Origin of the sequence: Streptomyces sp. NPDC058295, assembly GCF_042880655.1 — a bacterium.
Taxonomy (GTDB): domain Bacteria; phylum Actinomycetota; class Actinomycetes; order Streptomycetales; family Streptomycetaceae; genus Streptomyces; species Streptomyces coriariae.
In genome coordinates, this window is record NZ_JBHVYO010000036.1 from 1 (window position 1) to 88,131 (window position 88,131).

An 88,131-nucleotide genomic window follows, 5' to 3' on the forward strand; every position below is an offset into this window, starting at 1 on the left:
CCCCCACCCGATCCGGGTGGGGGCGTCCGGGCCTGCCGACGCGGCCGGCGGGGGAGGACGGTTCACCGCACGGGGGTGAAGTCCCGCGCGCCGATGTACTCCGGCCGGCGGACCGGCGCCGCGAACGGCTCCACGGCCGTGTTCTCCACGCTGTTGAACACGATGAACACGTTGCTGCGCGGGAACGGCGTGATGTTGTCGCCGGACCCGTGCATGCAGTTGCAGTCGAACCAGGTCGCCGAACCGGCCTTGCCCGTGAACAACTTGATGCCGTAGTCGCCGGCCATAGCGGTCAGCGCCTCGTCCGAGGGGGTGCCCGCGTCCTGCATCTGGAGCGACTTCTTGTAGTTGTCCTCGGGCGTCGCCCCGGCGCAGCCGAGGAACGTCCGGTGCGAGCCCGGCATGATCATGAGCCCGCCGTTGGTGTCGAGGTTCTCGGTCAGCGCGATCGACACGGACACCGTCCGCATGTTCGGCAGACCGTCCTCGGCGTGCCAGGTCTCGAAGTCGGAGTGCCAGTAGAAACCCCCGGCCCCGAAGCCCGGCTTGACGTTGATCCGCGACTGGTGCACGTACACGTCCGAGCCCAGGATCTGCCGGGCCCGCCCCACGACCCGCTCGTCGCGGACCAGCGCGGCGAACACGGGACTGAGCTTGTGCACCTCGAAGACCGAGCGGATCTCCTTGGACTTCGGCTCGACGATCGACCGTCCGTCGGCCCGGATCTCCGGGTCGGCGACCAGCCGCTCCAGCTCCCGTCGGCAGACGGTGACCTCGTCGTCGCTGATCAGCTGGTCGACGGCCAGGAAGCCGTCGCGCTCGTACTCCTGGAGGCCGGCCGCCGGGATCGGGCCCGGGGTGTCGGGGGAGCCCCAGACGACGGGATCCTGACGGGGGACGGACACCTCGGTGGTGCCACGGGTGGGGTAGAGATCGGTGAGGGTGGTCACGATGCTTACACCTCCTCGGGCTCGGTCAGCAGGGGGTACACGCCGTTCTCGTCGTGGTCCTCCCGACCCGTGACGGGCGGGTTGAACACGCAGATGCAGCGGAAGTCCTCCTTGACGCGCAGCGTGTGCCGCTCGTGCCCGTCGAGGAGGTACATGGTGCCGGGCGTGATGCTGTGCGTCCGCCCGGTCTCGTGGTCGGTCAGTTCGGCAGCGCCCTCGACGCAGACGACGGCCTCGACGTGGTTCGCGTACCACATCGACGTCTCGGTACCCGCGTACAGAATCGTTTCGTGCAGCGAGAACCCGACCCGTTCCTGGGCGAGCACGATGCGCTTGCTCTCCCAGGTGCCGGACGCCGCCCGCACATGCCGGTCGGTGCCTTCGATGTCCTTGAACGAACGGACGATCACGGTGGTGCGATGCCTCCTAGGTAGGGGATACAGGCAGGGATACAGCTGGGGATACGGGGACCGAGGGCGTCAGACGGTTTCCCGTACGGCGCGGGCGATGACACTGAGGCCCTCGTCCAGTTCCTCGGGGGTGATGGTCAGGGCCGGCAGCAGTTTGACGACCTCGCTCTCCGGACCGGACGTCTCGATCAGCAGCCCGAGCTCGAAGGCCCGCTTCGCGACCCGCCCGGCCCGCGCCTTCTCGTGGAACTCCAGGCCCCACACCAGACCGCGGCCCCGGTACTCCTTGACGTCGGCGAGGTTCTCCTCGGTGATCGAGATGAGCCCCTGCTCGATCTGTTCGCCCCGCGCCCGGGTCTGCTTCTCCATCGCGGACCCGTCGGCCCAGTACGTCTCCAGGGCGGCGGTGGCGGTGACGAAGGCCGGGTTGTTGCCGCGGAAGGTGCCGTTGTGCTCACCCGGCTCCCACACGTCCAGCTCGGGCTTGAACAGGCAGAGCGACATGGGCAGTCCATAGCCGCTGATCGACTTGGAGACGGTCACGATGTCCGGGACGATCCCGGCCTCCTCGAAGGAGAAGAAGGCCCCGGTGCGCCCGCATCCCATCTGGATGTCGTCGACGATCAGCAGCATGTCCTGGCGCTCGCACAGGTCCTTGAGCGCCCGCAGCCACTCCGGACGCGCGACGTTGATGCCGCCCTCGCCCTGCACGGTCTCGACGATCACGGCGGCGGGCTTGTTGAGCCCGGACCCCTGGTCCTCGAGCAGCCGCTCGAACCACAGGAAGTCGGGGACCTGACCCTCGAAGTAGTTGTCGAACGGCATGGGCGTGCCGTGCACCAGCGGTACCCCGGCACCGGCCCGCTTGAAGGCGTTGCCGGTCACGGCGAGCGATCCGAGGGACATCCCGTGGAAGGCGTTGGTGAACGACACGATGGCCTCGCGTCCCTTCACCTTCCGCGCCAGCTTCAGGGCCGACTCCACGGCGTTGGTGCCGGTCGGGCCCGGGAACATGACCTTGTAGGGCAGGTCACGCGGTCGCAGCACCAGATCCTGGAAGGTCTGGAGGAAGGTCCGCTTGGCCACGGTCGACATGTCGAGCCCGTGCGTGACGCCGTCCCGCATCAGATAGTCGATCAACGCCCGTTTCAGCACGGGGTTGTTGTGACCGTAGTTGAGGGATCCGGCGCCGGCGAAGAAGTCCAGGTAGCGGTGACCGTCCTCGTCGTACATACGGCTGCCCTGCGCGCGGTCGAAGACCGCGGGCCAGCTGCGGCAGTAGCTGCGCACCTCGGACTCGAGGGTCTCGAACACGCTGAGGTCGGGCTGGGTGATGGTCACGACGAAACGCTCCTCGGAGTGGGGGTCGGAAGGAGAGGCGGGCTGGGCGGGGCAGGCGGGTCAGAAGGCGAGGGGGCCGATCCGGTACAGGACCTCGGGATCGTGCGGGCCGTCGGGGAACAGACCGGAGTCGAACAGCACCTCACGGGTGACGGTCGCTCCGTGCCGGTCGGCGAACGAGGTGAACAGCCGCTCGGAGGCGGTGTTGCCCGGCGTGATCGTGGTCTCCACGGCGGTGAGCGGGCGTTCGGCGGCGACCCGTGCGGTCAGCCCGTCCAGCAGGGCGGCGGCGAGGCCGCGACCACGGTGCGCGGCGTCGACGGCCACCTGCCAGACCAGCAGGGTCCCCGGGTCCTCCGGCCGGACGTACCCGGTGACGAACCCGACCGGCTCGCCGCCCTCCGCGCGGGCCACCGCCGAGGTGGCGGCGAAGTCGCGACACCACAGCAGATAGCTGTAGGACGAGTTCAGGTCGAGCGTCCCGGATTCCTTCGCGAGACGCCAGAGCGCTGCGCCGTCTTCCACCGACGGGCTGTCGATACGTAGGTCTGATTGTGCGGCAGTCATGCGGATTGAACTTACCCAGGGAAATTCAATAACGCATGGAGAGGCCGTGGTGATTCGGTGATGCCACTGGGACAGATCGCCGTTTCATCCCTTTTTGTACCGCGCGAAAAGGACATAACGCTTCGCTTGTGCAATGCGTCACGCACTCGAAATCTGCCTGAAATTTCCCGCGTTTAGGTGTGGGGAATCGGGGCAGAAGAACTCAGGAAAGCTATCGCTGATGAAAAGGCGGGGAAAGGGATCGACGGGAATTCGCGAATTACCTTGTATTCAGGCTCCGGTAACCCCGTCGATACGCTCCCGGATAATGTCCGCGTGGCCGTTGTGCCGGGCGTACTCCTCGATCATGTGGATCAGCACCCAGCGCAGGCTGACCTCGAGCCCGGCCATCGGCCCGTCGGCGATCCGCCCGGTGGCATCGAGCGGCCGCCCGGCGATCAGCTCACGTCCGCGCGCGATCTCCCGCCGCCAGGCGGCCAGCGCCTCGTCGAGGCCCCGCCCGGCGTCGAGGGCGTACCCGGTCCTCTCCTCGAAGACGGGCGGCACCTCCAGTCCGGCGAACGCCCGCTGGAACCAGTTGCGTTCGACCTCGGCGAGATGCTGGACGAGACCGAGCAGGGTCAACTCGGACGGTTCGGCCGCCGGTTGCCGCAGCTGCTCGTCGTCCAGCCCCGCGCACTTCAGCTCGAGCGTGGCCCGGTGGAACGCCAACCAGCTCTCCAGCATGGGGAGTTCGTCACCGGTCAGCAGGGGCACCGGTCGGCCGTCGGGAAGGATGAGGGGAGTGTCGGAGGTCATGCGGGGCAGCATGACAGGCGGCACCGACAGCGAGGCTCCGCCGGTCCCGTCCGAAGGCGAACCGGCGGCGGGCCGACGGCGACGGCGAACCGACTCCGGGCCGTGGAGGACGTCTACCGCCAGGCGTCCTCCACGGCTCGCCGGGCCCCTTCCAGATCGACGTCCAGCCCCTTCTCCGCCAGCGCGGCACCCAGCGCCGCCAGGCATCCCTGCACCACGCCGACGGTCGCGTCGCCCCCGTAGTGGTTGACCCGGATCATCTCCTTGGCCAGCGCGCCCCCACCCGCGGCCAGCGGCAGCTCCGGGTCGCTCGCCAGCGCCCGCGCCACCAGCTCCGACGCCACCACCCCCGGCGGGGTGCGCAGCGTCGTGGCGACGGGCGCCGCCTCCGCCGCGTCGCGCACGTACGGCTCCAGCCCGCCGCCCAGTGCCTGCGCACCGGCGCGCGTCGCGGCGGCGGCGGACGCGTGCCGGGCCATCACCGTCTCCGGCCGCTCCGCCTCGATCCGCTCGACACACGCCTCCAGTGCCAGCATCTCCAGCTGCGCGGGCGCGTGCAGCAGCGCCTTGCGACCGCCGTCGACCCAGCGCTCCTTCCAGTCCAGCAGGGACAGGTACGACCGGCGCGGCGCCTTCGGGTTCGCGGCCATCCGCGCCCAGGCCCGCTCGCTCACCGACACCGCCGACACGCCCGCCGGGCCGCCCATCGCCTTCTGCGCGCCGATCACACACAGGTCCACGCCCCACGCGTCCGGCAGCACCGGCTCCGCGCCGATCGAGGCGACCGCGTCCAGGTAGAACAGCGCACCGTGCTCCCGCACCACCTCGCCGATCTCCGCGACCGGGTTGGTGTTGCCGGTCGCCGCCTCCGCGTGCACCAGCGACACGAAGTCGATATCGGGGTGCTCGGCGAACGCCTCCCGGATCTGCGCGGCCGTCACCGCCGTGTGGAAGGGCACCGCCAGGTCGATCACCGTGGCGCCGCAGTCCCGCAGCCAGTCCCCGAAGGTCTGCCCGTACGGGCCGGTGATCACGTTGAGCGCGGTCGTGCCCGGACCGGCCGTACCGCGGATCGCGCCCTCCAGCGGCAGCAGTGCCTCGCCCTGCATGATCACGACGTCCTGCCGGGTGTCCAGCAGCCGCGCCACCCGGTCCTCGATCGAGGCGAAGTGTGCGGCACTCAGCGGGGCGAGGTCCAGGAACGGGTGTGTCACGGCGGTGCTCTCTTCGCTCACGGGGTAGAGGTGACGAGACTAACCGGCGCGTACCCCACCCTCCCCGCCCTCCCCACCGGTGACTTCGCAGGCCGCACGGCTCCGTAACCATCGGTTTGATTTGAGAGCCTCAAACTTCTCCTTATAATCGGAACCCATAGTTCCCTTACAGGAAGGCCCGCCGTGAACACCCTCCCCGGCCGCCGCACCCGCGTCCTGGCCGCCACCACCGTGACGGCCGGGCTGATGCTCCTCGCCGCCTGCACCTCCACCGATGACGGCGGCAGCGGCTCCAGGACCGCCGCCGGCGGGGTCGAGCTCGTCAAGGCGGGCCAGCTCACCACCTGCACCCACCTGCCCTACCCGCCCTTCCAGTCGGAGATCGACGGCAAGGTGCAGGGCTTCGACGTCTCGCTGATCGACCTGGCCGCCAAGAACCTGGGCGTGAAGCAGGAGATCCTCGACACGCCGTTCGAGAACTTCAAGACCGGCGCCTTCCTCAACTCCGGCGAGTGCGACCTCGCCGCGGCCGGCATGACCATCACCGACGAGCGCAAGAAGAACGTCGACTTCTCCGACCCGTACTTCGAGGCCACCCAGGCCGTCCTGGTCGACAAGGGCGCGGGCGTCACCTCGCTCGCCGACGTGAAGTCCAAGGACGTCAAGCTCGGCGCCCAGGCGCAGACCACCGGCGAGGACTACGCCAAGAAGCAGGGCTTCGACCCGGTCTCCTTCGAGTCCTCCGACGCCGTCCTCAACGGTCTGCGCACCGGCCAGGTCAAGGCCGTCATCATCGACTTCCCGGTCGTCCAGGGCTGGCTGAAGGACAAGGCCAACGCCGACGCCTTCAAGGTCGTCGACAACCTCAACACCGGTGAGCAGTACGGCTTCACGGTGAAGAAGGGCAACGCCAAGCTGGTCGCCGCGATCAACAAGGCGCTGGCGGACGCGAAGGCCGACGGCACCTACAAGAAGCTGTACGAGAAGTGGATCGGCCCGTACGACGAGTCGGCCGCGTCCCCGTCGGCCGCCGCCTCGGGCTCCTGACCCCATGGCCGACAGCGACGTACGACTCCAACCGAAGAAGAAGGGCCTGACCCGGCGGCAGAAGCGCAGCCTCTCGCGCGGCGCGCAGTACGTCGTGTTCGTCGCCGCCGTGATCGTCTTCGCGGTCACGGCGGACTGGGGCCGGCTGAAGAACCAGTTCGCCCAGTGGGACATCGCGAAGGAGATGTTCCCGGACGTCATCACGCTGGCGCTGAAGAACACCGTGCTGTACACGGCGTCCGGCTTCGTCCTCGGCCTGGTGCTCGGTCTGGTCATCGCCCTGATGCGGCTGTCCTCCGTGGGCCCGTACCGCTGGCTGGCCGGTGTCTACATCGAGATCTTCCGCGGTCTGCCCGCCCTGCTGATCTTCGTCTTCATCGGCGTGGCCGTGCCGCTGGCCTTCCCCGGCACGGAGATCGTCGGCGGCACCTACGGCAAGGCGGCCCTCGGGCTCGGCCTGATCGGGGCCGCGTACATGGCGGAGACGTTCCGCGCGGGCATCCAGGCCGTGCCCAAGGGACAGCTGGAGGCGGCCCGGTCGCTGGGCTTCTCGCCGGCCCGCGCGATGGTCTCGGTCATCATCCCGCAGGCGTTCCGGATCATCCTCCCGCCGCTCACCAACGAGCTGATCATGCTCTTCAAGGACTCCTCCCTGGTGCTGCTCCTCGGGGTGACGCTGGAGGAGCGCGAACTGTCCAAGTACGGCCGTGACCTGGCCAGCACGACCGCCAACTCCACGCCGATCCTGGTCGCCGGCCTGTGCTACCTGCTGGTGACCATCCCGCTCGGCTTCGTCGTGCGGCGCATGGAGGCCAAGGCCCAGGAGGCCGTGAAATGAGCCGACCGGAGATCGAAGTCCGCGACCTGCACAAGTCGTTCGGCACCAACGAGGTGCTGCGCGGCATCGACCTGGAGATCGGCCAGGGCGAGGTCGTCTGTGTGATCGGCCCGTCCGGCTCTGGCAAGTCGACGCTGCTGCGCTGTGTGAACCTGCTGGAGGAGCCCACCAAGGGCCAGGTCTTCGTGGGCGGTACCGAGCTCACCGACCCCGACGTCGACATCGACGCCGTCCGCCGCCGTATCGGGATGGTCTTCCAGCAGTTCAACCTCTTCCCGCACCTGTCGGTGACCGAGAACCTCACGCTGCCGCAGCGCCGGGTGCTCCGGCGCGGCAAGTCGGCGGCGGCGAAGGTGGCCGCCGAGAACCTGGAGCGGGTGGGCCTGTCGGAGAAGGCGGACGCCTACCCCGCCTCCCTCTCCGGCGGCCAGCAGCAGCGCGTCGCGATCGCCCGCGCGCTGGCGATGGGGCCCGAGGTGATGCTGTTCGACGAGCCGACGTCGGCGCTCGACCCGGAGCTGGTCGGCGACGTCCTCGCGGTCATGCGGATGCTGGCCGACGAGGGCATGACGATGATGGTCGTCACCCACGAGATGACCTTCGCCCGCGAGGTCGCCGACCGGGTCGTCTTCATGGACGGCGGGGTGATCGTGGAGGACGGCACCCCGGCCGAGGTGATCGGGAACCCCAGCCACGAGCGCACCCGGCACTTCCTCTCCCGTCTCCTCGACCCGGCGATGGCCGAGCTGGCCGACGCGGGCGAGGGCGCCTCCGGCCAGGCGGGCGGCCGGGCGGGTGACCGGAAGGGCGACCCGGAGCAGTAGCTAGGGTGCACTGCATGAGCGATCGCGCGGTGCTGCACGTGAAGGGGCGGATCCTGACCGGATCCGACGAAGTCCGCGACGGGTTGTGGGTCGTCGACGGCCGGATCTCCTACGACCGTCCCGTCGGCGCCCGCGACGTGCGCACGGTCGAGGGCTGGGCGCTGCCCGGTCTGGTCGACGCCCACTGCCATGTGGGTCTGGGCGCGCACGGCCCCGTGGACACGGACGTCGCCGAGAAGCAGGCGCTGACCGACCGCGAGGCGGGCGCCCTGCTGATCCGCGACGCCGGCTCGCCCTCGGACACCCGCTGGGTCGACGACCGCGAGGACCTCCCGAAGATCATCCGGGCGGGCCGGCACATCGCCCGTACCCGCCGCTACATCCGCGGCTACGCGCACGAGATCGAGCCCGAGGACCTGGTCGCGTACGTCGCGCGGGAGGCCCGTCGCGGCGACGGCTGGGTCAAGCTGGTCGGCGACTGGATCGACCGCGAGGTGGGCGACCTGGCCCCCAGCTGGCCGCGGGAGGCGGCCGAGGCGGCCATCGCGGAGGCCCACCGCCTGGGCGCGCGGGTGACGGCGCACTGCTTCGCCGAGAGCTCGCTCCGCGACCTCGTCGAGTCGGGCATCGACTGTGTCGAGCACGCGACGGGCCTCACCGACGAGCTGATCCCGCTGTTCGCGTCACGCGGCGTGGCGATCGTGCCGACCCTCGTCAACATCGCCACCTTCCCGGACCTGGCCGCCGGCGGCGAGTCCAGGTTCCCGCGCTGGTCGGCCCATATGCGCCGGCTCCACGAACGCCGTTACGACACCGTCCGTTCCGCCTACGACGCCGGCATCCCGGTCTTCGTCGGCACGGACGCCGGCGGGACGCTGCCGCACGGTCTGGTGGCCGCGGAGGTCGCGGAACTGGTGACGGCGGGCATCCCGCCGCTGGCGGCGCTCTCGGCGACGACCTGGGGCGCGCGCGAGTGGCTCGGACGCCCCGGCCTGGTCGAGGGCGCTCCGGCGGATCTGGTGGTCTACGAGAGCGACCCGCGTGCCGACGTACGGGTGCTGGCGGCACCGCGCCGGGTGGTACTCAACGGCGCGGTGGTGAGCTGAGAGCGCCGTGCCGCGGGGAGTCGTGGAGAACGTGCGTGCCGATGGATTCGAAGACACGCACGGAAAACTCACGTTGGAGTGAACTCGCGTCACCCTGCTGACCGTTCACCCCTCGTACGTGATTCTTGCGGGGTCCCGAAGCATTTCTCTTCTGGGGGTCCCACCCTTGAACGGCAACAACTTCCCGCTGCCCGCATGCGCCCGGCGCGCCGCGACCGTCGTCGCGATGACGGCCCTGGCCGCGGGTCCCGCGGCCCTGGCCGGCGCGGGCACCGCCCACGCGACGTCCGGCCAGGGCCGGGCGAGCGCGTCCGTCCTGCGCACCGGCCTCGACGTCTCCCTGCTCGACAAGAGCGTCGACATCCCGCTCGCCGTCTCCCTCAACGAGGTGCAGGCTCCGCACAGCGCCGAGAAGACCGCGTTGTCGGCCGAGTTGAAGGGCGTCGACGGCGGAAAGCCCTTCAGCGTCCTGCGCGCGGACGTCGCCGAGGCGAAGGCGACCGTCGACGGCGCCGGGGCCGAGGCGTCCACCCGCCTCGCCCACGCCAAGCTGCACGTCCCCGGCCTCCCCCTGCTCTCCCTCGTCGAGGTCGGCACGGTCACCTCCAGGGCGACCTGCGAGGCCGGGAAGACCCCGGTCGCCGTCTCCAACCTGCTCGGCTCGGTGACGGTCCTGGGCAAGAAGGTGTCGGTCAGCACGGGCGGCACGACGGACGTGAAGGTGCCGGGCGTGGGCGAAGTCCGCCTGGACCTGTCGAAGCGCGAGACCACCTCCCGCACGGCCGCCGCCACCGCCCTCGAACTCACTGTCTCCGTCGACCCGTTGAGCCTCAACGTCGCCGAGGTGACGGGCACCCTGACCCTCGCGAAGGCCACCTGCGAAGCGCCCGCCGGGCAGGAGCGGGAGCAGGACCAGGGCGAGGAACAGGACTCGAGCGAGGCGCAGGGCCAGGGCGAGGAACTGGAGCAGGACCAGGGCGAGGGGCAGGCCGCCGCGCCGAGCGTCGCCCCGGCCGGTGACGTCAAGGCACAGGGCGCGCCCGCCCAGGCGGACCTGGCCCGGACCGGCGGCGGTTCGACGACCCCGTACATCGCGGGTGGCGCGGCGGCGCTGCTGGTGGCGGGCGGGGGAGCGGTGGTCCTGGCCCGCCGCCGCGGCTGACCGCACGGAGCAAGGAACAAAGGGGTACGGAGCAAGACGTACGGAGCAAGAGGTACGGAGCAGGGGGGTACGGAGCCGGGACGTCCCACCCGGGTCCGTACCCCGCGCTCATCCCCGGGTCAGGGCCAAGGCCTGGTCCAGTGCCTGGAGGAAACGGTTCACCGTCGCCCGGTTCCGTACCGCCAGCCGCAGCCACTCCTCGTCCAGCCCCGGGAAGGTGTCCCCGCGCCGGACCGCGAACCCCAGGGTGCGCAGCCGCCGGCGGACGGCGTCGGCCCCGGGCAGCCGCACCAGGACGAACGGCCCCTCCGCGGGCCCCACGACCCGCACCCCCTCGACGGCGAACTCCTCCAGTCCGGCCACGAGATGGGCCCGGTCCGCGGCGACGCGGTGGGCGGCGTGGGCGGCCTCCGCCAGTGCCTGTGCCCCCATGCACGCCTCGGCCGCCACCAGCGCCGGCGTGGACACCGGCCACAGCGGCTGGGCCCGCTCCAGGTCGGCGACGGTCTCCGGCGCGGCGAGCACATAGCCGATCCGCAGCCCGGCCAGCCCCCAGGTCTTGGTCAGGCTGCGCAGCACCACCAGGCCGGGCACGTCGGTGTGTCCGGCGAGGGACTCCCGCTCGCCCGGCACCGCGTCCATGAACGCCTCGTCGACCACCAGCGTCCGTCCGGGCCGGGCCAGCTGCCGGATCGTCTCCGCCGGGTGCAGCACCGACGTGGGGTTCGTCGGGTTGCCGACGACGACCAGGTCGGCCGTCTCCGGGACGGCCGCCGGGTCCAGCCGGAAGCCGTCCTCGGCGCGCAGCACCACCCGGTCCACGCTGTGTCCCGCGTCCCGCAGCGCCGCCTCCGGCTCCGTGAACTGCGGGTGCACGACGACGGGCCGCCGCACCTTCAGGGCCCGTGCCAGCAGCACGAACGCCTCCGCGGCGCCCGCCGTCAGCAGCACCCGCTCGACGGGCAGCCCGTGCCGCGCCGCGACCGCCGCCCGCGCGGCCCGTCCGTCCGGGTAGGCCGCAAGGCTCCCCAGGGACGCGGCGACCCGCTCCCGCAGCCAGCGCGGAGGGGTGTCCGCGCGGACGTTCACCGCGAGGTCGACGAGCGCCGAGCCGTCGTCGCGCACCTCGGCGTCCCCGTGGTGGCGCAGATCGTGGCCGCCGGAGTGACCCTCTGCGGGCCCCTCGGCGGGTCCCTCAGTGCGCATGGGAGTGCGCGTGGCCGTGATGGTGGTGGCCGTCGTGGTGATGGCCCTCGTCGTCCGGGTGGAAGTGCGGCTGCTGCGGCGTCCCCACCTTGTCCTCGAAGCCCGGCAGCGCGATCCGGTACACGCACGAGTCGCAGTTCATCCGCAGGTCGCCCTTGACGGCCTCCTCGTACCGCTCCATCACCAGGTCGAGCAGCTCCGGCTCGGGACCGATGACGTCCGCCGACCGCACCTCGACCTCCGGATGCGCGGCCGCCCAGCCCTCGGTCTGGTGGCGGACCCGCTCGGGGAGGATCCCGGTGAACAGGAAGTAGGGGAGCACGACGATCCGCTTCGCCCCCAGCCGCACGCACCGGTCGAGCCCGCTCGGCACGTCCGGCGCGGCCAGCGACACGAACGCGGTCTCCACACCCGCGTATCCGCGTCCCTCCCACAGCAGCCGCGCCGCCTTGTACACCTCGGCGTTGGCGTCCGGGTCCGTCGAACCGCGCCCGACCAGCAGCACGGTCACGTCGGCCAGGTCCTCGGGGGTGCGGCCCCCGGTGCCCAGCGCCTCGTCGAGGCGCCGCTCCAGCACCTGCAGCAGCGCCGGGTGCGGGCCCAGCGGACGCCCGTACGTGTAGGAGATCCCCGGGTGCCGCTCCTTCTCGCGGGACAGGGCCGCCGGGATGTCGCCCTTGGCGTGCCCGGCGGACACCAGCATCAGCGGAACGGCGGCGAACCGCCGTACGCCACGTTCCACCAGCTCCGTCACCGCCTCGCCCAGCGGCGGCGGGGACAGCTCGATGAAGCCGCCCGCGACGGGCAGTTCGGGGTGGCGGCGGCCCAGCTCCCGTACGAAGTCACGGAACGCCTCGGCTCCGGCTTCGTCCCGGGTGCCATGGCCGGCGATGAGCAGGGCGGGCGGCGGGGTGGTCACTGTTTCTCCTCGGAGGGCGAAGCGGGGGACGAAAGGGGGGTGTACAGCAGGGCGTTGAGCGCGGCGGCGGCGACCGCCGACCCGCCCTTCTGGGACACGTTGCTCACGGCGGGCAGTCCGCTCCCGCGGAGCGCGGCCTTCGACTCGGCCGCCCCGACGAAGCCGACGGGCAGGCCGATGACCAGCGCGGGGGAGGCGTCCAGCGTCAGCAGCTCCTCCAGGGCGGTCGGCGCGCAGCCGATCACCCAGAGGGCGCCGGGCCCGACCTCCTCGTACGCCAGCCGGATCGCGTGGGCGGACCGGGTCAGCCCGGGGCCGGACATGGCGTCCTTGAGACGGCAGACGGTCTCCCGCCGGGTGATCCCCGCGGCCACCATCTCCACGTCGACGACGACCGGCGCGCCGGCGTGCAGCGCGGTGTGCCCCTTCGCCAACTCGCCCTCGTCCAGCACGAGATCGGTCGCGTACTCCAGATCGGCGGCGGAGTGGATGACCCGCTCCACCACCGCCCGGCTCAGCGGTGCGAAGTGCGAGGTGTCCAGGCGGGCACGCAGCCGCCGGAAGGACTCCTGCTCGATCGGATGGACCACACGGTTCACAGGGCGCCCTCCTGAGAGCCTTCCCGGGAGCCTTCCGGGGAGTTCTCCTGCCAGCGGTAGCCGCGCGGCGTCACCATGCGCCCCGCGATGTTCCGGGTCGCCGTGTTGCCCACGGTCACGACCGTCATCATGTCGACCCAGGCCGGGTCGAGTTCCGTGAGCGTCGTCAGCCGGGCGGTGCCGTCCGGGCGCGAGGCGTTGCGCACGACACCCACCGGTGTCGTCGGCTCCCGGTGCTCGGCGAGGATCGAGAGCGCCTTGGGGAGCTGCCAGTCGCGGCCCCGGGAACGGGGGTTGTAGAAGGTGACGACGATGTCCGCCTCGGCCGCCGCCCGCACCCGTCGCTCGATGACCTCCCACGGCGTGTGCAGATCGGACAGGCTGATCGACACATGGTCGTGGCCCAGCGGCGCGCCGAGGATCGCACCGGCCGCGAGCGCGGCGGTCACCCCCGGCACCCCGACCACGTCGATGTCGTCGGACGCCTCGGCGAGCGCGGGGGAGGCCATCGCGTACACGCCCGCGTCCCCGCTGCCGATCAGCGCCACGCTCTGCCCGCGCCGGGCCTCCTCGACGGCCGTCCGGGCCCGCTCCTCCTCGGCGCCGAGCCCCGACTCCAGGATCCGGGTGCCGGGCCGCAGCAGGTCGCGGATCTGGTCGACGTACTGGTCGAGGCCGACGAGCACCGAGGCGCGCCGCAGCTCCGCCTTCGCCCGCGGCGTGAGCAGGTCCCGGGCGCCCGGCCCGAGCCCGACGACCGCGAGCCGCCCGCGCGCGGGGCGCCGTACGACGGCACAGGTGGCCATCGCGGGCCGCCCGTCCGCGCGCTCCGACTTCCGCTTGGGGACGAGGAGTTCGCCCCCGCCGACCAGGGCGGCGGCCTCCGCGACGGACGGTGTGCCGACGGCGGTGAGGGGGGCGTCCGAGGGGTTCGGCACCTCGACGGCGGCCAACTCCTCGGCGGAGTACGTCACCACGGGCACGCCGAGCCGCCGGGCCGCCTCGACGATCCCCGGCTCCTCGGCCTTGGCGTCGACACTGGCCAGCTCGGCGATGCTCGCGGGAGACAGCCCCGCGTCCCGCAGGGCACCCGCCACCAGGTCGAGCACCTCCTCGGCCGGGGCGCCCCGGGACGCGCCGACCCCGACGACGAGGGACGGCGGACGCAGCAGCACCTCCCCGGCCCCGGGCTCGACCGCACGGTCGGTCAGCCGCACGGTGTACGACCCCCGCTCCGCGAACGGCACCGGCGGCAGCGGCCACGGCACCTCGGCGGCCAGCGCGACCGGCTCGCCGTCCAGCAGGGCCCGCGTCACGCCGGCCACATCGCCCTGCACGGGAAGGCCGAGCGTGTCGAGACCGGGGATGCCGACGGCGTCCGTGGCCGTGGTCACCACCGGCTGCGCACCCAGCAACCCGCCGACGGCCAGCGCGAGTTCGTTGGCTCCCCCGGCGTGCCCGCCGACCACCGGGACGGCGAACCGCCCGGCCTCGTCGACGCACACCACACCCGGGTCGGACGTCTTGTCGGACAGCAGGGGCGCGACCAGCCGGACGACCGCCCCGGTCGCCAGGAAGCACACGAGCTGCTCGCACTCGGCGAACGCCCGCCGGACGGCGTCCCCGACCGGGCCGTCGTACACGCGCGTGCGGTCCGGCCAGGCCGCGGCCAGCCGGTCGCGCGCCGCCGCCCCCGCCGCGGTGGCGGAAATGAGGCCGATCACAGGGCTACTCCTTCTCGATGAACAGGGTGCGCGCCCACGGCGTCTCTGACACCCCACAGCAGGAAAACGGGATTGGTCGCGGCCAGCCGGGTCACGTCACCCGGCAGCGGCGCGAGCCGTGAGGAGTGCAGCAGCACACCGTCGCAGTCGAACCCGGCGTCGCCGAGCGCGGCCCGCACCGCCGGGACCCGGTCCAGCGCGGCCATCGCGACGACCACGGTCCGCCGGGCCCGCCGAGCACACGCGCGGACGATGTCGGGCAGCTCCCGCCCGCCACCGCCGACGAACACGGCGTCGGGATCGTCGAGTCCGGCCAGCGCGTCCGGCGCGCCGCCGTGCACCACGTGCACGTCGACGCCGTGCGCCTCGGCGTTGGCGCGGATCCGGGCGACCCCGTCCGCCGCCTTCTCGACGGCGCTGACGGCGGCGCCGAGCCGCGCGCACTCCACGGCCACGGACCCCGACCCGGAGCCCACGTCCCAGACCAGGTCGCCGGAGCGCGGCCCGAGCCGGGCCAGGGCCAGCGCCCGCACCTCGAACTTGGTGATCATCGAGTCGCGGTGGGCGAAGTCGCCCTCGTCCAGCGCCCACCCGGCGGGCCGGACCCCGGGCCCGGCCAGCGTCCGTACCGGACCGAGCGTCCGCGTCTCGTCGAGGCACAGGACGACACTCACCGCCGTACCCCAGTCCCGTCCGGCGGCCTCGACGGGGGAGACGCGCTCCACGCGCTCGCCCGCCGGGTCGCCCAGCGCGGAGGCCACGACGAGCACCCGGCCGGGCGCGCTGCGCGCGAGCGCGGCGCCCAGCTCGGCGGGCCCGGCGCCCGGCCCGGTCAGGACGGCGACCTTCGGGTGTGCCCGGCAGACGTTGACGGCCGTCCGCGGATCCCGCCCGTGCGCGCTCACGACGACGGCGTCGTCCCAGGTCAGTCCGAGCCGCGCGAAGGCGGTGGCCACGGAGGAGACACCGGGCCGTACGTCCAGGCGATGCGCGCCGAAGCGTTCGGCCAGCGCCCGCACGATCCCGAAGAAGCCGGGGTCGCCGGAGGCCAGCACGACCACCCGCCGGTCCTTCCCGACGTACTCCTCCATGGCGTCGAGGGCCGGCGCGAGCGGACCCAGCACGATCCGCTCGACCGACGCGGGCAGCCCCGCGGCCTCCAGGTGCCGCCGTCCGCCCACGACGAGCTCGGCGCCGGCGAGGACCTCCCCGCCGGGCGCCGTCCCCGTGCCCGTACCGACGACGGTGATCAGCCCTCTCACGTACTGGCACCCCGTGTCCGCAGCGCCCGGCGGGCCTCCGGGTCGGCCTTGCGATAGCCGTGGAAGTGACCGGGGTGGTACAGGTGCGAGCGGGTGCCGTGCGCGTCGAGGGCCGGGCCGACCAGGAAGAGGGTGTGCTTCCAGAGCTTGTGCTCCTTGACGGTCTCCTCCAGCGTCTCGATCGTGCACTTCACGACCAGTTCCTCCGGCCAGGTCGCCTGGTAGGCGATGACCACCGGGGTGGTGGTCGGGTAGCCGCCCTCCAGCAACTCCCGCACCAGCTGACCGCTGCGCGCGGCCGACAGGAAGATCGCCATGGTCGTGCCGTGCTTGGCGAACTCCCGCACCTCCTCGCCGGGCGGCATCGGCGTCTTGCCGCCGCCGAGCCGGGTGAGGACGACCGACTGCGCGACCTCGGGGATCGTCAGCTCGCGCCGGGCGAGCGCGGCGACGGCCGAGAAGGAGGACACCCCGGGCACGATCTCGGTCTCGACGCCGATCTCCTCGCACCGGTCGAGCTGTTCCTGGGTACCGCCCCAGAGGGCGGGGTCGCCGGAGTGGATGCGGGCGACCTTCAGCCCCTCCCGGCGGGCCCGTTCGTAGACGGCGACGACGTCCTCCAGGGACATGGTCGCCGAGTCGAGGATCTCCGCACCCTCACGCGCGTGCTCGAGAACCTCCGCCTGGACCAGGCTCGCGGCCCAGATCACGACGTCGGCGTCGGCGATGGCACGCGCGGCGCGGAACGTCAGCAGGTCGGCAGCGCCGGGGCCGGCACCGACGAAGGTCACCTTGCCGGTGGGGGCATCGGCCATGGGTTCGGGTCCTCTCATAGCGGGCTTTGTGTGTGCATTGCAGATGTTTTGCGGGGTCGGCGGGCGCCGCGGATGTGCGCGACCGGGGGTTGATCGGATAGCAAGGGGCCATGGCGGTCTTCGTCGCGCTCGGCGCGTTCCTCATGACGCTGGCCGGCGGCTGGACGGCACAGCGCGTGACCGACCGCCGCCACCTGGTGCTGGGCCTGGCCGGCGGCCTGATGCTGGGCGTCGTCGGCCTGGATCTGCTGCCCGAGGCACTGGAGGCGGCCGGCACCGAGGTCTTCGGCGTCCCGGCCGCGCTGCTGCTGTTCGTGGCGGGGTTCCTGCTGGCCCATCTGGTCGAACGTCTGCTGGCGGTACGGCAGGCCGCGCACGGCGCCGAGGAGCACGACGGCCGGGCCCCCGAGGTAGGCCTGACGGCGGCCGCGGCGATGGTCGGCCACAGCGCCATGGACGGCGTGGCGATCGGCGCGGCCTTCCAGGTGGGCGGCGGCATGGGCATCGCCGTCGCGCTGGCGGTCATCGCCCACGACTTCGCGGACGGCTTCAACACCTACACGATCACGAGCCTGTACGGGAACGACCGCCGCAAGGCCCTGGCCATGCTGTTCGCGGACGCCGCCGCTCCGGTCGTCGGCGCGGCCTCGACGTCCTTCGTCACCATCCCCGAGCAGCTGCTCGGCGCCTATCTGGGCTTCTTCGGCGGCGCGCTCCTCTATCTGGCGGCCGCCGAGATCCTCCCCGAGGCGCACCACGAACACCCCGCCCGCTCGACCGTGCTGTGCACGATCGCGGGCGCGGCCTTCATCTGGCTGGTGGTGGGCCTGGCCTCGTGACCCGGCGGCGGGCGGACTCACAGCTTGCCGCCCCGGCCGCCCTCGCGCCGCGCGGGCGCGATGAGCGTGGAGAGATACGGCAGCGGCTCGCCGTCCAGCTCCCCGGCGGGCCGGATGGACTCCTCCGCGAGACCGAGCGCCGACCCCCACACGGCGTCCCCGATCCGCCCGGTCTCCCGCAGCGCCTCGGCGACCTCGGCGGCCTGCCGCCCGAACTTGTAGGCCACGACGGTTCCCGGCCCGGCGAGCGCGTCCTTCAGCACGGCCGAACCCGCGGTCACCGGCACCAGCGTCAACGGCTCGGTGCCCTCGGTCAGTACGGCACCCGACCGCGCCGCGAGATCCTGCATGGCGGTGATCCCCGGGACGGTCTCGATCACCACACCCGGCACCGACTCCACGATGGTCTGCGCGAGATAGGTGAAGGTGGAGTACACGTTGGGATCGCCGATGGTCGCGAAGGCGACGCTGCCGTGCTGCCGCAGCAACGCGGCGACCCGCTCCCCGGCCGCGTCCCAGGCGGCCTCCCGCCGCGCCCGGTCGGTCCGCTCGTTGAGCGCGAAGACGACCCGGACGATCTTCTCCGCCGGCGCGTAGTGCAGCACGGTGGCCTCGGCCCGCCCGCGCTCCCCGCTGTCCATCACGGGCACGACGACGACCTCGGCGGCCCGCAGCGCGTTGACGCCCTTGACGGTCACCAGCTCCGGATCCCCGGGGCCCACCCCGACTCCGACCAGCTTGCTGCTCATGACGTCCGGCACCTCTCCACGAACCGACGGGCCACACCGGGCTCGGACGCCCAGTGCGTGTGCAGATAACTCGCGTGCACACCGCGCTCCACAAAACCTTCGACCCGCCGCGGGGCCAGCACCCCCCAGGCGGGAGCCGCCCCCGAGCCGGGCTCGACGACGGTCCGATGGAACTCGTGTCCGCGCATCCGGGTCCCGGCCACGGCCAGCACACTGTCGCTCACGGCCACGGCGTCCCGGTACCCGAGCGTGAGCCGCTCGCTCATCCGCGCGGTGGCGTCGAGCACCCCGCACATGGGCTGCCCGTCCAGCTCCCGGCACAGGTACAGCAGCCCGGCACACTCGGCGGCGACCGGCGCACCGGCCTCCACGAGCGCGGAGACCTCCTTGCGGAGCGCCTCGTTCGACGACAGCTCGGCGGCGTACACCTCGGGAAACCCACCCCCGACGACCAGCCCGCGCGTCCCCTCGGGAAGCCTTTCGTCCCGGAGCGGGTCGAACACGACCACCTCGGCCCCGGCGGCACCGAGCAACTCGGCGTGCTCGGCATAGGAAAAGGTGAAGGCAGCCCCACCCGCGACAGCAACCCGCACTTTCCCTTTCAGCCCGTCTGGGGGTCCCCCCTCTGGGGGAGTTTGAGGACGAGGCCCTTCAGGCCGAAAGCGGGGGTCTGGGGGCGCAGCCCCCAGGGTCGGGACGGGAAGGGGCGGCGGGGGCGAGGAATCAAGCGCCTCGGCCGCGTCCCAGGCCGCACCCGACAGAACCCCCGCACCACGAGCCAGCGCGACCAGGGCCTCAAGATCGCACCCTTGGGCAACCTGCGACCCCATGGCCGCGACGGAGTCGACCGCGGCAGCCCGCCGCTCGGCGACCGGCACCAGCCCCAGATGCCGGGACGGCGTATCCACCTGAGCCACCCGCCGCAGCACACCCAGCACCGGCACCCCGGCCGACTCGAGCGCCTCCCGCAACAACTCCTCGTGCCGGTCGGAGGCGACCTTGTTCAAGATCACGCCCCCGATCCGTACCTCCGGATCCCAGGAGGCGAACCCGTGCACGAGCGCGGCCACCGACCGCGACTGCGACGACGCGTCGATCACGAGCACGACCGGCGCCCGCAGCAGCTTCGCCACCTGGGCGGTGGACGCCAGCTCACGCTCCCCGGCGGCCCCGTCGAACATCCCCATGACCCCTTCGACCACGGCGATGTCACACCCGCGCGCACCGTGCGCGAACAGCGGCCCGATCAGCTCCGGCCCGCACAGATACGCGTCGAGGTTGCGCCCCGCCCGCCCGGTCGCGAGCGAGTGGTACCCGGGGTCGATGTAGTCCGGCCCGACCTTGTGCGGGGACACGGTGAGCCCCCGCGCGGTGAGCGCGGCCATCAGCCCCGTGGCGACGGTCGTCTTGCCGCTGCCGGACGACGGCGCGGCGACGACCAGCCGGGGCACGGAGGCCGACGGGGACGGGGAGGACGGGGAGGTCAGCACGGCTTCACCACTCGATACCCCGCTGCCCCTTCTGGCCCGCGTCCATCGGATGCTTGACCTTGGACATGTCGGTGACGAGGTCGGCGACGTCGACGAGCTTCTCCGGCGCGTTCCGCCCGGTGATCACGACGTGCTGGGTGCCCGGCCGATGGCGCAGCACGTCGACGACCTCGTCCGTGTCGACCCAGCCCCAGTGCATGGGGTACGCGAACTCGTCGAGCACGTACAGCTTGTACGTCTCGGCGGCGAGATCCCGCTTGACCTGCTCCCAGCCCTCGCGGGCCTTCTCCTCGTTGTCCATCTGGGAGTCCCGCTGGACCCAGGACCACCCCTCGCCCATCTTGTGCCAGTCGACGGAACCGCCCTCACCGGACGCCCCCAGCACGCGCAGCGCGTTCTCCTCGCCGACCTTCCACTTCGCCGACTTGACGAACTGGAACACCCCGATGGGCCACCCCTGGTTCCAGGCCCGCAGCGCGAGCCCGAACGCGGCGGTCGACTTGCCCTTGCCGATCCCGGTGTGCACGACGACCAGCGGCCGGTTGCGTCGCTGACGTGTCGTCAGCCCGTCGTCCGGCACCACACTCGGCTGTCCCTGAGGCATTACGCGGCCCTCCTCGAAGTCCCCTGCACGTCCCTGACCAGCCCGGCGATGGAGTCCGCCCGTAGTTCGTCCAGCGTCACGGCGGTACCCCCCAGCTCGCCCGCGAGCTGCCCCGCGAGCCCCAGCCGCACGGGCCCCGACTCGCAGTCGACGACCACCGACGCGATCCCCTCGGCGGCGAACAACCGTGCCGCCCGCCCGGCGAGAGCGACCGGTTCAGGGCCGCCGGTGGCCCGTCCGTCCGTCACCACGACGACCAGTGCCCGCCGTGCCGGATCCCGCAGCCGCTCGACCCGCAGCACGTCGTGCGCCTTGAGCAGCCCGGCGGCGAGCGGCGTCCGCCCGCCGGTGGGCAGCGACTCCAGCCGTACGGCGGCGGCGTCCACCGACGAGGTGGGCGGCAGCGCGAGATCCGCGGCCGTCCCCCGGAAGCTGACGAGTCCCACCTTGTCGCGCCGCTGGTAGGCGTCGAGCAGCAGCGACAGCACGGCACCCTTCACCGCGCTCATCCGCTGCCGGGCCGCCATCGACCCGGACGCGTCCACGACGAACAGCACGAGGTTGCCCTCACGCCCCTCCCGGGTCGCCTGCCGCAGATCGTCCCGGCGTACGACCAGCCCGCGCCCGGACCGCCCGCGCTCCCGCTGGTGCGGGGCGGCGGCCATCACCGTCGCGGCCAGGTGCAGCTTGGTCAGCGTTCCGCGGGGCCGCCGCGCACCCGTCGTGCGCCCGTGCTCGGTCCGCGCCCGTGAGCGCCGTCCGGCCGCGCCCTCACCGAGCCCGGGCACGCTCAGCACCTTCGTACGGAACGGCTCGGCGGCCCGTACGGCGGACTGCTCCCCGGCACCGGAACCGGCGGGCCGGGGTTCCCCGCCCTCGCCGCCCTCGCCGCTCTCCGTGCTCGCCGGGCTCTCGTCCGTCTCGGGACGGGCGGCGGTGTCGTCACCCTGCGGACCGTCACCGTCGGACCGCGGCGGCTCCCCGCCGCCCCCACCGCCCGGCCCGTCGGGGTCGGGGTCGGGGTCCTCGTCGTCCGGGCCGGCGAACTCCTCCAGCGTGTCGTCGAGTTTGTCCTCGTCGAGCCCCGGGGCGTCGAAGGGGTTCCGGCGCCGGCGGTGCGGCAGCGCCAGCAGCGCCGCCTGCCGTACGTCCTCCGCGAGCACGTCGGTGCGCCCGGCCCAGGCGGCCAGCGCGGTGGCCGTCCGCGCCATCACGATGTCGGCCCGCATGCCGTCCACCTCGAAGGCGGCGCAGGTCGCCGCGATCTGCCGCAGCGCCCCGTCGCCCAGCCGAACCGAAGGCAACAGCTTGCGCGCCGCCACGATCCGCCCGCGTACGGCGCTCTCCTCGTCCGCCCACCGCTCGGCGAAACCGGCCGGATCGTCGTCGTGGGCGAGCCTGCGCCGGACGACCTCCACCCGCTGGTCGGGCTCGCGCGAGGCGGCCACCTCCACCGTCAGCCCGAACCGGTCGAGCAACTGCGGCCGCAGCTCGCCCTCCTCGGGGTTCATCGTCCCGACCAGCAGGAACCGCGCGGCGTGACGCACGGAGACACCCTCGCGCTCCACGTACGAGGCGCCCATCGCGGCCGCGTCGAGCAGCAGGTCGACCAGGTGGTCGTGCAGGAGGTTGACCTCGTCGACGTACAGGAGCCCGCGGTGCGCGTCCGCGAGGAGCCCCGGCTCGAAGGCCTTGACCCCCTCGGCGAGCGCCCGCTCGATGTCGAGGGCGCCGACCAGCCGGTCCTCGGAGGCGCCGACGGGCAGTTCCACCATCCGGGCCGGCCGGGTCTCGAAGGCTCCCGGCTCGTGCGGCCCGTCCGGGCAGGCGGGGTCGGGGGAGTCGGGGTCGCAGGAGAACCGGCAGCCGGAGACCACGTCCAGGGCGGGCATGAGCGCCGCGAGGGCGCGCACGGCCGTGGACTTGGCGGTGCCCTTCTCACCACGGACCAGCACCCCGCCCACCGCCGGCGAGACGGCGTTCAGCAGCAGCGCGAGCCGCAGGTCGTCCTGGCCGACGACGGCCGTGAACGGGAAAGGAGTACTCACTTCTCGTCGCCCTCCAGGTCGCCTTCGAGCTCCAGATAGGTGGCGCGCAGCCGCTCGATCGTGTCGGCGTCCGGCTCGGCCCACAGTCCGCGGTCGGCGGCTTCCAGGAGCCGCTCGGTGATGCCCCGCAGGGCCCACGGGTTGGACTTCTTCATGAAGTCCCGGTTCTCTGCGTCGAAGACGTACTCGGCGCTGAGTTTCTCGTACATCCAGTCGTCGACGACTCCGGCGGTGGCGTCGTACCCGAAGAGGTAGTCGACGGTCGCCGCCATCTCGAAGGCGCCCTTGTAGCCGTGCCGGCGCATGGCCGCCATCCAGCGCGGGTTGACCACCCGGGCCCGGAACACGCGATGCGTCTCCTCGCCGAGCGTCCGCGTCTTCACCTGGTCCGGTGTCGCGGAATCGCCCACGTACGCCTCGGGGTTGGCGCCCGTCAGATGCCGCACCATGGCGACCATGCCGCCGTGGTACTGGAAGTAGTCGTCGGCGTCGACGAGGTCGTGCTCGCGCGTGTCCACGTTCTTGGCCGCGACGGCGATCCGCCGGAACGCCGTCTCCATGTCCCCCCGCGCCGCCCGCCCGTCGAGCCCGCGCCCGTAGGCGTATCCGCCCCAGACGGCGTACACCTCGGCGAGGTCCGCGTCCGAGCGCCAGTTGCGGGCGTCGATCAGCGGCAGCAGCCCCGCCCCGTAGGCCCCCGGCTTGGAGCCGAAGACACGGGCCGTCGCACGTCGCCGGTCGCCGTGCGCGGCGGCGTCCTCGTCCACGTGGGCGCGCACGAAGTTGGACTCGGCGGGCTCGGCCAGCTCGGCCACCGCCCGCACCGCGTCGTCGATCAGCCCCACCACGTGCGGGAACGCGTCCCGGAAGAACCCGGAGATACGGACCGTGACGTCGATGCGCGGCCGGCCCAGCTCGGCCAGGGGCACGACCTCGAAGCCCGTCACCCGGCGCGAGGCGTCGTCCCACACCGGACGGCAGCCGAGCAGCGCCAGGATCTCGGCGATGTCGTCGCCCTGGGTGCGCATCGCGGAGGTGCCCCAGACCGTCAGGCCGACGGACTTCGGGTAGTCGCCCGTGTCCTGGAGGTACCGCTGCACGAGGGAGTCGGCGAGAGACTGCCCGACCTCCCAACTCAGCCTGGAGGGAATGGCCTTGGGGTCGACCGAGTAGAAGTTGCGGCCGGTCGGCAGAACGTTGACCAGCCCTCGCGTCGGAGAGCCCGACGGACCGGCCGGGACGTAACCGCCGTCCAGCGCCTTGAGGATGTGCCCGACCTCGTCGGTGGTCCGCTCCAGCCGCGGTACGACCTCCGTGCACGCGAACTCCAGCACCGCGACGGCGTCCGGGAGTTCGGTGCCCAGGACCTCACGGACCAGCGCCCGGCTCCCGGCGACGGCCCACCCGCGCTTCTCCGCGCCCTCCGCGATCCGCCGGCACAGCTGCTCCAGCAGGTCGATGGCGTCGGCGCCGGTACGGGCGGGGCCCTCGACGAGATCCGTCAGCTCGGCCGGCACCTTCACCGGCGCGCCCGGCTCGGCGAGCAGCTCCTTCTCCACCAGCCCGAAGTGGGCGGCCAGCGCGGCCCGCAGTCCCGGCAGCGCGTTCGCCTGCCCGCCCCACACCTGCGAGGCGCGCAGCACGGCCAGCACGAGGTTCACCCGCGCCTCGCCGACCGGACCGCCGCCGAGGATGTGCAGCCCGTCCCTGATCTGCACGTCCTTGATCTCGCACAGATAGCCGTCGATGTGCATCACGAACGAGTCGAAGTCGTCGTCGCCCGGCTGGTCGTCGACATGCAGGTCGTGGTGCAGCTCGGCCGCCTTGACCAGCGTCCAGATTTGCGCGCGCACGGCCGGCGCCTTCGTCGGATCCAGGTCGGAGACGAGCGCGTACTCGTCGAGCAGCTGCTCCAGCTTGGCCAGGTCGCCGTAGGTGTCGGCGCGTGCCATCGGCGGCACGAGATGGTCGACGACGGTGGCGTGCCCGCGCCGCTTGGCCTGGGTGCCCTCGCCGGGGTCGTTGACGATGAACGGGTAGACGAGCGGCAGATCACCGAGGACGGCGTCCGGGGCACAGCCGCCGCTCAGCCCGAGGCCCTTGCCGGGCAGCCACTCCATCGTGCCGTGCTTGCCCATGTGCACGACGGCGTCGGCGCCGAAGCTGTTCTCCAGCCACCGGTAGGCCGCCATGTAGTGGTGCGACGGAGGCATGTCGGGGTCGTGGTAGATCGCGATCGGGTTCTCGCCGAAGCCGCGCGGCGGCTGGATCATCACGACGACGTTCCCGAACTGCAGGGAGGCCAGCACGATGTCGTCCCCGTCGACGTACAGCGAACCCGGCGGCTCGCCCCACGCCTCCAGCATGCCGTCGCGCAAGCGCGGGTCGAGCTTGTCGAACCAGGCCCGGTAGTCGGCCAGCGGGACCCGGGCGGGCGCGGCGGCCAACTGCTCCTCGGTGAGCCATTCGACGTCGTGGCCACCGGCGTTGATGAGCCGGTGGATCAGCTCGTCGCCGTTGTCCGGATGCCCCTGGACCCCGTACCCGGCGTCCCGCAGCGCGTCCAGGACCCGGATGGCCGAGGCGGGGGTGTCGAGGCCGACCGCGTTGCCGACCCGGGAGTGCTTGGTCGGGTAGGCGGTGAAGACGAGCGCGAGCTTCTTCTCGCCGTTCGGCTTGTGCCGGAGCCGGGCGTGCCGTACGGCGATCCCGGCGACACGTCCGGCCCGCTCGGGGTCGGCGACGTACACCGGTACGTCGTCCGGGCCCTGCTCCTTGAAGGAGAAGGGGACCGTGATGATCCGTCCGTCGAACTCCGGGATGGCGACCTGCATCGCCGCGTCCATGGGGGAGAGGGCGGCGTCGGACGCCTCCCAGGCGCTCTTCGACGAGGTGAGGCACAGCCCTTGCAGCACGGGGACGTCGAGGTCGGCGAGCGCGCCGACGTCCCAGGCCTCCTCGTCCCCGCCCGCCGAGGCCTGCGAGGCGTGCGCGCCGCCGGCGGCGAGAACCGTGGCGACGAGGGTGTCGGTCCGCCCGAGGATCTCGTACAGCCCCGGGTCCGCCCCGCGCAGCGAACCGCAGTACACGGGCAGGGCGTTGGCGCCGCGGGCCTCGACCGCGTCGCACAGCGTGTCCACGAAGGCGGTGTTGCCGCTCAGTTCGTGCGCCCGGTAGAAGAGCACCCCGATGGTCGGCCGGCCCTCGACGAAGGCACGCTCGCCATGGACGCCGTACTCGGGCATCTTCTGCGGCTCGACGAAACCCTCACCGGTCAGCAGCACGGTGTCGGACAGGAAGCGGGCCAGCTCGGTCAGGTTGGCCGGTCCGCCCTCGACGAGATACCGCAGCGCCTCCGCCACCACACCGGCGGGCACCGACGACTCGGCCATCAACTCCGCGTCGGGCACGCTCTCGCCGCCCAGCAGCACGGTCGGCACACCGGACGCCTTGAGCGCGGCGAGCCCGTCCTCCCAGGCCCGCTTGCCGCCGAGCAGCCGGACGACCGCGATGTCGGCGCCGTCGAGGAGCGCGGGGAGTTCCCCGGCGACATCCACCCGGGTCGGGTTGCCGATCCGGTACGAGGCGCCGGAGGCGGCCCGGGCCGCCAGCAGATCCGTATCGGCGGTCGACAACAACAACACTGTGCTCATGCGGGCGCTCCCGGTGGAATGAAAGGCAGTCCTTGCGGCGCGCCCGACTCGATGAGCCGCCAGAGCGCGTCGGTGTCCGCGTGCTGTTCGATCAGGTCGCCGAGCCGGTCGAGCTGCTCCTCGCGCAGCCCGGCGAACGAGGTGTCGGCGGCGGGCACGAAACGGCGGCCCGCGGCGGCCGCCACCTCGCGCAGGAAGGCCCGCCGGAAACCGTCCGACTCCAGCGAGCCGTGCCAGTGCGTGCCCCAGACGCCGCCGACCCGGCATCCGTCCAAGAAGGCTTCCCCGCCCAGGACTTCGGCGACCCCGTGATGGATCTCGTACCCCTCGACCCGCTCGCCGAGGGCTTCCCCGACCGGTCGGGTGAGGGTCTTCTCGCGGGCGAACCGCACCCGGACCGGGAGGACTCCGAGGCCCTCCACGTGTCCGAGCCGGCTCTCGACCTCGTCCTCGATGTGCTCGCCGAGGAGCTGGAAGCCACCGCAGATGCCGAGGACGGGCCGCTGCTCGGCGGCCCTGCGGACGATGGCCTCGGCCAGCCCCCGCTCGCGGAGCCACTCCAGGGCGCGCACGGTTCCCCGGGTCCCCGGAATCACCACCAGGTCGGCGTCGGACAGTTCCTCGGGCCGGTCCACGAACCGCACGACGACGCCGGGTTCGGCGGCCAGCGCGTCCACGTCCGTGAAGTTGGACATGAGCGGGACGGCGCAGACGGCGACCCGCAGCACGTCCTCGCCGACGGGCGGGGCGGTGTTCGACTCCCGCACTGTCCCGCGCAGCGAGACCCTCAGCCCGTCCTCCTCGTCGATCCCGAGCCCGTGCCGGAACGGCAGCACGCCGTACGTCCGCCGTCCGGTGAGCCCGTGCAGCATGTCCAGGCCGGGCTCCAGCAGGGAGACGTCCCCGCGGAACTTGTTGACCAGGAACCCGGCGACCAGCTCCTGGTCCTCGGGCGAGAGCAGGGCGACGGTGCCGAAGAAGGAGGCGAAGACGCCCCCGCGGTCGATGTCGCCGACGACGAGCACGGGCAGCCGCGCACCCCGCGCGATCCCCATGTTCACGATGTCGGTCCGCCGCAGATTGATCTCGGCCGGACTGCCCGCCCCCTCACAGATCACCGCGTCATACGTGCCCCGCAACTCGGCGAGGCAGTCGAGAACGGTTCCGAGGAGTTTCTGCTGCCGCCCGCCGTGATACCCCCGGGCGGTCATCTCGCCCACCGGCTTGCCGAGCAGCACGACCTGACTGCTCTGCTCACCGCCCGGCTTGAGCAGCACGGGGTTCATCAGCGCGGTCGGCTCCACCCGGCAGGCCTGGGCCTGCATGGCCTGGGCCCGCCCGATCTCGGCGCCCTCGGTCGTCACGAACGAGTTGAGGGACATGTTCTGCGCCTTGAAGGGTGCGACCTTCACCCCCTGCCGCACCAGCCACCGGCAGATCCCGGCCGTGACGACGCTCTTGCCGGCGTCGGAGGTGGTGCCGGCGACGAGGAGGCCCCCGCCCAGACCCCCGCTCATGTCGTACGCCCCTTCCGCTGGTTCCTCTGGTCGCGCCGGCTGCTCGCGACGATGTTCGTGGCGACGGCGCGCGCGGCGACGGTGACGCCGAGCGCGAGCAGACCGACGCGGCGGGAGAGCCGCGCGGCACGTTCGATGTCCCGGGCGACGACGGGCCGCCCGGCCGCGCCGTTCAGCACCGGCCGGTGCTCGACCCGCCCGGCGTACGACAGGGTCCCGCCCAGCCGCACCCCGAGGGCGCCCGCGAAGGACGCCTCCACCGGCCCGGCGTTGGGGCTCGGATGCCGGCGGGCGTCGGCCCGCCAGGCCCGCACGGCGCCCCGCGGATCGTCCCCCGAGAGGGCGGCGAGCACGGCGGTCAGCCGGGCTCCCGGCCATCCGGCGACATCGTCGAGACGGGCGGCGGCCCAGCCGTAGCGCAGATACCTCGGCGACCGGTGACCGACCATGGCGTCCAGGGTGTTGACGGCCCGGAACCCGACCAGGCCGGGCACCCCGCCCACGGCCCCCCACACGAGCGCCCCCACGACGGCGTCGGAGGTGTTCTCGGCGACGGACTCCACGACCGCGCGGGCGATCCCGTCGGCGTCCAGCGCGTGCGGATCCCGCCCGCACAGATGCGGCAGCCGCTCCCGGGCGGCCTCGACGTCCCCGGCTTCGAGCGCCCGGCCGATGGCGCGGGCCTCCCGGACCAGCGAACTGCCCCCGACCACGGCCCAGGTGGCGGCGGAGACGAGAGCGACGGTGGCGGCGGGGGAGCGGCGTACGGCCCGCTCGGCGACGGCTCCCAGGGCCACGACCCCGCCGGCGCACACGACGGCGTGCAGGGCACCGCTTCCCCGGTGGTCCCGCCACAGCAGCCGCTCGACGGCACCGCCGGCCCGCCCGAACGCGGCGACGGGATGCCCTCGGCGGGGATCGCCGAGCAGCAGGTCGCCCAGAAGGCCGGTGGCGGCGCCGTACGCGTAGAGGCGATCGGCACGCATCGGCTCAGCCGGCCGAGGGGTCGGGCAGCGACCTGGTGCTGTACCTCAACGACCGAGCGAGCATGGCGATTTGTCCTCACTCAGGGTGTCCACGCCCTGGTTCGACGAGACCGGCGGCGAGAGTTCCTGGCTCCCGGGGGTTTCTACCCCGGTCACAGTGGCGGGACCGCGCCGGATTCACACCGGCTTCCTCTTCTGCTGCCGTACATGGCTCGGGCAGTCCACCACGGCCCGCAAGAGCCGTCAACTTGCCTTTGACCTGCGAGGCTCGAGTGTGCAGAACCCCACACGGCGCGGGTCGGCGGGACCGCGAACGCCAAGAGGTGCGGGACGGTGATCCGTCCCGCACCTCGGGGGTGTTCGGATGGGGCGTCAGGCGACGATCAGCGAGATCCCGTACGCCACCGCCGCCGCGCAGGCCGCGAAGCACGCGTACGCGCCGGTCACCGCGAGGGTGGCCGAGCCGCCCTGCGCCGACGCGCGTTCCTGCCGCGACAGGCCCACGACGCCGAGGGTGAACAGGGCGACGAGGCCCACGGTGACCACGAGGCTGACGCCGAAGACAGAGCCCAGGGCTGCCCAGTCGATCTTCATGCTTCTTCTCTTCCTTCGTGCCGGGTGCGCGGGCTCAGACGGCCGCGGCCGGGGGAGCGGCGGGGGTCGCGGGCTCTGCCGCCGGGCCGGGGATCGTGGCCGTCAGGTCCGTGAGGTCCTCGGCCAGGGTGCCCGCGGGCGGCGGGGTGACGGCGGCGATCGCCGTCGTGACGACGCCCGCCGGCTCGTCGGGCTCGTTGACGTTCGAGGCGTCGACGACCTCGCGCCGGGAGACCTTCCAGATGGCCGCGCTGGAGGCGATCAGGAAGACCGCGACGAGGGCCGTGCCCCAGTCGCCCAGGCCGGTGACGGCCTCGGCGAGCGCGCCCACCAGGGCCGCGGCCGGGAGCGTCAGGCCCCACGCCACGAACATCCGGGTCGCCGTCGACCAGCGGACCACACCGCCCTTGCGGCCCAGCCCGGCGCCCATCACCGCACCGGAGACCGAGTGGGTGGTGGAGAGGGAGAAGCCGAGGTGCGAGGAGGCCAGGATGACCGTGGCCGCGCTGGTCTGGGCGGCGAAGCCCTGCTGCGGCTGGAGGTCGGTCAGGCCTTTGCCCATGGTGCGGATGATGCGCCAGCCGCCGAGGTAGGTGCCGAGCGCGATGGCCAGGCCGGCGGAGAGGATGACCCAGGTGGGCGGGTCGGAGTCGGGGGCCACGGCACCGCCGGCCACCAGGGCCAGGGTGATGATGCCCATCGTCTTCTGCGCGTCGTTGGTGCCGTGGGCGAGGGAGACCAGGCCGGCCGAGGCGATCTGGCCCGCGCGGTAGCCCTTGGCCGCGGCCTTGCCGTCGGCCTTCTTGCCGAGGGTGTAGGAGAGGCGGGTCGCGAGCATCGCCGCGACGCCCGCGACGATCGGTGCCGCGATCGCCGGGATCAGCACCTTGGTGACCAGGGCGTCACCGTGCACCGCGCCCATTCCGGCGGAGGCGATGGTGGCGCCGATCAGACCGCCCATCAGGGCGTGCGAGGAACTGGAGGGCAGGCCCACCAGCCAGGTCAGGAGGTTCCAGAGGATCGCGCCGACCAGGGCGGCGAAGATGACCTCGGGACGGATGCCGGTCTCGTCGACGAGACCCTTGGAGATCGTGTTGGCGACCTCCACCGAGAGGAAAGCTCCCACAAGGTTGAGCGCGGCGGACATGGCCACCGCAACCTTGGGCTTGAGTGCACCGGTCGAGATGGTGGTGGCCATCGCGTTGGCGGTGTCGTGGAAACCGTTCGTGAAATCGAACGCAAGTGCGGTGACGACCACAATCGCGAGGATCAGCGAGAAGTTTTCCATTTACCCAGGCAATCGTTCGAAGTCATTGGCGCGTTGACCGTAAGCAATCTGGGTGAACGGAAGATGAACTGGGAAGGGCGTCAGGGTGTCTGTGTAAGAGGGGTGCGACGGTCTTCCGCCGGGACGCCGGGGCCGGGGTCAAGCGCCGTACGGGTACCGGTCTTTGTGGAGCCCGCACAACCGGGTCTCGGAGCCGTGAAAGAGATTCCGGTCACCCGGCCGGCCGCCGCTGTCGGCGTACTGTCAGAAGGTCCCTGCCTGCCGTCCGGCCGGCAGGGTCCCGGCGCCGGACGCCCCGTGACGGGCGGCCCACAGGGCGTGATCCGCGTGGCCGTCCGGGCCTCGATCGGGCCGTGGCGTCGGCGCCCCGTCATAGGGGTGTCGTAGGCGTGGCACCCGACGTCGAGCGTGGGCGGCGGGGTCCGGCCGTCGGCTGGCGGCGGGGTCCGGCCGTCGGCGCTCCGGCCGCCGCCATTGTGTACGAAATGCACGGCCTGCCCCGCCCCGAGCCCCGGTCCGGCAAGGCGAAGCGGTACATGCCGCGGAAGAGCCCGGCGGTCCCCGGTGCCTCCTGGCAGGATCGCGGCATGGCTGAGCAGCGACGCGAGCAGGGGGACGCCCGGGGTTACCGGGACGACGGACCGAACGGGCCGGAGCAGCGGGGGAGGCATGCGGTCCTCGAAGAGGCGCGGGCCTGGGAGGCGCTCGTGACGGCGGCCCGCCGCACCGTGACCGACGGGCTGGTCGTCGGCACCTCCGGCAACGTCTCCGTACGCGTCGGCGACACCGTGCTGGTCACCCCGTCGGGCGTACCCTACGAGCGGCTCACCCCGGACGACGTCACGGGCGTCGACCTGGCCGGCCGGCAGGTCCTCGGCACCCTGCGCCCGACGAGCGAGCTGCCCATGCACCTCGCCGTCTACCGCACCACGGACGCAGGGGCGGTCGTCCACACCCACGCCGTGCACGCGACCGCCGTCTCGACCCTGGTCACCGAGCTTCCCCGCGTCCACTACATGGCGGGCGCGCTCGGCGGATCCGTCCGCGTCGCCCCCTACGCGACCTACGGCACCGAGGAGTTGGCCGAGAACATGCTCCGCGCCCTCGTCGACCGGAGCGGCTGCCTCCTGCGCAACCACGGCACCCTCACCCACGGCTCCACCCTCGACCAGGCCTACGACCGTACGGCCCAGCTGGAGTGGATGTGCCGCCTGTGGCTGACGGCCTCGTCCGTGCCCGGCCTGAGCCCCACACTCCTGACGGAGGAACAGGTCGCGGAGGCGGGCGAGCGACTGCGCGGGTACGGGCAGCGGGAGTGACCGGCCGTCCCCGACCGGCTCCACCACTGGCCGGGAGGAAGGCGGGCCGGGACACTGGACGGGTGCGCACTGTCAAAGCGACGGCCGCCGCCGTCACCGCAGCCCTGGCCGCCGCCGCCGTCAGTGTCGCCGCCGGCCGGCTGGCCAGCGACGCCGCGCTGAAGGCGCCGCCCGGCCGGCCCCTGCCCACCGAACCCCGGCTCACCGTGCACGGCACGGCCGCCGACCAGATCACCCTCACCCGTGACCTGGCCGCACTGCGCCCCGGCACCTACGGCCTCTCCGGCAACGGCTCCCACGCCGTCGTGGGCCCCCTCCTGCCCACCGCCCCGCACTCCGCCGACACCGTCGTACGCCGCCTGGAGCGGATCACCCACGGCACCCTGAGCGCCGGCGACGCGGTCTGGCTCACTCCCAATTTGTATGTCGGCAACCCCGGCAGCGCCCTCGGTCTCGACCACGCCGACATCGACATCCCCGGCGAGCTGGGCAACCTGCCCGCCTGGTTCGTGCCCGGCCCGCGCCGCACCTGGGTGATCGCCGTGCACGGTCTGGGCACCACCCGGGAACACGCCCTCAACATCATGGGCTTCCTGCACCGCCGCCGCTTCCCCGTCCTCGCCCTCGCCTACAGGGGCGATCTCGGCGCGCCCCGCTCCCCGGACGGCCTGAACCACCTCGGCGAGACCGAGTGGCGCGACCTGGACGCGGCGATGCGGTACGCCGTGCGGTACGGCGCCGAACGCGTCGTGCTGTTCGGCTGGTCCACCGGCGCGACCATGGCCCTGCGGGCCGCCGCCGACTCGGGGCTGCGCGACCTCGTCTCCGGGCTGGTGCTGGACTCCCCGGTCCTGGACTGGCGGACGACGGTGCGCGCCCTGGCCGCCGCCCGGCGCACCCCGGGCGCGCTGCTGCCGCTCGCCGTCCGCGCCGCCGAGGGCCGCACCGGACCGCACACCGCGTCCGGCGGCCACGGCGACGCGGCCGCCGATCCGGACCGGCTGAGGGTCCCGACCCTCGTCCTGCACGGACCGGACGACACCGTCGCCCCCTGGGGCGCCTCCCGCCGGCTCGCCGGCCTCCGCCCCGAGCTGGTCACCCTGCACACCGTCCCGCACGCCCCGCACGGCGCCATGTGGAACCCGGACCCCGCGGCCTACGAGGAGGCCCTGCGCCGCTTCCTGACCCCGCTCATGTGACCCGCTGACCTGACGCGCACAGGCGCGCCCCGACAGGGCGCCCGGACCGGTGCCGCCGGTTCCGTTTAAGCCCGTACCACTGGCCTGAAGGAGCCTCTCCGCCCGTCACGGAAACCCGTGCCTTGGCCAGTCCCGTAGCCCGCCGTGACATTCCGTTTGGGTTTTCGGACCGTCAACCGGAAGACTGCACCCGTGACGTCCCGTATCCCGCGCGACTCCAGGCTTCGACTCGTCCGCCCGCGACCCCTGGCCGCCGCCCCCTCAGCTGTGAACGAGCGGCGCCCGCGCCGCCCCGCACCCCGCCCGCCGGAGGGCACCCCGGCCCCCGCGGAGCTGGCCAGAATGGCGCGCTCCGGACTGGCCGCCGCGGCCCGTGTCGCCCGTTGGGCCGACAACGCCCTCGGCCCCGGCCGAGACGCCGCCACGACCGACGGCAAGGCCACCCTCTCCGACGCGACCGCCGAGCGGGCCGCCAGTGATCTGGGCCTGACCACGGACCGGATCCGCGCCGACTGGGACACCGCCCGGCTCGCCGGCCTCGTCGAGGTGCACGGCGACAGCGCCCGCCCCGGCTGGCGGCTGCGCGCCTGGAACCGCGACGACAGCGCCGTGCTGCGCGGCTGGGTCGCCCTGTTCGACGCCTGGTCGCTCGCCTCTCCGGAACCCGCGGACCAGGAGCCAGGCGCCGTCGCCGAGGTCGTCTCGGCCATGCCCCAGGTGCTGTCCTTCCTCCAGCTCTCCGCCGGGCCCGTCCCCGTGGAGCAGCTTCTCGACCTGCTGCGCCAGCGGGTCACCGAACTGCGCACCGAGCGCTGCGAGGTGCCCTACGGCGCCGGCTCGGAACCCGCGACCCCCATCGCCCCGGTCCTCTCCGTCGACGCCGACCCGGCGGAGCCCGCCCAGGACGCCGAACTCGCCCCCCTCCTCGACTGGGCCCTGCACGCCCTCGCGGCCGTGGGCGCCCTCACCTACGGCGCCGGCCAGGCCACGCTCACACCGCTGGGCAGCTGGGCGGTCTGGGTCAAGCTGGAGCAGATCTGCGTCGCCGCGCAGAGCCCCGCCGGCAACATCGAGCAGTCCGCCGAGGCCATGCTCCGCGGCTGCGCCCAGCTGCGCCCCAACGCCGCCCGCGCCGAGTACCGCGCCTGGCTCGCCGCCCGGACCGTCGGCAGCGCCGTCGCCGAGCTGCTGTTCGCCGCCCGCGGCGACGACGCCCTGCTGCGCGGTCTCGCCTTCGAGGCGCTGCGCGTCGTCGGTGCCCCCGCCGAGCCCGATGTCCGCGCGGTCGTCGACGAGCCCGCCCTGCGGCCGTACGCGCTGCTGTGGCTCGCCGAGCACGACGGCGTCGACCCGGAGGACGCCCACGAGGTGCTCACCCGGCAGGAGGCCACCTGGCTGTGGGTCGACACCGCCGCGGCCGTCGCCGACCACGGGGAGGCGCCGATGCTCGTACGTCACCTGGAGTCCGCGCTCCAGCCGACCGTCCCCGCCCTGCTGACCGAGGTGCGGGCCGTCGGACATCCGCGCACCGTGCAGGTGCTGGTGGCGCTCGCCGCCGCGCACCCCGACCCGGCGCTGGCCAAGGCCGTCCGCCGGGCCGCCTTCCAGGTGCACACCGGGGGCAGCTGAACGAACTCGCCGCAGGCTCCGCACGAACTCGGCGCCGGGCTCCGCACGAGCTCCGCGCGGGCTCCGGCGGGGCTCTCAGCCCTGTATCTCGGGCGCGTAGGTGCCGAAGCTCCAGAGGTTGCCCTCGAGGTCGCGGGCCATGTAGTCCCGGGAGCCGTAGTCCTGGTCCGTCGGGGGCATCAGGATCTCCGTGCCGTGCTCCACGGCCCGCCGGTGGTGTGCGTCGACGTCGTCCACCACGACGTACACCCCGGTCGGGCCCGCGTCCTTCATCGCCGCGTCGAAGACCCCGCCGCGGCCCTTCGAGCCGAGCATCACCGCGCCGTTGCCCTGCACCAGCTCGGCGTGCACGACCGAGCCGTCCTCGCCCTCGTAGACGGACAGCTCCGCGAACCCCAGCGCCTCCGTGAGCTGCCGGATCGCCGCCTTCGCGTCGGTGTACAGCACCGTCGGATAGATGCTCGGGCGCCCGCTGTTCGTGCCTGCCATGCCGATCACTCCCTTGTGATCCATGCCGGATTCGTCATCCGCCGCCCAGTCTGGCACCCACCACCGACAACGCCCCCGGGAGGAAGATCCGGCGGGAGCGCGCAAAGATCGAACACCTGAACCCAGAAAAAGTGCTTGCACGATCCCGTTAGACTGGCCCTCATGGCCATTCTCCTCGCGCATTAGACGGCGGGAACGTCCTCGGCCGTCCATCCTGCCAACGACCCCCGCTCTGGAGTCTGTCCGTGATCTCCGCCTCCGGCATCGAGCTGCGCGCCGGTGCCCGCATCCTCATCGAGAACGCCTCCTTCCGGGTGGCCAAGGGTGACCGCATCGGTCTGGTCGGGCGCAACGGCGCCGGCAAGACCACGCTGACCAAGGTCCTGGCCGGCGAGGGCATCCCGGCCGCCGGCCAGGTCACCCGCTCCGGCGAGGTCGGCTACCTCCCGCAGGACCCCCGCACCGGCGACCTCGACGTGCTGGCCCGCGACCGCATCCTCTCCGCACGCGGACTGGACATCCTGATCCGCAAGATGCGCGAGAACGAGCAGCGGATCGCGAACGGCGCGGGCGCCACCCGTGACAAGGCGATGCGCCAGTACGAGCGCCAGGAGACGGAGTTCCTCACCAAGGGCGGCTACTCCGCCGAGGCCGAGGCCGCCACCATCGCCGCCGCGCTCAACCTGCCCGACCGGGTGCTCGGCCAGCCCCTGCACACGCTCTCCGGCGGTCAGCGGCGCCGGGTCGAGCTGGCCCGCATCCTGTTCTCGGACGCGGACACCCTGCTCCTCGACGAGCCGACGAACCACCTCGACGCCGACTCGATCGTCTGGCTGCGCGACTACCTCAAGACCTACCGCGGCGGCTTCATCGTCATCAGTCACGACGTCGACCTGGTCGAGACGGTCGTCAACAAGGTCTTCTACCTGGACGCCAACCGCTCCCAGATCGACGTCTACAACATGGGCTGGCGGCTCTACCAGCAGCAGCGCGAGTCCGACGAGAAGCGCCGCAAGCGCGAGCGCCAGAACGCCGAGAAGAAGGCCGCCGCGCTGCATTCGCAGGCCGACAAGATGCGCGCCAAGGCCACCAAGACGGTCGCCGCGCAGAACATGGCCCGCCGCGCCGACAAGCTGCTCTCCGGCCTGGAGGCGGTCCGTCAGTCCGACAAGGTCGCCAAGCTCCGCTTCCCCGAGCCCGCGCCCTGCGGCAAGACTCCCCTGATGGCCGAGGGCCTGTCGAAGTCCTACGGTTCGCTGGAGATCTTCACCGACGTCGACCTGGCGATCGACAAGGGATCCCGGGTCGTCATCCTCGGTCTGAACGGCGCCGGCAAGACGACCCTGCTGCGTCTGCTCGGCGGGGCGGAGCGGCCCGACACCGGCGAGGTCGTCGCGGGCCACGGCCTGAAGCTCGGCTACTACGCCCAGGAGCACGAGACGCTCGACCCGGAGCGTACGGTCCTGGAGAACATGCGCTCCGCCGCCCCCGACCTGGATCTGGTCGAGGTCCGCAAGACGCTCGGCTCGTTCCTGTTCTCCGGCGACGACGTCGACAAGCCCGCCGGAGTGCTCTCCGGCGGCGAGAAGACCCGGCTGGCCCTCGCCACCCTCGTGGTCTCCTCGGCCAACGTGCTGCTGCTCGACGAGCCCACCAACAACCTCGACCCGGCCAGCCGCGAAGAGATCCTCGGCGCGCTGCGTACCTACAAGGGCGCGGTCGTCCTCGTCACCCACGACGAGGGCGCCGTGGAGGCACTCCAGCCCGAGCGGATCATCCTGCTGCCCGACGGTGTCGAGGACCTGTGGGGTGCCGACTACGCGGATCTGGTCGCGCTGGCCTGACCGAACGCCGGCTCCGCGGCGTGCTCCACGTCGTGATCCACCGGGTGATCCAGGATGTGATCCAGGATGTGATCCAGGATGTGATCCACGATGTTGGATCATTCGTCTGGATCATTCGGCCTACCGGTGATCCATCATCTGTGTGAGATCTCCTCGTATCGAGGTGTGTCCTACATCGATTTCGCGGCCGATCCCTTTGTCGACAAGGGATCGGCCGTCGCGCGTCTCTGACCTGCCACTTCGCACGGCAACCCGTTCGGCCCCACGAACACCACCGGGTGGAATCACGGATTCCACTTGTGGGGACGCGCTCCTGTCGTCAAAACCCTGTCGCACGGACCTTGCCGAATGGGTGGCCATCGCGCGCCGGAGGGGTGATCATGAGGATGACCAGAGCGCACTTCCCATGAGGAGGCACGGGTGGCCGAGACTCTGAAGAAGGGCAGCCGGGTGACCGGCGCCGCGCGCGACAAGCTCGCGGCAGACCTGAAGAAGAAGTACGACTCCGGTGCGAGCATCCGGGCGCTGGCCGAGGAAACCGGTCGCTCGTATGGCTTTGTTCACCGGATGCTCAGCGAGTCGGGCGTCACGCTGCGTGGGCGTGGCGGGGCGACCCGAGGCAAGAAGGCTGCCTCGTCCTGACCCGGGGCGGCCCACCGCTTTCGATGGTGGCCACCCGGTCGGTTGTCCGACCGACCGGGTGGTTACTGTGCAGTCACTTAGCTGACCGCTAGCTGACCGCACTCATCGGAGGCGCCTCATGGCCACGCCCGACCAGGAACCCGTTCCCCTGCTCGACAAGGACGGCGTACGGCTCACCGTCGACGACACGCTCGCCACGGTGACGCTGGCCAACCCGGCCAAGCGCAATGCGCAGAGCCCCGCCATGTGGCGGGCGCTCGCCGAAGCCGGGCGGCTGGTGCCGGGCTCCGTCCGTGTGGTCGTGCTGCGCGGCGAGGGCAAGTCCTTCTCCGCGGGGCTCGACCGGCAGATGTTCACGCCCGAGGGGATCGAGGGCGAACCGTCCTTCATCGACCTCGCGCGCAGTGGTGACGCCGAACTCGACGCCGCCATCGCCGGGTTCCAGGAGGGCTTCACCTGGTGGCGGCGCAACGACCTCGTGTCCATCGCCGCCGTCCAGGGCCACGCCATCGGCGCGGGCTTCCAGCTGGCCCTCGCCTGTGACCTGCGCGTCGTCGCCGACGACGTGCAGTTCGCCATGCGGGAGACCGGCCTCGGCCTCGTGCCGGACCTGACCGGCACCCATCCCCTCGTCTCCCTGGTCGGCTACGGCCGTGCGGCCGAGATCTGCCTGACCGGCCGGTTCGTGCACGCCGAGGAGGCGGTGAGCTCCGGGCTCGCCAACATCGCCGTGCCCGCGCAGGACCTCGACACCGCGACGCGCGAGCTGGCCGCGGCGATCCTCGCCGCGCCCCGGGAGGCCGTCATCGAGACCAAGGCCCTGCTGCGCGGCGCCGGCGACCGCACCTACGACGAGCAGCGCGCCGCCGAGCGCGCCGCCCAGGGCCGCCGACTGCGGGACCTGGCCGGCGCGGGCGAATGAGCCGACTCCTCGCGGGCCCCGGTCACTCCACCGCCGTGACCAGGACGGCCACCGTCGGGTGATCCCGTAGCGCTTCCGACACCACCGCACGCACCTCCCTGGCCACCTCCAGGGCCCGGTGGTGCGCACTCACCGCGATCTCCACGCGTGCGTGGCGGTTCGGCAGGGCGGTCGTGTGCTGTCGTTCCTCGATGCGCACCGCCCTGCCGACGACGTCGGTCACTCGGGTCACCCCGGGCACGGACAGGGCGGCGACCGTCGCGCGTGCCTCGTCGCCGTGCTGGGCGGTCCTGACGTGCTGTGGCTCGGGACGGGGCCGTGCCGCCTCCGGTTCCGGGTCCTCGTCCAGCAGAGCCGTCACCCGCAGGTCCACCTCCGACACCACCAGGCCGAGCCGATCCGTCGCGGCCGCCGCCAGCGCCGTGCGCAGGCGGGACGCCGTCGTCGGCAGCGGCTCGGACGAGGACGCGGCGATGTCCGCCGTCACCCGCAGCGGCCCGGGCGGCAGGGCGCTCGGCGGAGCCGGCACGGCGGGCTCGTACACCCCCGCCGGGTCGGCCACCGCGATCCGCAGCGCGCCCAGGCGCACGCCCTCCACACCCCGCACCGCCCGCCGCAGCACCGCCTCGGCCGCCGCCTCCGTGATCCACGCACCGTCCCGCGGCCCGCCCAGCGGCAGCAGCCTGCCGAGGCTCAACTGATGCCGTACCGCGCTCGTCCATTCGTCCGCCGTCATTGCTCCAGCCTGCCGCATCCCTGGCGCGCGGTCGGGCAACCGCGCTTACCGTGGTGAAAGGGACCAGGAACGAACCGGACGTAAGGACGTACGGCGATGACCGAGGCAGCAGCGGAGCAGCACCGGACGCAGGCTCCCGACGGCGGCACCGAACCGCTGGGAACCCGTAGGACGACCAAGCGCGGCGGCGGTGATCCGGCCACCCGAGGGCGGACCACCATCGCCGACGGCGTCGTCGAGAAGATCGCGGGCCTCGCGGCACGGGACGTCTTGGGCGTCCACGCGATGGGCAGCGGACTCAGCCGCACCTTCGGTGCCGTACGGGACCGGGTGCCCGGCGGCTCGAAGTCGGTGACCCGAGGGGTCAAGGCCGAGGTCGGCGAGGTGCAGACCGCGCTCGACCTGGAGATCGTCGTCGACTACGGCGTGGCCATCGCCGACGTGGCGCAGGCCGTGCGGGAGAACGTGATCGCGGCCGTGGAGCGGATGACCGGACTGGAGGTGGTCGAGGTCAACATCGCGGTGAGCGACGTCAAGTTGCCCGACGAAGAGGACGAGGAGCCGGAGCCCCGGATCCAGTGACACGCAGACGACGGCCGGGTGACCGGACCGCCGAGGGGAGAACACCTTGAGCATGGCCGTGGTCGGCATGATCGCCGGCATGGCGCTGGGCTTCGCCGGATACTTCGGCGGGTTCGGGGCCTTCCTCCTGGTGGCGGCACTGGGCGCCGTCGGGTTCGTCGTCGGCCGGTTCCTTGAGGGGGACCTGGAACTCGGCGACCTCTTCCGTACCCGCGACGACCGGCGCCGGTGACCCCCGTGGACGAAGGGGGCACCGCTGTCGACGGGCGCCCGTCCGTCGTTCCCCCGGGCGCCCGCGGCGCGACCCGCATCGCCGACCGGGTCGTGGCGAAGGTCGCCGCGCAGGCCGCCCGCGAGGCGGTCGGCACCCTGCCGCCCGACGCCGCGCGCCCGCACGCCACCGTCGTCGTCCACCACGAGGCCGCGCAGGTCCGGGTCCATCTCGAACTCGACTACCCGACCGATATCGGCGGACGCTGTCACCGTGTGCGTCGACATGTCACCGAGCGGGTAGGCGCGTTGGTGGGAATGGAGGTTCCGGAGGTCGCGGTCCAGGTGGAACGGCTGCACCTGACAGCGGCGCCCGGCGCGGCGCACGGGAGGGCGCGATGAGCGAGCCCGGAGGCTTGCAGGGCAGCACACTGCCTGTTCTGGAGAAACCCACGCAAGAAGACCGCCCCGACACGGCGGGCCCCGCCGACCACCGCTTCTGGTCGGCGCGCCGCGTCCCGGCCGCTGTCGTCGCGGTACTGCTGCTGGTCGTCGCGGCCGCCTTTCTCTACGACGTGGTCGCCGTACGCGCCCACCGGTCCGCCATGGCCTGGCGGACCGGACTCGCCCGGCAGCTCGCCGAGCGCCCCCTCGACGACATCTGGGTGCTGCTCGGCGCCGGGGTCGCGGCGGCCCTCGGCCTGTGGCTGATCGTCCTGGCGGTGACCCCGGGCCTCAGGGAGGTCCTGCCGATGCGCCGCACCCACCCGGACGTACGGGCGGGCCTCCACCGGGACGCGGCCGCCCTGGTGCTGCGCGACCGGGCCATGGAGGTCGCCGGCGTGCAGTCGGTACGGGTGCGCACGGGTCGCCGCAGGGCCGACGTCCGCGCGCTGTCCCACTTCCGCGACCTGGACGACGTACACGCCGACCTGGACGCCGTCCTCACCGACGCGATCCGTGGCCTGGGCCTGGTCCGGCCGCTCGCCCTGTCGGTCCATGTGCGGCGACCCGGGAAGAAGGGGTGAGGACGATGCTCGGAACCGTCAACCGCGTGCTCATCGCCGTCGTCGGCGTGGTGCTGCTCGCCGTCGGCGGGGCGGTGCTGGCCGTGGGCCTGGGCGCCTCCGCGCCCTCCTGGTGGCTGCACGAGGGCCCGCACGACGTCCTTCTCACCGCCGCCGAACGCACCCGCTGGCGCGCCGACGCCTGGTGGTGGCCGACGGTGATCGCGGTCCTCGCGCTTCTCGTCCTGCTGACCCTGTGGTGGCTGACGGCGGTCCTGCGCCGCCGCCGGCTGGGCGAACTCCTCGTCGACACCGGCGACGGTGCGGGAGCGCTGCTGCGGGGCCGCGCCCTGGAGGGCGTACTCGCCGGCGAGGCGCAGCGGCTGGACGGCGTCGCCCACGCCCATGTGGCGCTGAAGGGCAGGAGGGAGGCGCCCGAGGCACGGGTCCGCCTGGTGCTGGAGCCGCACGTGGACCCGGCGACGGCGCTCGACCACCTGACGGGGCAGGCCCTGACCCACGCGCGGGACTCGGCGGCGCTCGAGGCCCTGCCCGCGGAGGTGCGGATGAGAGGCGTCAAACACAAGGCCGAAAGGGTCGGTTGAGCTGCCCGGGAGGGCGGGGGGCGGTGACGGCCCGCGGCTGTGCCGCAGGACCGTGACCGGCCCCCGTGACCGGCGCGCGGGACCGGTCAGAACCCGTGCCGCATCCCGCCGTCGACCGGCACCATGAGGCCCGTCAGATAGGAGGCCGCCGGCGACAGCAGGAACGCGGCCGTCCGGCCGAACTCCGCCGCGGTCCCGTACCGCCGCAGCGGGATCCGGGACTCGTTCGCGGTCCGGGTGGCCTCGGGGTCGGCCGACAGCCCGTCCAGCTCCCGCACCCGGTCGGTGTCGATACGGGCCGGCAGCAGTCCCACGACCCGGATCCCCCGGGGCCCCAACTCGTCGGACAGCGACTTCGCGAACCCGGCCAGTCCCGGCCGCAGGCCGTTGGAGATGGTCAGCCCGGGAATCGGCTCATGCACCGACCCCGACAGGACGAACCCGATGACCCCGCCCGCCTCCAGCTCGGCGGCGGCCGCCCGCGCCAGCCGGACCGCTCCGAGGAACACCGACTCGAACGCGGCCTGCCACTGCTCGTCCGTGTTGTCCGCGACGAACCCGGGCGGCGGACCGCCCACGCTCACCAGCACCCCGTCGAAACCGCCGAAGGCATCGCGCGCCGCCGCGATCAGGCGCGTCGCCGCCCCGGGATCGGCGTTGTCCACGGCGACTCCGACGGCGTTCGGCCCCAGCTCGGCCGCGGCGTCGGCGACGCGCTTCTCGTCCCGCCCGGTGAGCACGACCTTCGCGCCGTCCGCGACGAGCTCGCGCGCGGCGGCGTTGCCGAGACCGCGTGTCGCCCCGGTGACCACGTACACCCGGTCCTTCAGTCCAAGATCCATGGCCCCTATCCTGCCTTCTCGGCGCCGAACAGGGCGAGGGCGGTGTTCACCAGGCCGATATGGCTGAAGGCCTGCGGGAAGTTGCCGAGGTGCCGGCCGGTCGTCGGGTCGTACTCCTCCGCCAGCAGCCCCACGTCGTTGGCCAGGCCCACCAGCCGTTCGAACAGCTCCCGCGCCTCCTCCGTGCGGCCCGTCATGTGCAGAGCGTCCGCGAGCCAGAACGAGCAGGCCAGGAAGGTGCCCTCGTCGCCCGGCAGGCCGTCGACGGTCGCGCCGTCCGTGCTGTAGCGGCGCAGCAGACCGCCGTGCCCCAGCTCCGCACGGACCGCGTCCACGGTCCCGACCACCCGCGGGTCGTCCGGCGGCAGGAAGCCGACGCGCGGGATGAGCAGCAGGGCGGCGTCCAGGTCGCGCGAGCCGTAGTACTGGGTGAACGTCCCCCGCTCCGGGTCGTAGCCCTTCTCGCACACCTCGCGGTGCACCTCGTCGCGCAGTGCCCGCCAGCCCGCCAGGTCACCGCTCAGATCGGGGTGCTCCTCCAGAGCGCGGACGGCCCGGTCGGCGGCCACCCACACCATCACCTTGGAGTGCACGAACTGGCGCCGGCCACCGCGCACCTCCCACAGGCCCTCGTCCGGCTGCCGCCAGTTCTCGCACAGCCACTTCATCAGCGCGGACTGCAACGACCATATGTGCGGCCGGGGCGGCATGCCCGAGCTCCGGGCCAGCGACAGCGAGTCCATGACCTCGCCGTAGACGTCCAGTTGCAGCTGGTCCACGGCGCCGTTGCCGATGCGTACCGGCTTGGAGTCCCCGTAGCCGGACAGCCAGGGCAGCTCGCACTCGGGCAGCCGCCGCTCGCCCGCCAGCCCGTACATGATCTGGAGGTCCGCCGGATCGCCCGCGACGGCGCGCAGCAGCCAGTTGCGCCAGGCCTCGGCCTCGTCCTGGTAGCCGGCCGCCAGGAGGGCGCCGAGGGTGAGGGTGGAGTCGCGCAGCCAGCAGTAGCGGTAGTCCCAGTTGCGGACCCCGCCCATCTCCTCGGGCAGGGAGGTGGTGAGCGCGGCGACGATGCCGCCGGTGGGGACGTAGGTGAGGGCCTTGAGAGTGATCAGGGAGCGGACGACGGCGTCCCGGTGAGGTCCGTCGTAGCGGCAGCGGGCCGCCCACGCCTGCCAGTCGTCGACGCTGACCCGCAGCGCCTCCCACGGGTCGACGAGCGGCGGACGGGCCTCGTGCGAGGGATGCCAGGTCAGCACGAAGGCGACCGACTCGCCCTCGGCGACGGTGAACTCCGAGTACGTGGTGAAGTCCTCGCCCCAGGTACGCACCTCGGGCTCGCTGCGGAACCAGACCGCGTCCGGACCGCCGATCGCCACCCGGTGGCCGTCGGCCCGGCGCATCCACGGGATGATCCAGCCGTAGTCGAAGCGCAGCCGCAGCGCGCTGCGGACGGTGACCCGGCCGCGCAGCCCCTCGACGATGCGTACGACGTCGGGGGCCTGGTCGCGCTGGGGCATCAGGTCGGTGACCCGGATGGCCCCCTCGTCGGTCTCCCACTCGGTGTCCAGGACGAGGGTGTCGGGCCGGTAGGCGCGCCGCGTGCAGGGACCCCGCACGCCCTCGGGCGCGATGCGCCAGTGGCCGTTCTCCTCCTCGCCGAGGAGACGCGCGAAGCAGGCTCCGGAGTCGAAGCGGGGCAGACAGAGCCAGTCGACGGAACCGTCCATGCCGACCAGGGCGGCGGTCTGTTCGTCGCCGATGAGCGCGTAGTCCTCGATGCGGGGGTGCACGCAGTTGCGGGTTCCCGGCGGGCCCCCGGGGCAATCAGGGCTGCGGCCGGGCGAGTGACGACGGGACCGTCTGGGCCCCGGCGCCCGAGAACACCACACCCCGGGTCCGACGGCGCCTGGTTCAGCACCCACAGCCCGATCAGCATGGCCAGGGCGAAGACGACGGCGATCAGCACGGCGAGCACCAGCCGCCGCCGGCGTTCGCGTCGCAGCGACTCGCCGCGCGCCGTGCGATAGGCGTCCGGGGTCGGACGCACCCCGTCGGCCAGGGCCTCCAGGGCCTCGCACAGCTCACGCCGGGTGCGGTCCTGCGCCGACGGCCGCGGCGGTCCGGGCCGGACGCGGCCCCGGCCGGTGTCGTTCATCGCCGGGCTCGCGCCCGTGTCCGGGCTCGCGCCCGTGTCCGGGCTCGCGCCCGTCAGACCGTAGCGGGCTCGGCCTGCTCCGCCTCTCGTACGGCGGCCTGGGCCCGGTCGCGGGTCTCGCGGCGGACCAGGATCACCCAGCCGACGGGGACGCCCACGGAGAACAGCCACCACTGGATGGCGTACGCGTAGTTCAGGGCCGCGTCCTCGCTGCCGGGCCGGCCGACCAGCTCCGGGCTGTCGCCCTTGGGTTCGGGCGCCGTCTGCGCGATGTAGCCGCCGAGCACCTGCGCGCCGAGCCGCCGGGCCTCCTGCTCGCTGTTGATCAGCATGACCTGCCGGTCCGGCAGTCCCTTGAGGTCCTTGATGCCGCTCGCGGCGGTCGTCTCGTCGGGCATCAGCCGCCCGGTGACGGTGATCCGGCCGGCGGGCGGCGCGGGAACCTCGGGGAACGAGGTCTGACTCGGGGCGTCGGCCGGGATCCAGCCCCGGTCGACCAGCAGCACCTTGCCGTCCGTCAGGACGAACGGGGTGAGGACGTGGAAGCCGACCGTCTCGTCGGCGTTGACCCGGCGCCTGACGACGACTTCGCGCTCGGTGTCGAAGGAGCCGGTGGCGGTGACACTGCGGTACCGCTCGTCGCGGGTGACGGCGTGCCCCGGGGTGGTCAGCTTCTCCACGGGCACCGCCTCGGCGGTCAGCGCGTCGGAGACCAGCTGGTTGCGGGCGGTGCGCTCGTCGTAGCGATGCATCTGCCAGAAGCCCAGCCTGATCATCGTGGGGATGAGGAGGAGGGAGACCAGCGTGAGGATCACCCACTGCCGGGACAACAGGAAGCGGTACACCCCACGACCGTACAACTCGGTCGTGGGGCGCATTCGGCCGGGTACCGGAAGGCAGCGTCGGCGGACGACATCGGTCCCCCGGAAGCTGCCGGGCGGCTCACACCTTGTCGACGATGCCCGCCCTGCCCTCCGCGCGGGCGCAGTGCGCGCCGCAGTACCAGTGGCCCTCCACCTCGACGCCCTGGCCGATGATCTGCACCCGGCAGTGCTCGCAGATGGGGGCCATGCGGTGGATCGCACAGGAGAAGCAGTCGAAGACGTGGATCGCGCCCTGCGCGTGCACTTCGAAGGTCATTCCGTAGTCATTGCCGCAAACTTCGCATCTCGCCATGCGCCACAGGGTGAGCCGTCACCCGCGCGCGGGCGAGCGGGCTGCGGGCGAGTCGCGTGGCAATCACCCGTACGTACGGGTCCCCCCTGCGTACGGGTCCCCCTGCTTGCGAGTCATTCCCACGTACGGGTCACTCGTCGGCGGGCTCCACGTCCCGCAGGAGTTGCCCGAAGGCGGCCTCGTCGACGACGGGCGTCCCGAACTGGCGTGCCTTCACCACCTTCGAGGTGCCCGAGTCGGGGTCGTTGGTGACCAGCAGGCTGGTGAGCCGGGACATGCTCGTGGCGACGTGCAGTCCCGCCTCGGCGGCGCGGTCCTCCAGCAGCTCCCGCTCGACCGACGTGTCGCCGGAGAAGGCGACCCGCATGCCCTGCTTGAGCCTTTTGCCGTCTTCGTACCGGCCGGGGTTGGGGTGGGGGCATACGGGCCTTTTGCGGGACGGCCGCCAACTGCCGGGCCGGTAGCTGCCGTAGCCGCCGCCGGAACCGCTCGCCTGCCGGCCGATCAGGGGCGCGGGCCGGTCGGACCACTCGGTCAGCGGCCGGCACTCGAGCAGCGGCAGCCGGACCCCGCCGGCCGCCGCGGCCCGCAGACTCGGCCGGAACGCCTCCGCGAGCACGCGCGCGTCGTCCAGTGCGTGGTGGGCCCGCTGCTGCACGACGCCGAAGTGGGCCGCCAGGGACTCCAGCTTGTGGTTGGGCAGCGGAAGGCCGAGTTCCTTGGAGAGCGCGATGGTGCACAGCCGCTGCCGCACCGGCGCCTCACGCTCCGCGCGCGCGTACTCCCGCGCGATCATCTGCCAGTCGAAGACCGCGTTGTGCGCGACGAGCACCCGCCCGTCGAGCCGGGCGGCGAACTCCGCGGCCACCTCCTGGAAGAGGGGCGCACCCTCGAGCACGTCGCTCGTCAGACCGTGGATCCACACCGGGCCCGGGTCGCGCTCCGGGTTGACCAGCGTGTACCAGTGGTCCTCCACCTCACCGCGCGCGTCCAGCCGGTAGACGGCGGCGGAGATGATCCGGTCGTTTCGGGCCAGGCCGGTGGTCTCCACGTCAACGACCGCGTACCCCTGGGGATACGCGGTCGGCCACTCCGTGGGGGAGGACGCTGTCGTCGTGTGGTCTTCGAGCATGGTCATTGAGGATACGGGCCCCCACTGACAGCTTGGGGCACCCGCCCCGAAGAGGGGCCGCACAAGCCCTTCGGACCGTACGGGAGTTCGTGGGGCGCACGCACGCGTGCCTGCGGCCGTCGGCTGATGCCCGGCCAGCACCGCCCTGCCGGACGCCGGTTCACGCGCCCGTCCACCCGACCCGTCGCGCCCGGTCCCGCGACGACGAGCGTCGGTACGGCGCACGCGTCTCCCGGGGTGCCATCCTCCGTGCTGTGACGGAACCCACCCACGCCGAGGCCCACGGAGGTTCGCTCGGATCCCGGCTGAACTGGCTGCGGGCCGCGGTCCTCGGCGCCAACGACGGCATCGTCTCCACCGCCGGCCTCGTCGTCGGCGTGGCCGGCGCGACGGACGACCGCTCGGCCCTGCTGACGGCGGGCCTCGCCGGTCTGCTCGCCGGGTCGATGTCCATGGCGGCAGGGGAGTACGTCTCCGTGTCGACCCAACGGGACTCCGAGAAGGCCGCCCTCGCGCTGGAGCGGCGGGAGCTGCGCGAACAGCCGGAGGCCGAGCTGGCCGGGCTGCTGGAGGAGCGCGGCCTGTCCCGGGATGTGGCCCGGGAGGCCGCCGTCCAGCTCACGGAACGGGACGCCCTGAAGGCCCACGCGCGCGTGGAGCTCGGCATCGACCCCGACGACCTCACCAACCCCTGGCACGCGGCCTGGGCCAGCTTCCTCGCCTTCACGGCCGGTGCCCTGCTCCCTCTGATCGCCATCGTGCTGCCCCCGGCCGACCGGCGCCTCCCGGTGACCGTCGCCTCGGTCCTGGCTGCCCTGGCCGGCACCGGCTGGAGCAGCGCCCGCCTGGGAGCGGCGGCACCGGGCCGCGCGGTACTGCGCAACGTGGGCGGCGGGGCACTGGCGATGGGGGTGACATACCTCGTCGGATCGCTGCTGGGGGCAGCGGGGGTGTGAGGGTCGGGACGGAGACACAGAGACACGGAGACACGGAGACACGGAGACACGCAGGCAGGGAGACAGCGCACAGTGCCCGGTGGGTGGGTTTCTGAGGGTGGATCAGCCCGCCACGACCGCCACGGTTTTCCGCTCCGCCCCGGCGGGCCACCGGTCGTCGCCGACCGGCAGGGCTCGGCGAGCACCGCAGGGGCCGCCGGGTCGCACCAGTTCGGCCAGTTCGGCCAGTTCGCTGCCCAGGACACGCGTGCCCATGGGCCGGCGGGCAGCAGCCGGGCCGCCGCCGGCACCCCGCCGGGCAGACCGGGACCGGCCCCCGGCGATGTCGGCCGCGTACCGGGCCGCTGCCCGGGTGCCTCGGGCGGCGGCCACCGCGGCGGTCGCGAAGCGCGGCACGCCTTGGAGGTCGTGCGCCCCGCCGGCGAACATCATGGCGCGAAGTCGCGTTCGCCCTCGGTGTCGTCGGCAGGACCCGTCGGCCGATTGGCGGAGATCGCCAACAAGCAAGCGCGTACCGTCGGTAATACTTGTGGGTAACAACGTCTAGCCGCAGGCCATCAGCCGTTCTACGGTGCCCCCATGCCGAATCTGCCCGATGTCGTGCTGTGGTCGATACCCGCCTTTGTGCTGCTCACCGTGGTCGAGGTGATCAGCGTCCGGTTCCATCCCGACGAGGATGCGGCCGGGTACGAGACGAAGGACGCCGCGACGAGCGTCGGCATGGGGCTCGGGAGTCTCGTGTTCGACTTCGTCTGGAAGATCCCGATCGTCGCGATCTACACGGCGATCTACGAGCTGACCCCGCTCCGTGTCCCGGTCCTGTGGTGGACGCTCCCGCTGATGCTGCTCGCGCAGGACTTCTTCTACTACTGGTCCCACCGAGGCCATCACGTCATCCGCGTGCTCTGGGCCTGTCACGTCGTCCATCACTCCAGCGAGAAGTTCAACCTCACCACCGCCCTGCGCCAGCCCTGGACCACGCTGACCGTCTGGCCGTTCTACGTCCCGCTCATCGCCCTCGGCGTCCACCCGGCCGCGCTCGCGTTCTGCTCCTCGGCCAACCTCGTCTACCAGTTCTGGATCCACACCGAGCGGATCGACAGGATGCCCCGGTGGTTCGAGTTCGTGTTCAACACGCCCTCCCACCACCGCGTCCACCACGCCTCCCAGGGCGGCTACCTGGACCGCAACTTCGGCGGCATCCTCATCGTCTGGGACCGGCTCTTCGGGTCGTTCGTGCCCGAGGTCGACCGGCCCGTCTACGGGTTGACCAAGAACATCAACACGTTCAACCCGATCAAGGTGGCCACGCATGAGTACGTCGCGATCGTCAAGGACGTGAAGGCGGCGGGCAGTTGGCGCGAGCGGACGGGACGCGTGTTCCGCGGTCCCGGCTGGCAACCCGCGTCCGCTCCGGCACCCTCGACCGCCACCACCACCACGGCCGCCACCGCTACGGCCACGGCCACGGCCGCCACGGCCGAGGAGACCACGGCCGCGTGACCCGCTCCCGCGTGCTCCTCGGCCTCTTCGCCCTCGCCGCGGCCGTCGACCTGCTCAGCCTCGCGGGCGGCTCCGACACCGGGCACACGGTGGCCAAGCCTCTCCTGATGCCCCTCCTGGCCGCCTGGACGGCCTCGCGGGGCGCGCCCCGGCTCCTGGTCGCCGCCCTTCTGTGCGGCTGGGGCGGCGACACCCTGCTACTGCTCGACGCCGACCCCGCCTTCCTCGCCGGCATGGCGTCCTTCGCCGCGGGTCACGTCTGCTACCTGGCGCTGTTCGCCCGCATCGGCCGGCCCCACGGGCGAGGCGCCCTCCTCGCCCCTTGCTACGCCACCGCCCTGATCGCCACCGTCGCCCTGCTGTGGCCCGACCTTCCCGGGGGCCTGCGGCTCCCTGTCGCCGTCTACAGCACCCTGCTCACGGCCATGGCGTACTTCGCCGCCACCCGGCTCGGCCCGGTCGCCGGTGTCGGTGGCGCGTTGTTCCTGCTCTCCGACACCCTCATCGCCACCGGCGTCGCCGACTGGCCGCAGGCTCCGCGTCCCGACCTGTGGATCATGCTCACCTACATCGCCGCACAGGTGCTTCTGGTCCTGGGCGCAACAAGCCGCCGCCACCCGACGGTTGATCCACGGCCCTTGATCCTCAACCCTTGATCCCGGCCGCTGCGCTTCAACCCGTTGACCCGCAACCCATGCGACCCTCAACCGTTGATCACCAGGCCGTGCTGCTCAACCCTTGATCGGCAGCGGCAACGCCGTCAACAGTCCCGACACCGCGACCACCACCCCCAGTGCGACGATCTCCACGCGCGCGGGGGAACAGGCGGCCAGCGGGTCGGGGGCCTGGCGCAGCCGGGTCCGCGCCCACAGGGCGAGCAGGGCGACCGCGCCCACGAGAAGCACCTTGGCGAGCAGCACGCGCCCGTACGCCGTCGTCGTCAGCTGATCGAGCACCGCCTCCGACGGCATCCGACGCAGTGAGCTGCACAGCCCGGTCGTGGTGACCCCGGCGAACAGAACGGCCGCCATGCGCGCGTAGAGCCCCAGCAGCGCGGCGCCCGCCTCGGTGTCGCCCCATCCACGCAGCGTGCGGAGCACGTTCAGCAGTCCGCCCGCCCACAGCGCCGAGCACGTCAGATGCACCACCGTCAGCCCGGAGCCGATCAACGGCGTGGACTCGGTCGGCGGATGCGCGCGCAGCGCCTCCGCCAGGATTACCGCCGCGAGCGGCCACACCTGACGGTTCGGCCGGCGCGTGAGCGCGCAGAGCCCCGCCACGGCGAACGCGACCGCCTCCAACAGTGCGAGAACGCCGGCCCGCGAGCCGTGGCCGTGCGGTGCCAGCTCACCGGCGGTCGCCGCGGCCGAGAATCCCACGACCGCCGCGTACGGCGCCCAGCTGACCGGCCGGCCGGACGGGGCGCCGGGTACCCACCGGGTGAGACCGGCCGCGAACGGCTCGCCCAGTTGCACGCACAGCGCCGCGAACAGCAGCACCCGCAACAGCGCGACCACGCCGGAGTCCGCGGTCGCGGCCTCCCCGGTGCCGTGCGCGGCGACGGAGGGCCCGAGGAGCGGGATCAGGGCGGCGAGCCCCACCAGGACGAGCAGCGCCACCGCCCGGCGCGGGCCGGTACGGCGTACGGATTCGGTCGCTTCGGTCGCTTCGGTCGGTCGTATGAGGGCCATGCCAGGATCTTCACTATCCCGACAAATCAGGGCAACTCGTTCTGAACCGGTCAGGTGGGTCCGGTGCCGACGCGGGAGTCGGTCGTCCGGGGGCTCAGAGCCAGCGCGCCGGATCGGCCCCCCAAGGTCCCGGCGGCCGTGCCCAGTCGCCCGGCCCACCGTCGAACGACACCGGCGGAAGGGCGTGGCGCAGCCGCCCGAGAGGGCTGTCGGTCTCCGCGAGCCAGTGGCCGGGGTCGACGCTCCCGCCCCCGCTCACCTGCCGTTCCTGCGCCTTGGCCATCCCTTTGCCCTCCCCTTCGTCCATCCGGACGCCCTCCCGTCGGACGTCCCCGTGCCCGACGCCCCCGCCGTGGACGGCCTCGCTCTCTTTCGTCCGGGCTCCCTCGGTGAGCCATGCCGCGGTCCGGGCCAGCGCCGGCCGTACGAACCGGCTGCCGCCGTCGTACGACTGCTCGGTCAGCGCCCGCAGCACGGCCGCCGCCAGCAGATAACCGGTGCCGTGGTCGAGGGCCTGCGCGGGCAGTGCGCCCGGCCGCCCGGCGGAGCCCTCGACGGTCGCGATGCCGGTGGCCACCTGGACCAGGCTGTCGAAGCCGCGCCGCCCGCCCCACGGCCCGTACGCGCCCCACGCCGACACCTGCGCCACGACCAGCCCGGGCCGACGCTCGGCCAGCGCCTCCGGGGAGAGTCCGAACCGGTCCAGGGCGCCCGGCCGGTAGCCGGTGACCACGACGTCCGCCGTCGCGAGCAAGTCCTCGAAGGTGCGCCGGTCCGTCGTCAGGTCCAGCAGCGTCGAGCGCTTGCCGAAGCCCGTGTCGGCGTGCTGGTCGGGCAGCTCGGGCAGCTGGGGTGCGTCGACCCGCAGGACGTCCGCGCCCAGCAGGGCGAGGGTGCGGGTGGCGACCGGCCCGGCCAGGACCCGGGTCAGGTCCAGGACGCGCAGTCCGGCGGCGGGCAGCAGCGGGCCGCCCTCCAGCGGCGCGAACGTACGCACGCGCGCCTCGTCCGACCGGCCCCGCTCCACCAGGGGGCGCGCGGCGATCATGACCGCCTGATCCTGCGCCGCCCACTCCTCGGGCGTGCGCGACGCGACGGCCAGACCTCCGGCCGCGTACACCGTGTTCTCCACCTCCAGGGCGGAGCGTTCCGCGAGCGACGCCTCGACGGCGGCCGCGTCGGCGCTCTCCGGCAGCGCCAGTGCCCTGAGCAACCGCGCGCGGTGGTGCGGATAGTTGGCGTGGGTGCGCACCCATCCGTCGGCCGTCCGCCAGAACCGGGACAGCGGGGCGAAGGCGACCGGCGGCCGCCCGTCGACCAGCAGGTGCCGCTCGCCGGCGAACGCGGTGGCCACCGCCGCGTCGTCCACCCGCACCTCGGGCACCTCCGGGAGGCCGGCCCGCCGCGCCCCCAGTTCGGCGCCGGCCAGCGCGCACACGCCCACACAGGCGCGCGCCAGCTCCCGCACGGGAAGACGCGCCTGCAGGGCGTCCTCCCGGACGACGGTCGACACGCGCGCGAGGAGGGCGGGATCGCCGCCCAGCTCCGACCAGGCAAACGTGATTCCAGTCATGACTGCACTATGCATTATTGATTCAATCAACATATGCGTCGCGGATGTACGGCGGGAGACGCATGTCATGCATCACCCCCGCCCCCCCCGCAGGTCTGCACGCCCGCGCACACGCACGAAGGGCCGGGCGGATGTCCGCCCGGCCCTCCGACCGCCTGTCAGGCGACTACTTCACGGCACGCAGCGCGTTCACGACGCCGAAGCCGAAGAAGCCGTTGAGGCGCTTGCCGCCCACGCAGGTCGCGTCCACGACCCCGTTGCCGTCGCCGTCGTACGGCTCGGTCGGGCACGCCGTGCTGTCGGCCTGGAGCTTGAGCAGCGCCTGGAGCTGGGCCGGGCTCGCGTGCGGGTGGGTCGACTTCAGCAGCGCGGCCACACCGGCGACGTGCGGGGACGCCATCGAAGTGCCCTGGAGGAAGCCGTACGTGTTGTTCGGCAGCGTCGACAGGATGCGGCCGTTGGCGGACGGGGTGTCCGGGATCTGGTACTTGTCGCCGCCCGGAGCCGCGACGTCGATCGCACCCAGGCCGTACGTGGAGTAGTACGACTTGGTGCCCTTGACGCCCGTCGCGCTCACCGTGACGACACCCGGCAGCTGGGTCGGGACGTCGAAGCACTCGTGCGGGTCGACGGTCCGCTCGACCGGCGTGGAGTCGTCCGGGCTCGAGGCGTCGACCAGGGAGTCGGAGTCCAGGTCGTGGTTGGAGTTGCCCGCCGAGGCGACGTTGAGCGTGCCCTTCTTCTGGGCGTACAGCTGGGCCCTGTTGACCGCGTCGACGATCGCCTTCTGGTCGGGGTCGTCCATGCAGTTGTACAGCCACGGGTCCACGTAGTAGCTGTTGTTCGTGACCTCGACGCCGTGGTCGGCGGCGAACACGAAGGCGCAGACGACGTTCTCCGGGTAGAAGAGGCCGTCCTTGGGGTCGCTCACCTTGATGCCGGCGACCTTCACGCCGGGCGCGACGCCCGCCACGCCGATGCCGTTGCGGGCCGCGGCGATCTCACCCGCGACATGGGTGCCGTGGTAGTCGTCCGCGGTGTAGGGGCGCCAGGCGCCCTCGCTGGTGTCCGCGACGCCGCCGACGCAGTTCGCCGACTGGGACGCGGAGAAGTTCGGCGCGAGGTCCGGGTGGGTGTCGTCGACGCCGGTGTCGATCACGGCGACCGTGACCTTCTTGCTGCCCGGGTTGATCCCGGCGGCCTTGTCGGCGCCGATCGCGCGCAGGTCCCACTGGTCGGCCTCGAGCGGCTCGCTCTGGCCCGCCGCGTCGGACGCCTTCTCGATCTTCGCGGCCTCCGCCTTGGAGAGGACCTGCGCGGCCCCCTCGTCGGTGGTCCCCGCGGCGCTCAGCGGCGCGGTACGGGTCGCACCCGCCGACTGCACGCCGCGCACCGCGCGTATCTTCGGCCCGAAGTCGGGGTTCGCCGAATGGACGACGAGGACGCCGATCTTCTCGTACGCCGCGACGACGGTGCCGCCGGCCGCGGCGATCGCCTTCTTCACCGACCCGATCGTGCGGTGGTCCACCTTGGTGTTGACGACGTACGCCAGGGTTCCGGCGTCGGCCGTCTGGGTGGCGGAAGTCGTGACGGGTGCCGCGGAGGCCGCCGTCGGCAGGAAGCCGAGGGAGGCGGTCAGCGACAGCACGACGGGCACCGCGAGCGCGAGGCGGCGTCTGGAAGGCAGATGAGCCATGGGGTCTCCACATCATCCGGAAACGGGACCTGACCCAAGCGCAGGTGGCTGCCTGGGCAGGTACATGACGGGTGGTGCTTGCCCGAAGCTATCTCCCTGACTCACCGGCCAGCAATGATTTCCAGGCGGCGAGTTTGCCGACCCATGACCTGACGCGGCCCACGCTCGTTGGTCATGACCTGCCGAAGGCCACTTAGACAAACCCGCCCGACGCGTTGAACCCGTCCTTGTGCGGCGCCGTGACCTTGGGCAGGGAGCGAGAGGACACTCGCCTCCTTTCGCCGTCCGACCCGCATCCGCAACGAGGAGACTTCGTGGCCACCGAGACACCGCCCCCCTCGAAATCCCCAGCCCAACTCCCGTCCACCGAGGAGTTCGTCGCGGTGCAGGAGAGCGCGGAGTTCGGTGAACTGCGCAGCTCCTACCGCAGCTTCGCCTTCCCGCTGACGGTCGCCTTCATCGCCTGGTACCTGCTGTACGTCCTGCTGTCCAACTACGCGGGCGACTTCATGGGCACCAAGCTCTTCGGCAACTTCAACGTGGCCATGGCCCTCGGCCTCGCCCAGTTCCTCACCACCTTCCTCATCGCCTGGTGGTACGCGCGGACCGCCGCCGCACGGTTCGACCCCAAGGCCGAGGCCATCAAGTCCCGGATGGAGGGCGGAGCATGAGCCCCGCACAGCACACCCTGCTCGCCGCAGGCGAGGCCAGCGAGCACCGCACGCTGATCATCATCCTGTTCTCGGTGTTCGTCGCCGCGACCCTCGTCATCACCGTCTGGGCCGGCCGCCAGACCAAGGACGCCGCCGACTTCTACGCCGGCGGCCGCCAGTTCACCGGCTTCCAGAACGGACTCGCCGTCTCCGGCGACTACATGTCCGCCGCCTCCTTCCTCGGCATCGCGGGCGCCATCGCCCTCTTCGGCTACGACGGCTTCCTGTACTCCATCGGCTTCCTGGTCGCCTGGCTGGTCGCCCTCCTCCTGGTCGCCGAGCCGCTGCGCAACTCCGGCCGCTACACGATGGGCGACGTCCTGGCGTACCGCATGCGCCAGCGGCCGGTCCGCACGGCGGCCGGCACCTCCACCATCGTGGTGTCGATCTTCTACCTGCTGGCCCAGATGGCGGGCGCGGGCGTCCTGGTCTCCCTGCTGCTGGGCATCACCAGCGACAGCGGCAAGGTCGGCATCGTCGCGCTGGTCGGCGTGCTGATGATCGTCTACGTGACGATCGGCGGCATGAAGGGCACCACCTGGGTCCAGATGGTCAAGGCGGTGCTGCTCATCGCCGGCGCCCTCCTGCTCACCTTCCTGGTCCTGCTGAAGTTCGACTTCAACCTCTCCGACCTGCTGGGCTCGGCCGCCGACAACAGCGGCAAGGGCGCGGCCTTCCTGGAGCCCGGCCTGAAGTACGGCGCCACCGGCACCACCAAACTGGACTTCATCTCGCTCGGCATCGCCCTGGTCCTGGGCACCGCGGGCCTGCCGCACATCCTGATCCGCTTCTACACCGTGCCCACCGCCAAGGCCGCCCGTAAGTCGGTCCTCTGGGCCATCGGCCTGATCGGCGCCTTCTACCTGATGACCCTCGCCCTCGGCTTCGGCGCCGCCGCGCTGATCAAGCCGGACGAGATCACCGCCTCCAACAAGGCAGGCAACACCGCGGCGCCCCTGCTCGCCCTCCATCTCGGCGGCGTCGACTCCAACTGGGGCGCGATCCTGCTGGCCACCATCTCGGCGGTCGCCTTCGCCACCATCCTCGCGGTCGTCGCCGGCCTGACCCTGGCCTCGTCCTCCTCGTTCGCCCACGACATTTACGCCAACGTCATCAAGAGGGGTACGGCCACCGAGAAGCAGGAGATGACCGCGGCCCGCTACGCCACCGTCGGCATCGGCGCCGTCTCCATCCTCCTGGGCGCCCTCGCCCGCGACCTGAACGTCGCCGGCCTGGTCGCCCTCGCCTTCGCGGTCGCCGCCTCCGCCAACCTCCCGACGATCCTCTACAGCCTCTTCTGGAAGCGGTTCACCACCTCCGGAGCCCTGTGGTCGATCTACGGGGGCCTGGTCACCGCCGTCGGCCTGGTGCTGTTCTCGCCGGTCGTCTCGGGCAAGCCCACCTCGATGTTCCCGGACGTCGACTTCCACTGGTTCCCGCTGGAGAACCCCGGCATCATCTCGATCCCGGTCGGCTTCCTGCTGGGCGTCGTAGGCACCCTGCTGTCGAAGGAGGAGCCCGACAAGGGCAAGTACGCCGAACTGGAGGTCCGCTCGCTGACCGGCACCGGAGCCCACTGAACAACCGCTGACGGTCCCTCTCCCGCGGCCGCGTCGTAGATCCCTACGACGCGGCCGCGTTCCGCTCCCTGGGATCTCGTGGGATCGGGCACTGTCGTTGTCACCGGTGTCACGTAGGCTCGCACGTGACGGAGAAGAACACGCGATCGCTACGAGGGAGGGGGCCCACGTGCTCATCGACACCTACGGCCGAGTGGCCACCGACCTGAGGGTCTCGCTGACCGACCGGTGCAACCTGCGCTGTACGTACTGCATGCCCGAGGAGGGCCTGCAGTGGCTGGCCAAGCCCGATCTGCTCGACGACGACGAAATCGTCCGTCTGATCGGCATAGCGGTCTCCACGCTCGGCATCGAGGAGGTCCGCTTCACCGGAGGCGAGCCCCTGCTGCGCCCGGGTCTGGTCGGCATCGTCGAGCGGGTCGCGGCCCTGACACCCCGGCCCCAGATGTCCCTCACGACGAACGGCATCGGCCTGCGCCGCACCGCCACGGCCCTGAAGGCGGCGGGCCTGGACCGGGTCAACGTCTCCCTCGACACCCTGCGGCCCGACGTCTTCAAGACCCTCACCCGCAGGGACCGTCACCAGCACGTGCTCGAAGGTCTCGAAGCCGCCCGCGAGGCAGGCCTGACCCCGGTGAAGGTCAACTCGGTCCTGATGCCCGGCCTGAACGAGGACGAGGCCCCCGACCTCCTCGCCTGGGCCGTCGAGCACGACTACGAGCTGCGTTTCATCGAGCAGATGCCGCTGGACGCCCAGCACGGCTGGAAGCGCGAGGGCATGGTCACGGCCGGCGACATCCTGGCCTCCCTGCGCACCCGCTTCGACCTCACCGCCGAGGGCGAGGGGGAGCGCGGCTCCGCCCCGGCCGAACGCTGGCTGGTGGACGGCGGCCCGCACCGCGTGGGCGTCATCGCCTCCGTCACCCGCCCGTTCTGCGCCGCCTGCGACCGCACCCGCCTCACGGCCGACGGCCAGGTCCGCACCTGCCTCTTCGCCCGCGAGGAGACGGACCTGCGAGCGGCCCTGCGCTCCGGCGCACCCGACGAGGAGATAGCCCGGATCTGGCGACTGGCGATGTGGGGCAAGAAGGCGGGCTCGGGCCTGGACGACCCGACGTTCCTCCAGCCGGACAGGCCGATGTCGGCGATCGGCGGCTAGGAAGCCTCCGGGGACACCCACTCGGTCAGCAGGACGACGTCCTTGAGAAAGCCCCGGACGCCGAGGAACTGCGACAGATGCTCCCGGTGCTCCTCGCACGCGAGCCACGTCTTGCGCCGCTCCGGCGTGTGCAGCTTCGGGTTGTTCCACGCCAGTACCCACACCGCGTCGACACGGCAGCCCTTGGCAGAACAGATCGGGGTCTCGTCACTCACAGATTTGTCTCACCACACGCACACAAAGGCGACGCCGAGCAGCCACGGGGGGAGCTGCCCGGCGTCGGTCCGTCGCTCCGACGGGGGATGCGGAGCGCGTACGAAGTATGTCATGGCTCACGGTCCGCACGGCACTGGAACAACATGATTGATCTGAGCTTTTCCTGAGCTTTGAGCACGGTCCGCTCATGGCCTGTTCACGGCTGACGCTCAGCCGGATCGGGCTCCGGTTCCTTGCGGAGGGATTCCGCGAAGCCCTCCTCTTCCGGCACCGAGCCCACGGATTCACCGTCGGCCCGCGGCGGAGCGATCATGGTTCGCACCGGCGCGGTCAGGAAAGTGGAGGGGAGCGAAGGCACGTTCTCCCGCCCCGCGTTGGCGATCACCACCGAGATATAGGGGAGCACCACCCCCAGGACCAACGCCACGATCGCCACATGGCGTTCCACGTTCCACAAGGTCGCCGCGAGGATCACCGACAGCGTACGGATCGACATCGAGATGATGTACCGCCGTTGCCGGCCCCGCACGTCGTCCTGGAGTCCTTGGCGCGCACCGGTGATCCGGAACACCTGGACGTTGCCGCCGCCACCCTGCTTCCGCATCACATTCCACCGTCCGCCCGCATCGGCCTTGCCCCGGCCCCTCTCCGGCCCGCACCCGATCGGGGGGCCGGGCCCGGACACCGTCCACGTTACGCCGCGACTGCGCCGCCTTCGAGACCGGGTCACCCGCCGCCCGGGCGAACGTTCTGCGCCGTGCCGCGTATGGCCGTACCCGACATGCGCCGTACGGCGAGCGGACCGAGACTTGGGTGCAATGCTCACGTAGAGCCGTACAAGGAGGCAGCCATGGGCTGGTTGTGGGCGATCATCGTGGGATTCGTGCTGGGCCTGATCGCGAAGGCGATCCTCCCGGGCAAGCAGCACAGCCCGCTCTGGCTGACCACCATTTTCGGCATGCTGGGCGCGATCGTCGGCAACGCGATCGCCCGCGCGGCAGGGGTCGAGGAGACGTCCGGCATCGACTGGAGTCGCCATCTGTTCCAGCTGATCGCCGCGATCATCATCGTCGCCCTGGGCGACATGCTCTACATGGCGACGCTGGGCAAGCGCAAGCAGCGGACGTGACCGACGCGCCCCACGGGGGCGCGGGCGACTGCGCGACGAGCCACGACGAAAGCCGCGGCCGGCAGAAACCCGCACCCCTGCGGCGCCCCTTTTACGGCGCACCCCCTACGCGCGACCCGCAGAGGGGAAGCGCGGCGATCAGACGTCGGTGACCTCGACGGCGGCCAGGTTCTTCTTCCCGCGCCGCAGCACCAGCCACCGCCCGTGGATGAGTTCGTCCTTCGACGGGACGGCGTCCTCCGCGGTGACCTTGACGTTGTTCACGTAGGCCCCGCCCTCCTTCACGGTCCGCCGCGCGGCGGACTTGCTGGCGACCAGGCCGACCTCGGCGAACAGGTCCACGACCGGTCCGAGCTCGGCGACCTGGATGTGCGGCACCTCGGAGAGGGCCGCGGCCAGCGTCCGGTCGTCGAGCTCGCCGAGCTCGCCCTGGCCGAAGAGGGCCTTGGACGCGGCGACCACGGCGGCCGTCTGGTCGGCGCCGTGCACCAGCGTCGTCAGCTCCTCGGCCAGCGCGCGCTGAGCGGCCCGGGCCTGCGGACGCTCCTCGGTCTGCCGCTCCAGCTCCTCGATCTCGGCATGGGACCTGAAGCTGAAGATACGCAGGAACTTCGACACGTCCCGGTCGTCCGCGTTCAGCCAGAACTGGTAGAAGGCGTACGGCGTGGTCATCTCGGGGTCGAGCCAGATCGTGCCGGACTCCGTCTTGCCGAACTTGGTGCCGTCCGCCTTGGTGATCAGCGGGGTGGCCAGCGCGTGCACCACGGCGTCGGACTCCACCCGGTGGATCAGGTCGGTGCCCGAGGTGAGGTTGCCCCACTGGTCGCTGCCGCCGGTCTGCAGAGTGCAGCCGTGCCGCCGGTACAGCTCCAGGAAGTCCATCCCCTGGAGGATCTGGTAGCTGAACTCGGTGTAGCCGATGCCCGCCTCGGAGTTGAGCCGCCGGGAGACGGCCTCCTTGGCGATCATCTTGTTGACGCGGAAGTGCTTGCCGACGTCCCGCAGGAACTCGATGGCCGACAGGCCCTGCGTCCAGTCCAGGTTGTTGACCATGACCGCCGCGTGCGGGCCGTCGAAGTCGAGCAGCGGCGCGATCTGCGCGCGCAGCCGCTCGACCCACTGGGCGACGACCTCGGGCGAGTTCAGCGTCCGCTCCGCGGTGGGCTTCGGGTCGCCGATCAGCCCGGTGGCGCCCCCGACCAGACCCAGCGGACGGTTGCCCGCCTGCTGGATCCTGCGCATCGTCAGGATCTGCACGAGGTTGCCGAGGTGCAGGCTGGGCGCGGTCGGGTCGAAGCCGCAATAGAACGTGACGGGACCGTCCGCGAACGCCTTGCGCAATGCGTCCTCGTCAGTGGAGAGGGCGATCAGCCCGCGCCACTGCAGTTCGTCGACGATGTCCGTCACGGTTCTCGTATCTCCTTGATGATCTTCAGGCTGTGTCCGGGCGGTCGAGCGACCACCGGCTACGAGGTTATACGCCCTGACTGACAGAGCTCATATTGAAGTCCGGCACCCTCAGCGCGGGCATCGCAGCCCTAGTGAACCAGTCGCTCCACTCCCGGGGCAGCGTCTTTTCCGTGCGCCCCGCCTCCGTCGCCCGCCCCAGCAGGCCGACCGGCGACTCGTTGAAGCGGAAGTTGTTCACCTCGCCGACGACCTCGCCGTTCTCCACCAGGTAGACGCCGTCCCGGGTCAGACCGGTGAGGAGCAGCGTCGCCGGGTCGACCTCGCGGATGTACCACAGGCAGGTCAGCAGCAGCCCGCGTCCGGTGGCCGCGACCATCTCCTCCAGGGAGCGGTCCTCGCCGCCGTCCAGGATCAGGTTGTCGGCCCCGGGCGCCACCGGCAGGCCGGTCAGGGCCGCGCTGTGCCGGGTGGTCGTCAGGCGCTTCAGCTCGCCCGCGGAGATCCACTCGGTGGGCCGCACGGGCAGGCCGTTGTCGAAGACCGACTGGTCGCCGCCGGAGGAGTGCGCGATGACGAAGGGCGGCGACTCCAGGCCCCGCTCGTTCGGGTCGCTGCGCAGGGTCAGCGGCAGGTCGGACAGCTTCTCCCCGAGCCGGGTGCCGCCGCCGGGCTGGGAGAACACCGTACGGCCCTCGGTCGCGTCCCGGCCGGACGCCGACCACAGCTGGTAGATCATCAGGTCGGCCACCGCGGTCGGCGGCAGCAGCGTCTCGTACCGCCCGGCGGGCAGCTCGATCCGCCGCTCCGCCCAGCCCAGCCGGACGGCCAGCTCGGCGTCGAGCGCCGCCGGGTCGACGTCCTTGAAGTCCCGGGTCGAGCGCCCGGCCCACGCCGAGCGGGTCCGGTCCGGGGACTTGGCGTTGAGTTCCAGCGTCCCGTTCGGCTGGTCGTGCCGCAGCCGCAGCCCGGTCGACGTGCCCAGGTACGTCGAGACGAGCTCGTGGTTGGCGAACCCGTACAGCTCGCGGCCGCCCGCACGCGCGCGTGCGAACGCCTCACCCAGGGCGGGCGCGAAGTCGGCGAACACCGCCGACGAGGTCTCCGCGGGCGCCTCGGTGAACTCGGGGGACCGCGCCACGCCGCCGACCAGCGGCTGCGCGTCCTCGGCCGGGGCCGCGCCCCGCGCGGCGGCCTCGGCGGCGCGGACCAGGGGCTCCAGCTCGTCCTTGGTGACGGCGGCCCGCGAGACGACACCGGAGGCGGTGCCCTCTTTGCCGTCGACCGTGGCGATCACGGTGAGCGTGCGCCCGCGCGTGACGCCGTTGGTCGTGAGCGCGTTGCCGGCCCAGCGCAGGTTGGCCGTCGACTGTTCGTCGGCGATCACGACACAGCCGTCGGCCCTCGACAGTTCGAGGGCGCGCTCGACGATCTCGTGCGGCTGCTGCGCCTTGTTGGTGCCCGCGCTCATCGACCGGCCTCCTGCGTGGTGTTCAGAATGTTGACGCCCTTGAAGAGGGCCGACGGGCAGCCGTGCGACACCGCCGCGACCTGGCCCGGCTGGGCCTTGCCGCAGTTGAAGGCGCCGCCGAGGACGTACGTCTGCGGGCCGCCGACCGCCGCCATCGACCCCCAGAAGTCGGTGGTCGTCGCCTGGTAGGCCACGTCCCGCAGCTGGCCGGTGATCCGCCCGTTCTCGATCCGGAAGAACCGCTGCCCGGTGAACTGGAAGTTGTAGCGCTGCATGTCGATGGACCAGGACCGGTCGCCCACGACGTAGATACCCCGGTCGACGCTGCCGATGAGACCCTCGGTCGACATCCCGGCCGGATCCGGCCGCAACGACACGTTGGCCATGCGCTGCACCGGGACATGACCGGGGGAGTCGGCGAAGGCGCACCCGTTGGACCGGTCGAACCCGGTCAGCTTCGCGATCCGCCGGTCCAGCTGGTAGCCGACGAGTGTGCCGTCCTTCACGAGGTCCCAGGACTGGCCCTCGACGCCCTCGTCGTCGTAGCCGACGGTCGCCAGGCCGTGCTCGGCGGTGCGGTCACCCGTGACGTTCATCAGGTCCGAGCCGTAGCGCAGCTTGCCGAGCTGGTCGAAGGTGGCGAAGGAGGTGCCGGCGTAGGCGGCCTCGTAGCCGAGGGCCCGGTCCAGCTCAGTGGCGTGCCCGATGGACTCGTGGATGGTCAGCCACAGGTTCGACGGATCGACGACCAGGTCGTACAGTCCCGGCTCCACGCTCGGCGCCCGCATCTTCTCGGCGAGCAGCTCCGGGATCCGGTCGAGTTCGTCGTCCCAGTCCCACCCGGTGCCCGTGAGGTACTCCCAGCCGCGTCCGGCGGGCGGCGCGATCGTGCGCATCGAGTCGAACTCGCCGCTCGACTCGTCGACCGACACCGCGGTCAGCGCCGGGTGCAGCCGCACCCGCTGCTGGGTGGTCACCGTCCCGGCCGTGTCGGCGTAGAACTTGTTCTCGTGGACGGTGAGCAGCGAGGCGTCCACGTGGTTGATCCCGTTCGCCGCCAGCAGCCGCGCGCTCCAGTCCGCGAGCAGCGCCGCCTTCTCCTCGTCCGCGACGGTGAACGGGTCGATCTCGTAGGACGAGATCCACGTCCTGTCGGCGTGTACCGGCTCGTCGGCCAGTTCGACCCTCTCGTCCGAACCGGCCGCCTTGATCACCTGCGCGGACAGCTTGGCCATCGCCACGGCCTGCGAGGCGACCCGGGCCGCGGCGTCCATCGTGAGATCCACGCCGGACGCGAACCCCCACGTGCCGCCGTGCACCACGCGCACCGCGTACCCGAGGTCGGTCGTGTCGGAGGACCCGGAGGGCTTGGCGTCCCGCAACCGCCAGGACGCGCTGCGCACCCGCTCGAACCGGAAGTCCGCGTGCTCCGCCCCCAGCGCACGCGCGCGTGCGAGAGCGGCGTCGGCGAGGGCGCGTAGGGGTAGGGCCGTGAAACTTTCATCGATGCTGTGGGGCACCTACGTCTCTCCCTGGTGTCGTCACGAGTGAAGGCCTCGATCATGTCGCGCCCGGCGGCCCCGGACCACACGTTTCCGCCCCGCTTCCGCAAACTTTCTGTAGAGACCCCACAGTCAGTCCGGTGAGCCACTGTCGGTGCCCGAATGTCCGTCGGACGAGGCAGACCGATAGGTTTCGAGGGAAGCCACCTGCCGTTCCGTGTTCGGGCGGGTGCGTCAGACCCCTATCGAAAGGGTGATCCGTTGAGCCGCTCGGTTCTCGTCACCGGAGGAAACCGGGGCATCGGCCTCGCCATCGCCCGCGCGTTCGCCGATGCCGGCGACAAGGTCGCGATCACGTACCGCTCGGGCGAGCCACCGGCCGGCTTCTTCGCGGTCAAGTGCGACATCACCGACTCCGAGCAGGTGGAGCAGGCCTACAAGGAGATCGAGGCCGAGCACGGCCCCGTGGAGGTTCTGATCGCCAACGCCGGCGTCACCAAGGACCAGCTCCTGATGCGCATGTCCGAGGAGGACTTCACCTCGGTCATCGACACCAACCTCACCGGCACCTTCCGCGTGGTCAAGCGCGCGAACCGCGCCATGCTGCGCGCCAAGAAGGGCCGTGTCGTCCTGATCTCCTCGGTCGTGGGACTGCTCGGCTCCGCCGGGCAGGCGAACTACGCCGCCTCCAAGGCCGCCCTGGTCGGCTTCGCGCGTTCCCTCGCCCGTGAGCTGGGATCGCGCAACATCACCTTCAACGTCGTCGCGCCCGGCTTCGTCGACACCGACATGACCAAGGTGCTCACCGACGAGCAGCGCGCGGGCATCGTCTCGCAGGTCCCGCTCGGCCGGTACGCGCAGCCGGAGGAGATCGCCGCGACGGTGCGGTTCCTCGCCTCGGACGACGCCTCGTACATCACTGGAGCCGTCATTCCCGTTGACGGCGGACTGGGAATGGGTCACTGATCACCATGAGCGGAATTCTCGAGGGCAAGCGCGTCCTGATCACCGGCGTGCTGCTGGAGTCCTCCATCGCCTTCCACACCGCCAAGCTGGCCCAGGAGCAGGGTGCCGAGATCATCCTGACCGCGTTCCCGCGGCCCACGCTGACCGAGCGCATCGCCAAGAAGCTGCCGAAGCCCACCAAGGTCATCGAGCTCGACGTGACGAACGACGAGCACCTCGGCCGGCTGGCCGACATCGTCGGCGAGGAGCTCGGCGGTCTCGACGGCGTCGTGCACTCCATCGGCTTCGCGCCGCAGGACGCCATGGGCGGCAACTTCCTCAACACGCCGTTCGAGTCGGTCGCCACGGCCATGCACGTCTCGGCGTTCTCCCTGAAGTCGCTCACCATGGCCTGTCTGCCGCTGATGCAGAACGGCGGCTCGGTCGTCGGCCTCACCTTCGACGCCTCGTTCGCCTGGCCGCAGTACGACTGGATGGGCCCCGCCAAGGCGGCCCTGGAGGCCACCAGCCGCTACATGGCGCGTGACCTGGGCAAGCAGAACATCCGCTGCAACCTGGTGTCCGCCGGCCCCATCGGTTCCATGGCGGCCAAGTCCATCCCGGGCTTCTCCGAGCTGGCCTCGGTGTGGGACGACCGCGCCCCGCTGGAGTGGGACCTCAACGACCCCGGCCCGGCCGGCCGCGGTGTGGTCGCCCTGCTGAGCGACTGGTTCCCGAAGACCACGGGCGAGATCGTGCACGTCGACGGTGGCCTGCACGCCATCGGAGCCTGATCACCGACACGCCGTCGACGCCCCGTTCCCCCGCCCGCGCGTGGGGAGCGGGGCGTCACCCGTTCGGCTCATCCGGCCAGGCGGGTGAGTGCCCCGGCAAGGCACTCTGAAGTGCGGGTTCCTTACCGCGCTTTCCTCCCCAGCACGGCCGAGGAGGTCCCCTTGTGCGCCTGTCTCGCAGCCTGGCCCCAGTGACCGTCGCCGTCTGTCTCGTCCTGTCGCTGCCGTACGACGCGTTGCCCCACGCGCGCGTGCCGGCCCGGCAGGCCACCGCCGCACCCGAGGAGCCGTTCGGCGCGGAGTGCCGCACCGAGGTCCGCGGCTCCCGGGTCGTCGCCTACTGCCACAACCCCTACGCCGACACCGACCGCGTCCGTCTGCACGTCGAGTGCGACCGCTGGTGGGATCTCGACACCGACGGCAGCCCCTCCGACGCGGGCCCCGCTCAGACCGTACGGCTCACCGGCCGCTGCTGGAAGGAGGTCCGCTCGGCCTGGGTCAGCCACCAGAAGCTGTGAACCGGCCGGGCCGGCACAGCAGGGGGTAGCTGGCCGCCTCGACGGCGGCGGCCTCCGCGTCGCCCGCGCGGATCGCGTCCACGAGTCGCGTGTGGTCCATGTACGTCTCCGGCGTCAGCTCCTCGCCGACGTCCTCGCGCAGCCAGTCCCGCAGCACCTCGCCGAGGTCCGCGTACATCGCGCTCATGACGTCGTTGTGGGAGGCCGCCACCACCGCCAGGTGGAAGGTCGAGTCCGCCGTCACGAACGCCTCCGCGTCGCCCGAGTCCCAGGCCTCCTCACGCCGCAGGAGGAGCGCGTCCAGCTGCTTGAGGTCCTTCTCCGTGCGCCGTTCGGCCGCCAGCTTCGCCGCGCTCGACTCCAGCGTGGCGCGCAGCTCGGCGATGTGCCCGGGGTCGGCGTCGGCGAACCGGCGGTGCATCACGCCCGCCAGTTCGCTGGTCGCCACGACGTAGGTGCCCGAGCCCTGCCGGATGTCCAGCAGACCGTTGTGCGCGAGCGCCCGGACGGCCTCGCGGACCGTGTTGCGGGCGACGCCCAGCTGTTCGACCAGTTCGGGCTCCGTGGGGATGCGCGCGCCGACCGGCCACTCGCCCGAGGTGATCTGGGTGCGCAGCGCGGCGATGACCTGTTCGGACAGCGCCGAGCGGCGGGGATGGCTCAGGGGCATGGCACACCTTCGCACGGGTGGGGCGGCCGAGGGGAACCCGGGCATGGACAACCAATCATCCTATGATTCTATGATGGTCGGCATGGCTAGCGAGCAGACCCGGACGACGACACCCCCGCCCACCCGCACCCAGGCAGCGGGCAATCCCCCGCGAACGGCCCTCCGCGCGTGGGACCGGGGCACGTGGCTGCTCGTCGCCGGCATCGTGCTGGCCGCCCTCAACCTCCGGCCCGCCATCACGAGCCTCGGCGCCCTCCTCGAAGAGGTGCGCGACGGGCTCGGCATGAGCGGCAGCGCGGCCGGGCTCCTCACCTCCGTGCCCCCGCTCTGCTTCGCCGTCTTCGGTGTCATGGCACCCCGTCTGGCCCGCCGCTTCGGGCCGGGAGCGGTGGTGTGCGCCGGCATGGTCGCCATCACGGCGGGGCTCCTCCTGCGCCCCTACGCGGGCGGCACGGCGGGGTTCCTCGCCGCCAGTGCCCTCGCCCTCATGGGCATCGCCGTCAGCAACGTCCTGATGCCGGTGATCGTCAAGCGTCACTTCCCCGACCGGGTCGGCACCATGACCGGCCTGTACTCGATGGCCCTCGCCCTCGGCACCTCCGCCGCCGCCGCGATCACCGTGCCCATGACCGAGGCGCTGGGCGGCAGTTGGCAGACCGGCCTGGCGCTCTGGGCGGGCCTGGCGGCGGCGGCCGTCCTGCCCTGGCTGCCGCTCGCACGGGACCGCGGGACGGCACCGGGCGGCGGGCGTCCGCAGGGGGAGCGGGGACCGCGGCCCGCCGCGCAGGCCCACGCGCGCGTGCCGCAGCCGTCGGCCGCCCCGCTGCGCATCACCCGCAGCCGTACCGCCTGGGCGCTCGCCGTCTTCTTCGGCCTCCAGGCCACCGCCGCGTACATCACCATGGGCTGGATGCCGCAGATCTTCCGGGACGCCGGGGTGCCCGCGAGCACGGCCGGGCTGCTCCTCGCCGTGACGATGGCGATGGGCGTGCCGCTGGCCTTCGTCATCCCGCGCGTCGCCACCCGGCTGCCGCGCCAGGGCCCGATCGTGCTCGCGCTCGGCGGCTGCGGCCTCGTCGGATACGCCGGCCTGTACCTCGCGCCGGCCGGCGGCGCCTGGGCCTGGGCCCTGCTGCTCGGCATCGCCAACTGCGCCTTCCCGCTGGCCCTCACGATGGTCGGGATGCGGGCCAGGACCGGCGCGGGGGTGGCTCAGCTGTCGGCGTTCGCGCAGAGCACCGGCTATCTGATCTCCATCCCCGGCCCGCTCCTGGTGGGGGTGCTGTACCAGCACAGCGGCGGCTGGGGCCTGCCCCTCGCGCTCATGGCGGCCCTGATGGTCCCGCAGACGGTGGTGGGCGTCCTGGCCGGCCGGGACCGCACGGTGGAGGAGGAAGCCGCCCGCTGACCCCCGGAACACCGCCGGGGACCCGGGGTGCGAGACTTGCCGTATGCCAGTGCTCGACCCGAACCCCCAGAACGGCCAGAAGAAGATGCTGATCGTCTTCGGCGCGTTCTTCGCCATCTTCGTCGTCATCGCCGTCATCGCGACCATCGCCTCGCCCTGACGGCCCGGCCGTGACGACCCGGTCGTGACGAACCGGCGGTGACCACCCAGCCGTGACGACCGCTGCGTCGGCCCTGCCGTGATCCCGTCCGAGCGTCCGGGGTGGGGTTAACCCCCCTGTCCCCTAGGGGGTGAGGGTCAGGGTCAAGTGGGTGGATCACCGGATGGGTTGAGGGCCGCCGATTCCGTAACTTCGAGGTGTGGCCGCAGGACGCGGATCACCTGCCAAGGTCCACGGACCACTCGAAGACAGCGGAGGCACCCATGTCGGCCCCTACGCACACCCGGCCTCACCCGGCCACCTCGGGCGGCGTCGACACCTGGCTGCCCTGGTGGGCCCTCGCCCTCCCGACGCTCGCCTTCATCACCCTGCTGGTGCTGATACTCAACCCCGCCGACGCCCACGCGGCCACCGGCGACCCGGCGATCACCCACCTCGTCGAGCGCGTGCAACAGCTGGTCACCCGCTAGGGCGGAGCTCAGGACCGCTGGTGAAGCCGCATGTCAACTCCCTGCGCCCCATGGCCTGTTTCATGCGAAGCTGGGACCCATGAGCGTCGCAGAACCCCGCAGGATCGTCCTCTTCCGCCATGCGAAAGCCGACTGGCCGCAGGTGACCGACCATGAGCGTCCGCTCGCTGAGCGGGGCCGTAAGGACGCCGCCATCGCCGGACGCAAGCTGGTCGACAGCGGTATCCCCATCGACCTGGCCGTCTGCTCCACCGCGACCCGCACACGCGAGACGTGGAAGCTCGCCGTCCATGAGTTCCCGCGGCGGCCGAAAACCGTCTACGAGGAGCGGATCTACGAGGCCTCGCCCGGTGAGCTGATCGCCCTGCTCAACGAAACACCCGACGACGTGCGTGACGTCGTCCTGATCGGCCACAACCCGGGCATCCAGGGTCTCGCCGACATCCTCTCCGGCCGCAGCGACGGCGACGCCGGCGAGCGGATGCGCCGCCGCGGGTTCCCGGCCGCCGCCTTCGCCGTCGTCTCCTTCGACGGCCCCTGGAAGTCCCTGGAGCCCGGCGTGGGCACGCTGCTCGACTACTGGGCGCCCTCCGAGTGACCCATCCGGCACGCGCGAGGGCCCGGCACCGCGATGGTGCCGGGCCCTCGCCGTCCGTCGGGACGCCCGTGCGTCCGCGCGCCGCCGCCCCCGCGTCCTTGCCACGCCCGCGCGGGGCTACTGCTCGTCGTGCGTCTCCGCGGCCTCGACCTCTTCACGGGTGATGCCCAGCAGGTACAGGACGGTGTCCAGGAACGGCACGTTCACCGCCGTGTGCGCCGCCTCGCGCACCACCGGCTTCGCGTTGAAGGCGACTCCGAGACCGGCCGCGTTGAGCATGTCGAGGTCGTTGGCGCCGTCGCCGATCGCCACGGTCTGGGAGAGCGGTACGCCCGCCGCCGCGGCGAACCGGCGCAGCAGCCGCGCCTTGCCCGCACGGTCCACGATCTCGCCGGTGACCCGGCCCGTCAGCCTGCCGTCGACGATCTCCAGCGTGTTGGCCTGCGCGAAGTCCAGCCCGAGCCGCTCCTGAAGATCGTCGGTGACCTGGGTGAAGCCGCCGGAGACGACCCCCACCTGGTATCCGAGCCGCTTCAGCGTCCGGATCAGCGTGCGCGCACCCGGCGTCAGCCGGACCTCGGCGCGCACCTTGTCCACGACCGACGCGTCCAGTCCCGCCAGCAGCGCCACGCGCGCGTGCAGTGACTGCTCGAAGTCGAGCTCACCACGCATCGCGGCCGCCGTCACCTCGGCGACCTCCTCCTCGCAGCCGGCGTGCGCGGCGAAGAGCTCGATCACCTCGTCCTGGATCAGGGTGGAGTCGACGTCCATCACGACGAGCCGCTGGGCCCGCCGGTACAGGCCCGCGTCCACCACCGCGACGTCCACCCCCAGCGCCGCCGCACCCGTGACCAGCGCGGTGCGCAGGGGCGCGGTCTTTACGCCCGAGACGGCGAACTCGACGGCGGTGACGGGGTACTTGGCGAGCCGGAAGATCCGGTCGATGTTCCCGCCGGCCTTCGTGATCTTCGCGGCCACCGCCGCCGTGGCCTCCGCGGTGAGCGGGTGCCCGAGCACGGTGACCAGTGACCGGCCGAGGCCGCGCGGCCGGTTGTCACCGATGCCGGAGATGATCTCGGCCTGCATCTTCATCGACTCGGCCCAGCTGTGGACCGTGGACCGCAGTTCCCCCTCGAAGCCGGTCGGCGGCTCGGTCACGAGCGCGCACAGCACCATCCGGCCTCGGGTGACGACCTGCTCGATGTCGACCACGTCGACGGAGAAGGCGGCGAGGGTGTCGAAAAGGCCGGCCGTGATGCCCGGCCTGTCCTTGCCGAAGATCTTGACAAGGAGCGTGGGGACGTCAGAGGACGAAGTCTGCAAAGCGCTCATGGTGTACCCACCGTATCCGGCACCCAGTGCCGCGCGCCGCCGAGGTCCGCCTGACGGACGGGGAACAGTGGATGTCGGCGAGGTGGCACGCTCCACAACAGTCGGCTGCGGGCGTTCCGCGGGTGTTCCGGCCCCGGCCCCTCACCGCGGTCCGCCGGGCGTCCTGGGGCCCCTCGGAGGAGCGGGAGGAGGGGGCGGAGGCGGCGGCTGACCCTCCTCCGGTCCGGGTTGCGGCCGCTCACCGGGCCGCGGCCCGGGAGGCCGGCGCGGTACGCGGGGAGACGGCCCCATCGGCCGGACCACCGTCGGAGCGCCGTAGACGTCGTCCGCCCCCGGCGGACCGGCAGGCGGCCGCCCGTCGCCCGAGGGGGGCTCGGTCCGGCGGGAGCTCTCGTAGGGCCTCGACTGCCCGCTGCCGTCCCCCCTGGCCCGATCGGGCCGAACCCGCTGCGGTTCCGCGTCCCGCGACTCCCGCAACTCCTCCGGAACCCGCAGATAGGGATTGGTCGCCGGATTCGGCGGCCGGTACGAGGACGCACCCGGCGCGTACGGCCCGGCCCGGTCGTCCGGGTACCCCGAAGGCCCACCTGCCTCGCCGGGGCCCGCGGTGCCCCTCGGGTCACTCCGTGCCAGTGGCGCCGCCCGCCGCCCCGCCGCGCCACTGGCCCACGCCAGCAGCGCACCGGCGGCCCCGGCCCCCGCGCCCCACCCGGCACCCAGCAGCAAGGCTGCCCCTAGGTGCCCGTGCAGCTCGATCCCGGCCCCGAAGGCGTCGAACCCCAGTACGGAGAGCGAGGCGTCCACGGACACGTTCGTCAACCAGGCGATCAAGGGCAACGCCACGGCGGTCGCCGCCCCCGACCGCACGGCACAACGCCCGGCGAACCCGAGCGCACCCGCCCCGCGCCCGCCCCGGCCCCCGGATCCGGCCCCTGCCCTCGCGGCCGGCGAGAACCCGACCGGCCCCACCGGCCCCACCGGCGTCCGCACCGCCGTCAGCACCCCCGCCAGCAGCATCATCAGCGCCGCCGCCACGCCCAGCAGCCACACCCGTCCGTCCAGCTCCGCGAGGCGGCCCAGCGTCACCGACTGCTCGGTGCCGGCGCCCAGCAGATCGTCCAGCGGGTCCGGGAGGACGCTCGTCAGCGCGCCCGTCGCCCGTCCGTCCCAGGGGACGAACAGGCCGATCGGGATGCCCAGCCAGACCCCGTTCGGCGCGCCGAGCAGCGCCGCCCCCGCGATCCGCCGGGGATGGTCGTCGCCGATCGCCGCGTACGCCGCCGCGGCGAACCCGGCCGCCACGGCCACCAGCAGCACGGTCACGACGGCGGACACCGCCGGACGCACCACCCGGTGGACCGCCTCCCAGCCGCCCGGCAGCGGCGTGCGGCGCGAGGCCAGCAGCGCGATCAGCAGGATGCCGAGGGACCAGCCGAGGCCGCCGAGCAGCGTGGGCGCCGTGTCGACGGTGAAGCCGACCGCGGCCTTCGCGTCGACGAGGTCGCCGAGCCGGTCGGGCAGCAGCCCGCCGATGTCCCCGAGACCGGGGATCTCCAGGCCGCCCCCGCCACCGCCCCCGCCGCCGGGCAGGTCGTCCAGCCCCAGCGCGCCCCCGTCGAGCGTGATGACGTCGTGCCCCGCCCAGACCAGTCCGCCGAGCATCGCCACGTACAACGCGACCACCGATCCGACGCGCGCCAGGAGTTCGGCCGGAGCGATCACAACTCCCGCCGCCCGCAGGGACCGCAGGAAGAACCACGACAGCAGCAGCGCGCCCACCAGGCTCACCCCCAATGGCGTGATCTCGATGGCCGTGTTCGCCTCCGCGCCCGTGAGCCCGAAAGCGGACACATCGCCGGACGGAGTCACCGAGCCCCCGGCGGCCAGGGCCACCACCGCGGCCGTCATCGGGCCCAACGAGCCCGCGGAGTCCGCCTCCAGGAGGTGCAGCCCCAGCGCCGCCGTCCCGGCCATCCCGATCAACGCCCAGCTCACCGCAGCGACGGCGGCCAGCAGCACGTCGATCCACGGCACGCCCCTGCCGCGCGCCGCGCCCCCACTGCCTTCGACACCCGTACCGGCACTCATGCAGACCCCCCGATCCGCGGCGCGCAGCGGCGAAGATCGCCGCTTCCGTCCCCCTCGCGTGCCTTTACCACTCTCCGGCCCGGTTTCAACCCCGTCAACGGGAACGGCCGATACGCTCGCGCACGCTCTTCACAAGGCCCGACTTTCGGTCAGGGGGCCGCTACTGAAATAGTTCCCCCCGATGTTCGACATCCCTAGACTCCCCGTTGATGGGGCTAACTCGGGGGACAACTCAGTGGGGCTGGAGTGCCGGAACTCGTACTGGAATTGAACGGACGCACCTGGACGCTGGACCCGTCCAGGCCATACACCCTCGGACGTGATCCGCAGGGAGACATCGTCCTCGACGACGCCAGGGTCTCCTGGCGTCACGCCACGGTCAGCTTCAACGGGCGCAGTTGGGTCGTCGAGGACCACGGGAGCACCAACGGCACGTTCGCGCAGGGGCAGCGGATCCATCAGCTGGAGATCGGCCCCGGCTCGGCGCTGCACCTGGGCAACGCGACCGACGGGCCGCGCGTGAACCTCTCGGGCGCGCAGGCGCCCGCAGCGCAGCCCCAGCAGCCGTACGCCGCGCAGGCCGCGAACCCGGGCTGGGCCCAGCAGGCCCCGCCGCAGCAGGCACCGCAGGCCGGATGGCAGCCGCCGCAGCAGGGCGCGCCGCACGTCCCGCAGCAGCAGGGGCCGAGCGAGCCGTACGCGCAGAATGTGCCCGGTGGAGGCGCGGGGGCGCCGCCGGTCTACGGAGACCGCAGCCCGACCACCTTCCACCAGTTCTCCCTCGGCCGTGTGATGCGCATCGGCCGTGCCCTGGAGAACGAGCTGGTCGTCTCCGACCTCCAGGTCTCGCGGAACCACGCCGAGTTCCACTCGACGCCCGACGGCCGCATGGAGATCCGCGACCTCGGCTCGCACAACGGCACCTACGTCAACGGCCAGCCGATCCCCAAGGGCGGCTCGGTCCAGCTGGGGCCCACCGACATCGTGGGCGTCGGCCACTCGACGTTCCGGATCGTCGGCGACCGGCTCGAGGAGTTCGTCGACACCGGTGAGGTCTCCTTCTCGGCCCGCCATCTGACCGTCACGGTCGACGGCGGCAAGCAGATCCTCAAGGACGTCTCCTTCGGCGTCCCGGAGAAGTCCCTGATCGCGGTCATCGGACCGTCGGGTTCCGGCAAGTCGACGCTGCTCAAGGCGCTGACGGGCTACCGCCCGGCCAACCAGGGCGACGTCCTCTACGACAACCGGAACCTGTACAAGCAGTTCGCCGAGCTGCGCCAGCGCATCGGTCTGGTCCCGCAGGACGACATCCTGCACAAGGAACTGACCGTCAAGAGGGCCCTCAAGTACGCGGCCAAGCTCCGCTTCCCCGCCGACACCACGGGCGCCGAGCGTGACGCCCGCATCGACGAGGTGCTGCGCGAGCTCAAGCTCGACATCCACAAAGAGAAGAAGATCACCTCCCTCTCCGGTGGCCAGCGCAAGCGCGTCTCGGTGGCCCTGGAGCTGCTCACCAAGCCGTCGCTGATCTTCCTGGACGAGCCGACCTCCGGCCTCGACCCGGGCATGGACCGCGATGTCATGCAGCTGCTGCGCGGCCTCGCCGACGACGGCCGCACGGTCCTGGTGGTCACGCACTCGGTGGCCGAACTCGCGATCTGCGACAAGCTGCTCGTGATGGCGCCGGGCGGTGCCGTCGCCTACTTCGGCCCGCCCGAGGAGGCGCTGAACTTCTTCGGCTACGACACCTGGGCCGACGTCTTCTCCGCCTTCGAGAACTACCGCGACTACGACTGGGCGGGCCGCTGGAAGGGCTCGCAGCACTACCAGATGTACGCCGCGGACATCGACGCCATCGCGCCGCAGTCCGTACAGATGCCGCCGATGCAGGCGATGAAGCCGCCGAAGCCGCAGGGCTGGATGTCCCAGTTCGTCACACTGGTGCGCCGCTACGTCTCGGTGATCGCCTCCGACAAGGGCTTCCTGGCCCTGACGGTGATCCTGCCGGCCGTCCTCGGCGCGGTGAGCCTGCTGATCGACTCCGGGAACAGTCTGCTGCCCAACCCGGTCAACCCGAAGACCGGCCGGATCATCCCCAACGGCACGGCCACCACGGTCCTGCTGATCCTCGCGGTAGGTGCCTGCTTCGCGGGCGCGGCCAACTCGGTCCGCGAGCTCATCAAGGAACGCGTCATCTACGAGCGGGAACGCGCCACCGGTCTGTCCCGGTCCGCGTACCTGATGTCGAAGGTGTTCGTGCTCGGCGTGGTCACCGTGCTCCAGGGCCTGCTGGTCGGCGTGATCGGCTTCGCGAGCCGGGAGATCCCCACCGAGGGCCTGGTCCTCGGCAGCGCCACCATGGTCGAGCTCTCCATCCCGATCATGGCGCTGGGCTTCACCTCGATGATGTTCGGCCTGGTCATCTCGTCGCTGGTGAAGACGGCCGAGAAGACCATGCCGCTGCTGGTCATGTTCGCGATCATCCAGGTCGTGTTCACCGGCTGTCTGTTCACCCTGAACGGCGCGGTCGGCGTCAACGAGTTCTCGTATCTGATGCCCTCGCGCTGGGCGGTCGCCGCCGCGGGTGCCACGCTGGACTTCAACAAGATCAGCCCGCCCAAGGACGGCGGTGAGACGGACCCGCTGTGGGAGCACACCGTCGGCGCCTGGGGCCTGGACATGGCCGCGCTGATCGTCCTCGGCGTGATCTGCGGCTTCTTCGTGGCCCGCTTCCTGCGCCGCCACGAGCCCGAGGTCATGCGCAAGTAGTCGTCGCCGTAGCACGCCGATGGGCGGCACCCCCGGTACGGGGTGCCGCCCATCGGCGTGCGGAGGTGGCTCAGTACGCGCTGTCGACGTTGTCGATCGTGCCGTACTTGTCGGCCGCGTAGTTCGCGGCGGCGGTGATGTTGGCGACCGGGTCGTAGATGTTCCATGACGTCCCGGCGACGTGGTACGCGGCGAAGGTCGGCGGGATCACCTGGAGCAGGCCCTTGGACGGGATGCCGTTGATGGCGTTGATGTCCCAGTTGTTGATCGCCTTCGGGTTGCCCGAGGACTCCCGGATGATGTTGCGGTGCAGACCGCTGTAGGAGCCCGGGATGCCCTTGGACTTCATGATGTCCAGGGAGTGCTTGATCCAGCCGTCGAGGTTGTTGGCGTAGCTCTTGGTGGCGACCTTCTTGACCGCGACACGCTTGGCGGACCGGCTCGCGGCCTCCTTGGCCTGGCGCGCGGCGGCGGCCTTCTTGGCGGCGGCCGCTGCGGCCGCCTTCTTCTTCGCTGCCGCTGCCTTCGCGGCGGCCTCGGCGGCGGCCTTCTTCTTGGCGGCGGCGGCCGCGGCTGCCTTCTTGGCCTCGATGGCGTCGACCTTCACGCTCGTCGTGGCCAGCTGGTCGGTCACGCTGGCCTGGACGGCCTGCACCGGCGTCGTGCTGTAGGCGACCCGGGCCGAGGAGACGGCGTCCGTAGTGGTCGTCTGCGCGTCGGCCGGCACCACGGAGAAGGCGAGGGCAGCGGCACCGAGCGTGGCGGCACCGGCGATCGCGATCTTACGAGTGTTCTTGGGCATGCGGATGGACCTCTTCGAATAGCGCGGAGGTCGCTCTCTTCGTCCGACGGCGGACAGCGGGTGCTTGTGGCACGGGCGCCGCCGGGGGAGAACCCACGGCGCTGAGCGACGAGAGCCATTGTTAGCGGCCGCAAAAAGGGCAGGCAAAGGTGTGACGTACGATCCCCGATAGTGGATCAGGGAAGGGCAAATCGGGACAGATAGAACCATCTGCCCCGATCACCGCGTCCCCTTTATCTCCTATTGCCCGTAGTACGTGATCCGCGCCCTATGTGCGGGCTCACACGGGCCCCACCCTGTTCTCACAGATAGTTGCCCGCGCAATGCTCTGTGTCAGCACTCTCCTCCGGAAGGACGAGGTGCACGTCCCCGAACTCGTGCCACAGGTAGCGCCCGCCCAGCGCCTCCTCGTAGCCACGGCTGATCGCGTCCCGCCCCGCCACCGCCTCCAGCATCAGCAGATGTGAGGCCTCCGGCTCGTGCAGCCCGGTCAGCAGCCCGTCCACCACCCGCACCCCGCGCGCGGGAGTGACCACGAGATCCGTCCATCCCGCACGCGCGCGTACGACCCCGTCCGCCCCGGCCGCCGACTCCACGGCCCGCACAGCGGTCGTCCCCACCGCGATCACCCGCCCGCGCGCCCGACTTCCCTCACCACCACGCACGGCGTTGATCAGCCGCGCCGACGCCTCGGACACCACGAACCGCTCCGGGTACGGCGGCTCGTGCACCTCCGCCGAGGCGACCCCGGTGTGCAGGGTGATCGGCGCGAACTGCACCCCCCGGCTCACCAGCTCCGCCACCAGCCCCGCGGTGAAGGGCCGCGCCGCACTCGGCATCTCCGCACTGCCCGACCCGTCGGCCGACGGCAACGCGAACACCGTCCGGTAGACGGACAGCGGCTGATCCCGCTCCGTATAGGAGTAGCGGATGGGCCGCCCGTGCTCCCGCAGCAGCCCGGGCACCGCGCCGACGGAGGACACCCGCGCCCACCACAGCCGCCCGCTCCCCGGGCTCAGCGGCTCCTCCAGCGTCAGCCGCACACCCCCGGCCAGCCGCACCCCGGTCCCCGCGGGCCCACCCGCACGCGCGCGGGTGGTGCCCTTCCCGTCCGGCTCCCGCAGCTCCACGGCCCACCGTCCGTCGTCACCGCGCGTGGAGAAGTGCACCACCACACGCGCGTGCCCGACCCGCCCGTCCACGGCCGCCGCCAGCGTCGGCGAGGTGTTCACCACCAGCAGGTCCCCGGCCCGCAGCAGACACGGCAGCTCCCGGAACGCGTGATGCGTCACCTCCGTCCCCCGCGACACCAGCAGCCGTACGTCGCCCCGGTCCCGTCCCGGCCCGCGCTGCTCAGCCGGCACCCGCGCCGACAGCTCCTCCGGCACCTTCCCCCACCCTCGGCTGCGCTCGTGCGGCGGCACCCCCGGCGCCAGCTTCATCGCCGTCCCTCCAGCAGGGCCGGAGCCCCGTACCGCCCGCTCGCCGGGCGCTCGTCCAGCAACCGCAGGAAGGCCGGCGCCACACCGGCCGGATCCGGCCGCGGATCGCCGTCGTCCGGTACGGCCGCCGCGTACAGGTCCGTGGCCATGTCACCGGGGTCCACCGCCCACACCCGCAGCCCCGGCTCCTCCGCACCGAGCACCGCCGCGAGATGGTCCAGGGCCGCCTTGGACGCCCCGTAGCCGCCCCACGTCTCGTACGCCTCGGCCGCCGCGTCCGAGCTGACGGTGATCACCGCGCCCGCCCGCGCCCCGTGCAGCAGCGGCAGTGCCTCCTGGACCAGCCCCAACGCCGCCACCACGTTGACCTCCAGGGCCCGCCGCAGCCCGTCCAGGGGCAGCTCGGCCAGCCGCACCAGCGGCTCGGCGCCCAGCGCGCTCGCGTTGTTCACCAGCAGGTCGCAGCCCCCGAGCCGCCAGGCGGCCGCCACCAGCTCGGCCCGGTGCGCCGCGTCCGTGACGTCCCCCGCACGGGCCTCGACCCGGGCCCCGTGCGCCGCCACGGCCTCCGCCGTCTCCTTCAGCACCTCCGCGGTTCTGGCGTCGAGCACCAGATCCCAGCCACGCGCGGCCAGCGCCTCGGCCAGCGCCCGCCCCAGCCCCTTCGACGCACCCGTGATGATCGCAACCGGCATGACAACCGTCCCCTCGTCCGATCCGCCTCCGTCCGGCGGTGATCCCAACGTAGGAACCGGCCCCCCGCCCCCGCCTCGGACGCGGGACGCAAGCCGCAGGGGCCCTTCGTCGTACGCCCGGGCACCCGGTCCCCTCGCCCTAGGGCGCGGTACCGGGGACCTCCGACCTAGGTCCTCCGTCCCAGGCCGCCGCCGTCACAGGTCCGATCCGCTCTGTCACACCCCGCCGGTACCGTGAGGGCATGAGTCAAGGCCCCCGGTCCGGCCTCGCCGCGGTGAGTTCCGCGCTGCTGGCCATGAGCAGGCACCTCGAGGTCCGCGACGTCCTCAAGACGATCGTCGCCTCCGCCCGCGAACTGCTGGACGCGCAGTACGCCGCCCTCGGCGTCCCCGATGACCACGGCGGCTTCGCCCAGTTCGTCGTCGACGGCGTCGGCGAGGAGCAGTGGAAGGCCATCGGTCCGCTGCCCCGCCAGCACGGCATCCTGGCGGCGATGCTCCAGGAGGCCAGGCCCCAGCGCCTCGCCGACGTCCGCAAGGACCCGCGCTTCGAGGGCTGGCCGTCCGCCCACCCCGAGATGTCCGACTTCCTGGGCCTGCCCGTCCGGGACGGCGACGAGGTCCTCGGCGCCCTGTTCCTGGCCAACAAGAACTGCGCCAGGCCCCAGGGCGGCTGCGGCTTCACCGAGGACGACGAGGAACTGCTCGCGATCCTCGCCCAGCACGCCGCGATAGCCCTCACCAACGCCCGCCTGTACGAGCGCAGCCGTGAACTGACGATCGCCGAGGAACGCTCCCGGCTGGCCCACGAACTGCACGACGCGGTCAGCCAGAAGCTGTTCTCCCTGCGCCTGACGGCCCAGGCCGCCACCGCCCTGGTCGACCGCGACCCCGCGCGCGCGAAGGGCGAACTGCAACAGGTCGCGGCGCTCGCCGCGGAGGCCGCCGACGAACTGCGCGCCGCCGTGGTGGAGTTGCGTCCGGCTGCCCTCGACGAGGACGGCCTCGTCGCCACCCTCCGCACCCACATCCAGGTCCTCGACCGCGCGCACGCCGCGCGCGTGACCTTCACCAGCCAGGGCGTCCGCGCGCTGCCCGCCGCGCAGGAGGAGGCCCTGCTGCGGGTCGCCCAGGAAGCTCTCCACAACGCGCTGCGCCACTCCGGGGCCCTGCGTGTCGAGGTGGCCCTCGGCAAGCGCGGCCCGGGCACGGTCCTGCGCGTCACGGACGACGGCTGCGGCTTCGACCCGACGACGGTCCGCCGGGCCGGCCGCCACCTCGGGCTGGTGTCGATGCGGGACCGGGCGAGCGGGGTCGGTGGCACGCTCACGGTGGAATCGGCGCCCGGCAAGGGCACCACGATCGAGATGGAGGCTCCCGGTGGCTGACGCAATCAAGGTGCTGCTCGTCGACGACCACCAGGTCGTCCGCCGGGGCCTGCGCACCTTCCTGGAGGTGCAGGACGACATCGAGGTCGTCGGCGAGGCCGCCGACGGCGCCGAAGGCGTCGCCCTCGCCGAGGAGTTGAAGCCCGACGTCGTCCTGATGGACGTCAAGATGCCCGGCATGGACGGCGTCGAGGCCCTGCGCAGACTCCGCGACCTGGCCAACCCCGCGCGCGTGCTGATCGTCACCAGCTTCACCGAACAGCGCACGGTGGTCCCGGCCCTGCGCGCGGGCGCCGCCGGGTACGTCTACAAGGACGTGGATCCCGACGCCCTCGCCGGTGCCATCCGCTCGGTCCACGCCGGCCACATCCTGCTCCAGCCGGAGGTCGCCGGAGCGCTCCTCTCCCAGGACGAGGGCACCTCGGGCCAGGGCAGAGGCGGCGCGCTCACGGAACGCGAGCGCGAGGTGCTCGGCCTGATAGCGGACGGCCGCTCCAACCGCGAGATCGCCCGGGCCCTGGTCCTCTCCGAGAAGACCGTCAAGACGCATGTCTCGAACATCCTCATGAAGCTCGATCTCGCGGACCGCACCCAGGCGGCGCTGTGGGCCGTACGCCACGGCATGACCCGCTGACACGCGCTCCGGCGCACCACCCGGAGCGTCGCGGGGGCGCACCGGTGAGGCAACGCGGAAGGTTAACTTCCGATCCGAGATTCATACCGTCGTGGGAATGTCCCCCGGATGGCGCATCCTTCGTGGCCCGCCGCCGTTCTCCAGTGCGTGCCGCGGCGATTGCCGCGGCAATCGCTAGGAGGGGTCAGAAGTGAAGAACCTGAAGAAGGCAGCGGCCGTGACGATGGTGGCCGGCGGGCTGATGGCCGCGGGTGCCGGCATGGCCTCCGCCACCGACGGCGCCACCGCTCTCGGCGAGGCCAAGGGCTCGCCGGGCGTCGTCTCGGGCAATCTCGTCCAGGCCCCGGTGCACGTCCCGGTCAACGTGGTCGGCAACAGCGTGAACGTCATCGGCGTGCTGAACCCGGCCTTCGGCAACCTGGGTCTCAACCACTGAGGTCCCGCCCGCACCCGCGGTGACCTCCGGCCTCCCTCGGCCCCCACCGAGGGAGGCCGGTCTGTTTGTCGCTCCAATGATCCGAACGAGGTGTCTTCCCGGCGGGCCCCGCATCGTTCCCGATCGCTTTCGCGTTGGGCAGTGTCCGACCCGCGGCCGGGTCGGACACGCAAACGCAGGAGGAACGCTTCTCATGAACATCGCCAAGAAGGCTGCTGTGGCCCTCACCGTCGCGGGTATCGCCGCGGGCGCCTCGGCCGGTGCCGCCGTCGCCGACGCGGGTGCGGAAGGCGCGGCCGTGAAGTCGCCGGGCGTCATCTCGGGCAACGTCGTCCAGGTGCCGATCCACATCCCGGTCAACGTCTGCGGCAACACGATCAACGTGGTCGGCGTGCTGAACCCGGCGTTCGGCAACACCTGCGTCAACGACTGAGGTCGTAGCCGCACCACAGAGGGGCCCACGCGTCACGGACGACGCGTGGGCCCCTCTTGTAGTGCCGTTCCCATTTCAACGCCGCCCGGTGATCCGGCCCGTCCGGCGCTTGCGGACAAGGCCCGTTCAGGGCCGAGGAGGGGCCTGGTGCACAGCCCCCGGAGACTCACACCCCCAGAGGCCCACACCGACGCAGGGCACCCAAGCACCCACGCTCACCGAACTCCCCGCTCCCGCTCCTCCACAACGGAGTTGTACGCCGCGACCTGCGCCCGCCGCCCCGTCCGCTCGACGGGCCGCAACGCCTCCGCACGCACCGCCATCTCCGCGGAGCTGACCGCACCCCCGGGCCCGTTCTCATAGGCGAGGGACACCAGCAGCCCCACCCGCTGCGCCAGCTCCAGCACCCGCACCGCCCGCGGCGGATACCCCGGCGCCAGGACCTCCCGCCCCCGCTCGGCCCGAGCCCGGTACGCGTCGATCGCCGCCTCCGCCACCGGCCCCGACCCCGCCAGGTCCAGTCGCGCCAGCACCGCCGTGGCGTCCCGCAGCGCTTCCGCCAGCTCCCGCTCCGCCTCGCCCAGCGACGGCACATCGGCCGGTGGAGCCTCCCGCACCGGTAGACAGTGCCACACGACCTCGACATGTACATCACCGTCGGGCCCGGCCTCGTACACCTCCGGCACCAGCCCGTACCCGGCGCCGTGACAGACCACGGCCTCCTCCGCATCGAGCGCCCGCGTGTTGAACTCCGGCGGTCCGCTCAGCCCCAGCGGATGTCCCGGCGCGGGCAGCGCCACCCGCAGCCCCTCCACCCCGAGCGCCCGCAGCCGCCCCAGCGCGAGGGTGAGCCCGACGGGTGCCGTCTCACCGGGCAGCCCCTCCACCCGGTGCACGGCGTCCTCGCCGACGATGGCGAGCACGGCGTCATCCGGCGAGACAATTCCGGCCAACAGGGCATTTCCCCAAGCGGCGAGGCGACCAGAGCGCGGTTCCGAGAGCATGCCCCCACCCTAAGGACCGGACCGATGGAACGGGCCGCCCGACCGGTGGCGTAGATTTTCCCGGAGGGGCCGCGCCCACCCATGCGCGGCGGTCCGAGCCACAGGCGCCCGCGACAACCGACCGGCCACACAGCAAGGGGAGACAACGCGCTCATGAGCGATGTTCTGGAGCTTCAGGACGTATCCGTGGTCCGTGAGGGCCGGGCTCTGGTGGACCAGGTCTCCTGGTCGGTCAAGGAGGGCGAGCGCTGGGTCATCCTCGGTCCCAACGGGGCCGGCAAGACGACCCTCCTGAACATCGCCTCCACCTACCTCTTCCCCAGCGCCGGCACCGTCTCCATCCTCGGCGAGACCCTCGGCAGCCCCGGCACCGACGTCTTCGAGCTGCGCCCCCGCGTCGGCATGGCCGGCATCGCCCTCGCCGACAAGCTCCCCAAGCGCCAGACCGTCCTCCAGACGGTGCTGACCGCCGCGTACGGCATGACGGCCGGCTGGCAGGAGGAGTACGAGGACGTCGACGAGCAGCGCGCCCGCGCCTTCCTCGACCGCCTCGGCATGAGCGACTACCTGGACCGCAAGTTCGGCACCCTCTCCGAGGGCGAACGCAAGCGCACCCTCATCGCCCGCGCCCTGATGACGGACCCCGAGCTGCTGCTCCTCGACGAGCCCGCCGCCGGCCTGGACCTCGGCGGCCGCGAGGACCTCGTACGCCGCCTCGGCCGCCTCGCGCGCGACCCCATCGCCCCCTCGATGATCATGGTGACCCACCACGTCGAGGAGATCGCCCCCGGCTTCACCCACGTCCTCATGATCCGCCAGGGCAAGGTCCTCGCCGCGGGCCCGGTCGAGCTGGAGCTCACCTCCCGTAATCTCTCCCTCTGCTTCGGCCTCCCGCTCGTCGTGGAACAGGTCGGCGACCGCTGGACGGCACAGGGCCTGCCGATGTCCTGACCGCTCCCCGTGCGCCCTGTCCCCGGCAGGACCTGCGGCCCTACCATGACGGTGTGAACGACATCGACGCATGGGTGTGGTGGCTCGTCGGCGCGGCAGCGCTCGGAATCCCGCTCGTGGTGACCGCGATGCCCGAGTTCGGGATGTTCGCGGTCGGCGCGGTGGCCGCCGCCGTCGTGGCGGGCCTCGGCTTCGGAGCCGTCGCCCAGGTGCTCGTCTTCATCGTCGTCTCCGTCGCACTGATCGCCGTCGTACGCCCGATCGCGATCCGGCACGCCAAGCAGCGTCCCCGACTCGCCACCGGAATCGACGCGTTGAAGGGCAAACAGGCCGTTGTGCTGGAGCGCGTCGACGGCTCGGGGGGCCGCATCAAACTCGCCGGAGAGATCTGGTCGGCCCGCGCCCTCGACACCGACCGCGCCTACGACGTGGGTCAGGAAGTCGATGTCGTGGACATCGAGGGGGCCACGGCGATCGTCATCTGACTCCGCGCAACTCCCGCACGACGTAAGTGAACAGAACACCTCACGAGCCGCACGACGGTCTGTCACACTCGTCCAGCAAGATCTTCAACAGGCATAAGATCTTCCGAAAGCGCCGAGGCGGAGAAAGGTACGGGGAGCCGCGATGGAACCGGTCATCATCGTCCTGGTCATTCTGGTGGTGTTGGTCTTCATCGCCCTGATCAAGACGATCCAGGTCATCCCGCAGGCGAGTGCCGCGATCGTGGAGCGGTTCGGCCGCTACACGCGGACACTCAACGCGGGCCTCAACATCGTCGTCCCGTTCATAGACACCATCCGCAACCGCATCGACCTGCGCGAACAGGTCGTGCCGTTCCCGCCGCAGCCGGTGATCACCCAGGACAACCTGGTCGTGAACATCGACACCGTCATCTACTACCAGGTGACCGACGCCCGGGCCGCGACCTACGAGGTCGCCAGCTACATCCAGGCCATCGAGCAGCTCACCGTCACCACGCTCCGCAACATCATCGGCGGCATGGACCTCGAGCGGACCCTGACCTCCCGCGAGGAGATCAACGCGGCGCTGCGCGGAGTCCTCGACGAGGCGACCGGCAAGTGGGGCATCCGCGTCAACCGCGTGGAACTGAAGGCCATCGAGCCCCCGACCTCCATCCAGGACTCGATGGAGAAGCAGATGCGCGCCGACCGTGACAAGCGCGCCGCGATCCTCACCGCCGAGGGCACGCGCCAGGCCGCCATTCTCACCGCCGAGGGCGAGAAGCAGTCCCAGATCCTGCGCGCCGAGGGTGAGGCCAAGGCGGCCGCGCTGCGCGCCGAGGGCGAGGCCCAGGCCGTGCGTACGGTCTTCGAGGCCATCCACGCCGGCGACCCGGACCAGAAGCTCCTCTCCTACCAGTACCTCCAGATGCTTCCGAAGATCGCCGAAGGCGACGCCAACAAGCTCTGGATCGTCCCCAGCGAAATCGGCGACGCCCTCAAGGGGTTGTCCGGCGCGATGGGCAACTTCGGCAACTTCGGCGGGGGTTCGGGGGGCAACAACTCCGGCAACGGCGGCAACGGCGGCGGTTCGGAACGCCGCGAGAAGCCGTCGATCGACTGACCCCCCACGAACACACGACCGGGGCCCACCTTCCGAGCGAAGGTGGGCCCCGGTCACATCCGGATACGGGCTACGCCGCGTCCAGGGTCAGCCACTCCGGCAGCGCGGCCAGGTCGTCCTGCCCCAGGGCCAGCAGCATCGCGTCCGCCGGCGTCGGCTCGAACGGCTGCCGCAGCAACGGCATCTCCGCCTGCTCCGGAGTCCGGTCCGCTTTGCGGTGATTGTCCTCCGCGCACGAGGCGACGGTGTTCAGCCACACGTCCTGACCCCCCTGCGCCCGCGGCACCACGTGGTCCACGGTCGTCGCCCGACGACCGCAGTACGCGCACCGGTGCCGGTCCCTTATCAGCACACCCCGCCTCGACCACGGAGCTTGTCTTCGGAAGGGCACCCGTACGTACCTGCACAGCCTGATCACACGAGGCGCCGGGATGTCGACCTCGGCTCCGCGCATCCGTAGTTCGGGGTGGGCCTGCTCGACGACGGCCTTGTCCTGAAGCACCAGAACGACGGCTCGGTTCAACGTCACCGTCGACAGCGGCTCGAAGCTCGCGTTCAGCACCAGCGTGTCCCGCATACCAGCCCACCTCCTGTGTGCACCGGCCCACCCCCTGGCGGGCTGGAGTCAACTCTGGCCGGGCACGCCGAGATGGACAACGCAATATCTGCTGCTCCACGGGAGGTGACCCCCGCGACCCCCGGCAACAAAAATGCCCGCCTCTGATCACTTCCAAGACCAGAGGCGGGCAAACGTTCAATGAACGATGAGCTGACTCATCCCTCCGCGGGAACCTCGTACTCACCGATCAGCTGAGCGCGGGCGATCGCGTGGAACCGCAGATTGAAGCCCACGACGGCGGGCGAGGCGTCGGCATCCGGACCGAGCTTCTCCTGGTCCACCGCGTACACCGTGAAGACGTACCGGTGCGGCCCGTCCCCCGGCGGCGGCGCGGCACCGCCGAACTCCTTGCTGCCGTAGTCGTTGCGCGCGTGTACGGCACCCTCGGGCAGCCCCTCGAACTTGCCGCCGCCCGCACCTGCCGGCAGCTCGGTCACCGAGGCCGGGATGTCGAACAGGACCCAGTGCCAGAATCCGCTGCCCGTCGGAGCATCGGGGTCGTAGCAGGTCACGGCGAAACTCTTGGCCCCGGAGGGGAAACCCTCCCACCGCAGCTGGGGCGAGGTGTTCCCCGCCGACTGGACCTGGGCGTCCTTGAGCGTCGCCCCCTCCTCGACATCCTCGCTCGTGACCGTGAACGACGGAACCGGCGGATGGAAGTCGTGGGGCAGCGGCCGCCTCTTCAGCTCGGTCACCTGGACACCTCCTGATTGATCGGAAAGGCACTCCCTTCGGAGCCTACGACCTTCACGCCCCGCGCGAGGACGCACAGAGGGCCCGGAACGCCGTACGGCACTCCGGGCCCTCTCCGTGTGTCAGAACCAGTTGCGCTTGCTGCCGACCTCGGACAGCCACTGGTTGAGGTACGCCGTCCAGTCGGTTCCCTGGTAGTCCTGCAGACCGACCTGGAACGAGCGGAAGGTGTCACTGCCCTCGCTGAACAGCCCCGGCTTCTTGTCCATCTCCAGCACGACGTCCATCGTGTGCTCGTCGGCCACGAAGCTCAGCTCGACCTGGTTCAGCCCCCGGTACTGCGACGGCGGGAAGAACTCGATCTCCTGGTAGAACGGCAGCTTCTGCCGCGTACCGCGGATGTGCCCGCGCTCCAGGTCCGCGTTCTTGAAGCGGAAGCCCAGCTGGATGAACGCGTCCAGGATCGCCTTCTGCGCCGGCAGCGGGTGCACGTTGATCGGGTCCAGGTCACCGGAGTCCACGGCGCGGGCGATCTCCAGCTCGGTGGTCACACCGATGTTCATGCCGCGCAGCGTCTGACCGTCGATCGTCGTGACCGGCGTCTCCCACGGGATCTCGAGCCCGAACGGCACCGCGTGCACGGCACCGGCCTGGAGCTCGAAGGCACCCCCGAGCCGCAGCTTCGTGAACTCGATGTCCTGCTTGTACTCCTGGTCGCCGCTCTCGACCTCGACCTTGGCCTGAAGCCCGACCGAGAGACCCTCGATCTGCTGGTTGACGGACCCGCCCTGGATCCGCACCTCACCCTGCACGACACCGCCCGGAACGACGTTGACCTCGGTCAGCACCGTCTCGACCGAAGCGCCGCCGGCCCCCAGACTCGCGAGCAGCTTCTTGAACGCCATGTCTCTCCCTCTACGACCTTCTTCTTACGGGATCCCTCGACCCCTACATACGCGATCCCGGCGCGGCCGGTTCCGTGCCCCACACCCTGGCAAGGCGGATGCCCGCTGACCACCCCGACGCACCCACGCGTCTGCACTACGCTCGGAGAGCATGATCGCGACCCCCGACCGTACGCCCCTCCCCAGGACCTTCTTCGACCGCCCTGTCCTGGAGGTGGCCCAGGATCTGCTCGGCCGTCACCTCGTCCGTACGACCCCCGACGGTCCGATCATCCTGCGCCTCACGGAGGTCGAGGCCTACGACGGCCCGAACGACCCGGGCTCCCACGCCTATCGCGGTCCCACGGCCCGCAACAGCGTGATGTTCGGTCCGCCCGGACACGTGTACGTCTACTTCACCTACGGCATGTGGCACTGCATGAACCTCGTCTGCGGCCCGGACGGCATGGCCGGCGCCGTCCTGCTCCGCGCCGGCGAGATCGTCGAGGGCGCCGAGTCGGCCCGCAAACGTCGACTCTCGGCCCGAAGTGACAAGGAACTGGCCAAAGGCCCCGCCCGGCTGGCCACCGCCCTGGATGTGGACCGGGCCCTCGACGGCACGGACGCCTGCGCCGCGGGGGACACCCCCCTGAGGATCCTGACCGGTACCCCGGTCACCTCCGACCAGGTACGCAGCGGCCCGCGCACCGGAGTGTCCGGCGATGGAGCGGTCCACCCCTGGCGCTACTGGATCGCCGACGACCCGACGGTGAGCCCGTATCGGGCACACGTCCCCAGGCGTCGCCGAAGTTGACTCGCTGTTGGCCGGCGCGTAATGTAGCCCGAGCCGCTTGACCGGGTACGACATTCGTCGGCAGTCGGAAGCGGCCAACCCACTACCTACAACGCCCCTCAGCGGGAGCGAATTCGGCATGTCCGCATGCCCGAATTCCAACCGCGCGGAACTCGATTATGAGTTGCGGAGGGAATCGGCTAACGTAGTGAATGTCGAAAGGCCGACAGGCGAAAGCCAAAGGCCCAAGACAATCCCCCCGACAGGGAATCGGATCAAGAAAAGGATCTGATAGAGTCGGAAACGCAAGACCGAAGGGAAGCGCCCGGAGGAAAGCCTGAGAGAGTCTCTCGGGTGAGTACAAAGGAAGCGTCCGTTCC

General features: G+C 71.9%; 87 protein-coding genes, 1 pseudogene and 1 riboswitch. Of the genes and pseudogenes, 40 read left to right on the top strand and 48 right to left on the bottom strand.

What is annotated here, in order from left to right:
• Positions 1-62: 62 nt before the first annotated feature.
• The 6 genes from thpD to ACFVYS_RS31365 form a co-directional block, all read right to left on the bottom strand.
• Positions 63-950: an ectoine hydroxylase gene (gene thpD / locus ACFVYS_RS31340; protein WP_362267104.1), complete on the bottom strand. Its 888-nt coding sequence runs from the start codon at positions 948-950 to the stop codon at positions 63-65.
• Between the two features lie 5 nt (positions 951-955).
• Positions 956-1,360 (bottom strand): ectoine synthase, encoded by a 405-nt coding sequence (locus ACFVYS_RS31345; RefSeq protein ID WP_310436492.1) that lies wholly within the window; start codon positions 1,358-1,360, stop codon positions 956-958.
• A gap of 69 nt (positions 1,361-1,429) precedes the next feature.
• Positions 1,430-2,701, bottom strand: a complete 1,272-nt coding sequence (ectB, locus tag ACFVYS_RS31350; protein ID WP_389507521.1) for a diaminobutyrate--2-oxoglutarate transaminase — start codon at positions 2,699-2,701, stop codon at positions 1,430-1,432.
• 60 nt (positions 2,702-2,761) lie between these two features.
• Positions 2,762-3,268, bottom strand: coding sequence for a diaminobutyrate acetyltransferase (gene ectA / locus ACFVYS_RS31355; RefSeq protein ID WP_389507523.1), 507 nt, complete (start codon positions 3,266-3,268; stop codon positions 2,762-2,764).
• A gap of 270 nt (positions 3,269-3,538) precedes the next feature.
• The gene (locus ACFVYS_RS31360) at positions 3,539-4,066 is read right to left on the bottom strand and encodes a DinB family protein (protein ID WP_389507524.1); all 528 of its coding nucleotides are present in this window, start codon (positions 4,064-4,066) and stop codon (positions 3,539-3,541) included.
• Between the two features lie 113 nt (positions 4,067-4,179).
• Positions 4,180-5,280 (bottom strand): pyridoxal-phosphate-dependent aminotransferase family protein, encoded by a 1,101-nt coding sequence (locus ACFVYS_RS31365; protein WP_389507653.1) that lies wholly within the window; start codon positions 5,278-5,280, stop codon positions 4,180-4,182.
• A gap of 183 nt (positions 5,281-5,463) precedes the next feature.
• Between ACFVYS_RS31365 and ACFVYS_RS31370 the strand changes: the two genes are divergently transcribed.
• The 5 genes from ACFVYS_RS31370 to ACFVYS_RS31390 all read left to right on the top strand — a co-directional run bounded on the left by ACFVYS_RS31370 (position 5,464) and on the right by ACFVYS_RS31390 (position 10,257).
• Complete coding sequence (locus ACFVYS_RS31370; protein ID WP_389507526.1) at positions 5,464-6,327, top strand: transporter substrate-binding domain-containing protein; 864 nt, start codon at positions 5,464-5,466, stop codon at positions 6,325-6,327.
• A gap of 4 nt (positions 6,328-6,331) precedes the next feature.
• Positions 6,332-7,165, top strand: a complete 834-nt coding sequence (locus ACFVYS_RS31375) for an amino acid ABC transporter permease (RefSeq protein ID WP_327182323.1) — start codon at positions 6,332-6,334, stop codon at positions 7,163-7,165.
• Positions 7,162-7,989 (top strand): amino acid ABC transporter ATP-binding protein, encoded by an 828-nt coding sequence (locus ACFVYS_RS31380; protein ID WP_389507528.1) that lies wholly within the window; start codon positions 7,162-7,164, stop codon positions 7,987-7,989. The genes ACFVYS_RS31375 and ACFVYS_RS31380 overlap by 4 nt, the downstream gene beginning before the upstream one ends.
• Positions 7,990-8,003: 14 nt before the next feature.
• A complete protein-coding gene (locus ACFVYS_RS31385; protein ID WP_389507530.1) occupies positions 8,004-9,095 on the top strand; it encodes an amidohydrolase family protein in 1,092 nt (363 codons plus the stop codon).
• A gap of 166 nt (positions 9,096-9,261) precedes the next feature.
• Positions 9,262-10,257 (top strand): SCO1860 family LAETG-anchored protein, encoded by a 996-nt coding sequence (locus ACFVYS_RS31390; protein ID WP_389507532.1) that lies wholly within the window; start codon positions 9,262-9,264, stop codon positions 10,255-10,257.
• Between the two features lie 108 nt (positions 10,258-10,365).
• On the opposite strand, the gene cobC is transcribed toward ACFVYS_RS31390, so the two are convergent.
• The 6 genes from cobC to cobM are packed head-to-tail and all read right to left on the bottom strand — an operon-like array spanning position 10,366 to position 16,782.
• The gene (cobC, locus tag ACFVYS_RS31395) at positions 10,366-11,463 is read right to left on the bottom strand and encodes an Rv2231c family pyridoxal phosphate-dependent protein CobC (protein WP_389507534.1); all 1,098 of its coding nucleotides are present in this window, start codon (positions 11,461-11,463) and stop codon (positions 10,366-10,368) included.
• Positions 11,453-12,382, bottom strand: a complete 930-nt coding sequence (locus ACFVYS_RS31400) for a sirohydrochlorin chelatase (protein WP_020130453.1) — start codon at positions 12,380-12,382, stop codon at positions 11,453-11,455. The genes cobC and ACFVYS_RS31400 overlap by 11 nt, the downstream gene beginning before the upstream one ends.
• Positions 12,379-12,981 carry a precorrin-8X methylmutase gene (locus ACFVYS_RS31405; RefSeq protein WP_389507536.1) on the bottom strand — a complete coding sequence of 201 codons (603 nt, stop codon included), beginning with the start codon at positions 12,979-12,981 and terminating at the stop codon, positions 12,379-12,381. The genes ACFVYS_RS31400 and ACFVYS_RS31405 overlap by 4 nt, the downstream gene beginning before the upstream one ends.
• On the bottom strand, positions 12,978-14,705 hold the full coding sequence (cobJ, locus tag ACFVYS_RS31410; protein ID WP_389507538.1) for a precorrin-3B C(17)-methyltransferase: 1,728 nt from the start codon (positions 14,703-14,705) through the stop codon (positions 12,978-12,980). Before cobJ ends, ACFVYS_RS31405 begins: the two co-directional genes overlap by 4 nt.
• On the bottom strand, positions 14,702-15,958 hold the full coding sequence (gene cbiE, locus ACFVYS_RS31415) for a precorrin-6y C5,15-methyltransferase (decarboxylating) subunit CbiE (RefSeq protein ID WP_389507655.1): 1,257 nt from the start codon (positions 15,956-15,958) through the stop codon (positions 14,702-14,704). Before cbiE ends, cobJ begins: the two co-directional genes overlap by 4 nt.
• 5 nt (positions 15,959-15,963) lie before the next feature.
• Complete coding sequence (gene cobM / locus ACFVYS_RS31420; protein WP_389507540.1) at positions 15,964-16,782, bottom strand: precorrin-4 C(11)-methyltransferase; 819 nt, start codon at positions 16,780-16,782, stop codon at positions 15,964-15,966.
• Between the two features lie 110 nt (positions 16,783-16,892).
• Here cobM and ACFVYS_RS31425 point away from each other — a divergent pair, with 110 nt between their 5' ends.
• Positions 16,893-17,621 (top strand): ZIP family metal transporter, encoded by a 729-nt coding sequence (locus tag ACFVYS_RS31425; RefSeq protein ID WP_020130448.1) that lies wholly within the window; start codon positions 16,893-16,895, stop codon positions 17,619-17,621.
• Positions 17,622-17,638: 17 nt separating this feature from the next.
• Here the strand turns inward: ACFVYS_RS31425 and cobI are convergent, their stop codons facing one another.
• From cobI to ACFVYS_RS31470, 9 genes are all read right to left on the bottom strand, one after another.
• Positions 17,639-18,370, bottom strand: coding sequence for a precorrin-2 C(20)-methyltransferase (cobI, locus tag ACFVYS_RS31430; protein ID WP_054239289.1), 732 nt, complete (start codon positions 18,368-18,370; stop codon positions 17,639-17,641).
• Entirely contained in the window at positions 18,367-19,860 is a 1,494-nt protein-coding gene (locus ACFVYS_RS31435; RefSeq protein ID WP_389507542.1) for a cobyrinate a,c-diamide synthase, read from the bottom strand. Before ACFVYS_RS31435 ends, cobI begins: the two co-directional genes overlap by 4 nt.
• Before the next feature lie 4 nt (positions 19,861-19,864).
• The gene (cobO, locus tag ACFVYS_RS31440) at positions 19,865-20,464 is read right to left on the bottom strand and encodes a cob(I)yrinic acid a,c-diamide adenosyltransferase (protein WP_389507544.1); all 600 of its coding nucleotides are present in this window, start codon (positions 20,462-20,464) and stop codon (positions 19,865-19,867) included.
• Entirely contained in the window at positions 20,464-22,512 is a 2,049-nt protein-coding gene (locus ACFVYS_RS31445) for a putative cobaltochelatase (RefSeq protein ID WP_389507546.1), read from the bottom strand. The genes cobO and ACFVYS_RS31445 overlap by 1 nt, the downstream gene beginning before the upstream one ends.
• The gene (gene cobN / locus ACFVYS_RS31450; RefSeq protein WP_389507548.1) at positions 22,509-26,165 is read right to left on the bottom strand and encodes a cobaltochelatase subunit CobN; all 3,657 of its coding nucleotides are present in this window, start codon (positions 26,163-26,165) and stop codon (positions 22,509-22,511) included. Before cobN ends, ACFVYS_RS31445 begins: the two co-directional genes overlap by 4 nt.
• Positions 26,162-27,682: a cobyric acid synthase gene (locus ACFVYS_RS31455; RefSeq protein ID WP_389507550.1), complete on the bottom strand. Its 1,521-nt coding sequence runs from the start codon at positions 27,680-27,682 to the stop codon at positions 26,162-26,164. The genes cobN and ACFVYS_RS31455 overlap by 4 nt, the downstream gene beginning before the upstream one ends.
• Positions 27,679-28,668 carry a cobalamin biosynthesis protein gene (locus ACFVYS_RS31460; RefSeq protein ID WP_389507552.1) on the bottom strand — a complete coding sequence of 330 codons (990 nt, stop codon included), beginning with the start codon at positions 28,666-28,668 and terminating at the stop codon, positions 27,679-27,681. The genes ACFVYS_RS31455 and ACFVYS_RS31460 overlap by 4 nt, the downstream gene beginning before the upstream one ends.
• Positions 28,669-28,767: 99 nt before the next feature.
• A riboswitch (cobalamin riboswitch) is annotated at positions 28,768-28,910 on the bottom strand.
• Positions 28,911-29,040: 130 nt separating this feature from the next.
• Positions 29,041-29,262: a hypothetical protein gene (locus ACFVYS_RS31465; protein ID WP_389507554.1), complete on the bottom strand. Its 222-nt coding sequence runs from the start codon at positions 29,260-29,262 to the stop codon at positions 29,041-29,043.
• A 34-nt stretch (positions 29,263-29,296) separates the two neighbouring features.
• On the bottom strand, positions 29,297-30,550 hold the full coding sequence (locus tag ACFVYS_RS31470; protein ID WP_389507556.1) for an anion permease: 1,254 nt from the start codon (positions 30,548-30,550) through the stop codon (positions 29,297-29,299).
• A 587-nt stretch (positions 30,551-31,137) separates the two neighbouring features.
• On the opposite strand from ACFVYS_RS31470, the gene ACFVYS_RS31475 reads away from it, so the two are divergent.
• The 3 genes from ACFVYS_RS31475 (at position 31,138) to ACFVYS_RS31485 (ending at position 34,697) form a co-directional block, all read left to right on the top strand.
• Positions 31,138-31,869 carry a class II aldolase/adducin family protein gene (locus ACFVYS_RS31475; RefSeq protein WP_389507558.1) on the top strand — a complete coding sequence of 244 codons (732 nt, stop codon included), beginning with the start codon at positions 31,138-31,140 and terminating at the stop codon, positions 31,867-31,869.
• 62 nt (positions 31,870-31,931) lie between these two features.
• Positions 31,932-33,068 (top strand): alpha/beta hydrolase family protein, encoded by a 1,137-nt coding sequence (locus ACFVYS_RS31480; protein ID WP_389507560.1) that lies wholly within the window; start codon positions 31,932-31,934, stop codon positions 33,066-33,068.
• Between the two features lie 192 nt (positions 33,069-33,260).
• The gene (locus ACFVYS_RS31485; RefSeq protein WP_389507562.1) at positions 33,261-34,697 is read left to right on the top strand and encodes a hypothetical protein; all 1,437 of its coding nucleotides are present in this window, start codon (positions 33,261-33,263) and stop codon (positions 34,695-34,697) included.
• Positions 34,698-34,772: 75 nt separating this feature from the next.
• On the opposite strand, the gene ACFVYS_RS31490 is transcribed toward ACFVYS_RS31485, so the two are convergent.
• Positions 34,773-35,186, bottom strand: a complete 414-nt coding sequence (locus ACFVYS_RS31490) for a VOC family protein (RefSeq protein ID WP_389507564.1) — start codon at positions 35,184-35,186, stop codon at positions 34,773-34,775.
• A 245-nt stretch (positions 35,187-35,431) separates the two neighbouring features.
• On the opposite strand from ACFVYS_RS31490, the gene ACFVYS_RS31495 reads away from it, so the two are divergent.
• The 3 genes from ACFVYS_RS31495 to ACFVYS_RS31505 all read left to right on the top strand — a co-directional run bounded on the left by ACFVYS_RS31495 (position 35,432) and on the right by ACFVYS_RS31505 (position 38,594).
• Positions 35,432-37,030: an ABC-F family ATP-binding cassette domain-containing protein gene (locus ACFVYS_RS31495; protein ID WP_389507566.1), complete on the top strand. Its 1,599-nt coding sequence runs from the start codon at positions 35,432-35,434 to the stop codon at positions 37,028-37,030.
• 420 nt (positions 37,031-37,450) lie between these two features.
• Positions 37,451-37,672 (top strand): helix-turn-helix domain-containing protein, encoded by a 222-nt coding sequence (locus ACFVYS_RS31500; protein ID WP_004002281.1) that lies wholly within the window; start codon positions 37,451-37,453, stop codon positions 37,670-37,672.
• Between the two features lie 118 nt (positions 37,673-37,790).
• Positions 37,791-38,594 (top strand): enoyl-CoA hydratase/isomerase family protein, encoded by an 804-nt coding sequence (locus ACFVYS_RS31505; RefSeq protein WP_389507568.1) that lies wholly within the window; start codon positions 37,791-37,793, stop codon positions 38,592-38,594.
• A gap of 22 nt (positions 38,595-38,616) precedes the next feature.
• Here the strand turns inward: ACFVYS_RS31505 and ACFVYS_RS31510 are convergent, their stop codons facing one another.
• On the bottom strand, positions 38,617-39,330 hold the full coding sequence (locus ACFVYS_RS31510; RefSeq protein WP_389507570.1) for a nucleopolyhedrovirus P10 family protein: 714 nt from the start codon (positions 39,328-39,330) through the stop codon (positions 38,617-38,619).
• Positions 39,331-39,426: 96 nt separating this feature from the next.
• Between ACFVYS_RS31510 and ACFVYS_RS31515 the strand changes: the two genes are divergently transcribed.
• The 5 genes from ACFVYS_RS31515 to amaP are packed head-to-tail and all read left to right on the top strand — an operon-like array spanning position 39,427 to position 41,734.
• Complete coding sequence (locus ACFVYS_RS31515) at positions 39,427-39,912, top strand: Asp23/Gls24 family envelope stress response protein (protein WP_389507572.1); 486 nt, start codon at positions 39,427-39,429, stop codon at positions 39,910-39,912.
• 46 nt (positions 39,913-39,958) lie between these two features.
• Complete coding sequence (locus ACFVYS_RS31520; RefSeq protein WP_028806947.1) at positions 39,959-40,144, top strand: hypothetical protein; 186 nt, start codon at positions 39,959-39,961, stop codon at positions 40,142-40,144.
• Positions 40,141-40,524: a hypothetical protein gene (locus ACFVYS_RS31525; protein WP_389507574.1), complete on the top strand. Its 384-nt coding sequence runs from the start codon at positions 40,141-40,143 to the stop codon at positions 40,522-40,524. The genes ACFVYS_RS31520 and ACFVYS_RS31525 overlap by 4 nt, the downstream gene beginning before the upstream one ends.
• Positions 40,521-41,150: a DUF6286 domain-containing protein gene (locus tag ACFVYS_RS31530; protein ID WP_389507576.1), complete on the top strand. Its 630-nt coding sequence runs from the start codon at positions 40,521-40,523 to the stop codon at positions 41,148-41,150. The genes ACFVYS_RS31525 and ACFVYS_RS31530 overlap by 4 nt, the downstream gene beginning before the upstream one ends.
• Positions 41,151-41,155: 5 nt before the next feature.
• A complete protein-coding gene (gene amaP, locus ACFVYS_RS31535) occupies positions 41,156-41,734 on the top strand; it encodes an alkaline shock response membrane anchor protein AmaP (protein WP_389507578.1) in 579 nt (192 codons plus the stop codon).
• 86 nt (positions 41,735-41,820) lie between these two features.
• Here amaP and ACFVYS_RS31540 read toward each other — a convergent pair whose 3' ends face one another.
• The 6 genes and pseudogenes from ACFVYS_RS31540 to ACFVYS_RS31565 form a co-directional block, all read right to left on the bottom strand.
• Positions 41,821-42,576 carry an SDR family oxidoreductase gene (locus tag ACFVYS_RS31540; RefSeq protein WP_389507580.1) on the bottom strand — a complete coding sequence of 252 codons (756 nt, stop codon included), beginning with the start codon at positions 42,574-42,576 and terminating at the stop codon, positions 41,821-41,823.
• A gap of 5 nt (positions 42,577-42,581) precedes the next feature.
• A complete protein-coding gene (locus ACFVYS_RS31545) occupies positions 42,582-44,369 on the bottom strand; it encodes a glycoside hydrolase family 15 protein (RefSeq protein ID WP_389507582.1) in 1,788 nt (595 codons plus the stop codon).
• A gap of 34 nt (positions 44,370-44,403) precedes the next feature.
• Positions 44,404-44,734: pseudogene (locus tag ACFVYS_RS31550) on the bottom strand (hypothetical protein).
• A gap of 53 nt (positions 44,735-44,787) precedes the next feature.
• Positions 44,788-45,579 (bottom strand): SURF1 family protein, encoded by a 792-nt coding sequence (locus tag ACFVYS_RS31555; protein WP_389507584.1) that lies wholly within the window; start codon positions 45,577-45,579, stop codon positions 44,788-44,790.
• A 97-nt stretch (positions 45,580-45,676) separates the two neighbouring features.
• Positions 45,677-45,910 (bottom strand): hypothetical protein, encoded by a 234-nt coding sequence (locus ACFVYS_RS31560; RefSeq protein ID WP_078615750.1) that lies wholly within the window; start codon positions 45,908-45,910, stop codon positions 45,677-45,679.
• 130 nt (positions 45,911-46,040) lie between these two features.
• On the bottom strand, positions 46,041-47,042 hold the full coding sequence (locus ACFVYS_RS31565) for a DEDDh family exonuclease (protein ID WP_389507586.1): 1,002 nt from the start codon (positions 47,040-47,042) through the stop codon (positions 46,041-46,043).
• Between the two features lie 254 nt (positions 47,043-47,296).
• Here ACFVYS_RS31565 and ACFVYS_RS31570 point away from each other — a divergent pair, with 254 nt between their 5' ends.
• Positions 47,297-47,998 carry a VIT family protein gene (locus ACFVYS_RS31570; RefSeq protein WP_389507588.1) on the top strand — a complete coding sequence of 234 codons (702 nt, stop codon included), beginning with the start codon at positions 47,297-47,299 and terminating at the stop codon, positions 47,996-47,998.
• A 102-nt stretch (positions 47,999-48,100) separates the two neighbouring features.
• Here the strand turns inward: ACFVYS_RS31570 and ACFVYS_RS31575 are convergent, their stop codons facing one another.
• Positions 48,101-48,430 carry a hypothetical protein gene (locus ACFVYS_RS31575; protein WP_389507590.1) on the bottom strand — a complete coding sequence of 110 codons (330 nt, stop codon included), beginning with the start codon at positions 48,428-48,430 and terminating at the stop codon, positions 48,101-48,103.
• A 147-nt stretch (positions 48,431-48,577) separates the two neighbouring features.
• Here ACFVYS_RS31575 and ACFVYS_RS31580 point away from each other — a divergent pair, with 147 nt between their 5' ends.
• Together ACFVYS_RS31580 and ACFVYS_RS31585 are read left to right on the top strand one after the other, a co-directional pair.
• Positions 48,578-49,501, top strand: a complete 924-nt coding sequence (locus ACFVYS_RS31580; protein ID WP_389507591.1) for a sterol desaturase family protein — start codon at positions 48,578-48,580, stop codon at positions 49,499-49,501.
• Positions 49,498-50,157, top strand: a complete 660-nt coding sequence (locus tag ACFVYS_RS31585) for a lysoplasmalogenase (RefSeq protein ID WP_389507593.1) — start codon at positions 49,498-49,500, stop codon at positions 50,155-50,157. Before ACFVYS_RS31580 ends, ACFVYS_RS31585 begins: the two co-directional genes overlap by 4 nt.
• Before the next feature lie 75 nt (positions 50,158-50,232).
• Here the strand turns inward: ACFVYS_RS31585 and ACFVYS_RS31590 are convergent, their stop codons facing one another.
• The 3 genes from ACFVYS_RS31590 to ACFVYS_RS31600 form a co-directional block, all read right to left on the bottom strand.
• The gene (locus ACFVYS_RS31590) at positions 50,233-51,192 is read right to left on the bottom strand and encodes a CopD family protein (RefSeq protein WP_389507594.1); all 960 of its coding nucleotides are present in this window, start codon (positions 51,190-51,192) and stop codon (positions 50,233-50,235) included.
• A 94-nt stretch (positions 51,193-51,286) separates the two neighbouring features.
• The gene (locus tag ACFVYS_RS31595) at positions 51,287-52,765 is read right to left on the bottom strand and encodes a CoA transferase (RefSeq protein ID WP_389507596.1); all 1,479 of its coding nucleotides are present in this window, start codon (positions 52,763-52,765) and stop codon (positions 51,287-51,289) included.
• A gap of 166 nt (positions 52,766-52,931) precedes the next feature.
• Entirely contained in the window at positions 52,932-54,461 is a 1,530-nt protein-coding gene (locus tag ACFVYS_RS31600; RefSeq protein ID WP_389507597.1) for a S8 family serine peptidase, read from the bottom strand.
• Between the two features lie 314 nt (positions 54,462-54,775).
• Here ACFVYS_RS31600 and ACFVYS_RS31605 point away from each other — a divergent pair, with 314 nt between their 5' ends.
• The 3 genes from ACFVYS_RS31605 to moaA all read left to right on the top strand — a co-directional run bounded on the left by ACFVYS_RS31605 (position 54,776) and on the right by moaA (position 57,913).
• Positions 54,776-55,132, top strand: a complete 357-nt coding sequence (locus ACFVYS_RS31605; protein ID WP_389507599.1) for a DUF485 domain-containing protein — start codon at positions 54,776-54,778, stop codon at positions 55,130-55,132.
• On the top strand, positions 55,129-56,754 hold the full coding sequence (locus ACFVYS_RS31610) for a cation acetate symporter (RefSeq protein ID WP_389507600.1): 1,626 nt from the start codon (positions 55,129-55,131) through the stop codon (positions 56,752-56,754). Before ACFVYS_RS31605 ends, ACFVYS_RS31610 begins: the two co-directional genes overlap by 4 nt.
• A 169-nt stretch (positions 56,755-56,923) precedes the next feature.
• Positions 56,924-57,913 (top strand): GTP 3',8-cyclase MoaA, encoded by a 990-nt coding sequence (gene moaA / locus ACFVYS_RS31615; RefSeq protein ID WP_389507601.1) that lies wholly within the window; start codon positions 56,924-56,926, stop codon positions 57,911-57,913.
• Here the strand turns inward: moaA and ACFVYS_RS31620 are convergent.
• Both ACFVYS_RS31620 and ACFVYS_RS31625 read right to left on the bottom strand, forming a co-directional pair.
• A complete protein-coding gene (locus ACFVYS_RS31620) occupies positions 57,910-58,128 on the bottom strand; it encodes a hypothetical protein (protein WP_389507603.1) in 219 nt (72 codons plus the stop codon). The genes moaA and ACFVYS_RS31620 overlap by 4 nt on opposite strands.
• A 197-nt stretch (positions 58,129-58,325) precedes the next feature.
• Complete coding sequence (locus ACFVYS_RS31625) at positions 58,326-58,733, bottom strand: DUF3099 domain-containing protein (protein WP_389507605.1); 408 nt, start codon at positions 58,731-58,733, stop codon at positions 58,326-58,328.
• Between the two features lie 246 nt (positions 58,734-58,979).
• Between ACFVYS_RS31625 and ACFVYS_RS31630 the strand changes: the two genes are divergently transcribed.
• Complete coding sequence (locus tag ACFVYS_RS31630) at positions 58,980-59,258, top strand: GlsB/YeaQ/YmgE family stress response membrane protein (RefSeq protein ID WP_062649882.1); 279 nt, start codon at positions 58,980-58,982, stop codon at positions 59,256-59,258.
• Positions 59,259-59,396: 138 nt separating this feature from the next.
• Here ACFVYS_RS31630 and tyrS read toward each other — a convergent pair whose 3' ends face one another.
• The 3 genes from tyrS to ACFVYS_RS31645 form a co-directional block, all read right to left on the bottom strand.
• Entirely contained in the window at positions 59,397-60,665 is a 1,269-nt protein-coding gene (gene tyrS / locus ACFVYS_RS31635) for a tyrosine--tRNA ligase (RefSeq protein ID WP_389507607.1), read from the bottom strand.
• Between the two features lie 67 nt (positions 60,666-60,732).
• Positions 60,733-62,136 carry a metallopeptidase TldD-related protein gene (locus ACFVYS_RS31640; RefSeq protein WP_389507609.1) on the bottom strand — a complete coding sequence of 468 codons (1,404 nt, stop codon included), beginning with the start codon at positions 62,134-62,136 and terminating at the stop codon, positions 60,733-60,735.
• Complete coding sequence (locus tag ACFVYS_RS31645; RefSeq protein ID WP_389507611.1) at positions 62,133-63,656, bottom strand: TldD/PmbA family protein; 1,524 nt, start codon at positions 63,654-63,656, stop codon at positions 62,133-62,135. The genes ACFVYS_RS31640 and ACFVYS_RS31645 overlap by 4 nt, the downstream gene beginning before the upstream one ends.
• Before the next feature lie 243 nt (positions 63,657-63,899).
• Between ACFVYS_RS31645 and fabG the strand changes: the two genes are divergently transcribed.
• From fabG to ACFVYS_RS31660, 3 genes are all read left to right on the top strand, one after another.
• Positions 63,900-64,604: a 3-oxoacyl-[acyl-carrier-protein] reductase gene (fabG, locus tag ACFVYS_RS31650; protein WP_020130402.1), complete on the top strand. Its 705-nt coding sequence runs from the start codon at positions 63,900-63,902 to the stop codon at positions 64,602-64,604.
• 5 nt (positions 64,605-64,609) lie between these two features.
• The gene (fabI, locus tag ACFVYS_RS31655) at positions 64,610-65,377 is read left to right on the top strand and encodes an enoyl-ACP reductase FabI (RefSeq protein WP_142269636.1); all 768 of its coding nucleotides are present in this window, start codon (positions 64,610-64,612) and stop codon (positions 65,375-65,377) included.
• A gap of 164 nt (positions 65,378-65,541) precedes the next feature.
• Positions 65,542-65,895 (top strand): hypothetical protein, encoded by a 354-nt coding sequence (locus tag ACFVYS_RS31660; protein ID WP_389507613.1) that lies wholly within the window; start codon positions 65,542-65,544, stop codon positions 65,893-65,895.
• Here ACFVYS_RS31660 and ACFVYS_RS31665 read toward each other — a convergent pair.
• Positions 65,876-66,565: a FadR/GntR family transcriptional regulator gene (locus ACFVYS_RS31665; protein WP_389507615.1), complete on the bottom strand. Its 690-nt coding sequence runs from the start codon at positions 66,563-66,565 to the stop codon at positions 65,876-65,878. The two genes, ACFVYS_RS31660 and ACFVYS_RS31665, sit on opposite strands and share 20 nt — an antisense overlap.
• A gap of 70 nt (positions 66,566-66,635) precedes the next feature.
• Here ACFVYS_RS31665 and ACFVYS_RS31670 point away from each other — a divergent pair, with 70 nt between their 5' ends.
• From ACFVYS_RS31670 to ACFVYS_RS31685, 4 genes are all read left to right on the top strand, one after another.
• Entirely contained in the window at positions 66,636-67,973 is a 1,338-nt protein-coding gene (locus ACFVYS_RS31670; RefSeq protein ID WP_389507617.1) for a CynX/NimT family MFS transporter, read from the top strand.
• Between the two features lie 43 nt (positions 67,974-68,016).
• Positions 68,017-68,133, top strand: a complete 117-nt coding sequence (locus ACFVYS_RS31675; RefSeq protein WP_351764595.1) for an SGM_5486 family transporter-associated protein — start codon at positions 68,017-68,019, stop codon at positions 68,131-68,133.
• A gap of 263 nt (positions 68,134-68,396) precedes the next feature.
• Complete coding sequence (locus ACFVYS_RS31680; RefSeq protein ID WP_020130396.1) at positions 68,397-68,603, top strand: hypothetical protein; 207 nt, start codon at positions 68,397-68,399, stop codon at positions 68,601-68,603.
• A gap of 79 nt (positions 68,604-68,682) precedes the next feature.
• A complete protein-coding gene (locus ACFVYS_RS31685) occupies positions 68,683-69,201 on the top strand; it encodes a SixA phosphatase family protein (protein WP_389507619.1) in 519 nt (172 codons plus the stop codon).
• 117 nt (positions 69,202-69,318) lie between these two features.
• Here ACFVYS_RS31685 and serB read toward each other — a convergent pair whose 3' ends face one another.
• Complete coding sequence (serB, locus tag ACFVYS_RS31690; RefSeq protein WP_389507621.1) at positions 69,319-70,533, bottom strand: phosphoserine phosphatase SerB; 1,215 nt, start codon at positions 70,531-70,533, stop codon at positions 69,319-69,321.
• Between the two features lie 141 nt (positions 70,534-70,674).
• Complete coding sequence (locus tag ACFVYS_RS31695) at positions 70,675-72,621, bottom strand: streptophobe family protein (RefSeq protein WP_389507623.1); 1,947 nt, start codon at positions 72,619-72,621, stop codon at positions 70,675-70,677.
• A gap of 246 nt (positions 72,622-72,867) precedes the next feature.
• Here ACFVYS_RS31695 and ACFVYS_RS31700 point away from each other — a divergent pair, with 246 nt between their 5' ends.
• A complete protein-coding gene (locus ACFVYS_RS31700; RefSeq protein ID WP_389507625.1) occupies positions 72,868-75,390 on the top strand; it encodes an FHA domain-containing protein in 2,523 nt (840 codons plus the stop codon).
• A gap of 70 nt (positions 75,391-75,460) precedes the next feature.
• Here the strand turns inward: ACFVYS_RS31700 and ACFVYS_RS31705 are convergent, their stop codons facing one another.
• The 3 genes from ACFVYS_RS31705 to ACFVYS_RS31715 all read right to left on the bottom strand — a co-directional run bounded on the left by ACFVYS_RS31705 (position 75,461) and on the right by ACFVYS_RS31715 (position 78,329).
• Positions 75,461-76,192: a transglycosylase SLT domain-containing protein gene (locus ACFVYS_RS31705; protein ID WP_389507627.1), complete on the bottom strand. Its 732-nt coding sequence runs from the start codon at positions 76,190-76,192 to the stop codon at positions 75,461-75,463.
• Between the two features lie 302 nt (positions 76,193-76,494).
• Positions 76,495-77,634 carry an S-adenosylmethionine:tRNA ribosyltransferase-isomerase gene (locus ACFVYS_RS31710; protein ID WP_389507629.1) on the bottom strand — a complete coding sequence of 380 codons (1,140 nt, stop codon included), beginning with the start codon at positions 77,632-77,634 and terminating at the stop codon, positions 76,495-76,497.
• Positions 77,631-78,329 (bottom strand): SDR family NAD(P)-dependent oxidoreductase, encoded by a 699-nt coding sequence (locus ACFVYS_RS31715; RefSeq protein ID WP_389507631.1) that lies wholly within the window; start codon positions 78,327-78,329, stop codon positions 77,631-77,633. The genes ACFVYS_RS31710 and ACFVYS_RS31715 overlap by 4 nt, the downstream gene beginning before the upstream one ends.
• A gap of 242 nt (positions 78,330-78,571) precedes the next feature.
• On the opposite strand from ACFVYS_RS31715, the gene ACFVYS_RS31720 reads away from it, so the two are divergent.
• The 4 genes from ACFVYS_RS31720 (at position 78,572) to ACFVYS_RS31735 (ending at position 81,220) form a co-directional block, all read left to right on the top strand.
• Positions 78,572-79,717 carry a GAF domain-containing sensor histidine kinase gene (locus ACFVYS_RS31720; RefSeq protein ID WP_389507633.1) on the top strand — a complete coding sequence of 382 codons (1,146 nt, stop codon included), beginning with the start codon at positions 78,572-78,574 and terminating at the stop codon, positions 79,715-79,717.
• On the top strand, positions 79,710-80,351 hold the full coding sequence (locus tag ACFVYS_RS31725; RefSeq protein WP_389507635.1) for a response regulator: 642 nt from the start codon (positions 79,710-79,712) through the stop codon (positions 80,349-80,351). Before ACFVYS_RS31720 ends, ACFVYS_RS31725 begins: the two co-directional genes overlap by 8 nt.
• Positions 80,352-80,541: 190 nt before the next feature.
• Positions 80,542-80,787, top strand: coding sequence for a chaplin ChpE (gene chpE, locus ACFVYS_RS31730; protein ID WP_057599241.1), 246 nt, complete (start codon positions 80,542-80,544; stop codon positions 80,785-80,787).
• A gap of 193 nt (positions 80,788-80,980) precedes the next feature.
• Positions 80,981-81,220 (top strand): chaplin, encoded by a 240-nt coding sequence (locus ACFVYS_RS31735; protein ID WP_389507637.1) that lies wholly within the window; start codon positions 80,981-80,983, stop codon positions 81,218-81,220.
• 215 nt (positions 81,221-81,435) lie between these two features.
• On the opposite strand, the gene ACFVYS_RS31740 is transcribed toward ACFVYS_RS31735, so the two are convergent.
• The gene (locus ACFVYS_RS31740; RefSeq protein WP_389507639.1) at positions 81,436-82,224 is read right to left on the bottom strand and encodes a hypothetical protein; all 789 of its coding nucleotides are present in this window, start codon (positions 82,222-82,224) and stop codon (positions 81,436-81,438) included.
• Between the two features lie 153 nt (positions 82,225-82,377).
• Here ACFVYS_RS31740 and ACFVYS_RS31745 point away from each other — a divergent pair, with 153 nt between their 5' ends.
• The 3 genes from ACFVYS_RS31745 (at position 82,378) to ACFVYS_RS31755 (ending at position 84,762) form a co-directional block, all read left to right on the top strand.
• Positions 82,378-83,175: an ABC transporter ATP-binding protein gene (locus tag ACFVYS_RS31745; RefSeq protein WP_054239278.1), complete on the top strand. Its 798-nt coding sequence runs from the start codon at positions 82,378-82,380 to the stop codon at positions 83,173-83,175.
• A gap of 53 nt (positions 83,176-83,228) precedes the next feature.
• Positions 83,229-83,660, top strand: coding sequence for an NfeD family protein (locus ACFVYS_RS31750; protein ID WP_389507641.1), 432 nt, complete (start codon positions 83,229-83,231; stop codon positions 83,658-83,660).
• Positions 83,661-83,802: 142 nt separating this feature from the next.
• Positions 83,803-84,762, top strand: coding sequence for an SPFH domain-containing protein (locus ACFVYS_RS31755; RefSeq protein WP_389507643.1), 960 nt, complete (start codon positions 83,803-83,805; stop codon positions 84,760-84,762).
• Positions 84,763-84,832: 70 nt separating this feature from the next.
• Here ACFVYS_RS31755 and ACFVYS_RS31760 read toward each other — a convergent pair whose 3' ends face one another.
• The 3 genes from ACFVYS_RS31760 to ACFVYS_RS31770 form a co-directional block, all read right to left on the bottom strand.
• Entirely contained in the window at positions 84,833-85,339 is a 507-nt protein-coding gene (locus ACFVYS_RS31760; RefSeq protein WP_389507645.1) for an HNH endonuclease, read from the bottom strand.
• 197 nt (positions 85,340-85,536) lie between these two features.
• The gene (locus tag ACFVYS_RS31765) at positions 85,537-86,076 is read right to left on the bottom strand and encodes a YbhB/YbcL family Raf kinase inhibitor-like protein (RefSeq protein WP_389507647.1); all 540 of its coding nucleotides are present in this window, start codon (positions 86,074-86,076) and stop codon (positions 85,537-85,539) included.
• A 120-nt stretch (positions 86,077-86,196) separates the two neighbouring features.
• Positions 86,197-86,979 carry a sporulation protein gene (locus ACFVYS_RS31770; protein WP_389507649.1) on the bottom strand — a complete coding sequence of 261 codons (783 nt, stop codon included), beginning with the start codon at positions 86,977-86,979 and terminating at the stop codon, positions 86,197-86,199.
• 151 nt (positions 86,980-87,130) lie between these two features.
• On the opposite strand from ACFVYS_RS31770, the gene ACFVYS_RS31775 reads away from it, so the two are divergent.
• Positions 87,131-87,772 carry a DNA-3-methyladenine glycosylase gene (locus tag ACFVYS_RS31775; protein WP_389507651.1) on the top strand — a complete coding sequence of 214 codons (642 nt, stop codon included), beginning with the start codon at positions 87,131-87,133 and terminating at the stop codon, positions 87,770-87,772.
• Positions 87,773-88,131: the final 359 nt, after the last annotated feature.

What these genes read in the sequence shown, in the direction of transcription:
- ectA (WP_389507523.1), bottom strand. Translation starts at nt 3,268, where the DNA reads ATGACTGCCGCACAATCAGACCTACGTATCGACAGCCCGTCGGTGGAA.
- ACFVYS_RS31360 (WP_389507524.1), bottom strand. Translation starts at nt 4,066, where the DNA reads ATGACCTCCGACACTCCCCTCATCCTTCCCGACGGCCGACCGGTGCCC.
- ACFVYS_RS31375 (WP_327182323.1), top strand. Translation starts at nt 6,332, where the DNA reads ATGGCCGACAGCGACGTACGACTCCAACCGAAGAAGAAGGGCCTGACC.
- ACFVYS_RS31380 (WP_389507528.1), top strand. Translation starts at nt 7,162, where the DNA reads ATGAGCCGACCGGAGATCGAAGTCCGCGACCTGCACAAGTCGTTCGGC.
- ACFVYS_RS31385 (WP_389507530.1), top strand. Translation starts at nt 8,004, where the DNA reads ATGAGCGATCGCGCGGTGCTGCACGTGAAGGGGCGGATCCTGACCGGA.
- cobC (WP_389507534.1), bottom strand. Translation starts at nt 11,463, where the DNA reads ATGCGCACTGAGGGACCCGCCGAGGGGCCCGCAGAGGGTCACTCCGGC.
- cobM (WP_389507540.1), bottom strand. Translation starts at nt 16,782, where the DNA reads ATGGCCGATGCCCCCACCGGCAAGGTGACCTTCGTCGGTGCCGGCCCC.
- ACFVYS_RS31425 (WP_020130448.1), top strand. Translation starts at nt 16,893, where the DNA reads ATGGCGGTCTTCGTCGCGCTCGGCGCGTTCCTCATGACGCTGGCCGGC.
- cobI (WP_054239289.1), bottom strand. Translation starts at nt 18,370, where the DNA reads ATGAGCAGCAAGCTGGTCGGAGTCGGGGTGGGCCCCGGGGATCCGGAG.
- cobO (WP_389507544.1), bottom strand. Translation starts at nt 20,464, where the DNA reads ATGCCTCAGGGACAGCCGAGTGTGGTGCCGGACGACGGGCTGACGACA.
- cobN (WP_389507548.1), bottom strand. Translation starts at nt 26,165, where the DNA reads ATGAGCACAGTGTTGTTGTTGTCGACCGCCGATACGGATCTGCTGGCG.
- ACFVYS_RS31455 (WP_389507550.1), bottom strand. Translation starts at nt 27,682, where the DNA reads ATGAGCGGGGGTCTGGGCGGGGGCCTCCTCGTCGCCGGCACCACCTCC.
- ACFVYS_RS31460 (WP_389507552.1), bottom strand. Translation starts at nt 28,668, where the DNA reads ATGCGTGCCGATCGCCTCTACGCGTACGGCGCCGCCACCGGCCTTCTG.
- ACFVYS_RS31465 (WP_389507554.1), bottom strand. Translation starts at nt 29,262, where the DNA reads ATGAAGATCGACTGGGCAGCCCTGGGCTCTGTCTTCGGCGTCAGCCTC.
- ACFVYS_RS31470 (WP_389507556.1), bottom strand. Translation starts at nt 30,550, where the DNA reads ATGGAAAACTTCTCGCTGATCCTCGCGATTGTGGTCGTCACCGCACTT.
- ACFVYS_RS31475 (WP_389507558.1), top strand. Translation starts at nt 31,138, where the DNA reads ATGGCTGAGCAGCGACGCGAGCAGGGGGACGCCCGGGGTTACCGGGAC.
- ACFVYS_RS31490 (WP_389507564.1), bottom strand. Translation starts at nt 35,186, where the DNA reads ATGGCAGGCACGAACAGCGGGCGCCCGAGCATCTATCCGACGGTGCTG.
- ACFVYS_RS31505 (WP_389507568.1), top strand. Translation starts at nt 37,791, where the DNA reads ATGGCCACGCCCGACCAGGAACCCGTTCCCCTGCTCGACAAGGACGGC.
- ACFVYS_RS31510 (WP_389507570.1), bottom strand. Translation starts at nt 39,330, where the DNA reads ATGACGGCGGACGAATGGACGAGCGCGGTACGGCATCAGTTGAGCCTC.
- ACFVYS_RS31515 (WP_389507572.1), top strand. Translation starts at nt 39,427, where the DNA reads ATGACCGAGGCAGCAGCGGAGCAGCACCGGACGCAGGCTCCCGACGGC.
- ACFVYS_RS31530 (WP_389507576.1), top strand. Translation starts at nt 40,521, where the DNA reads ATGAGCGAGCCCGGAGGCTTGCAGGGCAGCACACTGCCTGTTCTGGAG.
- amaP (WP_389507578.1), top strand. Translation starts at nt 41,156, where the DNA reads ATGCTCGGAACCGTCAACCGCGTGCTCATCGCCGTCGTCGGCGTGGTG.
- ACFVYS_RS31540 (WP_389507580.1), bottom strand. Translation starts at nt 42,576, where the DNA reads ATGGATCTTGGACTGAAGGACCGGGTGTACGTGGTCACCGGGGCGACA.
- ACFVYS_RS31560 (WP_078615750.1), bottom strand. Translation starts at nt 45,910, where the DNA reads ATGGCGAGATGCGAAGTTTGCGGCAATGACTACGGAATGACCTTCGAA.
- ACFVYS_RS31565 (WP_389507586.1), bottom strand. Translation starts at nt 47,042, where the DNA reads ATGCTCGAAGACCACACGACGACAGCGTCCTCCCCCACGGAGTGGCCG.
- ACFVYS_RS31575 (WP_389507590.1), bottom strand. Translation starts at nt 48,430, where the DNA reads ATGATGTTCGCCGGCGGGGCGCACGACCTCCAAGGCGTGCCGCGCTTC.
- ACFVYS_RS31580 (WP_389507591.1), top strand. Translation starts at nt 48,578, where the DNA reads ATGCCGAATCTGCCCGATGTCGTGCTGTGGTCGATACCCGCCTTTGTG.
- ACFVYS_RS31590 (WP_389507594.1), bottom strand. Translation starts at nt 51,192, where the DNA reads ATGGCCCTCATACGACCGACCGAAGCGACCGAAGCGACCGAATCCGTA.
- ACFVYS_RS31595 (WP_389507596.1), bottom strand. Translation starts at nt 52,765, where the DNA reads ATGACTGGAATCACGTTTGCCTGGTCGGAGCTGGGCGGCGATCCCGCC.
- ACFVYS_RS31600 (WP_389507597.1), bottom strand. Translation starts at nt 54,461, where the DNA reads ATGGCTCATCTGCCTTCCAGACGCCGCCTCGCGCTCGCGGTGCCCGTC.
- ACFVYS_RS31610 (WP_389507600.1), top strand. Translation starts at nt 55,129, where the DNA reads ATGAGCCCCGCACAGCACACCCTGCTCGCCGCAGGCGAGGCCAGCGAG.
- ACFVYS_RS31625 (WP_389507605.1), bottom strand. Translation starts at nt 58,733, where the DNA reads ATGCGGAAGCAGGGTGGCGGCGGCAACGTCCAGGTGTTCCGGATCACC.
- ACFVYS_RS31630 (WP_062649882.1), top strand. Translation starts at nt 58,980, where the DNA reads ATGGGCTGGTTGTGGGCGATCATCGTGGGATTCGTGCTGGGCCTGATC.
- ACFVYS_RS31640 (WP_389507609.1), bottom strand. Translation starts at nt 62,136, where the DNA reads ATGAGCGCGGGCACCAACAAGGCGCAGCAGCCGCACGAGATCGTCGAG.
- fabI (WP_142269636.1), top strand. Translation starts at nt 64,610, where the DNA reads ATGAGCGGAATTCTCGAGGGCAAGCGCGTCCTGATCACCGGCGTGCTG.
- ACFVYS_RS31665 (WP_389507615.1), bottom strand. Translation starts at nt 66,565, where the DNA reads ATGCCCCTGAGCCATCCCCGCCGCTCGGCGCTGTCCGAACAGGTCATC.
- ACFVYS_RS31670 (WP_389507617.1), top strand. Translation starts at nt 66,636, where the DNA reads ATGATGGTCGGCATGGCTAGCGAGCAGACCCGGACGACGACACCCCCG.
- ACFVYS_RS31675 (WP_351764595.1), top strand. Translation starts at nt 68,017, where the DNA reads ATGCCAGTGCTCGACCCGAACCCCCAGAACGGCCAGAAGAAGATGCTG.
- ACFVYS_RS31680 (WP_020130396.1), top strand. Translation starts at nt 68,397, where the DNA reads ATGTCGGCCCCTACGCACACCCGGCCTCACCCGGCCACCTCGGGCGGC.
- ACFVYS_RS31685 (WP_389507619.1), top strand. Translation starts at nt 68,683, where the DNA reads ATGAGCGTCGCAGAACCCCGCAGGATCGTCCTCTTCCGCCATGCGAAA.
- serB (WP_389507621.1), bottom strand. Translation starts at nt 70,533, where the DNA reads ATGAGCGCTTTGCAGACTTCGTCCTCTGACGTCCCCACGCTCCTTGTC.
- ACFVYS_RS31695 (WP_389507623.1), bottom strand. Translation starts at nt 72,621, where the DNA reads ATGAGTGCCGGTACGGGTGTCGAAGGCAGTGGGGGCGCGGCGCGCGGC.
- ACFVYS_RS31705 (WP_389507627.1), bottom strand. Translation starts at nt 76,192, where the DNA reads ATGCCCAAGAACACTCGTAAGATCGCGATCGCCGGTGCCGCCACGCTC.
- ACFVYS_RS31710 (WP_389507629.1), bottom strand. Translation starts at nt 77,634, where the DNA reads ATGAAGCTGGCGCCGGGGGTGCCGCCGCACGAGCGCAGCCGAGGGTGG.
- ACFVYS_RS31715 (WP_389507631.1), bottom strand. Translation starts at nt 78,329, where the DNA reads ATGCCGGTTGCGATCATCACGGGTGCGTCGAAGGGGCTGGGGCGGGCG.
- ACFVYS_RS31720 (WP_389507633.1), top strand. Translation starts at nt 78,572, where the DNA reads ATGAGTCAAGGCCCCCGGTCCGGCCTCGCCGCGGTGAGTTCCGCGCTG.
- ACFVYS_RS31735 (WP_389507637.1), top strand. Translation starts at nt 80,981, where the DNA reads ATGAACATCGCCAAGAAGGCTGCTGTGGCCCTCACCGTCGCGGGTATC.
- ACFVYS_RS31740 (WP_389507639.1), bottom strand. Translation starts at nt 82,224, where the DNA reads ATGCTCTCGGAACCGCGCTCTGGTCGCCTCGCCGCTTGGGGAAATGCC.
- ACFVYS_RS31745 (WP_054239278.1), top strand. Translation starts at nt 82,378, where the DNA reads ATGAGCGATGTTCTGGAGCTTCAGGACGTATCCGTGGTCCGTGAGGGC.
- ACFVYS_RS31755 (WP_389507643.1), top strand. Translation starts at nt 83,803, where the DNA reads ATGGAACCGGTCATCATCGTCCTGGTCATTCTGGTGGTGTTGGTCTTC.
- ACFVYS_RS31760 (WP_389507645.1), bottom strand. Translation starts at nt 85,339, where the DNA reads ATGCGGGACACGCTGGTGCTGAACGCGAGCTTCGAGCCGCTGTCGACG.
- ACFVYS_RS31770 (WP_389507649.1), bottom strand. Translation starts at nt 86,979, where the DNA reads ATGGCGTTCAAGAAGCTGCTCGCGAGTCTGGGGGCCGGCGGCGCTTCG.
- ACFVYS_RS31775 (WP_389507651.1), top strand. Translation starts at nt 87,131, where the DNA reads ATGATCGCGACCCCCGACCGTACGCCCCTCCCCAGGACCTTCTTCGAC.